Raw genomic sequence first — 115,343 nt, forward strand, 5'->3', positions numbered from 1 at the left:
ATATGTCCCCGTAACAGGAAATTGCCATCGGCCTTCAGAGTGCCCCTGAAATGGCACAACAACATGGAGGGCTATATCCGGACGAACAATTGCAGAACTTAGTGGATAGGGTCGGGCAAAAGCTGGTGAATAGTAGCATAGCCCAAGAAACTCCCTATAAATACGATTTCCATTTATTGGCGGATGACCGCACCATCAATGCGTTTGCATTGCCAGGGGGGCAGTGTTTCATTACTTACGCCCTTTTCTCCCAGTTAAATGAAGCACAGCTTGCCGGTGTATTGGGACATGAAATTGGACATGTCATTGGCAGACATTCCGCGGAAAGAATAGCAGAAAGCACATTCGGCAAACAGTAACCATGGGAGCTACCGTAGGTGCCGATATGGGTGACATCGTTGGAAGCATAGGACAAAATACCTTATTGACAAATGGACGTGGTGATGAATTGGAGAGTGATGATTTGGGAGTTCTATTTATGATACAGGCCGGATACGACCCATATGAAATGATCAGGGTGATGGAAATTTTAAAGGATGCCGCTGATCCAAATCGTGTACCGGAATTTCAAAGTACACATCCAGATCCTGAGAATAGGATTGAAAAAATCAAAGAAGCTATTGAAAAATATAGAGGAGAAGGTTAAACGTTAATTTTTGCGGATAATCGGATATATGCTACCGATGCCCTTTCCTTTTTACTATATTTAGGGTTCCCAAATCGCTTTAACTACTAAAAATTTGACCCTTATAGCTTTGATTTAGTAATATATTTCGAATTTATTCGATATCTAAAACAAGACACTATAATGGGAACACTAACACACTTTAAGAATCTTTATGTAGAGGCTTTTGAAAATTGCAAGCCGTAAATATTGGTAGTTATTTTAAAAGTCTATTCGGTATTTTGCGCTTTAATGTTGTTTATGGCAGTATATGCGTTCGCGCATAGAGCTTTTAATGGTTTTGAATTTTAATCTTTACTCTTTTACTTGAACACTATTTAGAGTACAATTTTTAAATAAAAAGGCCCATCATATCTGATGGGCCTTTTTTTTAATTCAAATAAACACCCTAAAATCAAGAGTTAGAATTGATAACTTCAAGCACCTCAGAGGCCTTTGACATTTCTGCATAGTCCTTAGCAGTATAACCTTTATCGCTCTTTATGTTTAAGTTGGCCTGATTCAATAATAATACTCTTAAAACTTCTGCTTTGTTATACCGAGCGGCATACATAGCAGGTGTCATTCCTAAGGATTTTTCATTTACGCTTTCACCCATAGCGATCAGGCTTCTTACTTTATCCACATCTCCTTGCATGGCAGCTTTGCAAAGCGAGCTAATATTTTCGTTCACTACAGTTGTAACCATATTGATACTAGAAGTCTCTAGTTTCATGTTAGCATAGGAACTTAAATGAGTCAAAATTCCTACAAAAAGAAACATTAATATTGATTTTTTCATAATACACGTGTTTAATTATTGTCTTATTTTATAATATATTCAAAATTAAGTATCATAATTTATGATATTTATATTTTAAGAAAATAATAATAAAAATTTAACAATACGGGTAATTTACCTTAATATGTATTTAACAATAGGTAGAATTCCTAAAAAAATTTGATAGGGAGCATTTCAAATAAACTGCAATATGCCTCCAAAAAAAGGCCTATTACCAAGGTGATTGGAACAGGCCTTTCGTCTTTTGATTGATGGTCTTGTTTTCTTAACTACCAACGGCACTTTCCGGAACGGCAAGCGCATCGGTTGCATTTGAAAGTTCGGCATATTTGATTACAGAGAAACCTTGGTTACTTTTAATTTTCAAGTCGGCACCATGGTCAATGAGTAATTGAAGAACCTCAGCTTTATTATATCGAGCTGCAAACATGGCGGGTGTCATTCCCAAGGATTTCTGATTGATGTCCTCCCCCAGTTCTATCATTCGTTCAACTGTTTCAATATCGCCCTGCATGACGGCTTTGCAAAAAGAACTAATATCATAGGCCTTGATGCTTTTTTCAGGGTTGATTTGATTGTTGAAGGATGTTTCTTTGGCCATAAGACCTGTACCCATGAACAGAATTGCCATGGACAACGTTAGGATTGTTTTTTTCATGATGAATGAATTTTAATTGATGAATAGATTGTTGTTATATAAATATAGACTTCTCTTATGGCTACATGTTACAGGATTAACACTTAAATAACTAAATTTTAACAGACCTCATAATTTCAAGTTAATTCCTTTAACGAAATCGCATTAAATATTAAAAAGAACCATCAGGTATTAGCTATAGTTATGGAATCATACTATTTTTGAGGATTAAATTTTTATGATCGAAAGATGAACAAGAAAGTAATCTTAATGATATTGGACGGGTGGGGTAAATCCCCAAACCCAAAGGTTTCTGCAGTTGACAAGGCAAATACCCCCTTTATAGATAGTTTGTATAAGAAATACCCCAATGCCAATTTACTTACGGACGGCATGAACGTAGGACTTCCCGAAGGACAAATGGGAAACAGTGAAGTTGGCCATATGAACTTGGGTGCCGGTAGGATAGTTTATCAGGATTTGGCAAAAATAAATTTAGCCGTAAAAGATAACTCGTTAAAGGATGAACCCACCCTAAAGGAAGCCTTTAAATATGCAAAAGAAAATGACAAACCAGTCCATTTTCTTGGTCTTTTAAGTGATGGCGGGGTACATAGCCATATTGATCATTTGAAAGGATTGATATCAGCAGGCTCAGACTCGGAATAAAAAACATGTACATTCATGCCTTTACGGACGGCAGGGATGTAGATCCAAAAAGTGGAAAAGGATTTTTGGAGGATCTGGTATCATTTTGCTCAGGAAAGAAAGCCCAATTGGCTTCAGTGGTAGGGCGGTATTTCGCTATGGATCGAGATAAGCGTTGGGAACGTGTTAAAAAGGCTTATGACGTCATGGTCAACGCCGAAGGTGAGAAATCAACTGATGTAGTTCAAAGTATACAGGATAGTTATAATAACAATGTTACCGATGAGTTTGTAGAACCTATCGTAATGGTAAACGACAAAGGAAACCCTGTAGGACAAATAAAAGATGGGGATGTCGTCATATTTTTCAATTTCAGAACCGACCGAGGACGGGAACTGACCCAAGTATTGAGTCAAGAGGACATGCATGAACAAAACATGCACAAGCTTAATCTCTATTATGTGACTATGACAAACTATGATGATTCCTTTAAAGGGATTCATGTGGTATATGACAAGGAAAATATAAAGGAAACTTTAGGTGAGGTTCTTGCTAATGCCGGAAAGAAGCAGATAAGGATAGCCGAAACGGAAAAATATCCACATGTCACATTTTTCTTTAGTGGTGGCAGGGAAGTCCCGTTCGAGGGAGAAAAAAGACTATTATGCCCCTCTCCGAAAGTGGCCACGTATGACCTTCAACCGAGAAATGAGCGCTTATGACATAAGGGATGCCATAGTACCTGAGCTCAAAAAAGGCGACGTGGATTTTGTTTGCCTAAATTTTGCAAATCCGGATATGGTAGGACATACAGGGGTTATGGAAGCAGCTATTAAGGCTTGTGAAACCGTTGACGAATGTGCCAAGGATGTCATTTCAACGGCAATCGAGAATGATTATTCCGTTTTAGTAATTGCCGATCATGGTAATTGCGAAACCATGATAAATCCAGATGGTACGCCAAATACGGCACATACTACGAATCCTGTACCGCTTATTCTTGTGGATAAGGATGTAAAAAGTATTAAAGATGGCGTGTTGGGCGATATAGCTCCAACAATTTTAAAACTAATGGGTGTTGAGCAATCTTCCTATATGACCCAAAAGTCCCTAGTGGACTAGCTTAAACTAAAATAAGCGTACTTTTGCAGTTATGGTAAAAATAAAATCGGCGGAAGAAATAGAACTCATGCGCGAAAGCGCGCTAATTGTTTCAAAAACCTTGGGTATGCTGGCTTCTGAGATAAAACCGGGTGTCAATGCATTATACCTAGATCAATTAGCGGAAACGTTTATACGTGACCATGGTGCGGAACCAGGATTTTTGGGAATGTACGACTTTCCCAATACTTTGAACATGAGTCCTAATGCCCAAGTTGTACACGGGATTCCAAATGCCGAGCCCCTCCAGGAAGGCGATATAATATCAGTAGATTGTGGCGCCTTAAAAAATGGTTTTTATGGTGACCATGCCTACACCTTTGAAGTTGGGGAAGTGGCCCCTGAGGTAAAGAAATTATTGAAAGTCACAAAGGAATCCCTTTATATTGGGATTAGGGAATTTAAGGCTGGTAATAGAGTTGGCGATGTAGGTTATGCCATCCAAAATTATTGCGAAAGTCACGGTTATGGCGTGGTAAGGGAACTTGTAGGTCACGGACTTGGAAAAAAACTACATGAAAGTCCGTGAAATGCCCAATTATGGAAAAAGAGGACGTGGTAAAAAGTTCGTGGAAGGTATGACCGTTGCCATTGAACCTATGATCAATATGGGGACCAAAAATATAAAACAACTCAAGGATGGTTGGACCATTCTTACCGCAGACGGAAAACCTAGTGCTCATTTTGAACACGACGTCGCCATTGTAAATGGAAAACCGTGAACTGTTGTCCACATTCCAATATATTTATGATGCCTTGGGCATTACTTCCGATGAGGAGGAGGAATTTAGACAGAAAAAGCTGCAATCTTAAGTCGTGGTACAAGTAATGAATTAGTAACAGTTCTTTTCCTCTTAAAAATAATTACTGTCGTTTATCGGGTACATGAAAAAAATCTTCAAATTTTTTCTAAATCTTATACCAAGACCCGTTCTTATTAAGGTAAGTTATTTGGTAAGACCATTGCTTTCAATTTATTATTCCGGACAAAAATACCAAGACCCTATAGACGGTAAAAATTTCCGTAGTTTTCTTCCTTATGGTTATGAGATTCCTAGGGAGAATGTACTCTCCCCTTCTACATTATCCTTGGAAAGACATAGATTATTATGGCTCTTTCTAAAAAATAGGACCAATTTCTTTAACCACCAGTTAAAGGTATTACACTTTGCCCCGTGAGCAGGCCTTCTATAAAAGATTTAGAAAACTTAAGAATCTTGAATATACTACGACAGACCTAAATTCTCCGCTAGCAGATGTTAAGGCTGATATCTGCAATTTGCCCTTTAGGAACGATAGTTTTGATGTGATTTTATGCAACCATGTATTGGAACACATTCCTGAAGACACCAAAGCGATGCAGGAGCTCTACAGAATACTTAAACCGGGTGGTTGGGGAATCTTTCAAATTCCTCAGGATTTGAATAGGATGGAAACTTTTGAAGACAATTCAATTACCGACAAAAAAGAAAGAGCCGTAATATTTGGCCAATACGACCACGTACGGATTTATGGCAGGGACTATTTTGATAAACTAAGGTCAATCGGTTTTCACGTCGAGGAAATAGATATGACAAAAGAAATGCCTCTTGAGAAAATTGAAAAGTACAGATTAGCCAAGGGAGAGATTATTCCTCTCGTCAAAAAATAACTACTCTACGAGCAGTTCTCTAAATCCTCTCGTTAAAAATTCCTGTACAATACCCTTTTCATCCAAGTAAATAATATATGCTTCTAAGTCTTTATTGGAGTTTATAACCTTAAAAGCTTCCGGCAAATCCATGGCCATGAATCCGGTGGCATAAGCGTCAGCTGTAGCACAATTATTAGCCAAAATAGTAACGCCAAGGGTATTTGAGTTTTTGGTATATCCAGTAATGGGGTCCACGGTATGGACATACTTTTTACCAGTAGAACTATCAATCCTGTATTTTCTATAATTTCCGAGACGAGGCCAAGGCCCTATCGGACATATTAATCAACAACTTCAATTTTCGTCCAGTTTCTACCTGTGGATCATCTATACCTACCACCCAAGGCTTTTCCTTTTCTACATTAATTCCCTTTGCTACTACTTCTCCACCGACTTCAACCAAATAGTTTTCAATACCCTTATTATTGAGCATCAAAGCCAACCTATCAATAGCATATCCTTTTGCAATAGCGTTAAAATCGAAATAAATATTAGGATTGTCCTTGACAATCCTATGTTCAGGTGTAATTGATACTTTATCGAAGCCCACATAATTCAGTAGACTATCTACGCTGAGACTATCCATAGAAATTTGATTGCCAGGCCCAAAACCCCAAGCATTCACAAGCGTACCAACGGTTGGGTCAAAAAATCCATTTGTCTCTTTATGGACTTTTCTTGAAAGCTCAAAGACTTCCCTGAACATTTTATCTACCACAACCAGACTATCCCCTTGATTTATTTTTGATATGTCCGAATCAGGAATATACGTTGACAAGGAACGATTTACAGCCGCAAAAACAGAATCGATTTCCTTTTGGAAATCTAGCTCATCTTCAGCCAAATATATAATATTAAAGGTAGTGCCAAGTGCCTCTCCCCTTGTTTGATTGCGGACGATACCATGATTGCAGGAAAAAAATAAAAAAGCTCCTACAAGAAAAATCCATCTTTTCATTATTCAATTTCAATTAATCCGTCAAAATCTACAATGTATTCCTCATTGAGATATACCGGTAGATTGTAATCCTTCGCATTCACCAAACCTACAGGAGCGTAAAAGGTCCTAGCTTCAAATTTTAGGGCATGGTCTCTCATTTTATGTAAATCTGCCCTAAAAAAATCCAAATCTTGGGGAACTCCCGGATATTCGATTGCCTTCACTACCACAAAACTCATCCTCTTTTCCTTAATGCATACGAATTGGGGATTTTTTCTTAGCTCACTATTAATGGCCAAAAATTCATACCCATCGTCCTCCAACCGTTTTCCCACCAAATTCATGGCTAAATTATGAAGTTCTTGTTCTGTTAATGGTTTCATGTAAATCCAATTCCAAAAAAACCGATATGTAAGCATATCGGTTTTTCCATGTTATTGTTTTGTTTACTATTAACCTCCGAAATCGTCGAAACGAATATTTTCGTCGGGTATACCAAAATCCTCTCCCATTTTCTGAACCGCCTTGTTCATCAATGGAGGCCCACAGAAATATAATTCAATATCCTCAGGGGCTTCATGTTTGCTGAGATAATTGTCGATTACACAATTATGTATAAATCCAACAAATCCATCACCTGGTGCATCAATATCCTCCTTCACTTTCCAATTGTCCTCTTCCAAAGGTTCAGACAAGGCCAAATAGAATTTAAAGTTAGGGAACTCTTTCTCTAATTCGTAAAAATGATTTAGGTAGAATAGTTCACGCTTGGAGCGCCCACCGTACCAGTAACTAACTTTTCTATCGGTCTTCAAGGTCTTGAACAAATGGTACAGATGTGATCGCATTGGTGCCATTCCGGCCCCACCTCCTACATATAGCATCTCGGCATCCGACTCATTTATAAAGAATTCACCATAAGATCCTGAAATAATACAATCATCACCAGGTTTTAAATTAAAAATATAGGAAGATGCTACACCGGGATTTACATCCATCCATCCATTTTTAGATCTGTCCCATGGTGGCGTTGCAATACGCACATTCAACATAATCTCCCTTCCTTCTGCAGGGTAAGAAGCCATTGAATAAGCCCTTTCTACCGTTTCAGGATTCTTCATCACCAATGGCCATAAATTGAATTTATCCCACTCTGCTTGAAATTTATCCGGAGTTTCATGTTCCTCGGGATGCGCAGTAATATCGATGTCTGAATATTTGACTTCACATTCAGGAATTTCAATCTGAATGTATCCTCCTGCCTTATAGCCCATATCCTCAGGTATCTCTACCACAAATTCCTTAATAAAGGAAGCCACGTTGTAGTTTCTAACAACTTTCGCATTCCACTTTTTGATACCAAAAACCTCCTCAGGTATCGTAATTTCCATATCCTGCTTTACCTTGACCTGGCAAGCCAAACGGGCTCCTTGGTTCAGTTCCTTTTTGGAAAAGTGTGGAGTCTCCGTAGGTAATGCCTCTCCCCCACCGAGACAATACATGACACTCACATTGAATACATGTTCCACCTCCCCCACATGCGGAAGGCAAGAAAATTTTTTGATTTCCCAAGGTTGATAAAAGTGAGCTTCCTGAACCTACTTCGACCTTTTTTTCCCCATTAATAGTAATGGTCACCGGACCGGAAGGTGATAATTTTTCCTTTGTGAACAGTAACAAAGCCACCAAAATCATTAAGAGAATTAAAAAGGCGACTACCGTAATCAATATAGTTCCACCTGTACTTGCAGCTAAAATCATGCTTATTTTTTTACGTCGTTATAGGAGATTTCTTTCTCGTTAATCTCAGAATTATTTTCAGTTACCTCTTTTGCTGATGTTTCCGATTCTTCCACCTTAGGTACCTCAATCTTTACTGTTTCCTGAGCCTCCTCAGCAGCTTCATCACCACCAGTCAACATACCTCCAAAACTTTGGAAACCAATTCCCATTAAACCGGTAATGATAAAGGTAATACCCAATCCTCTTAATGGCGCTGGTACATTTGAGTATCTAATTTTTTCACGGATAGCAGCAATCGCCAAGATGGCCAAAAACCAACCGATACCTGAACTTAACCCGTAATTAAAGGCCAATCCAAATGTTTCTATTTGCCTGGATTGCATAAATAGGAACTCCCCAAAATAGCGCAGTTTACAGCAATCAATGGCAAGAAAATACCTAGGGAATTATAAAGTGACGGCGAAAATTTTTCAACCACAATTTCTACCAACTGCACCATAGTAGCTATGGTTGCGATGAATAAAATAAAAGATAGAAAACTTAAGTTATAATCCGCATACTCGGGACCCAACCAGGCCGGAGCTCCATCTTGCAATAAGTATTTATCCAGTAGCCAGTTCATAGGGACGGTCACGGCCAAGACGAATATTACGGCGGCACCCAAACCTACTGCCGTTGCCACTTTTTTAGATACTGCCAAATAGGAACACATCCCCGTAAATACGGCAAACACCATATTATCAATAAAAATGGATCTAAAAAATAATTCTATATGCTCTAACATAATACGTTATTAAGTTATGTTCTTAATTTTCTTCTACCAAGGCCGGGTTTCCGGAACGCTGCACCCATATAATAATTCCAACCACAATCAAAGCCGCTGGTGGTATAATCATAAACCCATTGTTTTCATAGCCCGTTGAATACAATCCTGTCTTTTCTATAGGATCACCCAAAACAGGAATCCCGAATAAAGTACCTGAACCCAAAAGCTCCCTAAAAAAACCGACAATAACCAAAATGATTCCATATCCCAGGGAGTTACCAATTCCATCTAAGAAAGACCGCCAAGGGCCATTTCCCAGTGCAAAGGCCTCAAAACGCCCCATGATAATACAGTTGGTAATAATAAGACCCACGAAAACCGCTAGCGTTTTACTCAATTCATACGCAAAGGCTTTTAGTACTTGATCCACTATAATTACTAAGGTAGCCACCACAATCAACTGAACGATAATTCTAATTTTAGATGGAATGATATTTCGCATTAAGGAAATTACGACATTTCCCAAGCCCAACACGAACATTACGGAGACCGCCATCACCACGGAAGCCTTTAGCTCCGCTGTAATCGCCAAAGCCGAACAAATACCCAAAACTTGAATAGTTATAGGATTGTTATCCGCTAGGGGATCTTTAATGAGGTTTGCGTCCTTTTTTGATAAAAGTGCCATATTAATTTGTTCTAATAGTTTTTAAATAATCTTTGTAAAGATTTACAGTTTCCTTGATCATTGCCGAAACACCATTACCTGTAATTGTTGCCCCCGCCAACGCGTCCACTTCATTATCCTCTTTATCATTGTTCAGGGGATCGTTGTTCCCCTTCGCTACATTAATTCCCGCGTACCTGGTACCGTCCATTATGCTTTCTCCGGAAAAGTCATCCATAAAATAGCGCTGATTTATATTGGCTCCTAGACCTGGGGTCTCCCCCTTATGGTCAAAGAAAACACCTTGTACAATCATTTTGTCGTCCAAAGCGATATAACCCCGGATATCATCCCACAGCCCTTTACCGTACATTGGAATCACATAGAACTTCTTTCCGTCCTTCTCTCCTATAAACAATGGTAATTCAGGTGTTTCACCTTTTTTTGCCAAGGCCAACTGCTTTTTCATGTCGATCAAATAGGCCTCCTTATTTTCGACAATTTCATCCCCCTTGATCACAATTTGCTCGGTGATGTATTGAGAGAACTCATCTTCAACAACATCAGTGGGTACAAAGTTTACACTTCCTTTGTCCTCATTCTCGTTCACTCCCATGGCATAAAGAATATTCTGTTGCTTTTCAAAGCGCATATTCTCATTGATTCTACCACTTAAGCCTGATGCCAAGAATGCCAAGATAGAACCCACTACGATGACCATGACCCCTGCAAAAATCACGGTATACACGTTTTTATCTGTATTGATTGCCATAATTAAACCGTTTCTGCTTTTAGTTCCTCAGCCTTACCGTCCGAATCCTTGGGAAGCACGACTGCGTTTTTAAATCTCTTCATTCTTTTCTTGATATTTGCTTTCACCACATAATGGTCAATAGTCGGTGCAAAGACATTCATAAGTAGAATGGCCAAGAAAACCCCTTACGGATAGGCAGGATTGAAAACCCGGATCATGACCGAGATAAAACCTATCAAAAATCCATAAATCCATTTTCCACGATTGGTCCGGGATCCCGTTACTGGGTCAGTGGCCATATAGACGATACCAAAAGCCAATCCCCCTACGATCAAATGCTTCCAAAACTCGAAGCTCATCAAGCCATAGAATTTACTAGTTTCGGTAATCCAACCTAACTCAACAACTTGGTTGAAAATTAAACCCATCACCAAAGAACCGATTACGGCGCTCAACATTATCCTCCAACTGGCGATTTTACTAAAAATCAGAAATAGGCCGCCTATGAGAATCAAAAGGGTGGAAGTTTCCCCAACGGATCCGGGAATAAAACCAAAGAACATATCGGAAACGGAATAGCTCACATCGGCATTTTGGGCCAAGGAACCTAAAATGGTCTCACCGGAAATCGCATCGGATCCTCCCGCTCTTTCCACGGCACCGTGTACCCATACCTTGTCACCACTCATCCAAGTAGGATAGGCAAAAAACAAGAAGGCGCGTATGGTAAGTGCAGGATTCAAAATATTCATCCCGGTACCACCAAATACTTCCTTACCAATGACAACACCAAAAACCACCGCGACCGCCAACATCCAAAGAGGAGTATCAACCGGTACAATCAAAGGAACCAACATTCCCGTCACTAGATATCCTTCCTCCACTTCGTGACCTTTGATGACAGCGAAAATAAATTCGACTATAAGACCTACACCATAGGATACCACAACCAAAGGTAGCACCTTAATAATACCAATCCGTAAATTATCCCATGTTAGAAAGTTTTCGAAAAAGGACAAGGTCCTGGGAGTTCCATTTGCAGCGTCAATAGCAGCATAATGCTGATAGCCGGCATTGAACATGGAGAATAATAGCACAGGTATTAGTGCCATTATCACAGTATTCATGGTCCTTTTTAGGTCATCGGCCGCTTTTACATGCGTACCACCATGGGTGGTTTCGTTTGGAGTAAACAAAAAAGTATGAAAGGCATTGAAGGCAGGTGCCATCTTTTTACCTTGATACTTCAGTTTTATCTCATGCATTTTACTTTTTAAGCTCATAACTTATCCTATTTCTTTTTGCAACAAATCCAACCCATCACGAATTATTTTCTGATGTGGCTGTTTGGAAATGCATATAAATTCAGTTAAAGAAAAATCTTCAGGCGCCACTTCATATAGACCCAATTGCTCCATTTCATCCAAATCCTCCACCATACAGGCTTTCAACAATTGCAAGGGGTAAATATCCATTGGAAAAACCTCCTCATATTGACCAGTAACCACAAACGCCCTATGCTCACCATTGGTGTTGGTAGTTAGGTCATATTTCTTTTTAGGTTGCACCCAAGAAAAAGTGAGTGCCCTTGTCGTAGAAACCTTATTGAAAACGGGTTTATTCCAACCGAAAAGTTCATAGTCATCACCTTCGGGTATAACACTTACCATATTGTTATAGAATCCAAGATATCCATCTCGGGGCACTTTTTGACCCTGTTAGAACATCTCCATTTATCACCCTAAAGTTTTCCTCATTGACACCACTCGCATATAAAAATGTGGAAATTTCTGCTCCAATTTTGGTTATATAGTATTTGGGTGTTTTCACGCAAGAACCGGCCAAAGAGACTATTCTTTCAGCATTGAATTTGCCGGTCAATAAAAACTCCCCAATTACCACTAAGTCTTGTGGAGTAACCGTCCAAACCAATTCCCCTTTGTTAATAGGGTCAATCTTATTTATTTGCGTACCCACCAATCCAGCAGGATGCGGCCCGGAAATCTTATGAAGTTCTACACCTTTAAGACCTGACAAAGGTGAGGTACTGGATTTTCCAACGGAAACATGAATTTTACCTGGAGTTAGCTTGCTTAAGGCAGATATGGCTGCCTGTAATTCCCCTTCCTTCCCTTTTAAGACATAGTCTAAATCCGCCGCCAAAGGCGCGGTGACGTATCCGGAAATGAAAATAGCTTTTGGAGTTGTTGCGGGGTTGGCAATTACATCATATGGGCGTTGTTTGATAAAAGGCCAACAACCGGATTTCAAAAAAGAGGCTTTTATATCTTGCCCCGATGCCTTTTCTAAATCCAATTTTTTATGCTCGACCACTTCTTGGGTCTTATCCGCCAATATCTTTAATTTGAGAATTCTTCTTCGTGCTCCTCTTTCAATTTCCACCAACTCCCCACTTACTGGAGAAACGAACAACATTTCCTCATTACTCTTATTATAGAACAACGGTTCCCCAGCTTTTACCTCGGCCCCTTCCTTCAATAACATTTTTGGGGTTATTCCATGAAAATCATCAAGCTTAATGGTGTAAACATTACTTAGGATCGCTTTCGAAGTCGACAATTCGGCAGCTCCTACCAAATTGATATCCAGTCCTTTCTTAATTCGAATGTCTTTTGACATATTATTGTAGACCTTAGGTTAACAAAATTTGCTGCGAATTTACTACTAAATGAAAAGTTTTCATAATAATTGTCCCATAATTTCGGCATTCCATCGATGTTAATTTTTTAGGCATCCTTTTTGTTTACCTTTAACCCAAAATTGATTGTTAAATGCGATTATTCCTTAAACAAATCTTGATTGGCCTGCTTTGCTTACAAAGCATTGCCGCCCAAGTCCAAGAGGAAAAAAACCCACCGGAAAACATTAAATCCATTGTTTTTAGAGGACCTACGGACGATCAGTTTCCGGTAGTTCAGATCGGGGAAACCATTCATCTTGAATTTGACGATCTTTTGGCCAACGAGCAGGACTACTATTATAAAATTATTCACTGTGATTACGATTGGACACCTTCCAACCTACTAAAATCACAATATTTAGATGGCATAGATAACCAACGTATTATAAACTATGAGAATAGCTACACAACTCGGAGACCTATTCCAATTACCAACTAAACATTCCAAATAATAATGTTCGTTTAAAAGTAACAGGTAACTATCTTCTTGAAATATACAATAGTAGTTATGAGCTCCAATTCTCCGTGAAGGTTCATCGTTTACAAGGACCTTGTTCGGGTTGGTGCAGAAGTAAAGAGATCAAGGGATTTTAACTTTTTAAACGAGAAACAAGTCGTTCAGTTTAGAATAAATGCCGGTAATTTCAGATTGGTAAATCCCAAGCAGGAGGTGAAAGTCGCCATTATTCAAAACAATTTTTGGCACAATGCCATTTATGATATAAAGCCACAATTTACCTTGGGGTCAGAACTGGTTTATAAATATGATCAAGAAACGGCATTTTTCGGGGGTAATGAATACTTATTATTCGATACTAGTGACCTTAGGGCCCCAAGTTCACAGATTGCCGTAATAGAAATTGGGGATCTATACAACCATTACCTTTTCAGCGATGACTTCAGGGCTAGCGAACCCTATACCTATTTCCCGGATATAAATGGCGACTATGTAATAAGAACACTGCAGGGTGATAATGCCTCAAGGGAGGCAGAGTACACAAAGGTACATTTTAGCTTACCCTATACAGAAACCCTAGGTTTAGATGATGTGTATATTTTTGGCAAATTCAACAATTATGCCCTAACGGAGGAAAATAAAATGGCCTACAATGAAAATAATGGAATGATGGAGGCCACATTGGTTCTAAAACAGGGTTTTTATAACTACAAATATGTTACCCAAAACGATGCGGGCGAAGTAAATTTGAACGCCGTTGGAGGTAATTTTCATTTTACCGAAAACAATTATTTGATCTTAGTATATTACAGAAATTTTGGAGACCTTTACGATAGCATTATAGGAGTGGGCTCCACCAATTCCAGAACTATCAGCAACTGATTTGAGGGGCCCCAAAAGACAAAGTCCTATGGAGACCAAACCAAGCGTTAACACAAAGGGAAGATACCAACTTAGATATAGAGGAGTAGCGTGTTTAAACTGTGGCCATCCTCTTGATATCAGTGACAAATACTGCCCAAACTGCTCTCAAGCGAACAGTACCAAAAAACTTACACTAAAAGATTTTTTCGAGGAGTTTTTCTCCAACATCATTTCTTACGATTCCAAGTTGCTAAGAACTCTTGCCGCACTCTTGTTACGGCCAGGAAAAATTACAAAAGAGTATATCTTGGGCAAAAGGATGTCTTATACGAACCCATTTAGGTTTCTTTTAAGTTTGGCTATTGTCTATTTTTTATTGATTGGTCTTTCCGGTGATTTTGAAAGACTCAACCGTTTTGGCTCTGAACCTAATAAACTACCAATAAATTTTGGCGGTTCCATGGTCGAGGAATTTGATTTTGGTGAAAACGAGGAGGACAAAAAAGAAGTGATGGCCCAGTTGGACTCTTTAAACCTAAACGGACTTATATCCGAACGCATGAGAATTAGGGATTCTATAATCATGGAAAATCCCAAAAAACAGTTAGAGGCGGCCGATGAAAAATCCTTCTTGAATTCTTTTTTTAGAAAACAGGAAATTTTCTCTACTCTAATAGAAAAGGACACCTTCTTCGTTTTTGATGAGGCAAAGACAAAATATAATTTGGAGGAAACTTGGCATAACAAACTTTCATTCAATACGGCACAAAGTTTGATCAGGGTAAAGAGACAACCAGGAGCATATTTGAGTTCTGTTTTTTCTAAACTTCCCTTTACTACATTTTTCTTTTTACCGGTGTTCTCGCTGTTCATTTGGTTGGTCTATATCAGAAAAAAGTACACTTATACCGATCATTTAATCTTTAGTTTTCACAATCAATCATTGTTCTTTATATTGCTCATTATTAGCTATTTGATCGATACTATTTTTGGAATTGACACTAGTGCTATTTTTATCTTGATTTTTGCCGGCTACCTATATAAAGCCATGCGGAATTTTTACAGTCAAGGCAGATTTAAAACTATTGTTAAATATATTTTCCTCAATACAATTTTCGTTATATTAGCTGGTATAGGAGCTGCACTATTGTTTGCAGGTAGTATGTTCACCTATTGAGAGTTTATGACAACACAAGTTACCAAAGGCATTAAGATTTCAGTTAAAACAAATTTTGAAGGAACTTTCTTCAAAAACTATAAAATGCATTATGCTTTTGGATATACCATTACCATAGAGAACCGGAGCAAGGACTCGGTTCAACTTACCTCACGTCACTGGAGAATTTATGATTCCCTAAATGATGTTGAAACCTTGGATGGAGAAGGAGTAATCGGAAAAAAGCCCGTCATAAAGCCAGGTGAATCCCATACTTATAATTCGGGCTGTCTACTTACATCGCCTATAGGCGCCATGAAGGGACATTACAATATGATCAATTTTTCTTCCACCGAAAATTTCAGGGTCTATATTCCAACATTCAAGTTCAGTGCCCCATTTGCCCTAAACTAAGAAGGTTTTAACCTGAATTTAGTTTTTAGTGCAATACCCTTTTAGTACTTTTGGTCAACTACTAATTTTAAAATAAAAATTGACCATGGGTAAAGGATTTTTCCAAGTACCGGCTGCCATAAATGAGCCAATAAAAAGTTACGCACCAGGCACTCCTGAGCGCGACGAAGTCTTAAACCAATATAAATCTTTCTATAAAAGTACGATAGATGTACCTATGTACATTGGATCTAAAGAAATTCGTACAGGCAACACCAAACCAATGTCACCCCCGCATGACCATCAACATATCTTGGGGAACTACCATTTAGCTGAAAAAAAACATGTGGAAGAAGCAATTGAAAATTGTTTAGAGTCACGACAAGCCTGGGCCAACCTGACCTGGGAACAAAGAGCTGCGGTTTTTTTAAAGGCTGCCGAACTGATTGCCGGTCCCTATAGGGCAAAAATAAACGCTGCCACCATGCTGGCACAATCAAAAACAATTCATCAAGCAGAAATTGATTCCGCATGTGAACTTATAGACTTTCTAAGGTTCAATGTTGAATATATGTCGCAGATATACGATGAACAACCCTATTCTTCCGAAGGTATTTGGAATCGGGTTGAGTACAGGCCTTTGGAAGGTTTTGTCTATGCCATTACACCATTCAATTTTACTGCCATTGCGGGAAACCTACCCGCAAGTGCGGCAATGATGGGAAATGTTGTGGTATGGAAACCTAGTGACAGCCAAATATATTCCGCCAAGGTAATCGTGGATGTCTTTAAGGAAGCTGGCTTGCCTGATGGGGTTATCAATGTGGTGTACGGTGACCCGGTAATGATTACCGAAACAGTTTTGGCGAGTCCAGATTTTTCTGGAATACATTTTACAGGATCTACCCATGTATTCAAAGAGCTTTGGAAGCAAATAGGGAACAATATACACACCTATAAAACGTACCCTAGGATCGTTGGAGAAACGGGAGGAAAAGATTTTATTATTGCCCATCCAACGGCCAAACCTCAACAAGTGGCTACGGCAATTACACGTGGTGCATTTGAGTTTCAAGGTCAAAAGTGTAGTGCGGCATCAAGGGTATACCTACCCAAATCCACCTCAAAAGAAATTCTTGATTTGGTTAAAAAGGATGTTTCATCATTCAACAAACCAGGTTCTCCTGAGGATATGGGTAATTTCATTACAGCCGTCATCCATGAAAGCTCATTTGATAAGTTGGCCAAATACATTGATGAGGCTAAAAATGATAAGGAAGCTGAAATCATTGTTGGTGGAGGTTATGACAAATCTAAAGGATATTTTGTTGAACCAACAGTAATTGTAACAACGGACCCACATTATTCCACTATGGAGACGGAACTTTTTGGGCCAGTGGTCACTGTGTACGTGTATGATGACAAGGATTGGGCTAAAACCTTAGAACTGGTTGATAATACTTCGGAATATGCCCTTACCGGTGCGGTACTTTCCCAGGATCGATATGCCATAGACGAAGCCACAAAGGCATTGCAAAATTGCGCAGGAAACTTTTACATTAACGATAAACCAACGGGTGCAGTCGTAGGTCAGCAGCCCTTTGGAGGTGCAAGAGCTTCAGGCACAAACGATAAAGCGGGCTCCGCACAAAATCTATTGAGATGGGTATCCCCTCGTTTAATAAAAGAAACCTTTGTCACCCCGGAAGATTACAGATATCCCTTTTTAGGTTAAGCGTTTGAAATTTAATCAAGTAGTAATTAATTAAAAAAAGGATTTTGATTACATTTAGAGGTGCTTCGGAAAATCTGGAAGCACCTTTCAACTTATTAAAAACACCAAAATGAAAAAATTAATTACAATGCTGTGTTTAACTGGCGGGATTTACTTGGTAAATGCCCAGGATAACCTAACACAAAACACGATTCAAGGTATATTAAAAGGTAATCAAGATCAGGTAATTCAACTGGCCGAAGCTTTTTCTGAAGAACAATATGACTGGAGACCCATGGAAGGGGTAAACTCAGTAGCGGAAGCGTTGCTTCACGTAGCCGGATCCAACTATTTCATAGGGTCTAAAATGGGTTTTGCCCCACCGGAAGATGTAGATGTAATGGGATTGACAAAAATAACGGGTAAGGACAATATCATTACCGCCCTAAAAAAATCGAATGCCTGGGTATTGGACAAAGTGGGTGAAGTAGAAAGCGGTGAATTGGGAAGTGAAGTCGATTTTGGCTTTATGAAAATGAACAAGTTAGGAGGCCTTTTGATAATCATGGAACACAATGGTGAACATAAAGGCCAGTTAATAGCCTATGCAAGATCTAATAATGTTGTGCCACCGTGGAGTGAATAACCCATTATGACACACAAATACTAAAGCGCCGGAAGGCGCTTTTTTTATGTAAAAAACCTCAGGTTGAACAATTTATATGTAAATTTAACGTTAATTAATTGTAAATTAAATGTTTTGTGACAAATTTTCAGTTACCAATCATGCATACAATTAAAAAAAATCGGACAATATTGCTTCATATTAAATGTCTGCACATCTATTACTGGAGTAGACTCAAAGGATATGCTAAAAAATATAGAGTCAGCTACTATAGGATACTTACATTATAAGTAGAATTACCCCTTAAATTTTAAGGGTAGATATACTACCTTTTTAGTTTCAAAAAAATCCTCGTCAAAATATCTGGTTAGGTCAAAAATTTCTGCATTTCTATACGTCTCCAATTCATCACTTAAATCCCCTCCTTTTAAATATAAAATTCCATTTTTTCTTTCGTGCAAGTACTCCTTTTTAATTTTTCCCTTTACCCAATGAACAAATGTAGGCATCGCCGCAACGGCCCTACTGACAATAAAATCAAATTGTTTTGGTACCTCCTCCACTCTTGAATTTATGGTTTGTACATTATTTAGGCCTAAACCCTCCACTACCTCATTTACCACTTTAATTTTTTTTCCAATGGAATCCACTAGGGTAAATTGTACTTCAGGAAATAAAATGGCAAGGGGAATGCCCGGAAATCCGCCACCCGTGCCCACATCCAAAATTTCCGACCCTAAATTGAAAACCTGCACTTTGGCAATGCCTAATGAATGCAACACATGTCTCAAATAAAGTTCATCAATATCTTTCCTAGAAACTACGTTGATTTTTTGGTTCCAATCTTTATACAATTCTTCCAAAAGAACAATTTGATTTTGTTGTACCTCCGATAAATTGGGAAAATATTTGAAAATGGTTTCGGCAGTCATCCTTATATTTGTATAATTATATATTTTTATTTTTTGCAAAGATTTCCATTTTAATCAACCTATCAAACTATTAGGATGTCATTTGCGTTATAATTAGAAACAAAGATTACTGGTTATGGAAAACAAAACCATTAGATTCCCCCGAAAAGATTCAACCCAATTTTTCAAAACCCTTAACGCAAGGGTAAACGATTATTTTAAGAACAATGAAATAAAGAAAACAGGTAACTGGAAACTTCATTTGAAGACGATAGTGATGTTCACTTTGTTCTTGGCTCCCTATTTCCTGATTTTAACATTGGGACTGCCAAATTGGGCCAATATTCTGCTGACCATTGTTATGGGGGTTGGAATGGCCGGAGTTGGTATGAACGTAATGCACGATGGCAACCATGGGTCTTACTCCAATAAAAAATGGGTAAATAAAATTATGGGCAGCAGTATATACATTCTTGCTGGAAATGTATACAATTGGCAAGTACAGCATAATGTTTTACACCACACCTACACCAATATCCACGAACATGATGAGGATATGGAAGCAGGCAGGATTTTACGTTTTTCCAAGCATGCCCAATGGAAGAGATACCACAAATTCCAACATTACTATTCAATTTTCCTTTATGGACTATTAACATTTAACTGGGCCATTACTACTGATTTTCTTCAGATGTACAGATATATGAAGCGGAAACTCTCTTATGGAAAACTTCCAAGTGCTACCATTAACTGGAGCACCTTGATTATTACCAAAATGCTCTATGTAACCATTTGGATCGTATTACCCATGTTGATTTTGGACATCGCATGGTGGAAAATCCTTATAGGCTTTTTCTTAATGCATTATGTGGCCGGGGTAATCTTGAGCGTGGTATTCCAATTGGCACATATCGTAGACCATGCAGAGACCCCACTTCCGGATGAAAGTGGCACAATGAAAAATACATGGGCCATTCACCAATTATTTACCACTGTTAATTTTAGCACTAAAAATAGAATTGTAAATTGGTTTACAGGGGGCTTAAATCATCAGGTAGAACACCATATATTCCCCAACATCAGTCACATCCATTACACAAAAATTTCAAAAATTGTGAAACAGACTGCGAAAGAATTTAATTTGCCATATCACGAATATAAAACTACTAGAAAAGCTATAATTTCGCACTTCAAACATTTAAAGGAGTTAGGCAAACAGCCTACTTTACAGTACTAGTAATTTTTTTGATATGAACAATCAACTTTCGGACAGGATAAACAGTCTTACTCCTTCCGCTACACTAGAAATGGCCGCTAAAGCCCGTGAACTAAAAAATGCAGGCAAGGACATTATTGGTTTAAGTTTGGGTGAACCGGACTTTAACACACCTGATTATATTAAGGAGGCCGCCATCAAGGCCATCAATGAGGACTATAATGCCTATACCCCTGTAGATGGTTACGCCGAACTTAAAAATGCCATCATCACAAAATTTAAGAGGGATAATAATCTTACTTACGAACCTTCTCAAATCGTAGTTTCTACTGGAGCAAAGCAATCCTTATACAATGTGGCCCAAGCTATGATTAATGAGGGCGATGAAGTTATTTTACCTTGTCCATACTGGGTTAGCTATGCGGATATAGTTCAATTAGCCGATGGAGTCCCAGTTGAAGTCCCTACAAGCTTGGAGAACGACTTTAAAATGACTGCCGAAGAGCTTGAGGCAGCTATTACGCCAAAAACAAAAATGTTATGGTACAGCTCTCCTTGTAATCCTAGCGGTTCTATTTATAGCAAGGATGAATTAAGGGCTCCGGCAGATGTACTTCAAAAATATCCGCAAATTATTGTGGTTAGTGATGAAATATATGAACACATTAATTACGGCGTTACAAAGCATGCCTCCATGGCAGAATTCGACGACATGTTTGACCGTACGGTTACCGTGAATGGAGTGGCAAAAGCATTTGCCATGACAGGATGGAGAATTGGATACATAGGTGCTCCAACCTACATTGCCGGAGCGTGTAACAAATTGCAGGGGCAGGTTACTAGTGGAGCAAACTGTATTGCCCGGAGAGCGGTAATTACGGCGTTGGAAGAATCACCTGATCGTATTCAATATATGGTGGATGAATTCAAAAAACGAAGAAAGTTGATTTTGGACTTACTGAATGATATTCCCGGTTTTAAATGTAATGAACCAGAAGGAGCTTTTTATGTATATCCTGATGTCACGGCATATTTCGGGAAAACTTTGAATGGTACAAAAATCAATAATGCTTCCGACTTTGCAATGTACTTATTGGAACATGCAAACGTAGCCACCGTTACGGGTGATGCCTTTGGTAATGGTAATTGTATTCGGATTTCATATGCTGCTTCTGTAAAGGAAATAGAGGAAGCTATTGCGGAATTAAAAAATCCCTTTCATAAGGTTTTAATTAAGTTACATAAAAGGCCCACAATATTAATTGTGGGCCTTTTTGTTTAGTATCACTCATCTTAAGATAACTATGTACTCCTCCGGAAATAAGGGTTCAAGAGTATAAGAACGGTAAATAATTCCAGCCTACCGGCCAGCATTAAAAACCCACACCACCATTTTGCCAATGCGGGCAATCCATTAAAGTTGCTTACGGGGTTCAAACTACCCAAAGCAGGTCCTACATTACCCAAGGATGAAGCTGCACCGCCAACTGCCGATTCAAAATCCGGACCCAACATTCCCAACACCAAAGCCCCGATAATAAAAAGCAACATATAAAGAACAAAGAAGCCAATAATATTGTAAACTATTTTCTCCTTCACCGTTTTGTCGTTATATCTTACAGGTATAATGGCATTGCTGTGAAGGGTTCTTTTGAACTCCAAAAGCCCATTCTTGATAATCAAAAGATGTCTCATAATCTTAATACCACCGGATGTGGAACCCGCAGATCCTCCCATAAAAAACAACCCAAAAAAGAACACCGTTAAAAAGGGAGTCCATTGTGTAAAGTCAGCACTAATGAATCCCGTGGTGGTAATCACGGAAATAACTTGGAACAGGGCATGTCTAATGGAACTTTCAGCTTTTCCAAGCACCATTGGATAACCCGGGGTTTCATCCGTGATATTGGCCTGAAAATAAATAACGCCCGCAACAACTACCGAAAATATAAGAATTGCAAGCGCATAATATTTCCACTCTTCGTCCTTAAGAATACGCTGAATTTTACCCTTGAAAGCGAAATAGCTCATTACAAAATTGCTACCTGCCAAAAACATAAATAATATGACGATATACTGAATCAATGGTTGATCATTCCAATAAGCCATACTGGCATTCTTCGTGGAAAATCCGCCCGTGGATAATGTTGCTAAAGCATGGTTTATTGCATCAAAAAAGGACATACCAGCCAACTTTAAAAGAATAGTTTCAGCAATGGTATAACCCAAATATATTAACCACAACCTTTTCGCCGTATCCGTGATCCGCGGGTGCAATTTGTCTGCACTAGGATCAGGTGCTTCCGCAGAAAACAACTGCATTCCGCCTATACCTAAAAGAGGTAAAATTGCAATGGCCAAAACAATGATTCCCATTCCCCCAATCCAATGCGTTAAACTACGCCAAAATAGAATTCCCTCAGGCATCGACTCTATATCGTCCATAATGGAAGCACCTGTGGTGGTATAACCGGAAACTGTTTCAAAAAAAGCATTGGTGATATCCGGTACGGCTCCTGAAAAAATATAGGGAAGGATCCTAGAAATTGACATTACCAACCAGCCAAATGTAACTATGATATATCCTTCCTTTTGCTTGACCTCCTTCCGGTGCCCCCTAGTGTAATACATGGCAAAAACTCCCGCAAACATAGTGGCTACCGATGCCAAAGTTATACTCAAGGTTGCCCCATCCTCATAAATACCGCTCACCAAAGCGGCCAATAACATGAAGCCTCCATTGCAAAGTAGCAACAGCCCCATCAAATGAAAGATGATTCTGGAATTCAAGCGCATGTTAAAGGAACATTCGTTCTATTTTTGGGATCTGTTCCGGATGGCAACAAACAACTACCCTATCTCCTGCCTTAATGGTAAAGCCACCCAAGGCAATGATTCCTTCGCCATCCCTAACGACTCCACCAATAGTAGCATCCTTTGGAAAGTTCAATTCCCGAATAGTCGATCCCGTTACTTTGGAGTCTCTTTTTACGATAAACTCCAAAATTTCCGCATTTAGGTTATTCAAACGCATTAAGGCAACTACCTCCCCTTTTCTTATGTGACGGAAAATATTATTGGCCGCCAAAAGCTTTTTGTTGATCAATGTATCAATACCAATAGAATGGGACAATTGAAAATAATCCATGTTCTCCACCAAAGCAATTGTCTTTTTAATATGTTTTGACTTGGCCACCAAACAGGACATGATGTTGGTTTCAGAATTTCCAGTTACCGCAATAAAGGCATCCATTGATTCTAAACTTTCTTCATCCAACAGCTCCACATTTCGGCCATCTCCGTTGATAACCAGTGCATTGGGAAGATCATCTGCCAAATCAAAGGCCTTCTCCTTATTTTTTTCTATCAATTTTACGTTAAACCGTTTAGAACACAGGTCACGGGCAGTTTTAAACCCAACCTTGCTACCACCAAGAATCATAACGTTTTTGATGTCCTCTTTCTTTTTACCAGTGAGCTTGTAAAGTTCATCTACACCTTCTTTGACGGTAATAAAATAGACTTGATCCCCTTCCTTGAAATAAGTATCACCACGTGGTATTACGGTATATTGCGTTCCCAATCTTTGAAGTGCAATGGGCATAAAATGTAACTACGGAAAAACATTGGCCGCTTCTTTTACCATTTTTCCAACAAACGGTGCAGATTTAGGTAGAGACACCCCGACCATAATTAGCTCACCTTCCTCAAATTCGTAGGTGTCGTTAAAAGCAGATTTATTGAGTAGTAATTGAATCTCCGTGGCGGCTAGTTCTTCGGGGGAAATAAGTTCATCAATGCCCAATTCGGAAATTTCAATAACTCCTTATTATCTACAAATTCCGTATTGGAAATTCGGCAATCGTTCTTTTACATCCCAATTGTTTAGCCAACATACACAACGTCAAATTGGTAGTTTCCGAAGAAGTAACCCCGATAACAAGATCAGAATCCTGAACCGAAGCATCCTTTAGAATAGAAATGGATGTGGCGTCTCCCCTTAGCACCCTTATATCCAAGTGGTTGTCAGCATACGCCAAACTTTCCTTATCGGTATCAATCAACGTAATATTCGGGATTCGTACGAGAGTAGTTTCGCCAAATGAAAGCCAACCTCACCAGCTCCAGCAATTATTATTTTCATTTAAAATCTTAAGCTAGCTTCACTGGAAACTACTAAATAATTCCAGATCCTGTCCCTAAGAGATCAGTAGCTACGTTTTACAAGTAAGTGTATTATGGGTACAAAATTACATAATTTTATGAGCTTTCAATTTATTTTCAAGCTTTTAAGAGGGATTTAATCGATTAATGAATTTGACAAAAATTCAAAGAACCTTCGTCTATATTGTATCTTCGCAAAAAAATTGAGAATGCCAAAAAAAGTCACTCCTTATAAAGACTCCAACTTGGGGAAAAAAGAGCAGGTTACCCAAATGTTCGACAATATTTCCAATGATTACGATGGGTTAAATCGAGTAATCTCCTTTGGTATTGACATTCAATGGAGGAAGAAGGTTGTCGCTATTTTAAAAGAAGAGTCTCCAAATTCTATATTGGACATTGCAACGGGCACTGGGGATCTAGCGATTGCCATGGTAAAAACGGGTGCGAAAAAAATTGTAGGATTGGACATTTCCCCGGGAATGTTAGCTGTGGGCGAAAAAAAAATCAAAGAAAAAAACTTGTCACCAGTTATTGACTTGGTGGTTGGCGATAGTGAAAACCTATCATTTGAAACAGGTACATTTGATGCCGTTACTGTTTCGTTTGGGGTACGAAATTTCGAAAATCTAGAAAAAGGCCTTAGTGAAATACTCCGTGTTCTAAGACCTGGAGGCACATTGATAATTCGGAAACTTCCGTACCCACAAAAACTCCCTATAAGCAGGGTTACAATTTCTACACTAAAAATATACTCCCACTCATCGGAAAATTATTTTCAAAGGACAATTCCGCATATGGCTACCTAAGTGAATCTGCCGCCGTATTTCCCCATGGAGAAAACTTCAACAATATTTTACGGGAAATCGGGTTTATAGATGTAACGAACAAGCCTCAAACTTTTGGTGTCGCTTCTATCTATGTCGCCAAAAAACAAGGGTAGTAAAAAGATTGACCTAATTACTAGATGAAGAAATGGATTTTCACATGTTTGGCAGTGTTTATATTGACCCCAACCTTATTTGGCCAATTCAATGAAAACCCTGTCCTGAACAAGGAGAATGAAGACAAGAAATTCCTAAACTGGGGCTATTTCTTAGGTTTGAATCAGTACGACTTTAAGTTTGAATACGAGAACGATTTGGGATTTGATGCCAACGGAAAGGACTTGACCAACGTACAAGTTGCTAAGTCATTAGGCTTTAATGTAGGGTTAATTGGAGAAATGAGAATCAACCAATTTCTTGATTTGAGATTGGAACCGGGACTTCATTATACCTCAAGGCTCTTGGGTTTTCCATCCCCATTATTAGAGGAAGATAGAGACATACTTAGGGAAGTAAAATCGACCTATATCAACTTCCCATTATTATTGAAGGTTAGCACAAAAAGATTGGGTAACTGGAAACCATTTTTAATAGGTGGTGGTTCTGCATCCTTAAATTTAGGAAGCAACGAAGCTAGCCTGGACGATAACCTTTCCCGAACATTTAGAATGACCAAATGGGTCTATAATTATGAATTGGGTTTTGGAATCGATTTCTATCCGGAGTACTTTAAATTTAGCCCTTCGATTAGAGGTGTTTTTGCACTGACAGATGAGCTTATAAGGGATAATGACCCAAATAGCCCATGGACGGGCAATATAGATTCCATGAAATCCGAGAGGGATATTTATCAATTTTACTTTTGAATAGTTTAAGAAAACCTAAACTCTCCTTTTTATTTCATTTAAAAAAATGGCAGTGGCTGTGGCCACGTTTAGACTTTCCGTCGATTTTCCTCCGAATTGGGGAATACTTATTTTATGAGCACAATGGTTTTGAATCCTTTCAGAGATACCATTTCCCTCATTTCCCAAAACCAAAATACCTTTTTCTCGGTAGCTCTATATAATGGATATTTTCACCATCCATAAAAGTGCCAAAAACTGGCAATCCGGTTGATTCCAAGAAATCTCCCAAATCCAAATAATGAATATCTACTCTTGCAATAGATCCCATGGTTGCCTGTAATACTTTTGGATTATAACAATCCACCGTTTCCTTGGAACAGATTAGGGTTTCAATACCGAACCAGTCGCATAATCTTATAATAGTACCTAAATTTCCTGGGTCCTGCACGCTATCAAGGGCAACCATCCAACCGGCCGAATTTACCATGGAAATTGAATTTTTGTAAAAGACACCAAGAATACCGTTTGGATTTTTAAGGCTACTTAGCTGTTTCAGTTCTTTTATGGTAATTCTGTCAACTTCGTACATTCCTGAACCTTCCAATTCCTGACCTGTGGAGAATAGTTTGTACACCTTAAATCCAGACTCCAATAATTCCTCCACTGCCTTTTTTCCCTCCATTACAAAGAGGCCGTATTCATTTCGGTATTTTTTTTGCTGTAGGTTTTTTATAAGTTTCAATTCACTTTTTACAACCATTCAAATGATGTATTTTTGGTTTCTATGAAGACCGTAGCATGCTATCAATACTACATAGCTAAAATAAGCTTAATCTTGCTACTGGCAATATGCTTCACATCCTGTAATTCGCTTAAAAAGGTTGAGGAAAACGAGTATTTGATTGTTAAGAATACCATTTTAGTTGATTCAATAAAAGTAAAAAGCGAGGATGTCAATAGCCTTATCTATCAAAAAACAAACACTTCTATTTTAGGTTACCCTTTACGACTTAATCTTTACAATTTGGCCAAAGAAAATCCTGATTCCTTGTACCAGGCATGGCTTAACAAAAAACCGAACAGAAAAAAAAGACTCACAAAACTTCTATCGGAAAAACAAGTGGAAAGATTAGGAGAGTCTTTTTTGGTGAAAGGTCTGAGTGTGTGGCTCAAAGATGTTGGAGAACCACCCGTTATATTGGATACCACCCAAACAAGAAAAAGTCCGGAAAGACTGAGTGCATTCTATAACAGCAAAGGATACTTTAACAACAGTACCACTTATGAAATCGACACCATTGATAGAGAGAGAAAAGCTGCGGTAGATTACAGAGTTAGCCTGGGCAAACCTTATTACATAGATTCCCTTTCCAACGATATTTCATCCAAGGCCATCGATTCACTTTATTTTTTACATTCCGATGAATCCCTTGTAAAAAAAGGAGATCAGTTCGACCTTAACAATTTTACATTGGAAAGGGAAAGGTTAACTACCATTTTTAGAAATAGTGGTATCAGAAATTTTCAGGAAAGTTCTATAACCTTTGACATTGAAAGGGATACCGTCAGAGCATCGGACGACCAAAAAATGAATATTAATTTAAATATTGGAGATCTGAGGAGGCGTGGGGAAAACCAAGTAACAACCTCGGAATATAAAGTCGAGAGAATTAATAGAATTAATGTTTACACGAATTTTTTATCAGCAACCAATAATGCCCCCCTTGACTCTATCCAATACAAAGACTTGAACATTTTTTACTCAGGAAAATTCAAAATTAAACCAAAGACCCTGGATGACGCCATCTTCTTTGAAAAGGATAGCATTTATAGGGATTTGGATAAAATTAGAAGTTCAAGACAGTTGAACAATCTTAATATATTTAAATACCCGAACATCATTTTTGAGGAGGATAGCATCCGAATTTGGTGAACACCAATATATATTTGGCGCCAAAACCTAAGTACTCGTTAGGAACCAATTTTGAGGTCAGCCGATCTAATCTGAGGCGGATCGGTGTAGGTATGGGAGCCTCATTATTGATACGTAACATTTTTAAGGGAGCAGAAAATTTAAGTATATCTGCCGATGGCACCTTTGGCCTACTAAGTACCGAAATTTTCCAGGATGATTTTTTCTCGGAGATAGGTGGTGATATTTCATTGGACTTTCCAAGAATTTGGTTTCCCTTTATCAATACATCCAACATTATACCCAATTATACGCTTCCAAAAACCGGAATAGCTATAGGTACCAGTTTTCAAAAAAATATAGGCCTGGATAAGCAAACCTTTAATACAATTTTGGGTTACAATTGGTCTCCTAACGATTTTAAAAAACATGCTATTGAACTATTGAATATTCAATTTGTTAGAAATGTCAATAGAAACCGATTTTTTAGCGTATACAGAAATACTTATGAACAACTAGATGCAATTGCTGATGACTATGATGGTTATGTAGACCCCAATGACCCTACTGATTCAACCCAATCTTTTCCGGAACTAGAGACACTTTTTGAAACCGTGGAGGGCTCCCGAACCCACGCTTATTGGTCCCTGACAACGACCCTGAAACCCCCGATGGAACCTCTGAATTTACACAGGCCATTCTTAATGGAACCATCTCACCTATTTTTACTGACGATTTGAGGCAAGTAACAAGGATAGAGGAGCGCAGACAAAGATTAACGGAAAATAACCTCATTTTCACAACCAATTATACTTTTAACAAAAACAACCGAAACGGTATTCTAGATAATAATTTTTACCAGTTCAGGTTTAAGATAGAAAGTGCGGGAAACCTGCTTTCGGGTCTTTCCAACCTTGTACCCTTTAATGAAAATGAAAATGGACAACTTCTTGTTTTTAACGTACCGTTTTCCCAATACATTAAAACAGAATTCGATTATGTAAAATATTGGGACCTCTCACGTTCCAACGTCCTTGCGGCAAGAAGCTTTTTTGGAATAGCCATCCCTTATGGAAACTCAAATAATATTCCATTTGTTCGGAGTTATTTTGCGGGAGGATCAAACGATAATAGGGCCTGGTTCCCATATTCCTTGGGATCAGGAAGAACCTCCGCCTTGAACGATTTTAATGAAGCGAATTTAAAATTGGCATTAAATCTAGAATATCGCTTTCCAGTATTTGGAGATTTAAATGGGGCTATTTTTGCGGATGCCGGTAATATTTGGAATGTTTTTGACGATGTAGAAAACAAGGATGCTACCTTTAATGGATTTGACTCTCTTAAAGATATCGCCTTAGGTTCTCGGCTTCGGTCTCAGATATGATTTTACCTACTTTTTATTTCGATTAGATCTCGGTTTCAAAACATATAATCCTGCCGAAATCCCTTCCAAAAGATGGTTTAGAGACTACAATTTTGCAAATTCAGTGTTGCAAATTGGCATAAACTATCCCTTCTAAGTACAATTGTTTTATTACTTTTGTTGCACAATTTTAGAAACTAATAGACCAACAAAGATTATGGCTCATAATATCAAACCAGGAGTAGCTACCGGAGATCAGGTACAAGAAATTTTTAAGTACGCAAAAGAAAAAGGTTTTGCATTACCAGCGGTAAATGTGATAGGTTCAAACACCATAAACGGTGTACTTGAGACCGCTGCTAGCTTGAAGGCCCCTGTCATCATTCAATTTTCGAACGGTGGTGCACAGTTTAACGCAGGAAAAGGGCTTTCCAATGAAGGACAGAATGCCGCAATACAAGGAGCTATTGCAGGTGCAAAACACGTTCACCAATTGGCCGAGGCCTATGGAGCAAGTGTAATTCTTCACACGGATCATTGTGCCAAAAAATTACTCCCTTGGATAGATGGTTTACTGGATGCCAGTGAAAAGCACTATGCCGAGACAGGCAAATCGCTTTTCAGCTCTCATATGATTGATTTGTCCGAAGAGCCTTTGGAAGAAAATATAGAGATCTGCAAAGGATATCTAGAGCGTATGAGCAAAATGGAGATGACTTTGGAAATTGAATTGGGAATTACTGGAGGTGAGGAAGATGGAGTGGACAACTCGGATGTAGACGATTCCAAATTATACACCCAGCCGGAAGAAGTTGCCTATGCTTATGAAGAACTTTCCAAGGTAAGTCACAGATTTACCATTGCCGCAGCTTTCGGTAACGTGCACGGAGTATACAAACCTGGCAACGTAAAGCTTACACCAAAAATCCTTAAAAATTCACAAGAATTTATTTCCGAAAAATATGGAGTAGGACACAATCATATCGATTTTGTATTCCATGGTGGATCGGGATCTTCCGTTGAGGAAATTAGGGAAGGTATTAGCTATGGCGTTATAAAAATGAATATTGACACCGATTTACAATATGCGTTCTTGGCCGGAGTGAGGGATTATGTTCAGGACAATAAGGATTATTTACAATCCCAGATCGGGAATCCTAAAGGATCAGATGAACCTAACAAAAAGTTTTACGACCCAAGAGTTTGGTTAAGACATGGTGAAACATCATTTGTTGAGCGCTTAAAGAAAGCTTTTGAGGACTTAAACAATGTAAATACGCTTTAATTTCAAGGGACAATTTTAAATGGAAGACATGACGGCTTGGTTTAAAAGAAAGGAAAAAGGAATTCAGACAACTACCGAACAAAAAAAGGATACTCCTAAAGGACTTTGGTACAAATCCCCAACAGGTAAAATAGTTGAGTCTGAAGACTTGGCCAAAAACTTTTATGTGAGCCCGGAAGATGATTATCATGTTCGTATTGGTAGTAAGGAGTATTTTCAAATACTTTTTGATGACAATAAGTTTACGGAATTGGATGCCAAACTTTCTTCTAAGGATCCTTTAAAGTTTGAGGACACCAAAAAATATGTGGATCGTCTAAAGGCCGCCCGTGAAAAAAACCGGTCTTACAGATGCCGTCCGTACCGGCTTTGGCAAGTCTATGGGGAAGGATATTGTAATATGTTGTATGGATTTTGCCTTTATTGGCGGATCCATGGGAAGTGTCGTAGGTGAAAAGATTGCAAGGGGAATCGATTATGCCATCAAGAAAAAGGTCCCATTTGTGATGATTTCCAAATCTGGTGGAGCGAGAATGATGGAGGCTGCTTTGTCCTTGATGCAATTGGCCAAAACTTCTGCGAAACTTGCCCAGTTGGCAGATGCAGGTCTACCCTACATTTCACTATGTACAGATCCTACTACTGGTGGGACTACCGCATCATATGCGATGTTGGGCGACATCAATATATCCGAGCCTGGAGCTTTGATTGGTTTCGCAGGACCTAGAGTAGTAAAAGATACTACCGGCAAGGAATTGCCGGAAGGGTTTCAATCTGCAGAATTTGTACTAGAGCATGGATTTTTGGATTTTATTTCGCACCGAAAGGACTTGAAAAAGAATATCAATCTGTATATTGACCTTATCCAAAATCAGCCCATTAGAAAAGTAAAGGCCTAAGGTTAATAGAAAAAAAGGGCAGCGGATATCAAAAAAAGATATATCTTTGCGCCCTGATTGAAAATCAATCGGATACATAAAAATCATTTAAAACAATATTGGAATGTATTTAACCAAAGAAATAAAGGCCGACATCTTTAAAAAGCATGGCGGAAAGGCAGAGAACACTGGTTCTACCGAGGGACAAATCGCTTTGTTCACGCACCGAATCAATCATTTGACCGGTCACTTAAAACAAAACCACAAAGATTATAACACAGAAAGATCTTTGGTAAAGTTGGTAGGTAAGCGTAGAAGCTTATTGGATTATCTTAAAAAGAAAGATATCGTTAAGTATAGAGAGCTTATTAAAGAGCTTGGTATTAGAAAATAAATTAAAAGGGGATGGTTGACCATCCCCTTTTTTTAAAATATGCTCCAAGTCTAAGGAGTAAAAATAGACAAACACAAAAAGCTACACATAGTTTTTCATTGATCCATACAACAACACAACAACACCGACCGAAAAACGTCGGTTAGACCATTGTTTAACAAACCTGAAAGTAAATCAGGATTTAATCAAATTTTATGATTCCAAAAGTATTTAGAGAGGTCATAGACCTTGGTGACGGTAGGGAAATTTCTATCGAAACCGGAAAATTGGCAAAGCAGGCACATGGCTCTGTTGTTGTTCAATCCGGAAAATGTATGTTATTATGTACAGTTGTTTCCAATTACAAAGCTTCTGATGTGGATTTTCTACCGTTGACAGTAGATTATCGAGAAAAATTCGCTGCTGCAGGACGGTATCCTGGAGGATTTTTCAAAAGGGAAGCGCGTCCAAGTGATGGTGAAGTATTAACCATGCGTTTGGTTGACCGTGTATTACGCCCTTTATTCCCAAAAGACTATCACTCTGAAACACAAGTGATGATTCAGTTAATGTCTCATGACGAAGATGTAATGCCGGATGCTATGGCAGGTTTGGCTGCATCTGCCGCTATTCAATTATCGGATTTTCCTTTTGAATGCCCTATTTCAGAAGTACGTGTAGGTAGAGTAAACGGCGAGTTCATCATTAACCCTACCTTGGCCCAGTTACAAGAATCCGATATCGATATGATTATTGGCGCATCGGCTGATTCCGTAATGATGGTGGAAGGTGAAATGGATGAAATTTCTGAAGAGGAAATGACAGAGGCCATTAAGTTCGCGCATGAGGCCATCAAGGTTCAATGTGATGCCCAAGTTCGTTTGGCCGAAGCTTTCGGCAAAAAAGAAACCCGTGAGTATGAGCCTGAGGCAGAAGATGAGGATTTAGCCAAGAAGGTTCATGACCTTACCTATAATAAGGTATATGAAATTGCTAAAGCAGGTTCCGCTAAGCATGAGAGAAGTGCTGCTTTTGAAGCCATTAAGGAAGAAGTGATTGCTTCTTTCTCCGAAGAGGAGCAAGAAGAATTTGGAGGTTTGATTTCCAAATATTTCTACAAAGCAGAAAAAGCTGCCGTTCGTGACCTTACCTTAAACGATGGATTACGTTTGGATGGTCGTAAAACCAATGAAATTCGTCCTATTTGGTGCGAAGTGGATTACCTACCATCTACCCACGGTTCTGCAATATTTACCAGGGGTGAAACGCAAGCTTTGGCTACTGTAACCTTGGGTACTTCAAGAGACAGCAACCAAATTGATATGCCTTCTTATGAAGGTGAGGAACGTTTTTACCTACATTATAACTTCCCTCCATTCTCAACCGGAGAGGCCGGACCAATTCGTGGTACTTCAAGAAGGGAAGTTGGGCACGGTAACTTGGCTCAAAGAGCATTGAAAAGAATGGTACCTGAGGATTGTCCATATACAGTACGTGTTGTATCCGAAGTATTGGAATCCAATGGTTCTTCATCCATGGCAACCGTTTGTTCAGGAACAATGGCCCTTATGGATGCCGGTGTACAGTTGAAAAAACCGGTTTCAGGTATCGCCATGGGATTGATTACCGATACCGAGTCCGGTAAATATGCCGTTCTTTCGGATATCCTTGGAGATGAAGATCATTTGGGCGATATGGACTTTAAGGTGACTGGTACGGCTGACGGTATTACAGCTTGCCAAATGGATATCAAAGTAAAGGGTCTATCCTACGAAATTTTAGTAAAAGCCTTGAAACAAGCTCGTGACGGACGTTTACACATCTTGGAAAAGTTGACAGATACCATTGCGACTCCCAATTCTGATGTTAAACCGCATGCTCCAAAAATGGTTACCCGTATTATTCCTAATGAATATATTGGCGCCCTGATTGGACCTGGAGGTAAGGTTATCCAAGAACTTCAAAAAGAAACCAAAACCACGATTGTTATAAATGAAGATCCTGTAACCGAAGAAGGAATTGTGGAAATATTAGGTACTGACCAAGCAGGTATTGATGCGGTTTTGGCCAAAATTGATTCGTTGATGTTCAAGCCTGAGGTTGGTAGCGTTTATGAAGTAAAAGTTATCAAAATGCTTGATTTTGGTGCTGTAGTGGAATATACCGAAGCACCTGGCAACGAAGTATTGTTACATGTTTCCGAATTGGCCTGGGAACGCACTGAGAATGTTTCCGATGTCGTGAACATGGGAGATGTTTTTGACGTAAAATATTTCGGTATTGATTCAAGGACGAAAAAGGAAAAAGTATCCGAGAAAGGCACTTTTACCCAAACCGGAAGGATTTAAGGAAAGACCACCTCGCGATAACAATCGCCGGGACGATCGTCGTGGAAACGATAGAAACCGTGATCGAGATAGAAAACCGAGAAGGGATTAAATTTAATCCTGGAAATACAAAGCCTCAACCAATGGTTGGGGCTTTTTTATTCACTTGAACGATTAAATGAACTTTTTTATACCCAATTGTAACATTCCAAGAAAATTTACGTATAAGTATATGCAGTCTATGCAAATTGAACTTAATTTTTATTCATGAGACAGCTTAAGATTACAAAACAGGTCACCAATAGGGAGACCGCATCCTTGGACAAGTATTTGCAAGAAATTGGAAAAGTTGACTTGATTACCGCTGATGAAGAAGTAGAGTTGGCACAACGCATCAAGGCAGGCGACCAGATCGCTCTTGAAAAACTAACAAAGGCCAACCTTAGATTCGTGGTGTCGGTTGCTAAGCAGTACCAAAACCAAGGCCTTACTTTACCGGATTTGATCAACGAGGGCAACCTTGGCCTAATCAAAGCTGCACAGCGTTTTGACGAAACGCGGGGATTTAAATTCATCTCCTACGCCGTATGGTGGATCCGTCAATCTATATTACAAGCATTGGCAGAACAGTCCCGTATCGTTCGTTTGCCTTTGAACAAAATTGGATCTATTAATAAGATCAACAAAACTTTCGCCTTCTTGGAGCAGGCACACGAACGTGTTCCTTCTGCTGAAGAAATTGCCAAAGAATTGGACATGACCGTAGAGGACGTTAAACAATCCTTGAAAAACTCCCGGTCGTCACGTATCCATGGATGCTCCTTTAATCGATGGTGAGGATTCCAACCTTTACGATGTTTTACGTAGTGGGGAGTCCCCAAATCCGGACAAGGAATTGTTGCATGAGTCTTTACGTACGGAAATTGAGCGTGCCCTTGAAACATTGACCCCTAGGGAAGCCGATGTTATTAGGCTATATTTTGGCCTTGCAGGTCAACATTCTATGACCTTGGAAGAGATAGGTGAGACTTTTGACCTTACAAGGGAAAGAGTACGACAAATTAAAGAAAAGGCGATTCGTAGGTTAAAACACACATCTAGAAGTAAGATATTAAAGACTTACCTAGGATAATAGTAAAAATTACACGTTAAAGATTCCCTAAATTGGAAATTTGGCATATAAGTTGTAATTTTATAGGTAACAACAGTTTATCATGACTGTTCGTTTTTTGATTGATGAATAAACTCCGGCTGATTACCGGAGTTTTTTCATTTTAGGACATTTTCTAAAATATTTTAAATCAATCAATTACCAATTCAAAAATATTAAACGCTACATCTAACATCATATTTTCCCTATCTTGATAGGAATTTTTCCTCCCAATGAAATTATTTATCATTTCCGCTATTTTCATGATATTGACAAAATCCTGCCAAAAAGATTTCGAAGTAAAAGATTATGACTCCTACCCTTTTGCCGAAAATACTGATCTGTGGCCAAATTATGATAAAGACGCTACAATTCTCAAAATATGGGCACCTACCGCCCAAGAAGTAATAATTCGTCTTTTTAATAAAGGAAATGAATCCGGACCTTTTACTACCCACCAAATGAATCTCGCCAGTAACGGTGTTTGGACCAAAAAAATAGAAGGAGATTTAGAGGGAACGTATTACACCTTTCAGGTAAAGGTACAGAACAATTGGCTGGATGAAACCCCAGGTATGTATGCCCAGGCGGTTGGGGTAAATGGAGATAGGGCTATGGTATTGAACTTGGAAACTACAAATCCGTAAGGATGGGGAAAAGACAGTAGTCCTACCATAGAAACTCCAAATAAGGCTGTTATCTACGAACTGCATGTTAGGGACATGACCATTCATCCAAAATCGGGCGCCAAAAACAAAGGAAAATTTATTGGTTTAGTGGAACCAAATTCCATAGGACCTGGCGACGTTAAAACTGGAATCGATCATCTTAAGGAACTTGGTATTACACATGTTCATTTACTACCCTCCTTTGACCACTATTCCATTGATGAAACCAATTTAAATACACCACAGTATAATTGGGGATACGACCCCAAAAATTATAATGTACCTGAAGGTTCCTACGCTACTGACCCATATGACGCAACAGTTAAGATCAAAGAGTTTAAGCAAATGGTGAAAGCCTTTCATGACCAAGGTATTGGAGTAATTCGGATGTTGTTTATAACCATACTGGAAAAACGGGGGAATCACTATTTAATCAAGAGGTTCCAGGGTATTATTACCGTCACAACGAAGATGGTAGTTATTCAGATGCGGCCGCGTGCGGCAACGAAACGGCATCCGAAAGACCCATGATGAAAAAATTTATGCTTGAATCCCTGGTATATTGGACAAAAGAATACCATATCGATGGTTTTAGATTCGATTTAATGGGTATTCACGATATTGAAACAATGAACAAAATTTCTTCGTCTATTAAAAAAATTAACCCCAATGCACTTCTGTATGGTGAGGGGTGGACAGCCAACGACTCTCCACTTCCCGAAGAAAAAAGAGCCCTTAAAAAACATATGAGACAACTGCCCAAGATTGCCGCATTTAGTGATGATATAAGGGACGGTCTAAAGGGTTCCGTGTTTGAAGATGAGGATACTGGTTTTGTAAATGGTGCCAAGAAAATGGAAGAATCTATCAAATTTGGCGTGGTTGGAGGAATTCAACATCCCCAAGTCGAATATAACAGAGTCAATTATTCGAAAAAACCTTGGACCATTGAGCCTTGGCAATCAATATCCTATACATCCTGCCATGATAACCATACGTTGTATGACAAACTAAAAATCTCCAGTCCATCCGCCAGCCGAGAAGAATTAATATCCATGCACAAACTGGCCAATGCCATTGTTTTAACTTCACAGGGCACTCCATTCTTGCACTCGGGAGTAGAATTTTTAAGGACCAAACAAGGAGAACACAATTCCTATAACCTACCGAGATAGCATCAATCAAATAGACTGGAACTTAAAGAATGACAATGAAGGAGTTTACCAATACTACAAAAACTTGATTTCGCTCCGTAAAAGACATCCTGCTTTTTCAATGTCAAACGCTGAGAACGTCACCAAGAACTTAAATTTTCAAATAGTAGAGGACGGGCTGATTTCCTTTACTTTAGAAAATAACGCCAATAACGATTCATGGGAGGAAATTCTAATCATCTATAATGCTAAAAAAGAATCTTATAGGTATCCGCTGCCTGATACCCATAAACTGGCCGTCTTCAAGGATGATTTTGATTTTGACGGATCAAAAATAATTAAGGATTATATTGATGTTCCACCAATATCAATGCTCATCGCCTTTAAAAGTTAAAAATTCATGACACAGAAAAACAATCCGCTACATGGGGTAAAATTGGTCGATATTATGGGACATCTTACGCAGCTTTACACATGGGAGGAATTGTCTAAAGAAATCAACATCAACTGCTTTAAGAACAATCCCTCAATCAAATCTTGTCTCACCTTCCTCAGGAAAACTCCTTGGGCCGAAAAAAGTAGAATGTTTATACCTGAAAACTCTAAAATAGTTTAGTGATGAACATTGTGCTAATTGAACCGGAAATACCTAATAATACTGGAAATATTGGTAGACTGGCTTTGGCTACCGGATGTACCCTTCATCTTGTAAAACCTTTCGGTTTTGAGATTACGGATAAAAGATTAAAAAGGGCTGGATTGGATTACTGGGAGCATCTTGAAAAGATTTATTATGAGGATACCGACTCCTTTTTCGAGATAAATGCAGATAAAAAAATGCTATTCTTCTCTTCGCATGGTTCACAATACTATTATAATGCCTCTTTTGACCATAATTCCTTTCTTGTTTTTGGAAAAGAATCGTCAGGACTATCCAATGAAATTTTAAAAAAATTCGAGAATCATATCTATAAAATACCACTTTACAGCAATCATATTAGGAGCCTAAATTTGGCAAATGCTGTGGCCATCACCGTGTATGAAGGTTTAAGACAAATACGAAACGGATAAATAAGTCCTTATCATTGTCTTGTTAAGTTTTGTATCTTTTAGCTATCTAAAAGACCAACTTTTTATCCATGAACAAATTCTTACTTCAGTTTATCGCAATTGTAGCTATGGTTGCGATTACAGGTGCATGTAATAGCGAATCCGGTAGTAATGCAGGCGAGCAGGACTCTGAAATTAAATTCAACATTCCCGAAGGTTTTTACTTGGAGGAAATTTATCATCCAAGTGCCTACGAGCAAGGCTCATGGGTTGCCCTAGCACAAGGACCTGAAGGTGTTGTATATTCATGTGATCAATACGGAAAAATATATTCATTTACCCCTCCCAAAACTGGAGAAGAACTTTCTAAAAAAGATGTAACACCCTTGGATATAGAAATTGGGCAAGCACATGGGTTGCTTTGGGCATTCAATAGCTTGTATGTTTCCGTTAATAAAAGATGGGATGAAGACTCCAGTTTCGGAAGTGGGATTTATAGAATTGAAGATACCGATGGAGACGGCGTATTGGATCAAAGCAACATGCTTCTAAAATTACAAGGAGATGGGGAGCATGGGCCACATAGCATGGTATTATCGCCAGATGGAATGGAAATTTATTTTATTGCCGGAAACCACACCTTGGTTCCGGATATTTTGAAGAACAATAGTAGGTTGCCCAATAACTGGAACGAGGATAACCTAATTACCCCTTATTTAGATGCTCGTGGACATGCCAATGATATAAAGGCACCTGGAGGATGGGTCGCAAAATTTAATCCGGAAGGAACAGAATGGGAGTTGATATCTGCCGGGTATAGAAATCCATTTGATATAGCTTTTAACAAAGATGGGGAATTGTTCACCTATGACTCTGACATGGAATGGGATATTGGAATGCCTTGGTATAGGCCTACTCGTATTTGTCACGTTGTCCCGGGAAGTGAATACGGATGGCGTACTGGCTCAGGTAAATGGCCGGCGTACTATCCGGATAATCTGCCGGCCGTACACAACTTGGAGCAAGGTTCACCAACTGCTGTCCTTTCCGCTGCCACTCTAAATTTCCCGGCCAAATATAAAAATGGTCTTTTGGTAATGGACTGGAGTTTTGGAACGGTGTATTTTATTGATTTAATTCCTAAAGGAAGTAGTTATGAAGCCAAAAGGGAACAGTTTTTCTCTGGAACACCTCTACCTCTCACTGACATGATTTCTGGTTCAGACGGTAATTTATATTTTGCTACTGGAGGTCGAAATCCGGATTCCCATTTATACCGACTAACATATACTGGTGATGTTGGGGCAGATGCAGATATTGCTGATAATGACAAAAACAAGCAGTTACGGGAACTGCGCCATTCCTTGGAATCCTTTCAAAAAAATACTACAGAGGAAGGACTTTCACTTGCTTGGGATAATTTATATCATGAAGATCGTTTTATTCGATATGCTTCACGCATGGTCTTAGAGCATGCTTCATTTGAAGATTGGAGAGATCGTTATCTTACTGAAACCGACCCTTTAAAGCTTATCAATGCCAGTGTTGCCATAGCCAGGACGGATAACACTCAAAATCAACAATTTATTCACCAAAAGTTGAACTCCATTAACCTTGATAAACTGAACAACGAGGATCAGCTGGCCTACCTTCGGGCCTACTCGCTTTCCTTCATTCGAATGGGTAAACCTATGCCTGCTACAAGTGAGAAGATAGCGAATAAACTAAATCAATATTTTCCAAACACCAATAACAGTGTAAACAAGGAGCTAGGCCAGTTGCTTTTATTTTTAGAAGCCGATGGGATTACCGAAGGATTGGTCAATCAGTTAATTAAACATACGGAAGAAAAAACGGTTTCTGAAGGTGTTGAACTCTTGGATGAGGAGACAACACTTAGAAGTGAACAATATGGGGAAGTCATTAGGGAAGTAATTGCAAAAATGCCACCAAGTGAAGCCATATACTATGGCATGCTCTTAAGTAATGCCGAAAAAGGTTGGACTAAAGAACTAAGGGAAAAATATTTTTCCTGGTTTTATGATGTTTTGGGCTCTAAAGGCGGAATGAGCTTCAAGGCATACATGGAAAATGTGAGGCAAAGGGCCATGTCCCATGTCCCTGAGTCAGAAAAAGAATATTTTAAGGAAATATCAGGAGAATACTCCCCTTCGGATGCGGTGGCCGATTTACCGCAACCTGAGGGACCTGGTGGAATCTATACGGCTGGGGATTTACAGGATATCATATACAATGAAGAAGTAAAAGGAGGTTCTTACGAGGATGGAAAAAGGGCTTTTGAAGCTGCAATGTGTATTCTTTGCCATAGAATGCGTGGTGAAGGCGGAGCGGCAGGATCTGATCTTACCCAAGCTCATACTAAATTTGGCACTGGTGACTTAATTCTTTCCATTGCAAGTCCAAATGATGAAATATCGGACCAGTATGCCCACACCTTATTTGTGCTTAAGGATGGAAAAAATCTAGCAGGAAGAGTAAAATCTGAAAATGAGGATGAAATTGTCTTAATGCCCAATCCATTTAACGAGACCTATACGGTTAATATAAGAAAAGAAGATGTAGAGGAAAGGGGAATATCACCAATTTCCCCAATGCCCGGAGGTTTACTGAACCGACTAAACGAACAGGAGATAAAAGATCTCTTTAAATATTTACAATCGGGAGGGGATGAAAACCATGAATCCTATAAATGATGTTCCCGAGACGGTATTTTAATGTTGGTTTTAAAAGAAAGTGTTAGGAAATAGGTCATGATTTTAGCAAACTCAAAAAAGTTTGGGTTGAACATGCTTTTATAGTCAGCTTTTAGAAACACCATTTTTAGTTTGTCTATTTTTAGACAACGAGATATAGCTATTCAATTATAATCAAACCATTACTTAGATGAATCCGAAGTACGCTTTCCCCCTGTTTACCATTTTATTTTTCTGTTTAACACCGAACTTTTCCCAAGATGGAAATACTCCAATAGATACATCATTCTATAAAAAATTGGAATGGCGCAATATTGATCCTGCACGAGGAGGTAGGTCACTGGGTTCTGCAGGAAGCCCTAGCAGGCCCCATGAATACTACTTTGGGGCTACAGGGGGTGGGTTATGGAAAACCACCGATGGAGGTACTGAATGGAAACCCGTTACGGATGGCCAAATTACTAGTTCTTCCGTAGGTGCAGTTGCCGTTGCTGAAACCAATCCAGACATTGTCTATATTGGAATGGGCGAAGTACAACTTAGGGGAAGTATCACCCAAGGAGATGGTGTTTATAAATCTACAGACGCCGGTGAAACCTGGAAGCACCTAGGTTTGAAAGAAACCCAAGCTATATCGCGAATCCGAATCCATCCAACCAACCCTGATATTGTGTATGTAGCTGCTTTAGGTCATCCTTACGGAGATAACGAGGAACGTGGCGTTTTTAAAAGCGCCAATGGTGGAGCCACTTGGGAAAAAGTACTTTATGTAAGTCCGAAGGCAGGCGCGGTGGATTTAATCATCGATAGAAACAACCCTAATGTTCTGTACGCCAGTACTTGGCAGGTACAAAGAAAAGCTTGGAAAATGTGGGGAGGTGGACCTGATTGTAAGTTGTGGAAGTCCACCAATGCAGGTGAAACTTGGACGGACCTTTCTAAGAATCCAGGGATGCCAAAAGGTCCTTTAGGAAAGATAGGAGTTACGGTTTCCCCAGCAGATTCCAATAGGGTATGGGCCATCGTAGAAGCCAATGAAGGAGGAGTTTTTAGGTCGGATGATGGAGGTGAAACTTGGGAACTGACCAATAACGAGCGAAAGCTACGTCAACGGGCATTCTATTATTCCGGAATTTACGCTGATCCCGTTGATAAGGAAACGGTGTACGGCCTTAATGTCGATTTTTGGAAATCTAACGATGGCGGTAAAACGTTCGATACAGAAATAAAAGTACCGCATGGTGATAACCATGATCTGTGGATTGACCCAAATGACCCAAACAGAATGATTTCTTCCAATGATGGAGGAGGTATCGTTAGTATTAACGGTGGTAAAACCTGGACAGAAGAAGACTATGTAACTACTCAATTGTATCACGTCATGGCCACCAGCGATGTGCCCTATCATGTGGCGGGTGCCCAACAGGACAATAGTACCGTAGCTGTCCCCAGTGATGGATGGGACCATATGCAGGCCAGGGGACCTAACCATGGGTGGTATTATGCCGTAGGAGGTGGAGAGAGTGGCTGGATAACACAACATCCGGAAAATCCGGATATTTTTTATGCTGGTAGCCAAGGTGCCCTTCTTACCGAGATATGATAGAAGCAATGGACAATCTCGAGATATTCAGGTATACCCAAGATTTTTTTCAGGGGAACCGGCAAGTGCACTTCCGGAACGTTGGCAATGGACCTTTCCGATCATGTTCGCACCAAAGGATTCAAATGTTATGTATACCTGTTCCCAGCATGTCCGGAAAACCACAGATGACGGACAGTCTTGGGAAAAAATTAGTCCGGATCTTACGTATGCCGATCCTTCCACCTTAGGAAAAACTGGCGGTGTAATTACTATGGATATGAATGGACCTGAAATTTATGCGACCGTCTTCGCCCTTGCTCCATCGAACCATGATATCAATACCATTTGGGCAGGTTCAGATGATGGTAAAATACATATTACACGGGATGGTGGTAAAAGCTGGGAAGATATTACCCCACAAGATTTACCAAAATTTTCGAGGGTCAGTATTATAGATGAATCGATTCATAACCCCGGAACTTTATATGTTGCGGCGAACCGATATCAGGTAGATGACAGACAACCTTACGTTTTTAAAACTCATGATTACGGAAAGACTTGGACCAAAATCATCAACGGAATTTCCGAAGGGCATTTTGCTAGGGCCGTAAGGGAAGACCCTGTAAGGGAAGGTCTATTATTCCTTGCTACGGAACACGGTGTCTATTTCTCAATGAATGATGGTGAATTATGGCAAAGTCTACAATTAAAACTACCCGATACCCCGGTTAGGGATTTGGTAATTAAGGATAATGATGTAGTATTAGGTACTCATGGCCGTGGTTTTTGGATTCTCGATGATATTCAACCCTTACGCCAGTACACACCTGAAATGAAAAATCAAGATGCGGTACTTTTTAAACCGCAAAATGTCATTAGGGGTATAAACCAGGCAGCAGTTCAATATTATTTAAAAAGTCAATTGGATACCATAACATTCGAGATTTATGATGTTAATGACCAATTGATTGATCGCTTTACCGGCAGCAAAACGGAATATAAAGAAGACCCCAATATACCCAGTTGGCAAAGAGGCGGTTCATCCAAGCCTACAACGGCCCAAGGTCTAAATACCTTCACGTGGGATTTACGTTATCCGGGTGCTACCACCTTCGACGGAATGATAATTTGGAGCGCACGGCCAGCAAGAGGACCCAAAGCCCCTTTGGGCACCTATAAGGTTAAAATGAAAACAGGTGATTATGAAGAAACCTATGTTTTTAATATTGAAATGCACCCAAATTTAAAAGGTATCACCAAGGAAGATTTGGAAGAACAATTTGAATTGGCCAACAAAATAATGAACAAAACCAGTGATGCCAACAAAGCGGTCATCAAAATACGGAAGATGAAATCCTATTTAGAGGAAAACAAGGCAAAATTTACAACCAAGGAATATGGCAAAACAATTGTACCGTTTATGGAGAAATTATCAGGTATTGAAGAAGAGCTGTACCAAGTGAAAAATCAATCCGGTCAGGATCCATTAAATTTTCCGATAAAGCTGAACAATAGATTGGCTTCCTTACGGAGAAGTGTGGAGTCCGGAGAGGCCAAACCTACGGATGGTGCTTACAAGGTGTTTGAGGAGCTTTCGGCCGAATTAAAGGTACATTTGGACAATTTGGACAAAATACTATCGGACAATAAACCTAAGGTCGATAAACTTTTAGTGGAAAAAGGGTTGTCTCCATTAGAATAATGATTTGGAAAGCCACATAAAAATTTAGTCGCTTCGGAAAACAAATGCCTATTTTTGTTCGGAATAAATGGATATCTGAAAAATGACCAAGACTAAGATAGCACCTTCGCTCCTAGCGGCCGACTTTGGAAATTTACAACGTGATGTAGAAATGGTGGAATCCAGTGTAGCTGATTGGCACCATATTGACGTCATGGATGGAGTTTTTGTTCCCAACATTTCGTATGGTATGCCCGTGATAAAGGCCATTAAGAAACATGCTACGAAACCGCTGGATGTACATTTGATGATAATTGACCCCGATAGATATATTGAAACGTTTGCAGAACTTGGAGCCTCAATCCTTACGGTTCATTATGAAGCATGTACCCATTTACATCGTACCATACAGGCCATTAAGTCAAAAGGTATGAAAGCCGGTGTTTCCCTAAATCCGCACACCAACATCAATCTACTGGAGGATATTATCAATGATATTGATTTAGTGTTGATTATGAGTGTGAACCCTGGGTTTGGGGGACAGTCTTTTATTGAAAACACCTACGGTAAAATCAAGGCCCTAAAGGAACTTATAGATAGAAAAAATGCTTCCGTACTTATAGAAATTGATGGAGGTGTTTCCACGGAAAACGCCAAAAAATTGACGGATGCAGGTGCCGATGTTTTGGTAGCCGGAAGCTTTGTTTTTAAAAGTAAAAATCCCAAACAAACCATTTTAGACCTCAAATTGGTAGCCGGAGGGAATTAAAACAAAAGGTGGTCAACGCTTTATTAGCGATTTTGACCACCCTTTGCTAACCAAAAACTAATATTGTTCCAATAGATATTTTATCAAATCTGTAGTCGTTACAATTCCTACTAACTTTTCTTCATCTACAACCGGGAGTGCATGGAACTCATTATGAGCTAAAATTTCAGCAACTTCTTTGATGGTAGTATCAGAGGAAATACTTTTAAGGTTTTTGGCCATGACTTGAGAAATCGTGAACATGTTGTATACAATGGTTTCCACATCGGAATCCTCTTCGTATGCCCCATCGGCAAAGCTGATACGTAGCAAGTCCGTCAGGCTTAACATCCCTTTGATCCTTTCACCCTCTACCACAGGTATATGCCGAATATTATTTTCTTTGAAAAGGCGTTCTGCGGTTTCCAGTTCATCATTGCTATTTAATGTGATGATTTTCTTTGTCATAATGGTTGAAACGGGTACTCTGTGTCTTAGACTCATAATTTTGATTTTTAATGATACTTAAAGTTCGGTCACTAGTTCTTCAAAAAGCATGATAAAAATCATGTATAGAATCTTTACATTATTTTCGAAGCCGAAGCTCTCTACGATTCTTGTTTAAAATGGCTAATTTTGAGGCTTTACAAAACTTAGACCTTTTATATATAAATGAAAATGGAATTGTTTGATATTGTCATTATAGGAGGCGGGCCAATAGGCATTGCATGTGGTCTAGAGGCACAAAAAAAAGAGCTGTCATATGTTATACTGGAAAAAGGGCCTATAGTTAATTCTCTATTCAACTATCCTACCAACATGCAGTTTTTTTCATCATCTGAAAGACTAGAGATAGATGAAATTCCATTTATCAGTAAAGAGGCAAAACCGAAGAGAGACGAAGCACTTGAATATTACCGAAGAATTGTAACTACCAACAAACTCAACATACATCTTTTTGAAAAAGTTGAGGATGTTAAAAAGTTGAATGACATTTTTCAGGTAAACACAAGCAAGGGGCATTACCAAGCTAAAAACATCATCGTTGCCACTGGATTTTATGATATTCCCAACTTATTGAATGTACCGGGAGAGGAATTGCCAAAAGTATCCCATTACTACGATAATCCCCACTTTTATGCCGGTCAGAAGGTAGCAGTTGTTGGGGCAAGCAATAGTGCTATAGACGCAGCATTGGAATGTTGGAGAAAGGGGGCAGAAGTTACGCTAATTATTAGGGGGGCTGAAGTGGGTCAAAGGGTTAAATACTGGGTACGGCCGAGATATCATCAACAGGATTGAGGAAGGTAGTATTACGGCTTACTACAATAGCACCGTAAAGGCCATTCATAAGGACTCCTTGGAAATCATCAATGAAAATGGAAAATCCAAAACAATCCCCAACGATTTTGTATTGGCACTTACGGGTTATAAACCAAACTTCGAATTTCTAAAAATGTTGGGAATTCATATTTCTGACGATGAAAAGAGACTACCGGAATACAATCCCGAGACTATGGAAACAAATATTTCGAATCTATATTTGGCCGGTGTAATATGTGGTGGAATGGAAACCCATAAGTGGTTTATTGAAAATTCTAGAATACATGCGAAGATGATTATAGCCAATATCTTAGGAAACAAGCATACATAAAACTTTTAATTCCAACCACCTCCCAACGCCAAGTATAAGTCCACTATAGCCTGTAGTTTCGTATTTTTAGTCGAAATAAGATCCAAATTTGTATTGAGCGCATTTTGCCGAGCATTTAATACTTCCAAGTAATTGGCCAAACCATTATCCAAAAGCTCCTGTGAATATTCCCTGGCCAAAATGTAAGCTTCATACTCTTTTTTCTTTATCCCGATTTTGTTTATGGCCGCATTGTAAGAAAAAAGAGCGTCCGAAACCTCCTTTGAAGCGTTCAAAAGTGCATATTTAAAATCTAATTTTGATTGTTCCTGTTGGGCCATGTTTACCTCATATTGGGTTCGTATTCTTCTACCATTGAACAAAGGTTGCGTTAGCCCTCCAACTACCGAGGCAAACAACGAGTTGGTATCGAACAATTTATTTACCTCCAAGCTTTGAAGTCCTCCATTCGCAGTTAGCGTAATGGACGGGTAAAAATTACTTCTAGCGACATTCGTAAGTTCAAACGCATTAATTAATCCATACTCTGCAGCTATCACATCCGGTCTGTTCGCTAATAGTTGAGCCGGCACTCCTGCACTTAACGATGTATTTATTTTTTGCTCTTCCAAATTGCTTCTTACGATTTCCTTGGGTTCACTACCTAAAATCAAGGACAGGGTATTTTCTAAAAGCTTCGCTGAATTTTCCAAGTCAATCAACAGGGCCTGGGCAGTATATAATTGCGCTTCGGTTTGCTTTACTGCAACTTCCGTAACACTCCCGCACTCCTTTAGGGCTTTGGTCGTTTCCAATCCGTTGGAACGATTTTCTATGGTAAGTTTTGCAATCTGAATTTGTTCGTCCAATGACAACAGCTGGTAATATAGGGAAGCTATATTACCCACCAAGGTGCTTTTCACAGCTTTATGGGCAGCGACGGATTGTAGATAACTTGCCTCGAAAGCCCTTTTATTACTCCTAATTTTACCCCAAATATCAGCCTCCCAAGACAGTCCGCCACTTACCTCGTATTGATCCAATCTGTTAAAAAGCCCCCCAAACTGACTATTACCTGAGATCTCCGTATGGGTATATTTTGGGTTCAGGTTTAACGTAGGAAAATAGCCGGACTTTCCCTGTTTTAGGTAAGCTTCCGAAATCAAAATTCGTTGAATGGCCTTTCGAATATCAATATTATTTTCAAGAGCTTCTTCAATATAGCTTTGAAGATAGGGATCTGTAAACAATTCCTTCCATGAAACCAAAGCCAAGGACGTACTATCCTTTTGCAAGGAATCCGTTCTAAAATATTGGGCATCCAAAGTAACATCTTTCGTTCTTTCGTATGTTTTGGCCGAAAAACATGACACCAATAAAAATGGTGCAATTGCGGCAAATCCAACTTTTATATATTTTGACAAAACCATAATCAATTAATTATTGGGCCTTTTGAACTTCTTTAAATTTTGGTGCTCCCGATATCTTCTCCTGCAACCATTGGAAGAATATAAATAAGGTAGGGATTACAAAAACCCCAATGACTGTCCCAATCAATAATCCACCAACGGCTCCGGTACCTATCGATCTATTTCCCTCGGCCCCAACTCCGCTTGCCAGCGCTAATGGCATCAAACCCAATATAAATGCAAAGGAGGTCATTAAAATGGGTCGTAATCTCGATTCCGCCCCTTCCACGGCCGCATCGAGAATACTAAGGCCTTGTTTACGACGCTGCAGTGCAAACTCCACAATGAGGATCGCATTTTTTGCAAGAAGACCCAATAACATAATCAAGGCGATCTGAAAATAGATATTGTTCTGTAGTCCTGCTATTTGTGTAGTAAAATAGGCACCAAACACTCCTAAAGGCAATGAAAACAAAACTGAAAAAGGTATTAAATAACTTTCATATTGTGCGGCGAGTAGAAAATACACGAATACCAACGAAAGCAGGAAGATGGTGGTTGTCTGATCTCCAGCATTTACTTCTTCCCTTGTCAAACCTGAATAAGCGATTGAAAAGGTCGTGGGTAGGGATTGCGCAACTTCCTCCACCGCTTTGATGGCATCACCCGAGCTATATCCGGGATTAGTGGCAGCCGTAATCTTGGTAGAGTTGAAGAGATTAAACCTGGTAACTGATTGTGCATTCATAAACCCGCTCCAAGCTTATAAATTCCGTAATGGGCGTCATAACACCTTCTGAAGTTCTTACGAACATTTGGTCAAGATTGTCCCTGTCCGCCCTATCCTCCGGGAGAGCTTGTACATAAACCCGGTATTGCTTACCGAAACGAGAAAAATCTGCAGCAAAAACACTACCAATATATCCTTGCAATGTGGCAAATATACTACTAACGGAAACACCCAGTTCCTTGGCCCTCGGCACATTTATTTCCAATTCATATTGCGGATATCCTGTATCAAAAGAGGATTGGGCATACTGAATTTCAGGTCTTTGAGTTAAGTCGGAAATAAACTGTTTATTGATTCTATCCAAATCGGCAAAGCTACCGCTAGCACGATCCAATAAGTTTACCTCCACTCCTGAGGACCGTCCAAAACCTGGAATACTGGGTGGAGCAAAGAATACGATATTAGCTTCCGGAATCGTTGCCGCAACCCCGAACATTTTAGCAGTTATCGATTCCATGGAAAGAGAATCCTCCCCTCTTTCATCCCAATCTTTTAATCGAACAAAGCCTAGCCCATAATTACTCCCGGCACCGCCAAGAAAACTACGCCCTTCTATAACAGAACCATCAAGTACGCCTGGAATTTGTTTTATTTTTGAATATAATTCTTCATTCACTTCATGGGTTCTATCAATAGAAGAACCGGGAGGTAGCTCAATATTCATAAACACTATTCCCCTATCCTCATCAGGCACAAAACCCGTTTTCACTACTCCAGATGACCACCAAATTCCTACCAATGCCAATACCGTGAATAAATGCCGTTACCCACTTATGTTGATATAGAAAATTTACAGAACGACCATATTTTTTGGTCGTTGCCTTGAAACCTGAATTAAAAGCATTAAAAAATCGCTGTTTTAAATTTTTCTTTTTCGAAGCCGACTCTTCCGTATGAGGCTTCAAGAACAACGCACACAGAGCCGGGCTTAGGGTTAAGGCGTTGATGGCCGAAATTATTATAGCTACGATCAAAGTTACCCCAAACTGTTCGTAAAATACTCCGGTATATCCTTGCACAAACGTAACCGGTATGAACACCGCGGCCATCACCAATGTAATGGAAACTATGGCTCCTGAAATTTCATTCATGGCCGTAATGGTAGCTTTTTTGGGATTCTTAGCACCTTCATCCAATTTGGCATGTACTGCTTCCACTACCACAATGGCATCATCTACTACAATACCTATGGCCAAAACCAAGGCAAATAATGTGAGAAGATTAATGGAATAACCAAAAAGATTTAAAAAGAAAAATGTTCCAATAATGGATACAGGGACCGCTATGGCCGGTATGAGCGTGGATCTAAAGTCTTGTAGGAAAATGAACACTACTAAGAATACCAGCAAAAATGCTTCTATTAAGGTACTGGCTACTTTCTTTATGGAAGCATTCAAGAAATTGTTCGTGTTATAAGGCACAAAAATGTTGATGCCCGATGGAAGATCCGCCCTTATCTGTTCAAGTCTATTTTCAATTTCAAGAATTATTTCCCGGGCGTTGGACCCCTTTGTCTGATAAATTCCCATATTTACCGCCGGATGGCCAGCCGTCATAGAACTTGCCGCATAGGATTGGGCACCCAGTTCAATTTCGGCAATATCCTCAAGTCTAAGAAATCGGCCATTATCCAAGGCCTTTACTACTATGTTGCTGTATTGTTCCTGCGTCTTAAACCTACCACCATATTTTATAACATAGCTAAATGCTTCCCCGTCATTTTCTCCGAGAGAACCGGCTGCCGCTTCCAAACTCTGCTCGTTCAGAACGGCCACCACATCGGAAGGTATCAAGCTGTATGCAGCTAATTTTTCCGGTTGCAGCCATATTCGCATCGCGTAATCCTTAGACCCGAATACGTTAACGTTACCCACTCCATTAACCCTTTGTATTTCAGGAATAACGTTTATCTTAAGATAATTCTGAACAAAGGTTTCATCATAGTCCGGATTCGTACTATAAAAGGACATGAACATTAAGGCACTGGTCTGCTGTTTCCGGGTGGTAACACCGGTTTGAATAACAGCTTGGGGAAGTAATGAATTTGCCCTAGCCACCCTATTTTGTACGTTAACTGCCGCTATATCAGGATTGACATCCTGATCAAAAAAACATCTATCGTAGCGGTTCCACTATTGGTAGCCGTAGAGGTAAGATAAGTCATGCCCTCCACCCCATTTATTTGTTCTTCCAATGGAATAATCACACTTTCCAAAATAGTCTCAGCGTTTGCTCCGGGATAGTTGGCACTCACACTAATGGTCGGTGGGGCAATATCAGGGTATTGGGTAATGGGCAAAGAGGTAAGACCTAGTAACCCCAGGATGACGATGATGATCGAAATTACGGTTGAAAGTACTGGACGTTCAATAAACTTTTTTAGCATATTCTAATCTATTTACAGTAATTCAACTTTTATCTAAACAAAGTTTTGATAGGTTTTGCCACACTATCGAAGGCCACCGGTTTTGGAATTATTTTGGCGTCGCCCCTAAGCTTGTCAATGCCGAGCCCAACAATTGTAGTACCTGCTTGAATACCACTATCCACTAAGTACAGATTATCCACTTCATTTATTACACCAATACTTTTGGAAACAGCGCTACTATCAGGTGTTACCTGATATACATATACACTACCTTGCCTTTCAAATGTGCTTTCTTTGGGAACCACAATTACATTTTCATATTCTTTTGGAATCCTAATCTTTGCACTATTCCCATTTGTCAAAAGCCTTAAAGGGTTATCAAACTTCGCCCTAAAAGTAATGGCGCCCGTTGCAGCATCCACTTGTGAGTTTATCGTCTCAATTTTACCCTTTTGATCATATACACTACCATTGGCCAAAATCAATTCCACTTCAGGAAGGTTCTTAATTTTTTCTTCTATATTATTACCCTCGGTGTCTTGGATAAAATCGAGATAGTCCTTCTCATTCATAGAAAAATAAGCGAACACTTTACTTATATCTGCCACTATCGTCAAGGGTTGCGTATTTGTTGGACTTACCAAAGCTCCTCGTCTAAACCTAATTGATCCAACAAATCCATCTACGGGGCTTTTAATACTACCATAATTAATATTGGCATTAATTGAATTATAGGCACTCCTTGCTTGTTCGAACTTCGCTTTGGCTGTTTCTAACTGTACCTTGCTAATTATGTTTTTTTCCACCAATGGTTTTAGCTTATCCACCTCTACCTGCGCAGCATTTACATTTGCCGATGCGGCAGCTGCATCTTGACTTAAGGACTGAGTTTCCAATTTAAAAAGTGTTTCTCCCTTTTTTACCCTTTCACCTTCGTCCACCAAAACATCCGTTATGTAACCGGATATTTTAGCCCTTACCTCACTATTGACGATACCTTCAACGCTGGCGGGATAAGTGGTGTAAGAGGTAACATTCATAGTAGGAATTTCAATCACTTGAAATGGTAAGGCAGTTGGATTGTTCCCGGAGTTTCCAGTAGTATCTTCTCCACAGGAAAATAGCATTAAGAATGGAAGCGCAAAAAGGAGTTTGTAAATGTTCTTCATTTTGGACAGCTTGTTTGTTACTAGTTTTGTTCTTTGAAATCCCTAATCCTTTGTAGGGTCTGTTCAATATTTAATTTCTCTTGTTCTAAAAAGGAATGGAAAATTTTTCCTATGTATCCCTTTTTACTATAATTTTCCGGATTGTGTTCTTGGTTGAATTCATTTACTTTTTTAGTAAGTTCCAAATCGGAATTTATAGTCTTGTACTGCTCTTTTAGCATGTTCTGCAAGAAGCTGCCGTAACTCCTAAAATATCTTTTTCGCTCACCGGGCTTTGTAAAAAATTCTACAAACTTTAATTGTAATAAAAGATTCAAATTAGTGGAGACGGAACTTTTGCTTGCTTGGGTAATTACCATAAGCTCATCAAAAGAAAAGCCCTCCATAGAGGACAAAACCATAATGGCATAGATACGTGCAGCAAGCGGTGGCAAATCGTGCCTCTTTTCAAAATAGAGACCCAATTCCTCTATCAACTGTTTTTTTTGTTCCGAACAAAGGCCCATAAGGTAAATCGTAGTACGAAAATACCTTAAAGTTCGTTTTGTTCCGAACCAACTATCCTAAAGTTGCGTTAATTTTTAAAATGACAGTCGAGCGGTTTGGATACTATATATGGTATACAAATAAAAATCCCAATTCATTATAATGAATTGGGATTTGCCTAGTGACCCCGGAGGGATTCAAACCCCCAACCCTCAGAGCCGAAATCTGATGCGCTATTCAGTTGCGCCACGGAGCCATTATCCTATTTTCCTAAGAACTTAATTTTTGTTTTACGATAGCGGAAATTGTCTTGCCATCTGCTTGGCCTGCCAATTCCTTTGAGACTATACCCATTACCTTTCCCATATCTTTCATACCGTAAGCTCCAGTTGCATCTATGGTCTGCACCACTACCTTTTCAACCTCTTCCTCGGTAAGCTGTTCCGGCAAAAATTGTTCAATGACCGCAACCTGGGCCAATTCCGGGTCGGCAAGATCCTGTCTCCCTTGTTCGATAAAAATAGCCGCACTGTCCTTACGCTGCTTTACCAGTTTCCGGATCAACTTTATCTCATCCTCCTCACTTATCTCTTTACCTGAACCACTGGTACTCTCCAACAAAAGTGCAGATTTGATAGCTCTCAAGGATTCCAAAGCCACGGTGTCCTTAGCTTTCATAGCTACCTTCATCTGTTCCATTACTTTTGCCTGTAAACTCATCATTTGTGGTTTTTGGAATGCAAAGATAAAAATAAACCCGAAAACAAGATTTGTTTTCGGGTTTAAAAAGTTGTTTTGACTCAATTCTAATCCACGTTATCGTGTAAAAATGAATTGTTGGACCTTAACTGAATTTCATCGTTGCTATCATCGCTTAGGCTCGTTCTTGAAATTTTTTTTCCCGTGGATTATCATTTAAATTGACCCCTTGTCTTTTATACGCTGGCTCCTTTTCAATTTCATCTATATTACTCAAGCTATTTTTAAACTTATAGTTGAAATCTTTCAACTTTCTCCTTCTTTCATCCGCCCTTTCCCTAAGCAATTCCTCAATTGGGGTTTCCATCGGGTCGATAGAGCTTTCTTGAGGTTTAGTTTCCGGAGTTGTAATGGTCTTCTTTTCAAAAACCAATTCGTCTTCAATAATTTTTGGCTCGAACTCTTCGGCCTTTGATTTAGCTCCGGTCAACCTATTTTCAAGTTCCATATAGTCGTCCAAACTATATCGGGTCTCTCCTTTTTTATTGTATTCCAAAACGGGAATAACCTCTACACTGTCCTTTACATCCAAATCCTTGATTTCATCATCAAAATTGAACACCACTACATTTTCATTTTCTTCTTCCTCCAAGGGCATATCAAAACTCATGGAAAATTGGTCCTCTTCTTCCCGTGCATGTCTTAAGATTTCAGGTTCAATTACTTCGATATCCCTGATTTTTGCCGAAGAATCTATTATCACAAAATCCTCTTCAGAAATAGAATCGGCTATAACTTCCTCATAGAATACATTGAAGTTTCTGATATAATTGGTCGTGGGGATCAAATCAAAATCCCCTGGATCCAAAAATTGATATCTTTCCACAGCTTGCTCTATTTCTTCCTCTTCCTCCTCTACTGCCAAAGTGTGCACGGTACGCTTGTTGGAAAGTAATTCTGCCTCAGCCTTTTGATTATCTTCTAGCGTATGAATAATTTTTTTTGCTTCGGTATTTACAATATCATCTTGTTGCTCCACGTTAAACCCCGTTGCAATGACAGTTACGGCAATGGCCTCTCCCAAGGATTCATCCTCACCTACACCCATGATAATATTGGCTCCGTATCCGGCTTCAATTTGAATATGGTCATTGATTTCCCCGATTTCGTCAATGGTAATCTCTTGAGCTCCCGATACTATCAGTAACAACACGTTTTTGGCACCAGTAATCTTATTGTCGTTCAATAACGGAGAATCCAAAGCTTTCATAATCGCCTCGTTTGCCCTGGAAGAGCCCGAAGCTATGGCTGAGCCCATAATGGCAGTTCCACTGTTGGAAAGAACGGTTTTAGCATCGCGCAAGTCGATATTTTGTGTGTAATGGTGCGTTATGACCTCGGCAATACCTCTAGCAGCAGTTGCCAATACTTCGTCAGCCTTTGAAAATCCAGCTTTAAAACCGAGGTTACCATAGACCTCCCTTAGTTTGTTATTATTGATAACAATCAAGGAATCCACATTCTTTCTCAATTTTTCAATACCCTGTTGGGCCTGATCACAACGCATTTTACCTTCGAATTGGAATGGCATAGTTACAATCCCAACCGTAAGAACATCCATTTCCTTGGCAAACTTGGCAATAACGGGAGCAGCACCAGTTCCTGTTCCCCCACCCATTCCTGCGGTAATGAAAATCATTTTGGTAGTTTTATCCAACATGCCTTTGATTTCCTCCATACTCTCCATCGCGGCCTGCTCTCCTACCTCCGGATTGGCACCAGCGCCCAATCCTTCCGTCAATGATACTCCCAACTGAATCTTTATAGGCACTGGACTATTGTCCAAGGCCTGTGCATCCGTATTACAGATAACAAAGTCAACACCGTTAATACCGGCTTGGAACATGTGGTTAATGGCGTTGCTACCACCGCCACCTACACCAATGACCTTTATAACGTTGCTTTGATTTTTTGGAAGATCAAAAGAGATACTATCAAATTCGTTGTGATTACTCATATTATTTTTATTACTGGTTATAATGTGTTTATTCAATTTTTTTATTCGGCGTTATCCAAGAAATCCTTTAATTTTTCAGACCATTTATCAAAAACCGATTTTCGTTCCTTTTTCATTGGGTTTACCACTGACTCCTCTTCAAAACCTGCCATAACCGGCTCCTCTTCTTGCCTTATTTTATTGACATGAACAGCTGTCTTTTTTTCCTGACTCTTTATAGCGTTCATCAGTAAACCTACCGCAGTGGCATACAATGGACTGGCCACTTCCTCATCGGAATCCCCTGCCAAATGCTCGTTAGGGTACCCGATTCTAGTATCCATCCCGGTAATATATTCCACCAACTGTTTTAGGTGCTTTAACTGGCTGCCACCACCCGTAAGGACGATACCTGCAATCAATTTTTTCTTTTGTTCATCGTGACCATAATTCTTGATCTCCACATACACTTGTTCAATTATCTCCACTACCCTGGCATGTATAATCTTTGAAAGATTTTTAAGGGTGATTTCCTTGGGCTCCCTACCCCTTAAACCCTGAATGGAAACAATTTCATTATCCTTGTTTTCGCCCGGCCATGCAGAGCCAAACCTTACTTTTAAACTTTCGGCTTGTTTCTCTATAATGGAACAACCCTCTTTAATATCTTCTGTTATGACTCCGCCACCAAAAGGTATCACAGCAGTATGTCTAATGATACCGTCCTTAAAAATGGCCAAATCCGTGGTTCCACCTCCTATGTCAATCAAAGCTACACCGGCCTCTTTCTCTTCATGACTTAGCACAGCATCGGCGGATGCCAAAGGCTCCAAGGTGATATTACCGAGATCCAATCCAGCACTTTTGATACACCTGCCAACATTCTTTATAGACGAAACCTGACCTACCACTACATGGAAATTGGCCTCCAATCTGCCACCGTACATTCCAATCGGTTCCTTAATTTCAGCCTGACCGTCCACCTTATATTCTTGGGGTAAAACGTGAATAATTTCCTCTCCAGGAAGCATTATTAGCTTGTAAACTTGATTGCACAAAGAATCCAAATCGTCCTCATTGATGACTTCCTCAGAATCCTTTCGAGTAATGTAGTCACTATGTTGAAGACTGCGTATATGTTGTCCGGCTATACCAACAACCACAGAACCTATCTTAAGTCCTGAATTGGTCTCCGCCTGCTCCACAGCCTGTTGTATAGATTTTATGGTCTGCGTGATATTGTTAACAACACCCCTATGAACCCCAAGACTCTTGGATTTACCAATCCCTAAAATCTCAATTTTACCATATTCATTCTTTTTACCAATGATGGCAACGATTTTAGTTGTCCCTATATCTAAACCGACCGAATAATTTCCTTGTTCCATGTTGTTAAATTTTAGTGCACACTACCTGGTTATTGAATTCCAAACTTACTATTGCAAAGTCCTCCAAGGTCTTATCCTTATTGGCCTTAGCGTAAAAGGCTTTAAAATTGCTGAACTTGGCTTCTAAATTTTCAATATCCCCCAAATTCACCACAAATTGGTTCAGCCTAAACTTTAATTGATAATCATCCTCAGCCTTTACATGAATACCAATGACGTTTTTTCTCAAAAAATCGTCCTTGTTTATAAACTCCAAAATCTTATACACATCTTCTAGGCTTTTCCCTGTTATGTTGCCTGTTATAATAGGAACCCTAGCCGAATAATTGGACGAAAACGGCATGCGCTTTCCTTCATCATCCGGATAGAATTTTGAATCCCCCTCAATGCGTCCGATTGGTTTACGTTGAACAATTTTAGACGTAAGCTCGCCATCTATAGTTAGATAGACTTGGGCACTTTTCACCATTTCATTGGCCTCAAGGGCCTTTTCTATAGTATTCAAAACTAATTTTTCTTTAGCCACATTTTCGAGGCGCCCATAATTTTGTATTAACAATTTATTAACCGCTCCCTCAGTGATATACAAATTTTGGTCGCCCACAAATTCTACCTTGGTCCTGACCACATTCTTGTTGCGACTTCTATTGTTAGAAAAAGCGTAAAGCCCCATTATTACTAACACTAGCGCAACTATTTTCAAAAAATTCCAATTAATGCGCATATTCTAATTCCTTTTTTATTCTCATAATTTCCAACCCAATATCTCCTGCACCCATCATTACAAGCACCTCCGGATCTTGAGCTTTAATTTCCGATACCAATTCATCTTTTTCCACAATTTTTTTTATAGAATTGGTCATTTTTCCCATTAGCCATGCCGAATCAATTCCTTCAATTGGCTCTTCTCTAGCTGGATAAATTTCTAATAGTAGAACACTTGAAAATTTTGAGAGACTTTTTGCAAAATCATCCCCAAAATCCTTAGTTCTACTATATAAATGTGGTTGAAAAACCACCAGTACCTTTTTATTGGGATGCATTTCGGCAATGGCTTCGTGCACTGCATCAATTTCCGTTGGATGATGTGCATAATCATCTATTAAAACAAATTCCTCGTTTTTAATTCTATAAGAAAACCTTCTTTGAACCCCCTTAAATGAAGCCAAAGCCTTGGCCAGGCGATACGGTGGGGAACCTGCTTGTATCGCCATGGCAAAAGCAACCAAACCGTTTAGTAAGTTGTGTCTTCCCGGTTTGTTGAACTTAACCCCGTAATAGGTTTCTTCCGGAGTTTCCAAATCAAAAATGTAGGCACCATGTTCTATCTTTATATTTTGGATACAATAATCCGAACCATCCTCAATTCCATAGGTTATTCCTTCTAGAGGCAGACCCTTTCGAACAAATAATTTACCCCCTGGTTTTATACGATCCACAAACTCCAAAAATGATTTCCTTAATTCCTCAGCATCACCATAAATGTCCAAATGGTCAGCATCCATAGAAGTTATGCAGGCTACATTTGGGGACAACCTTAAAAAAGACCGGTCAAATTCATCGGCCTCAACCACGGAATAGTCCGTACCCTCCAATAGGAAATTGCTATTAAAATCCTCTGAAATACCACCCGTAAATGCCGTCAATGGCGTACCAGTCTCCTTAAGTAAATGAGCCGAATGCTTGAAGTAGTCGTTTTGCCATGAGTACCGGCCACTGCAAAACAAAATGAATCTTTAGTAATAAGACCCAAAACTTCTGAACGTTTTTTTATCGTAAATCTGTTCTGTAGAAAATATTGATATTCAGAGTGGGTCGTTTTTACCGCGGGTGTATAGACTATCAATGTTTCGGTTGCATTTAAAAATGGTTTTGGAACCAATTCTAAATCATCCTTATAATGAATGGATATACCCTGATCTGATATATCCGTAGTCAAGGGGGTCTCCGTTTTGTCATAACCGGCTACTTCCTTACCAATGTATTTGAAATAGCGCGCCAAAGCGGACATACCTATACCTCCGATTCCAATAAAGAAAACCCTATGTATATCCTTTAGTTCCATTCGCTAATTCAACAATTTCTCTATTTCATCACAGATATCCCTTGTAGCGTTTGGCAGCGCCAAAGCCTTAATATTTTTAGATAGTTTTTCCTGAATTTCTTTGGATTCAAAAACCGACAAAAACTTCTTCATGAATGTTTCATCCAATTCACTTTCCTTGATCATGATAGCGGCATCTTCGGCCACCAAAGCTTGTGCGTTTTTTGTCTGATGGTCCTCCGCCACCACGGGCGATGGAATAAAAATGGTTGGCTTTCCTACCAAACATAACTCCGAAACCGCACCTGCCCCGGATCTCGGAAATGACTATGTCTGCAGCTGCATAGGCTTTGGCCATATTATTTAAGAAGGCATGAACCTTTATGGTATTGGAATCCAAATCCCTATATAATTCTAAATAACCCTTACCACATTGCCGGATTAATTGAAGGTCCAAGGATTTGAAAAACTCCAAATTATCCGCAATTAAAGCGTTAATCCTCTTGGACTCCAAACTTCCACCAAGTACCAAAAGAGTTTTCTTATCGGTATCCAAACCAAAGAACTGTAATGCCTCCTGTCTATCCCCTGTTATGTTAATTAAATCCGCTCTAACTGGGTTACCCGTTTTTACAATTTTATCAGCTGGAAAAAAACGCTCCATACCATCATAAGCCACACAAATCTTGGCCACCTTATCCTTCAGTAATTTGTTGGTTATTCCGGCAAATGAGTTTTGCTCCTGCAATACACAAGGTATATTTCTGCCGGAGGCGACCTTCAAAAGAGGGCCACTGGCAAAACCACCCGTGCCTACTACCGCATTGGGCTTAAACTTGCTAACTATGTTGCCTGCCTTAATCAAACTACTAATCAGTTTTAATGGAAACATTAAATTTTTTAGGGTTAGTTTCCTTTGTATCCCTGTAATCCACAATCCTTCTATTTTGTATCCCGCTTGGGGAACTTTCTCCATTTCCATCCTATCCTTGGCCCCTACAAAAAGGAATTCAGCATCAGGATATCTTCTCTTCAACTCGTCGGCAATTGAAATCGCCGGATAAATATGTCCACCTGTTCCACCCCCGGAAATAATAAACCTATAGTTGTCCACTCAGCACTTCTAAAGGGTTACTTTCATCTATATCCACAGCATTTTCCTTGGCCTGGACTGTATTCTTATTGCTAGCACTTAGTATGATGCCAATCGCCAAACAGGTCATCCAACTAGAAGTACCTCCACTACTGATCAATGGTAAATTTTGTCCTGTAACTGGAAACAGCTCCACCGCAACGGCCATATTGATCAATGCCTGAAAAACTATGGGCAATCCAACTCCCAGCACCAACAACTTGCTAAAAATGGTATTACAGCCATTTGCGACCACAACTATTCTGAACAACAAAAACAGATAAAAAAACATAAGAGCGAATCCGCCCAGTAGACCATATTCCTCTACGATGATGGCATAGATAAAGTCCGACGAACTTTGGGGAAGGAAATTCTTCTGTACACTTTTTCCAGCACCTTTACCCATAACTCCTCCCGTGGCTATTGCAATCTTGGCCTTTTCTATCTGATAGGTACCTTCAGTATCATCGGGGTTGCTAAAACTATCTATTCTGCTCATCCAGGTGTCCACCCTGTTAGGAAATAAATCGGGTGCCGCCTTGGCCACCAAAATGAACAAAGCCAAACAGGCGATTCCTGTTCCAACGATACCAAGTAAATATTTTATGGGATATCCTCCCAAAAAGCAGAGCATCAACACCATGGAAAAAATAATTCCCGCAGTTGAGAAGTTGGCTGGAAGAATCAAAACCACTACTAAAAAAACCGGTATCCACAAAGGAAGTATACTTTCCTTAAAGGTAACGTTGACTTCACGTACCTTGGATAAATACCTAGCCACATAAATCATCAAAACCACAGCCGCCAAATTGGAAGGTTGAAACCCGAAGCCAACGAGCGGTAATCGTATCCATCTACTGGCATTGGTTTCCCCAGTTGTTGTTCCCTGTGCTAAAACAAAAATCAGGAGAACGATAACGATGGGCATGGCAATTAAAGAAAGTCCCTTAAAAAAATGGGTCGGTATTTTATGTACCCCATAAATAATACCGAAACCTAAAAACAATAACAATGCATGCTTAACCAAATGACCCACCGTAGTGCCATTGCCCACCACGTAGACCAAATTACTACTGGCGCTATATACGGGTAAAAAGGAGAACAATGCCAAAAGTGCCGCTATGGCCCAAATGGCTTTATCCCCATTAATATTTTGCAATAGGTTTCGCACTCCTTACAAATTTTTTACGCAGTTCTTGAATTGATTACCGCGATCCTCATAATTTTCAAACAGATCAAAGCTTGCACATGCCGGTGACAACAATACCGTATCCCCTCTTTCTGCAATTTTGTAGGCGACCTTAACTGCCTCTTCCATGGCATAGGTTTCTACTAAAAGATCTACCACATTTCCAAAAGTGTCCTTGATTTTTTCATTATCGACACCCAAACAGACAATAGCCTTCACTTTTTCCCTAACCGGAGGCATCAACTCCTTATACTCATTCCCCTTATCAACCCCACCCACAATCCATACCATAGGCGTTTTTACACTATCAAGTGCATAGTACGTGGCATTTACATTGGTGGCCTTGGAGTCATTGATATACTGTACATGATGTATTTTCAATACTTTTTCCAACCGATGCGGAGCGCCTTGGAAATTGGATATACATTCCCTAATGGTTTCTTTTCGGATACCTACCAATTTTGCTACCATAGCAGCTGCCATGGTATTCTTCAAATTGTGCTGGCCCTCCAGTGCTAAGCTGTCTGTCATCATTTTTATAGTGTCTTCTTGGGTTGTTATTTTAATTTTATTTTCTTCTAAATAGGCCCCTTCCCCAAATGATTTTGCCAGGGAAAAAGGCAGTAATTTTGATTTGATTGGGTGTTCCTTTAACCATTTGTCAATTACTTCATCATCGGCATCATATATGAAATAATCATCCACCTTCTGGTTTTTTGTGATTAGGAATTTGGAGGCTATGTAGTTCTCGAATTTATACCCGTACCTATCCGGATAGTCCGGAGTAATATTCGTTAGTACGGAAATATGCGGTTTAAAATCCTGGATTCCATCCAACTGAAAACTGCTGATTTCCAAAACATAATACTCGAAGTCTTCCTCGGCGACCATTTTTGCAAAACTGTCCCCAATGTTACCGGCCATACCTACTTTCAATCCTCCATTCTTCAAAATGTGGTAGGTAAGCATTGTGGTGGTAGTCTTACCATTACTACCTGTAATGCCAATGATTGTCGCATCTGTATATCCGGAGGCAAATTCAATCTCCGATAGTACCGGAACTCCTTTACGAACCAACTCCTTTACTAAGGGGACGGTATCCGGAATACCGGGACTTTTCATGACCATATCGGCCTTCAGTATTTTATCTTCCGTATGCTTTGATTCCTCCCAATCAATCCCAAAATGTTCAAGAACGTTTTTATATTTTTTCTTTATTTTTCCTTTGTCAGAAACGAAAACTTCGAATCCTTCCTTTTTCCCCGAATGGCCGTACCCACGCCACTTTCACCTCCACCAAGCACCACCAAAAATGCCATCTATCTAACTTTTAATGTCACAATGGTAGCGACGGCCAACATAATACCAACAATCCAAAACCGGGTAACAATTTTACTTTCGTGATAGCCCTTCTTCTGATAATGGTGATGCAAGGGAGACATTAAAAAAATACGTCTGCCCTCTCCGAATTTTCTTTTGGTGTACTTGAAATAAGCCACCTGCAACATCACTGAAATAGACTCCGCGAAGAAAATTCCACAGAGTACGGGAATCAATAATTCCTTTCTAACAATAATAGCAATTACCGCAATGACACCCCCAATAGTCAAACTACCCGTATCTCCCATAAATACCTGTGCGGGAAATGTATTGTACCATAAAAATCCTACCAAAGCCCCAACAAAGGCGGTGATAAATATCAACAACTCCCCTACTCTTGGGATGTACATGATATCCAAATATTCCGAAAAAATGATATTACCGTAAACCAGGGCGAATACGCCGAGGGTAAATACTATAATGGCCGAAGTCCCTGCAGCAAGACCGTCAATACCGTCTGTTAAATTGGCACCGTTCGAAACAGCCGTCACAATTAAAATGATTATAGGAATAAAGATCATCCACGCATATTCCTTGGCCCCTTCTCCCATCCAACCAATAAAACTTCCGTAATCGAATTCATTGTTCTTAAAGAACGGAACAGTTGTCATCGTAGATTTTATCTCTTCTCCCCTTACCTCTTCAACAGTAAATTGCTCCGTTATTATAGTTTTATTATGATCGCGCATGGTAACCTCTCGGATGGAAATAAAGTACTGCACCTACCGAAGTCCCAAAACAACTTGACCCATCACTTTGAACCTTCCCTTTAAACCTTCTTTGTTCTTTTTGAAAACCTTGATATAATCATCGATAAAACCGATAACCCCCATCCATAACGTAGTGAAAATCAATAAAATGATGTAAATATTTTCCAATCTTGCTAAGAGTAGTACGGGTATTAGGGTAGCCAAAATGATGATAATACCTCCCATAGTTGGGGTTCCCGCTTTTTGCTTTTGTCCTTCCAAACCTAAATCGCGAATAGTTTCCCCTACCTGCTGCTTTTGAAGAAATAGGATTATTCTTTTACCATAGGCTGTGGCAATAATTAGGGAGAATAAGATGGCCATACCTGCACGAAAAGTACTGAATTGGAACAAACTGGCTCCTGGCAGTTGGTATTGCTTTTCCAAATATTCGAACAGATAGGTTAACATAAATTCTTTGTAATTCTCTTATTGCCCCTATTTATCGAGGGCCTGTAATACTTCCTTTACTATTCTAAAATCGTCGAAATCAATGCGATTACCATTGGTTTCCTGATAGGTCTCATGCCCCTTACCTGCAATTAAAATGATATCATTAGCATCCGCCAACTGGCAAGCAGTCTTAATAGCTTGCTCCCGATTCTCAATGGATAAAATTTTTTTGGTGTTTTGGGGCTCGACACCGCTTTCCATTTCAGAAATAATGGCACTAGGAGATTCTGTCCTTGGATTGTCCGAGGTAAAAATTGCCTTGTTGCTCATTTCCGAAGCGATATTGCCCATTACCGGACGCTTAGATCTGTCTCTGTCGCCACCACACCCCACAACGGTGATGACGTTTTCATTTCCAGTCCTCAACGTGTTGATTGTCTCAAGCACATTTTTTAAAGCATCCGGCGTATGGGCATAATCAACTATAGCCGTTATTTTATTTTTTGATATATGATACTGAAATCTACCGTCCACATTTTCCAATTCGCTCAACAAACGAAGGGTCTCTAACTTTTCAAGACCCAATAAGTCGGCTGCCGCATATATGGACAATATGTTATAGGCATTAAAATGACCGATTAATTTGGTCCACAATTCGTTATCATCAATTTTTAACAATTGCCCATCGAATTGATTTTCCAAAATTTGAGCCCTGTAATCGGCATAATTCTTCAATGCATAGGTGTACTTTTTTGCCTTTGTATTCTGCAGCATTACAAGACCGTTCTTGTCGTCGATATTCGTCAAGGCAAAAGCCTTTTTTGAAAGATTATCGAACAATATTTTTTTGGTATCACGGTACTCCGCAAAAGTTTTATGATAATCCAAATGGTCATGCGAAAGATTGGTAAATATGGCACCTTCAAACACAAGCCCTTCCGTTCTTTTTTGATGTATGCCATGGGAGCTAACTTCCATGAAACAATACTCCACCCCAGCATCATTCATCAATTTTAGATGTCGGTTTATGACCGAGCATCCGGCGTAGTATGGCTCGTTGAATACTCTTTATCATCGACCATGATTTTGATAGTGGACAACAATCCTACCTTGTAGCCTGCCTTCTTAAATAATTGATATAATAGACTTGAAACCGTTGTTTTACCATTGGTTCCAGTAACTCCAACCAATTTTAGATTTTTGGAAGGTGTATCATAATAATTGGATGCCATTATGGCCAGGGCTTGTTGGCCATTTTCAACCTCAACATACGTAACACCGTCCATCATCACCTTGGGCAATTCTTCACAAACAATTGATCTCGCGCCTAATTCGATTGCATTGGCAATATACTCATGTCCATCTGTGACTGTGCCACGGGTAGCAACAAAAGCATCCCCCTTCAGAACCTTCTCGGAGTCAAAACATACCGAAGCCACCTCACGGTTAGTAGTGCCACTGACTGCGGAAATATGTACCCCAAACAATATGTCCTTTAACAACTTCACGATAGTTCCAATACTATTTTTTTGACCTTCTTTAGGTCGGTTCCTTTGGATATTGATTGACTTTTCACCTTTCCATTTCCCTTTACCTCCACCTCTAATCCTAGATTTTCCAGTATGGAAATGGCATCCATACCACTCATACCCCTTACATTGGGAACTTCCTTGTACTGCTTTTGTATGTTGGCATAGTATCCCTGATATGCTTCTTCCAATCGGCTTTCCAATACCTCCTTTACATCCACTTCATCTATTAAGGGGGACGTTGCATATATCTTTTGGGCCACGGATTTGAAAACAGGGCCGAGACACGTCCGCACCATAGTACCCCACGCTTTTATCCGGCTCATGGATTACCACGATGCATGAATATTTTGGGTTATCCGCGGGAAAATACCCTGCAAAGGATGAAATATATTTAAGCTTGTCCGGATCTTTACTTACATAGTTTTTCCGGCATGTACCGGTTTTACCGGCCATGGAGAAATTTGGTGAAAACAGACCGTGGCCTGTGCCATGTTTCTTCTCTACCACATCTTTTAGGAGCTGCTGTACTTTTTTCGCCGTTTCTTTGGAACATATAGATGGGTTTAACACCTCTTTATCAAACTTTTTCACAGTTTTGTTCCATTCTTTTACCTCTTTGATCAACCGTGGCTTGATCAACTCCCCATCATTGGCAATGGCATTGTAAAAAGCCAATGTTTGCAAAGGAGTCATGGCCACCTCATAGCCATAGGCCATTTGAGCCAACGAAAGTCCGAGACCATCCCTTATCCCCTGGATATCTCAAAACAGGTTTACCTTCTCCCTTTACCGGTAGACCCAATTCTTTATGAATATCCATACTCATGAGTCGGTTCACATACTTTTCCGGGCTTTCTTTATAGTTATTATGGATAATTTTGGCAAAGGCAGTATTCGAAGACACTTCAAAGGCCTTGGCAACTGAAATTTCACCGTACCCACCATTTTTAGAATCCCTTACATAGTGATTGTAGATTTTCCACCTTCCCTTTTCTGTATCCACTACGGTACTCGTATCGATTACCTTGTCCTCTAAGGCAGCCACTAAATTCACTAACTTAAAGGTAGAACCCGGTTCGTGTGATTCTCCAATGGCATAATTCAGTCGCTCATAATATTTTCCTTCAGAAGTTCTTCCAAGATTGGAAATGGCCTTCACCTCTCCCGTTTTGGTCTCCATGACGATTACTGTTCCATGATCCGCTTTATAATGTTCCAACTGCTTTAATAGTGCATGGTGCGCAATATCCTGTATGTTTATATCGATTGTTGAATACACATCATAGCCATCCTTCGGCTCAACAATATTGTCATACCCAATGGGCTTCCATTGATTTTTGGCAATTTTTACCTTGGACCTCTTTCCCTCAATACCACTGAGATACTCACTAAAGGCACCTTCCATTCCTACTCTAGTACGGTATCCTTTGTCGTCGACTCGTTCGTAGCCCACACTTCTTTCCGCTATTTTTCCCAAGGGGTGCTCTCTTTTTGTGTTTTGATCTATTACGATACCTCCCTTGAAAGGACCTTTGTTGAACAGCGGAAAACTCTTTACCGCCATATAATCTGAATAATCCAGATTTCTTGCGATTAGAGCATACCTGTTTTGATTCTGTCTTGCCTTTCTTAGTATTTGCTGATAATGCGAAGATTCTTTGTTAAAAAGTTTAGCTAGGGCATCGGACAAAGGCTTTACATTCTCTTTAAAATCCTTTTCACTTACGGTAACTGCATCGAAATGTATATTGTATTTAGATACTGAGGTGGCCAGCAAACTTCCGTCATCCGAATAGAGATTTCCCCTATTAGGTGCAATGGTGAACATTTTTGTTGTCCTTGTTTCGGCCAGGGCCATATATTTCTCCCCGTCCACCACTTGGATGGAAACCAATTTAAATAATACGGCACCCGCAAAAACCACTAAGCATGCCGCTACGATATACAATCTGGACAATATGGATTTTTCAGTTACCGGCATTTATTAGTTTGAAGCTTTTAATGATTTGACCTTTATTTTTTTAGGGGGTGTTTCCGAGGGATATAGACCTTTTTCTTCTACCGTACTGGTTATTGTGGATTCCAATTTTAATTTTTGCAAATCAGACCTAGCATCCACGAACTCATTTTTCAACTCTTTTACACTTTCGTTCAGTGCAGCTATCTTATGTACTTTTTTGTCCGCACTATGGGAACTACTGATCATGATTGCAGCCAAAAAAGAGGTGAAAATGATGAACCTCCAGTTCTTAAGGGAATCACCATCCACTAAGAACTTTCCTTTCAAAATGTCCAATATGCCTTTTTTTACTTTCATCACACTGTATTTAAATGCGTTCCGCGATTCTTAGTTTGGCGCTTCTCGCCCTACTATTATTTAAAATCTCTTCTTTTCTTGGCACAATTAACGAGCCTACCTTTTTCAATGGAACATCTATGTTTCCATAAAAGTCTTTTTCAGGCTCCCCTTCAAATTGCCCCGCTCTTATAAACCTCTTGACCAATCGGTCTTCCAGTGAATGGTAGCTTATGACACTTAATCTCCCCCCAGTATTCAAAAGTCCCGGCACTTGCTCCAAAAACTCCTTAATGACTGCTATCTCCTGATTCACCTCAATACGAATCGCTTGATAGATTTGAGCCAAAATCTTATGCTTCTTGTGCTCCGGCAAAAATTTACTCAACGATTCTTTTAACTGCTCCGTGGTATCTATAGGCTTCTCTTCACGCTTGGCAACCAGGGTATTTGCCATGGCATTTGCATTTCTCAAGTCTCCATAATCAAAAAGCACCCTTCTTAATTCATCGTAGGAATACCTATTCACAACTTCATGTGCTGACAACGAATTGCGCTTACTCATTCTCATGTCCAGTGCTGCATCAAATCGGGTAGAAAACCCTCTCTCCGCCTCGTCGAACTGATGTGAAGAAACCCCAAAATCCGCCAAGATTCCATCCACCTTCCTTATGCCATAGAACTTTAAGAACTGGGTGATATACCTAAAATTCTCACCTATTAGTACAAATCTTTCATCCTCAAGACGATTTTCCTGTGCATCTTCGTCCTGATCAAAGGCGAACAACTTTCCGCTACCTCCTAATCTTTTCAATATTTCACTTGAATGGCCACCCCCACCAAAAGTCACATCGACATATATACCATCTTTCTTTATTGCCAATCCGTCTATTGACTCTTTTAGCAATACGGGATTATGATACATCCCCTCCAGGCTTTTCTGCATACTTTACTTCGTACGCCAATTGCTCTCTTTCCTCCGGAGACGATTCAACATCCCCATCGTAAGTTGCCTTATCCCAAATCTCTAGGTGCCTATCCATAGGAGAAAGCACCACCTCCTTTTTAATATCCACGAGGCCGATCACATCTTTGGGTATCAACAATCTTCCTGTAGCATCAATTTCAATCTGCCTTAACCCGGACGTGAACTTCCTTTTAAACTCACGATCCTTTCTGCTATCCCCAAGTCTTTCATTGAGCTTTTTAACCTCGGATTCCCACTCATGCTTGGGATATAGTTCCAAACACTCGTCATAGTAGGACTTCTTAATAAAAAAGCCATTACTCAACATTGGAGCCATTTGATTCCTGAGGGACACGGGTAACATTACCCTTCCCTTGGCATCTGCCTTACAGTTATAAACACCTGAAAAATAGATTTCCAAAATTGTTGGCCTTTCTTATACAACTCAAATATATAAATATTATTACCACATTTTACCACAAAAAACCACTTTGTTAATAAAATAGCGAATTTTTATCTCAATTTTGACACAAGTTGATTCCAAATCGCCACAAAAGGTATTTGGAATTAAAGAACAAAGACTTAACAAAAGAGAGAACCAATGGTTTTGGGAAGTTAGATTGATGGTATTCTATTCTATCTAAATACCTATATTTGCCCAAATATCAGAACCCTAGTAGATGGAGGACGAAATAATTAAAGACGGGAAATTCAGGTATATTGAAAAAGGAGAAGGTACTCCCATCATTATCCTGCATGGCCTCATGGGCGGCCTAAGTAATTTTCACGGTGTAACGGATCATTTCCCAAAAAAAGGATATAAGGTGCTGGTTCCCGAACTTCCTATCTATGACATGCCCATGCTGAAAACCAATGTTAAAAACTTTGCGAAATACCTCGAAAAGTTCATCGAATATAAAGGTCTTAAAGATGTTATCCTTTTAGGCAATTCCCTAGGAGGGCACATAGGACTCCTTCACACAAAGCTCTATCCGGATATGGTAAAAGCTCTTGTCATTACGGGAAGCTCAGGGCTTTATGAAAGTGCCATGGGTGACGGATACCCCAAAAGAGGTGACTATGAGTTTATCAAAAAGAAGGCACAGGATGTTTTCTACAACCCTGAGGTTGCTACAAAAGAAATCGTAGACGAAGTTTATGCAACCGTAAATGACCGTATGAAACTGGTAAAAACCTTAGCCATAGCCAAGAGTGCCATACGGCATAATATGAGTACGGATCTACCCTCGATGCAAACTCCAACTTGTATTATTTGGGGGGAAAACGACACAGTAACCCCTCCGGATGTTGCGGAACTCTTTCATGAGCTCTTACCTGATTCCAATTTATTTTGGATTAAGGAATGCGGACATGCTCCCATGATGGAACATCCAGAAGAGTTCAACACTATTTTGGAGAAGTGGCTGCAGGAGCGTAATTTCTAAAAGCAAATTCATGAAAATCAAGTCGGCAGACTTTGTAATGAGCAATTCGGATGTTGCCAAATGTCCAAATGAGCCAATACCCGAATATGCCTTCATTGGACGGTCGAACGTAGGCAAGTCTTCCTTAATAAATATGTTAACGGAACGAAAAAGCTTGGCGAAGACATCTCGGCCGACCTGGAAAAACACAACTCATCAACCATTTTAAAATTAATGACAACTGGTTTTTGGTGGATCTGCCCGGTTATGGATATGCCAAGGTTTCCAAAAAGGATAAAAAAACCTTTCAAAAGTACATCACCAACTATTTCTTGGAACGAGAACAACTAGTTTGCTCATTTATCCTAGTTGACATTCGACATAAACCACAGACCATTGATATGGAGTTTATGCAATGGATGGGAGAAAATGGTATTCCCTTTGCTATTGTTTTTACTAAAGCTGACAAATTAAAGCCAATGGCAATCCAAAGGCAGGTTACCGAATACCTACAGCATTTGCTGAGCGGAATATGGGAAGAGGCACCACAACATTTCATTACTTCCTCCAGTAAAAAGATGGGCAGGGACGAATTGTTGACCTATATAGAGACCATCAACTTGGGGTATTTTGAGGCAAGAACATAGTGCGGTTAACTCCAAAAAAAAGTATATACTACTTTTTAAGCTCTAATTTTTCTGCAAAATAATCACAGAAATCCTTCATTGTAGCCGTCATTTTTTCATCTTGGGTGGCCCTCATGAATGTATCCGATAAGGAGACCAGAGTTTGGTGAAAGAAAATTTTCATTTCATCAACTGGCATATCCTTAGTCCATAAATCAATTTTTAGGGATTCTTGATTCTTACTATCCCATACGGAGAGCAACATGGCCTTGGCTTCCTCGTTGTCTATTCCTCCGTCCTGTGCAGATATGAAAGTTTTTCGGGAACCCTATTTTCATCAAGACCCACTTTCAGGGTAATTTCGGACTCATGTAAATCTGCCATTTAGCTTCTTGGTTTATAATTCGATTTTTTGAAAATTTCTTCGGCGGGCATCGTCAATAATTGCTTCAAATCTACATCGTTATTATCCATAAATGCCCTGACAATCTGCCAACCTATATATCGTCCCAAACGACCTGGGGACTCGTTATCCAATTCAAGACCAAATTTTGAAAAGGGTGCCGGGTCTAAAAAACGTTGGTTCAGCCTGGTTTCAGTACTGTAGAGGTACTCATTCTCAACAAAATTTCTCCAAATAGGTTCCTCATTTGCCATAGCCCAATCCATTTCATCCTCGCTATACCCAATTTTGATTTCATCCTTGGCATAGGGCATTAATTTGTCCTTAAGATAAAGTTCCTTTCCAAAATAAATCATTCGTGCCAAGTATGAACGGTCTCTTGGTCTTGGCACCACCTTCTTCGCAAAAGCACTTGCCACATCACTCACGATAAATTTACGATCCAATATTTTGGCCACATAGCGTTGAAAACCGCCATAGTATTTATGTTGGGCACCTAAATAATTGTCCAACCCAATAAATAATAAGGTATCGGCTAGTATAATTCTATTGTCAAAGTCAACATCATTGGTAACCGTAATGATCTTAGGTGTCTTTTGTTCGGGAAAATAGAATTTTATGTGCCTGAATAAATCTACTAGACTTTCCTCCTCGTCCTCAAAACTATTAAAGGTATTACCAACTTGTTGAAACAGTTCAATTTGCAGGGAGTCCTTCATTTTGGCAATCCAAACACTATCCGGTGCCGGAAAAAGGTATGGATACATCTTTCTTAACCTTGGAAGTCCATCCTCGCCGGATTCGGCGAATAATCTATCAAATCTCTCTATTTTTAAATCCAGTGGAACTTTTGAAATCTCTTCTTTGATCTTATCGCTGTCATTACACCCAATAAAAATCAGTAAAATTGATAATACAATAAAAAAGGGTTTTTTCATACCAAGTATTTCCGGATACATTTTATTTTTAAATAAGTACAACTTATTTTTAAGCAAAGTTAATCGATCTAAATAAATTTTATAAGGGTATGCAAACGGAAAAAGTTATCGATCATATCGTAGAATGGCTCAGGGAATATGCATTGAATGCAAACCAAAAAGGTTTTGTAATAGGAGTTTCCGGAGGAATAGACTCAGCTGTCACTTCTACTCTATGCGCCAAAACCGGATTGGATCTTTTGTGTTTGGAAATGCCCATTCACCAAGCCTTGAATCAAGTGGACAGGGCTTCCAACCATATAGATTGGTTACAAAGTAATTTTCCAAACGTCGATAGGCAACCTGTAAACCTTACCCCGGTCTTTGACAGTCTTGTGGCCGCATTTCCAAAAGTAGAAAATGAGGAAGAAAGATTTATGTCCTTGGCCAATACCAGGGCCCGGCTACGAATGACCAGTCTTTATTATTTTGCGGCCTTACATAAGTATCTGGTAGCAGGAACAGGAAACAAGGTTGAAGACTTTGGTGTTGGTTTCTACACAAAATATGGGGATGGCGGTGTAGATTTGAGCCCTATCGCTGATCTATTGAAAACTGAGGTATATGAAATAGCCAAAAAATTAGGCATCAATGAAGAAATTATTAAAGCGGCACCTACTGATGGTCTCGCGGGAGATGACCGTACTGACGAAGATCAGATTGGGGCTTCCTATCCTGAGCTAGAATGGGCCATGCGAATGAAAGACGAGGGTAAAACTGTTGATGATTTCACGGGAAGGGACAAAGAAGTCTTTTCAATTTTCACAAGATATAACACAATGAACAGGCATAAGATGGAGCCTATCCCCGTTTGTATCATTCCGAGAATCCTTGAAATAACCACTCACCTAGTAATCAAGTTAATAAATCGAATAATAGAGGCTTTTTAAGGGGTTTAATTAAAAATAGTACATCTTTGTCTTCTAATTTAGATTATTTAGTCCTACATTGCATGTACTCTTTTTCTACAAAGACAATTGACTAAACTATCTTGAAAAAACAACATAATGATAAAAGTTTTAATTGCGGATAATCATCCTATAATCCGTATGGGTGTTAGGAATGTATTGGATTCCGCATCTCGGTTTTGAAATGGTGGACGACGTTGCCACCACCGAGGAGCTTTTCAAAAAACTACAAAATATAACCCCCGATGTTGTAATGCTTGAAATGGACATTCCGAGAAATGAACGGAATTGCCGCTTTAAGAAAAATCAAAAAAGAATATCCGAACGTTAAAGTACTCATGTACAGTGGGCAATCTGAGGATGTCTATGCTCTTAGTGCTATTAGGGCTGGAGCATTTGGATATCTATCCAAATCTTCCGATGTGGATTACATTATCTCGGCGGTTAAAAAAGTTAGCGAGGGAAGCATGTTTATCACCAACGAATTGGCACAAAGATTGGCCTTTGACGAAGGAACCAAGAAACCAAGAAGATTCTTCCGTAAACTCTCCACTAGGGAAATAGAAGTTTTAAAACTTCTTGCCAGTGGAAAAAGAAACAAGGAAGTTGCCCAAGGTTTAAATCTAAACGAAAAAACCGTAAGTACTTACAAGGCTCGCTTGATGAAAAAGCTTAATGTAGACAATATGGTAGACTTGTTACAGCAGGCCAAAGCGTTGGAACTGTACTAAGCTTATCTATTTTACCAAATAAAAAAGACCCGCTTTAATGCGGGTCTTTTTGTTTAGTTAACACTTTTAGGAAAGTACTCTGTTCAATTTTTGATTCAGTAATTTATTCAATTGCAAATAGTTCATGATCTCTTCCAAGATTTCCTTGTTGTCCTCTTCTCGGATTTTCAGTTTCATTTTGCAAGGCCTGCATCCTCTTTTTGATCAGAAAACACCTTAACGTCAAAATGGTCTCACTCACCAATTGGGCAATTCCTAAATCTTTTGCTTTTGGGTAAATATCCTTTCTTTCCCAATTATGCAGAGTATAACGCTCCTCTTCCATAAGAATTGAGGAAATTTCGTTGGCCATATCCTGCTCCAATTCGGTTATGAAATCACTTACCTTAAAATCCTCTCTTTCATTCAATGAAGCAATCAGTTTATAATAAATATCCCTAAAATTACTATTTGCCAATTCAATTTCATCTTCCTGCAAATCCAAATACACCTTTTCATATACTTTTATTTCCAAAGATTCCGGTTCTAAAACCAAGTCCCCACTCTCATTTTCCTTTAACACCAAATCCTCAAACTCCTCCTTTTGATTACCGTACAGCAAAAGGCTTTCAATGATTTTGCGTTCCAACTCGTATTGTACGTCTACCTTTTCACCAACGGATTCACTCCGGACTATATCAAAAGCCTTCTGCTCCTGCTTCTCTTTTTTTATGGCATCGGCTTGATCCTTTTTCCCGATTTGGGCCAAAGTGCTGAACAGCACACTTTCAGAAATGTTCATAATTTGTGCACATTCCTGTACATAAATTTCCTTTTTAATCCTATCGGGAATTTTGGAAATACTGTTTACAATATCTCGAACCGTATCCGCTCTTTTAATGGGATCATCGGAGGCTTCTTTCACCAATAGGGATGCTTTGAACCGAATAAAATCCTTGGAATTTTCCTTGAGATACTGTTCAACATCTTCCAATTCATTATTCTTGGCAAAGCTATCCGGGTCCTCCCCTTCAGGAAATGTGCAGATACGCACATTCATACCCTGCTCCAATATCAAGTCAACGCCTCGTAAAGACGCTCTCAAACCAGCAGCATCCCCATCGAAAAGAACGGTCACGTTCTTTGTCAATCGGTTTATCAATCTAATCTGTTCCGGGGTCAATGCGGTACCGCTGGATGATACCACGTTTTGTATTCCCCGTTGATAAAATTGAATCACATCAGTATATCCTTCTACCAAATAGCAATTATCCTCTTTGGCAATGGACTGTTTGGCATAATAAATACCGTACAAGACCTTGCTTTTGTGGTAAATCTCGCTTTCAGGAGAATTCAGATACTTGGCCGCTTTCTTGTCATTGGTCAGGATACGCCCACCAAAACCTAAAACCCTTCCACTTAATGAGTGGATAGGAAACATCACTCTACCCTTAAAACGATCGAATTTCTTGGGGTTATTTGGATTGTTTGGGTCTTCCTTTACTATGGTGAGTCCCGTTTTTTCCAAATAGTCCAACTTGTACCCTTGGTCAAGTGCCGTCATGGTGAAACCGTCCCACTGATCCAAACAGTAGCCAAGTCCAAATTTTTTGATAGTCTCGTCCGTAAATCCCCGCTCCTTAAAATAACTAAGCCCAATTGCCTTGCCCAACTCCGAATCCCACAAAATATCTTGAAAATAGGTACTGGCATACTCGGAGACCAAATACATGCTTTCACGTTCGTTGGCTTGCTCCTTTTGCTCGTTAGATTGCTCCGTCTCCTCTACCTCTATATTATATTTTATTGCCAAATATTTTATGGCTTCCGGATAGGTGAAATGTTCATGCTCCATTAAAAAGGCCACTACGTTCCCCCCTTACCACTACTAAAATCCTTCCATATCTGTTTTACGGGGGACACCATAAAACTTGGCGTGCGCTCATCGGTAAATGGGCTCAATCCCTTAAAATTTGAACCTGATTTTTTCAATTGCACAAAATCACCGATTACCTCCTCCAAACGGGCCGTTTCATATACTTGATCTATGGTGGTTTTGGAAATCATGATGATAGTTTCAACTAGGGATCGCTAGCTTTTAGAGATTTTAAAATTATTACTTTTAGTGAAAATAAGGGAAAATTATGATTCTTTTCTTTGGAACTCGTCCCGGCAAATCCGAAACTAAAAATTTGCATAATATTACATGTCCCCATTGTAACCAAATCGATACATTAACGGTTTATATTTCTTCAAACTACTTTCACCTATTCCGGATTAAACTTTTTAGAATTTCATCTTCAAAAATTGTGGAATGTAGCCATTGTAAGCGCGTTTATTATCCGAGAGGAATTCACAAATGAAATGAAAAGGGGCGTAGACTAAAAAAGGACATACCTTAGGATATGTCCCTTCTAACCCAAATAAACATAAAACTTAATTCTTATAAATCGAACCTAAGTCCCAGCGATACGTTTCTTTGCTCTATGGTCGCATCTTTAAAAATAGGGTTTAAGTCATACTTAAGATATAACAATACCCCATCAAAGCCCGCATAGGCGCTTAGTCCGTAGATAAGGTTATTGGTGTTATAATCCCTTTTTAACTTGTCCTTTACACTGTTGCCATCCTGATCATATTTTAATTTTTGCCTTGTACCTATGTTAAAGCCACCATAGGCACCAATTCCCAACCGGAATTGATTGTGCAACGAATATCTAATGGTTTTTTCCGTTTTCTTGAATTTGGAAGGATCAAATTCCAAATGGACCGGAAAAACCAAATTGTCCATTCTAAACTTGGATTTATCAAGCTCATATTCAAATGGCTGAAGCTCCGCATTTCCTTGATCATTTAATACAAAATATTGATTGTCCTTCATTTTTAGACCGTTAAACTGAAATGAAAAACCATAGTTCAACCTAAGGAAATTAGAATTTTGAAATACCCTAGTACGCCATTGCCAACCTATTTCAAAAAAACGACTGCCACCGAGTTGATAAGGAGTATCATTCAAGGATTGACCTTCAATTATCGCATTGTTCAACCCGGCAGCCAGGACAAAATCAGAATACGTCCTACGGTCATATTTTAATTCCCTCTTCCAAGGTCTTGAATTAAAAACAAAACTTTCAGCTGGCTTTCCCCCAATATCGATTCCAATGCGGATTTGTCCCTCAGGTATGGAATCCACTTGAATATCGTTAAGAAGAACACCTTCATTACGCTCCAAAAGGGAAATCTGATTTTCGATAATAATCAATCTATTTTCAATATTCAAAGCCCTCTTTTCTGCTGCCGCTTCTTTTAACGTTTTAGCTTCGGCAGATGAGATCAATCCATCTCGCAAACGTCTGTTTATTTCTTCTACCTCTACTTTTAATGCCTCCTTCTCTTGTTCCGTGACCTGTTCCTTTTGTGACTTTAAGGCCTTTATCTTTTTTTCGTAGTCCTCCTGTGCACTTAAATTGTTTACCATAAATAAAGTGGCCAACACTAGTACAAACATTGTAATTGTTCTCATTTTCTTTTTGATTTTGATTGTTGATGAATAAAACTCCAGTCCCTGTCCCTATAGCAAATTATAGGGAAAAAGAAATTTTTAATGATTTAAGAATTAGTTGTTTCTGTCGGCGACAGCCGTCCTTACTTTGAGAAAACCTGTCTTTAAAGTTTCAAAAATTTGGTCTCGGAAGGATTGATCAAGTTCTTCCTCAACCTCGGATAATAAAGCCATGGCATTGACAGATTTATCCATGTTGAATAGTTTCTCCCTTAGTATTTCCTTTTGGGCATTTAGTAAAAGGGAATCCACTTCGGCATCGGAAACTTTTCCGTTAAGCTCTATGATATCCACCTTTGCTATTACCTCAGCTATTTTGGCATCCAAAATTTCCGTTGATACTAGGGGAACATCATCATCCCCTAAGGGAGGGGGAGGAGCATTTTCAGCTATGGCACTAGTATCAGGAATCGTCTCTTGAACAAAACCTGCCCTAGGTTGAACATTTCCCTCACGTTCACCTTTGTCTTCCCTATCTTTGTTTGATATAATAAGATCGGGCTTAACATCTTCCAACACAATGGAATCCTCATTTTCAATTGACCTTTCAATATGTACGGGCTCTTCCACATCTACCACGCTATTCGAGTTCTGTACATCAATCTTCTTCGTCCCATTAAGAAAAAAAACAGAAAGCCCTAATAGCAAGATGAAACTTGCCGCAATTCCCAACCGAGAAATAGCTATTTTTTTTCTGTTGTGTGGGGGTTTCTATTTGACTGGATATTTTGTCCCAGGCGGAATCGGATGGAGGTATTCTCCTTTCTTCCAATTTGTCCTTTATATGTTTTTCAAATTTATCTGGTTCCATAACCGATGATATTTTGTTTTTGTAAATTTTCTTGAAGCATTTTCCTTGCCTTATGAAGTTGGGATTTGGAAGTACTTTCCGTAACATCCAACATTTCGGCTATTTCTTGATGTTTATAGCCTTCTATAGTATACAGCACAAAGACCATTTTATACCCTTGAGGCAAGTCGTCTATCAATCTTTGAATATGTTCCGTATCCAAATCTGATATGAGTTCCGAAGAATTTATCTGATTATCTTCATAAACCTCATTGTCATACACCACAAATTGCTGTTTTCTAAGAAACGAGATACTCTCCCGTATCATAATTCTTCGCACCCAACCTTCAAAACTTCCTTCGAATTTGAAGCTGTGCAAGTGTTTGAACATTTTGACAAAACCTTGGATCATTACATCTTCAGCAAAGTGTATGTCCTTAACATATTGCCTACATACACTAAGCATCTTTGGTGCATGTTTGGTATAGAGAACCTTTTGGGCTTCCCTGTTCCCGTCAATGGCCTTTTTGATCAGTTGCCGTTCGTTTTTATAGAAGGATATAATTCTCAAATCTTTTAAGGTCTTCTATTTACATAGACGCAGTTGGCGGTATTTTAGTTGCCTGTCAATTAAAATTATTTTTAATTGATTGAAAAAGAAAGACTTAGAATTAAAGATATATGTAAAATCTATTTTTTTCGCTCTACCACATAATTTACCATAAGCTCTAAGGAATCCCTATAATCAGATTTTGGATATTGATGAAGTAAGGACAAGGCCTCTTCCTTAAATTCGAGCATTTTGGCAACGGCATATTCCAAGCCTCCCACTTCCTTTACCAAAGCGATAACCTCCTTTACCCGTTTCTTATTCTTATTATGGTTTTTGACGGAATTTATCAACCACCCCTTTTCCTTTTTTGAGCAGTTGTTAAGGGCATAAATTAAAGGAAGCGTCATTTTTTGCTCTTTGATATCTATTCCGGTCGGTTTACCTATTTTCTCCTCGCCGTAATCAAACAAATCATCCTTTATCTGAAAAGCCATACCGCAAAGCTCACCAAATTTCCTAAATGTTTCCACATCAGTACTATCTCGGCTTTACCGAACAGGCACCCAAACTGCAGCAGGCAGCTATTAAAGTCGCCGTTTTTTGTCGTATGATATCGTAATAAATATCCTCGGTAATATCCAACCTACGGGCCTTTTCAATCTGTAATAGTTCTCCTTCGCTCATTTCCCTCACAGCGACGGAAATAATTCGGAGCAAATCAAAATCCCCATGATCAATGGAAAGCAACAGCCCTTTGGATAATAGATAGTCCCCAACCAATACGGCAATTTTGTTCTTCCATAAGGCATTGATGGAGAAAAATCCTCTACGCTTGTCACTTTCGTCCACCACATCATCATGGACCAAGGTCGCCGTATGTATTAATTCTATAACGGATGCACCCCTATAGGTTCGTTCGTTGACTTCCCCATTGTTCAATAACTTTGCGGTAAGGAATACGAACATAGGTCGCATTTGTTTTCCTTTCCTGTTAACAATGTAATACGTAATTCTATTGAGCAGGGCAACCTTAGAAGTCATGGACTCCCGGAATTTGGTTTCAAAAAGATCCATTTCCCGGTTGATCGGTTCCTTTATTTGAGATACGATTTTCAAGCAGTTTGGCTTAGAAAATCAAAATTAGGGAAAACCAAAATAAATACTAACAAGTATCGAACAGAAAGCAAATGTTCTGGATAAAAAGTAAGTAGTTTAAACAGAGCCTTAGGATTTGTTGGCCAATTGACCGCAGGCAGCATCAATATCCTTTCCCCTTGACCTTCTAACAGTAACGGTAATGCCATTCTTCTCCAATGTTTCTACATACATCTCTATGGCACTATTGGAAGCCTGTTGAAATTCACCATCATCTATAGGGTTGTATTCTATTAGATTGACCTTGGATGGGGCAAATCTGCAAAATTCAACCAAGGCTTCCACATCTTTACGGGCATCATTAATACCTTCCCAAACCACATATTCATACGTTATGCGACTCTTGGTTTTTTGATACCAGTACACCAAAGCCTCCCTCAGATCTGCCAAAGTGAAGGTCGCGTTAAAGGGCATTATAGAAGTTCTAGTATCATCAATTGCAGAGTGAAGGGACACGGCCAACTTGAACTTCACGGCATCGTCTGCCATTTTTTTTATGAGTTTGGGTACTCCGAAGTGGAAACGGTTATCCGTTTGGGAGACATTCCCAATCCTTCGGGTGAGGTAATCTTTTCAATGGCCTTTAGCACATTATTGTAATTCATCAGAGGTTCACCCATCCCCATAAAAACGATATTACTCAAGGGTCTATCAAAATATAAGCGGCTCTCGTTATCGATGGCCACCACTTGATCGTAGATTTCATCCGGATTCAAGTTTCGCATCCGCTTCAATCGTGCCGTGGCGCAAAACTTACAATCCAAACTACAGCCTACCTGGCTTGAAACACAGGCCGTGCGTCCTTGTCTTAGTAGGTATAAGTACGGACTCCACCACTAAATCATCATGTAAACGAACCGCATTTTTTATGGTACCATCGGAACTCCGTTGCATTTGATCAACCTTAATATGGTTGATTACGAAGTTCTCTTCCAACATATCACGAGTCTCCTTTGATAAGTTGGTCATTATATCAAAGGAGTGGGCGGATTTTTGCCAAAGCCATTCATACACTTGGTTGCCCCTAAAAGCTTTGTCTCCTTGGGAAACAAAAAAGTCCCTCAATTGGTCCTGGTCAGTGCCCTTATATCCTTTTTCTTAGTTTCCATCAACGTTAGCGATCGTTATCTACAAAAATCCCGCTTTTTCAATGTAATGATAAAGCGGAACCTGAATGTTTTTTCTCCGAAAAGAGAGAACTTTTATCTCAATATCAGCATGGCATCGCCATAGGAATAAAACCTATAGCTTTCCATAATTGCTTCCTTGTACGCTTTTTTCATTAAATCATGCCCCATAAAAGCGGAAACCATCATAAGCAAGGTAGACTTTGGCAAATGAAAATTGGTAATCATTGCATTGGCAATGCTAAAATCATATGGCGGAAAGATAAACTTATTGATTCAACCTTCATACGTATTTAAAGTATGATTAGAAGACACCGCACTTTCCAATCCTCTCATAGCGGTAGTACCTACGGCACAAATACGTCTTTTTTTCGCGATGGCATTATTGACGATTTCTGTTGCCTTTTCATCAATAACCAGTTCCTCACTGTCCATTTTATGTTTGGAAAGGTCCTCTACCTCAACTGGATTGAAAGTTCCAAGACCAACGTGCAAAGTTAGTTCGGCAAAATCGACCCCTTTTATTTCCAACCTTTTCAATAAGTGCTTGGAAAAGTGAAGTCCGGCCGTAGGAGCGGCCACAGCACCTTCATGTTTAGCATAGATAGTCTGATATCTTTCTTCGTCCTCAGGCTCAACGTCCCTTTTAATGTACTTAGGAAGTGGGGTTTCCCCAAGTTCCCTCAGCTTTCTTCTGAAATCCAAATACGCTCCATCGTATAAGAACCTTAAGGTCCTACCACGAGAAGTTGTATTATCAATTACCTCAGCAACCAAGGTTTCATCATCTCCAAAATATAATTTGTTTCCTATACGGATTTTACGGGCCGGGTCTACCAAAACGTCCCATAGACGCTGCTCTTCATTAAGCTCACGTAACAAGAACACCTCTATACGGGCACCCGTTTTTTCTTTGTTACCATATAGACGAGCAGGGAAAACTTTGGTATTGTTAAGTACCATTACATCACCTTCATCAAAATAATCGATCATGTCCTTGAACATCTTATGTTCAATTTTACCGGTTTTGGTATCAATGACCATTAATTTGGACTCATCCCTATTTTCTGATGGATGTTCTGCCAAAAGCTCCTTTGGAAGCTCAAAATTAAAATTGGATAATTTCATCTAGCTATTTTTTTGTGTAGCATTTTGCGGGTGCAAATATACAATCCACAATAGGGGGTTGTCAAGTAAATGATGAATTATAATTCCCGACCTTGAATTGAAGTGACTCTAGGTCATGCCAAAAGTCTCGGATAGGATTTGGTAACCACCATGGCATCGTTGATAATCAAAGAAGTCCTTAAGGCCAATGGTGCAAAGGCCATAGCCATCCTGTGATCATTGTACGTATCTATCGCAATTTCGCTGTTTATATTTTTTGAAACGTTCAAGGTAAGGGTCTTATCCGTAACGGAAATGTCCGCTCCTAATTTGGTCAACTCCGTATTTAGTGCTTCCAATCTGTCGGTTTCCTTTATCTTAAGAGTGTGGAGTCCCTTCAAATGGCAACCGATTCCCAATCCAAAACAAGTTACGGCAATGGTCCGGGCAATATCAGGGGCGTTCGCCAAATCACAATTGATGTTGGATGTTGGTCTTTCTGACACTTTTTTTAACGTAATTTGGTTATCACCGAAAGAGGTCTCTACTCCAAAATCCGTATAAATGTCCTGCAATACACTATCGCCCTGAAGACTATTTTTTTTGTAGGCAGAAAGGGTAATTTCCGTACCCACATCAGAAAGTGCGACAATGCTATAAAAATAAGAAGCGGAACTCCAGTCAGATTCCACGACAAGTGTAATAGGGTTTACTTCAACCTTAGGTTTTACGGAAATAGTATTTTCAATGAAATTACTCTCTACACCTATTTCACCAAGCAAGGCCAAGGTCATTTTTATATAGGGAACCGAGGTAATTTTACCAATCAGTTCAATTTCAAGACCATTTTCCAAACTTGGTGCAACCAACAACAAAGAGGAAATATATTGACTACTGATGTTGGCTGGAAGACTTACTTTAGTTCTTGAGAGCTTTTTTCCATTTATACGCAATGGAGGATACCCTTCATCATTTACATAAGAAATATCGGCTCCCAGTTCGTTTAAAGCATCGACCAATATTTTAATAGGGCGCTCCGTCATTCTTTTTGACCCTGTAAGTATCACATCACTACCTTCCAAAGCTGCGAAGTAACCGGTCAAAAAACGCATAGCAGTCCCGGCATGATGTATATCCACTGTACCCTCTGTTCTTTTCAGGCCCGCCTCCATAACTTGGGCATCATCAGAGTTTGAAAGATTCAGGATTTTGATACCTGGATATAACGCGGATAACAACAGAGATCGGTTAGATTCACTTTTTGAACCTGTTATTTTTATGGTCTCTTTAAATAATTTGTTTTTGGGTCGGAAAGATGGATTTTCAAGATAGAAGCTATTAAAAACGAAAAACAAAGATAGTACTATTTCAACTTCTTGTTATTGTGATGACGGTCATGATCGCGCCTAGTTTTCAAATCTAACTTTTTATCAAATGCCTGTTGTAAATCTACACCGGTCTGATTCGCTAAACAAAGTACCACAAAGAGAACGTCTGCCAGTTCCTCACCCAAATCCTTCGATTTATCGGACTCCTTTTCGCTTTGTTCCCCATAACGCCTTGCAATTATCCTAGCGACTTCACCCACCTCCTCGGTAAGTTGAGCCATGTTGGTAAGCTCGTTAAAATAGCGCACCCCGTGTTCCTTAATCCAATTATCTACTGCTTTTTGTGCATTTTCAATATTCATTACTCTTTGTCTTTTGTATCCATTAAAATGGTGACAGGATCATCATTAAGAAGGTCTACTTTCATATCCGCTCCAAAAATTCCCGTTCCCACTTTTTTACCAAATTCCTGCTCCAACTTATCAATAAACTTTTCGTAAAGGGGAATGGCAATTTACGGTTTTGCGGCTTTGATGTAGGAAGGTCTATTCCCTTTTTTGGTCGATGCATGCAATGTAAACTGGCTAACCACAATAATATCGCCATTAACGTCTGTTACGGATTTATTCATTACACCCTCTTCATCATTAAAAACTCGAAGGTTCACTACCTTCCTAACCAACCAGTCAATATCTTCTACACTATCTTCCCCGGATATACCAAGTAACAAAAGGAGGCCCGTATCAATGGAGGAAATCACTTTGTCTTCTACGGTTACACTTGCCCTGGATACTCGCTGAATCACTGTCCTCATTTCTTTTCCCCGTGTATGTCTATCCTGTAATTTTCCTCTTCTCCAGTAATCATTTGAACATAACTTCTGTAACGACTCCAAGAAACACTTCCCTCTTCCAAAGCTTCTTTAACCGCACATTTGGGTTCATCCAAGTGAATACAATTATTGAATTTACAATGCTGCTTAAGCTCAAATAATTCCGGAAAATAATCTCCAATTTCTTCCTTTTCCATATCAACAATACCAAAACCTTTAATACCAGGTGTATCAATTATTCGGGCCCCAAAGCTTAAATCAAACATTTCCGCAAAAGTGGTGGTATGTTGTCCCTGCAAATGCTGTTGGGAGATTTCCGCAGTCCTAATATCCAAATCCGGTTCAATAGCATTGATCAAAGTTGATTTCCCTACCCCGGAATGTCCTGAAAACATTGAAGTCTTATCAATCATTATTTCCTTAATCTTATCCACATTCTTTCCCGTTTTGGCCGATATTCCTATACAGGTATAGCCAATGTTCCTGTATAGTTTGGCTAAATACTTCACTTCATCGGTTTCTTCTTCAGTATACGTATCAATCTTGTTAAATACCAAAACAACAGGCACGTCATATGCCTCGGCGGTCACCAAAAATCTATCGATGAATATGGTATATGTAGTAGGGTTATTTAGGGTAACCAATAGGAATACCTGATCAAGATTAGCGGCTATAATGTGGGTTTGCTTTGAAAGGTTTACCGATTTCCTGATTATATAATTCTTACGATCCTCTATACTATTGATTACACCTACGTTTTCCTCTCCTTTGTCATCCAGTTCAAAATGAACCTTATCCCCAACGGCAATAGGATTGGTACTTTTAATACCCTTAATCCTAAATTTTCCCTTAATTCTGCATTCGTAGAAAGTCCCATCCTTCGTTTTGACGGTATACCAACTTCCTGTTGATTTATAGACTATCCCTTTCATTTTATTATTGCTGCGGCTACAAAGAAACGATAATACTTTTAAAATGTGAATCTCTAAAGTGCCCAAAAAATTGAGTTCACACTGTATTGTTTTTGGATATTTGAGTTACTTTTAAAACTAAAAATCAAACCTTTGTAAAAATCCAAAACCATGAAAAAATTAGTATTTATCCTTTTGTTCTCCTTTTTAGCCGTTATGGGTGTGGAAGCCCAAGAATATAAAATTATAACCACGGTGGAATCAATTGTTCCAAGTGGACTTGGAAGGTCTAGAATTATAGATGCAAACGCAGACCGGGATTATAAGGAGTTTTCATCGATACAAACAGAAGATGACAATTCAAGGAACAAAGCGGATCGCTCTGATATTCGAGTAAAGGATTTTGAAGAAACCAAATTGTTGAATTTCTACAATATCGCTGGAATAAGGTTTCAGAACATCGCGGCAAATGATGCCTTGATTTCATCGAAGCTTACGGCCATGGCTGCAGAGGGATGGGAACTTGTCTTTGTAACCAGCGGTGTCGAGGCCGATGCTGGTGAAAAAGACGGACAAGGGATTTTTGTAACAAGATTTGTTTTTAAGAAATAAAAAAAGCCCCGAGAAACCGGGGCTTTTTTAATTATCCATTGACAATCTTTTCTTGATGATTGATGGATTCTTGATGAATGGCCTTGAACATTCTCAAGATGAACTCCTCACTAAGACCTTTACTTTCACCTTCTAATATCATGGCACCTAAAATCTGGTTCCATCGGTTGGATTGTAGTACGGCCACGTTTCGTTCCTTTTTCAGAGCACCAATACTATCTGAAATCTTCATACGCTTCCCAAGGGTATCTATCAGTTGGTTATCGATAACATCTATTTGGGCCCTTAAATTGCTCAGCTTGGTGTTGTACTCCGCTTCAACATCGGTCTCCTTTCTTATTTTCAAATCCTTCATGATTTGAACCAGTCTTTGCGGTGTAACTTGTTGTGCCGCATCGCTCCAAGCATTATCGGGATCGTGATGTGTCTCGATCATTAATCCATCAAAATTCAAATCCAAGGCAGTTTGGGACACATCAAAAATCATATCCCTTCTTCCTGTAATGTGCGATGGGTCGTTAATCAACGGTAAATCAGGGAATTTGTTCCGGAACTCAATCGCCATTTGCCACTCGGGAATATTTCTGTATTTGCTTTTCTCGTAAGTAGAAAAACCACGGTGAATTGCCCCCAATTTTTTTACACCTGCGGTATATAATCTTTCTATACCGCCCAACCAAAGTGCCAAATCCGGATTCACTGGATTTTTTACCAAAACAATCTTATCGGTTCCTTCCAAGGCATCGGCCAATTCCTGCATGATAAATGGACTCACCGTGGAACGCGCACCTACCCATAATAAATCCACATCATACTCCAATGCCAATTCCACATGGGCTCTATTGGCAACTTCCGTAGCCGTTTTTAAACCGGTTTCCTCACGAACTTTTTGAAGCCATTTAAGGCCTAACGCACCTACCCCTTCAAAATTTCCCGGACGCGTCCTAGGTTTCCGAGATACCGGCACGGTAGTAATTTACATCGGTATCCTTTAATTCATGTGCGATTTTCAAAACCTGCTCTTCAGTCTCTGCACTACAAGGTCCTGCTATTACAAGTGGATGATCCAAATTCATATCATCCAACCAGGATCTCATTTCTTTCTTGTTCTCCATTACTTCTTATTTATTGGTATTCCCTTTAATATTGATTTTATTTTATTCGTATTGTTCATTTCATTGTATATACCTTCAAAATCATCTACCAGCAACAATTCCCTAAAATCCATCAGATTTTGAATGTATTCGTTTAAGGTCTCTAGGACGTTCTCCTTGTTCTGTTCAAAAATGGGCGCCCACATGGCCGGAGAACTTTTTGCAAGGCGAACCGTACTTTCAAATCCACTCCCAGCCATGTCAAAAATATCACGTTCATTTTTCTCTTTTTCAATTACCGTCTTTCCTAACATAAAAGAGCTAATGTGTGACAAATGAGAGACATAGGCAATATGCTTATCGTGGGCGTTTGGGTTCATATACCGAATCCTCATTCCTAAAAGTTGAAAAATTTCCAAAGCTTTTTCCTGTAATTTAAAAGCTGTGTTTTCCACTTCACAGATAATGTTGGTCTTTCCTTCATACAAGCCGTTTATGGCTGCCGAAGAATCGGAAAATTCCGTTCCTGCAATAGGATGGCAGGCCAAAAAATTTCGCCTTTTGGCATGATTGGCCAATGTTTTGCAAATAAGCTCCTTGGTGAATCCCGCATCGCACACCACACAATCATCATTAACGGCATCTAGAATACGTGGTAACTCCTTTACCATTTCGTTCACAGGTATACTAACGAAAACAAAATCAGCCTTTGACAAATCATCATAAGTCGCTCCGTGGTCAATAATTTTCAAGGACAGGGCCTCCTCCAAATGCTTTGGTTTGGCATCTATGCCAAATACTTTTGCATCCGATAGTTTTGCCTTTACGTCCTTTACAAAGGAGCCTCCGATCAACCCGATTCCAATAACAAAAACGTTCATTTATAACCTATCTATTGCTTCCTGTATTTTCTCCTTGGTAACACACAAGGAAAAACGAATATACCCCTCTCCATTAATTCCAAATATGGTTCCAGGGGTAATGAAGATATCCTTATCGTATAAAATATTATCTATAAATTCTTCGGATGAAGTTATACTCATTGGCAGCTTTGCCCGGACGAACATACCCACCGCATCCTCGTCATAACTGCAACCTAATTTTTTGGCCAGTTGAAAAATAAGATTCCTTCTTTCCAAATAGACCTCATTGAGTTTGCTATACCATTCATCAGTACTTTCCAAAGCGGCTATGGCCCCCTTTTGAATACCATAAAACATTCGAGAATCCATATTGCTTTTTACTTTTAAGACGGCCTCCAAAAACTCCTCATTCCCTAATACAAAACCAACACGCCAACCGGCCATGTTAAACGTTTTGCTTAACGAATTTAATTCCAGGCATACCTCTTTGGCCCCGTCCAGTGCCAATATGCTTTGAGGGTGGTCATTCAATACAAAACTATATGGGTTGTCGTTTACCAACAGAATATTGTTTCTTTTGGCAAACGCAATCAATTTCGAAAATTGTTCCTTAGTAGCAGTTGCCCCGGTAGGCATATGTGGGTAACTGACCCACATTAATTTTACCTTGCTCAAGTCCCTTGCCTCCGGAATCACCAACATCGGGAACCAACCATTAGCCTCGGTCAAATCATAGTACACCGGCTCAGCTTCTACCAATTTAGTTACCGAGGTATAGGTAGGATATCCTGGATTGGGAACCAAAACTTCATCACCTTTGTTCAAAAAGGCCATACTAATGTGCATAATGCCCTCCTTAGATCCCATTAGGGGTAGAATCTCATTATCGGGATTTACCTCCACCTCAAATCTGCGCTTATAAAAAGCGGCTATTGCCTTCCTTAATTCCGGTAAGCCTTGATAGCTCTGATACTGATGGGCCCCTTCTTCCAAAATGGCACTTTGTACCGTTTGTATAACTTGTTGTGATGGTGTCAAATCCGGGCTTCCAATACCCATATTGATAATGGGCCTACCTTTAGCCATAAGTCCTCTTACCTCTCTCAATTTTTTGGAGAAATAATATTCTTGAACCGATTCCAACCTTTCAGCTGTCCTAATCATAACATGGTATTTTTATATTCCCCCAAAACTTTCACCTCTTCCAACATGATATTCAAAAGCGATTTTGCCTTATCAAAATCCTCATATTTATTAAATGTAACATCCACAAAAAAGGAATATTTCCATGGGGTCTCAATCACAGGTAGGGACTGAATCTTGGTCAGGTTCAAATTACAATCACTCATCACGTTAAGCACTGTGGCCAAACTGCCACGCTTATGATCCGTTAAAAATCGCAACGAAGCCTTATTTATTTCCTCCTTTGGAAGCTCCTTATTTTTTGTTTTAACAATGATAAAACGGGTAGAGTTATTTTTAATGGTTTGTATGTCGTCCGCTACGATGTCCAAATCATATAATTCTGCCGCAACCTTGGGGGCTATAGCCGCTATATGCTTTAACTTTTTATCATGGATGCGTTTGGCCGTTTCAGCCGTATCTACATCTTCTACCAATTTTATGGATGGATAAGCCTTAAAGAATTCCTTACATTGCAAGAGTGCCATCGGATGCGAACTTACCTCTTTTATATCATCAAATTTTTGTCCCTTCAAAACCATTAAATTATGGTGGATATTTAAATAATATTCCCCAATGATGTGCAGGTTATTTTGATGGATCAAGGCATAGTTTGGTATGATGGAGCCCGCAATGGAGTTTTCAATAGCCATAATGCCCTTTTTCCGCTTTTCCTTTAAGCAATGCATCTACTACGGCATCGAATGACAAACATTCCACCAATTCTAACTCCTCATCAAAATAGTCCTTGGCTACTTGATGGTGGTTAGACCCTTTAATTCCTTGTATGGCTACTCTTAATGGCACGAATTTTTTCTAAAAAAAAAGTCCCGCTTTTCACGGGACTTTAAGTGTTATATTAATTGCAATATACTACAACAGTCCCGTACCTCTCTTAAAAAAGAAGTAAAAATAAAAACCGTTCCGGAAATATTGCTTTGTCATAATCTTTAAAACCGCGGCTAATGTAATCAATATATTTAAAAACTATAATGGTTGCTTAATTTTTTTTTACAAAACAGATAATTACTTTCAATTTTATATAACTTAATACTCACAATCAATACATTATGAAAGGTGTTTTTAAAATCTGGATGCTATTTGTATTACTGTTACTAGGTTGCAAAGAACAGGTCAAGGAGAAATCAGAATCAATATCTACAGACGAGATTGCCATGGAGGCGAAACCTTTTTTTACGCCCAATCCACAGGCAGTACCCGAACAAACAATCAAAACTTTAGAACCGGGTGAAAAAGCACCGGATTTTAATCTTCCGGGAACAGACGGTAGATTTTATACATTAAACGATTTTAAAGAGGCAAAAGCCTTGGTTATCATTTTCACATGCAACCACTGTCCAACCGCTCAAGCATACGAAGACCGGATTATACAATTGACTAATGACTATAAGGAGAAGGACGTTTCTGTTGTTGCCATTTCCCCCAATTCTATTCGAGGCTTGTTATTGAATGAGTTAGGATATAGTGACTTGGGGGATTCTTTTGATGATATGATAGTTCGCAGCAAGGACAAAAACTATAATTTTCCTTATTTATATGATGGAGATACTCATGAAGTATCAATAAAATATGGGCCTGTAGCGACTCCTCACGCATTCGTTTTTGATGAAAATCGAATTTTAACGTATACAGGAAGACTGGATACATCGGAGAAACCGGGAACGGCAAATGCAGAAGACCTTAGAGCTGCAATTGACGCCACATTACACAATGAACATATTGAAAATGCGAGCACAAAGACTTTTGGTTGCTCCGTCAAATGGGCATGGAAAGATGAGTATGCCACCAAGATCAATAAGGAATGGAAAGAAAAGAAGGTTACCTTGGAAGATATAAGTGAAGAAGGAATTAAAACCTTATTCAAAAATGATTCCAATAAACTTAGGCTAATAAATCTTTGGGCAACTTGGTGTGGCCCCTGTGTACAAGAATATCCATCATTTGTGGATATGCATAGGATGTATCAGGGTCGTGACTTTGAATTTATTTCCATTAGTGCTGATAATATGTCTTCCAAAGAAAAAGCTCCGGCCTTTTTGCAAAAAGAAGCATCCGCCCTTACTAATTATATTTATTCCGGAGGTGACAAATATGCCATGATCGAGGCCGTGAATCCGGAATGGAACGGGGCGCTACCGTACACCGCATTGGTAGAGCCGGGCGGAAAAATTGCTTACCGCGTTATGGGGCCCATTGAGCCATTTGAGTTACGAAAGATAATCGTTGAACATGAAATGATTGGTCGCTACTATTAAGGAAAATGTAGGAAGTTAAACCTATCCTAATATTAATACCTTAAACTTCAATAGTTTTAAAATTTCAAGGCCGAGACCGACACCATTGCTATTGCTTGTTGGAACCAATTTAAAAGTAGATTCATTGTCGAACTGTTTATTATATGCGAGTATGGCCTTTTTGCCATTTTCATTGGCGGAATGTATAAAAATCAATCCAATTGTTGCAAATCCAAGCGTAACACCTAAAGGAGCTAAGGTTTCATTTGGGTTATCAGTATTTAAGGTAGAAGCTAACCAAAAAGCTCCGACACCTTCTCCCAGCAAAGAAAGGTATCCTAAAGTGGAATAGGTATTAGACTTTTTCCAATACGCATTGATTTCTTCATTTTTAGCCAACAGTGCCTTAAGTTCTTTTTTTGTGATTCTGTCATCATCTTGATAATATTCCATACTCCAAAAACCAGGGAATACAGTTATTTCTTGTGCATTTGTGTTAAGAAAGAAAAGAAATGTTAGGGCAAAAAATAAAATAGTTTTCATTCGAAATTATTTGTATTTAAGACCTCAAGATCGATAAAACGAATGAATCTACGTAAGATTTTACTGATTTTTAGATGAAATATTTTAAAATTTCAAGGCCAAACCAACACCCCTGTCGGCAGGTACCAATCTATAGGTCGTTTTACCCAAACTATCATTGAATTCCAAGATGGCATTTTTCTTATTCTTATTGGCCAAACAGTAGAAAATGGAACCCACTAACGCCGTACTGGCGAACCCGATGATAGGAGCCGTCGTTTCCTTATCATTGTTATCATTGACCAAATACCAAATACCAAAACCCAAGTTAGCTGTAGCGGCCGCAAAGGTGACCCCATATTGCTTCTTGGCCTTTGACCAATGCACTTCCGAGGCGGGATTGGAATCCATGGCCATTCCAAATCCCTTCCAAGTCATCTTGTCCTTATCTTGATAGAACTCATCACCCCACATACCTTGAAAAACGGTTATCTCTTGTGCTAGGGAATCCTGAAATGCAAACAATAAAGCGAAGGCAATAGTAAACTGAAATATTTTCGTTGTTTTCATAACTTTTTTGTTTAAAATTAAATAATAAATATTAAACAAAAAGAAATCATCCATGCTTTAACATGCCTTTAATACACATGAATGGATCCTGAATGAATAAAAACTTTGGTGTTGTTAATTTTTGAAAATCAGCCTTCCATTAAAAATTTCCTCGACATCTACATTTGTAGGACGATTAAATGATATTACATCTCCGTAACCTCTGATTACACCGAGATATGGACTCCTGCGGATTCACTAAGATATCGTTGCTCCCTCGGTGATTAAGGGATACGCTTTCGGCTACCAATTCCTCCGCCTCCACCCTGGAATCTCCGGCAGCAACGGTCACATTTAAGTTTTGTGTGTTTCCACTTAATTTAAAATAGGCTATTCCATTTACGACGATACTCAAACTTCCGGTATTGAGATTGAGGTCAAATTCCCCGTCCGTGGTTTCTGTTTACGGAACCACAAAACTCTCCGAAAATAAAGTAAGGTTTGGATATGACAACACGCCATCACTCTTTATAGCCAAACCAGTGCTACTTCTTATCTCATTAATATTGGGAGAGGTTACGTATACCGTGGTTTGACCGTAATCCCTAAGAAAATTACAGCCATTTTCATTTCGTAAAATGAGTCGGTCGCCTTCTACAGTGATGGAGATCTCTTCTTTTAAATTTTCCCCGGTTTCGACCTCCACTTTTTGGGCATTCCCTTGTTTTAGAACCAGGGCTACTTTTTCAAAAACGGTTATTTCGTTAAATGCTGGAACTTCAACTTCCTCTCTTACCATGTCACCCGCTGTCTGCAAACAATCCGGGGCATTTTCGGAATTACAGGATATCATTGCCCCACAAATTAAGAACCCTACAAAATACCGGAGTGCCAATGCACCAAGCCTATTTTTTGAATATTGAAAATTGACCATAATGGGTATTTTTTGTCCGGTCGAGCGCAGTCGAGACCTGTTCAATAAAAATGTTCTTTTTCAAAGACCTCTCGACTGCGCTCGAGGGGACTTAATTTCCTACAGAGGAATTCTTTACAACCGAATACCAACACCAAATTCAACGGCTTCCGCGGCAGCGCCATGGGACTTTAATGTGATTGCCCCAAACCACTGCTTCCCAAAATATCGTTTTAGCCCCACTCTATTATACATCCGTCCCTCAAAATCGAACGGATAATATACATAATAGCCCAACTGCGTGATTACCGACATTTTATTAATAAAGAGTTCATGCCCTAGAAAAATTCCAACTCTTTTATAATCATCATCTGCTTGTACCTCCATTTCGGAAACGAAGTAGCCTGAAAACGAATCAGTTCCTTTAAAAAATTGGAAAAGAAAACATCTCCTCCCAACTGTATGGCACTTTTCCTACCCAATCTTTTATCGGCATATCCCGAAAAAATAAAAAATCCATATTGACCGGAACCAATAACATCGCTTTCATTTAGTCCGCCTCTCACTATCAAATTGTATCGAATTGGCTCCGTTACTTTTTCTCGATTGGAAGTATGGACATAAGTTAATTCCTTGCCTCCATCCAAATCATAGGTCAGTCCCAAATTGAAGGCAAAGGTATTGGTGGACGTGTTGGGGGCCCTAAAATTCCCATTGGAATAATGAATTAAAGAAATCCCCCCCTTAATACCAAGCCCGGATATAAGGTTCTCCTTGTGATAATTGAGCATCAAGCAGGTAGAACTCAAAAAGTCCGATCCGTAGGCATTATTCCTAAAGTTCTCTTCCCGGTCATACGGGTTGGTAGTATAGGCAATTCCCTGCCCAATCCTAAATTGGATGTTTCTCTTGAAGAAATAAAAATTGTAATGTGCATAAAGTCCATAATTCTTACCTAAAGTAGTACTATTCATGTCCTGATAAATGAAGGAGGCCCCATAATCAGGATAGTTGTACAATTCCTCCCATTCTTGATAACCATAGGTTTTTCTGTTGTAACCTAAGATGAATCCCCCAGGATGATTCGTTATTAAATGCGAAATATCGGTATTATGCAACATTACCGAGCCATAAAACTGACTTAGGTCCAAGGTATGCTTTTTGACCTCCTTATTTTGGGAAAAGCACAAAGCTCCCAACAGGAAAAACAACAAAAAACATTTTTGCTTCATGGATGTCAAAGGTAGTCAGGAAATATGAGTTACTGAAGATGAAATGTGCGTACCATTCACTAAATGCCACAGCCCTATATTTATAAAGAAGCTAAAATACCTCTTTGGCTATCGCCTTAATATTATCCGATTTCCCCATAGAGTAGTAATGCAACACAGGCACCCCCGCCGCCTTTAGTTCCTTGGATTGTTGAATGGCCCATTCTACACCAACTTGGCGAACATCTTTATTGTTCTGACAATCTTCGACCGCATCGATTAAATCTTGTGGAATATCAATACGAAACACTTGAGGCAATAATTGCAAATGCCTTTTTACCGCGACCGGTTTTATTCCAGGGATAATGGGAACATGGATTCCTATGTTTTTAGCGGCCTCTACAAATTCAAAATATTTTTGATTATCAAAAAACATCTGTGTTACTACATAATCGGCGCCGGCATCCACTTTTTCTTTTAAACGTTTTAAATCGGTTTGTAATGAAGGAGCTTCCAAATGCTTTTCGGGATATCCAGCTACTCCGATACAGAAATCGGCATTGTCATCGGAATCAATGGTTTCATGTAAATATTGACCATGACTCAGGTTCCGTATTTGAGAGACCAACTCCTTGGCATAGCAATGACCACCTTCCGTTGGGATAAAATATCGTTCTTCTTTCATGGAGTCGCCCCTAAGTGCCATTACATTGTCAATGCCTAAATAATGGCAATCCACCAAAACATATTCTGTTTCTTCCTTAGTAAAACCTCCACACAACAAATGCGGAACCGTATCCACGTGATATTTATGTTGAATGGAAGAGCAGATACCTACAGTCCCAGGTCGCATACGCGTTACCTTTTTCTCCAAAAGTCCGCCCTTATCCAAATACACATATTCCTCCCTTGAGGTGGTCACATCAATAAAAGGAGGCTTAAACTCCATGAGCGGATCTATGTTGTCATAAAGCTCCTGAATGCTCTTTCCTTTAACAGGGGGTATCAATTCAAAAGAAAAAAGTGTTTTTCCGTTTGCCTTTTCTATATGCTCTGTTACTTTCATTCTATTTTGAAAACTATTTTAAATCTAATTTTTGATAATCCTTGAATGTCGGAAATTTACTCTTCTACAATATTAGGTGCCAACCATTTTGAAGCTTCCTGCATAGAAATACCCTTCCTGTTGGCAAAATCTGCCACCTAGTGCATCCTTAATTTTTCCAAGACCGAAATATCGTGCTTCAGGATTAGCAAAATAATACCCTGAAACCGACGCCGCCGGCCACATGGCCAAACTGTCCGTTAATTTCACGCCTATAGTATTCTCAACATTCAACAAATCCCAAATGGTAAGTTTTTCTAAATGATCCGGACAGGCCGGATATCCTGGTGCCGGGCGAATTCCTTTATACGATTCCTTGATCAATTCCTCGTTACTCAACTTTTCTCCTGTAGCATAACCCCAATAATTGGTGCGCACCGCCTTATGTAAATATTCGGCAAAAGCCTCTGCCAATCGATCGGCCAAGGCTTTGATCATGATCGAGCTATAATCGTCCAGGTTCTTCTCATACTCCGCAGCCAATTCAGCCGTTCCAAAACCTGCTGTAACACAAAAAGCTCCCATATAATCCTGTACCCCTGAGTCCTTTGGTGCAATAAAATCGGCCAAAGCATAGTCTGCCACTCCTTCCCTACGTTGCAGCTGCTGTCTCAGTGTTCTAAAGTGGAAGATCTCTCCATCCCCAGATCGCTTCACTTCAATATCATCTGTATTGACAGTGTTTGCCGGAAACAAACCGAAGACCGCTTTTGCCGTCAAGAGTTTATTCTCCAAAATCTCCTGTAACATTTTTTGGGCATCCGTGAACAAATCCGTCGCTTCTTTACCAACAATGGCATCCGTTAAAATATCGGGATACTTGCCGTGCAGTTCCCAACTTCTAAAAAAGGGAGTCCAATCAATATAAGGCACTAAAGTATCCAATTCTTGATTTTCAATGACTTGGAAACCAAGAACATTCGGTTTTTTTATATTGGATCTTTCCCAATCGATTTTAAATCGATTTTCACGGGCCTCTTCAATGGTTTTATATTCCTTTTTTACCGAGCGCTTTAAAAATTTATCCCTGAAATCATCATAGTCTTCCTTAATTCTTTTTTTATAGGCTGCCGATGTTTCCTTCTGCAATAAATCACCTACCACCGTAACCGCCCTTGAAGCATCGTTTACATGGACGACCGCCTCTTTGTATTGTGGATCTATTTTAACTGCTGTATGGGCCTTGCTTGTCGTTGCCCCTCCAATCAATAATGGGATATTAAAATTATTGCGTTGCATTTCTTTGGCGGATGAACCATCTCATCCAAAGAAGGAGTAATCAATCCGCTTAAACCAATAATATCCACGTTATGTGCTATGGCTTCTTGAATAATTTTCTCCGGAGGTACCATAACCCCCAAGTCGATAATCTCGTAGTTATTACACGCCAGTACCACACTAACGATATTTTTACCAATGTCGTGCACATCTCCTTTTACGGTAGCCATAAGAATTTTTCCGGCACCTTCCGAACTTTCCAATTCGGATTGGATAGTTTTTCCTCCTCAATAAAAGGTAATAGATAGGCAACAGCTTTTTTCATTACACGTGCCGACTTTACCACCTGTGGCAGGAACATTTTACCACTACCGAACAAATCCCCGACTACGTTCATTCCGGTCATCAAATGCCCTTCAATTACTTCAATGGGACGATTCGATGCTTTTACGGCCTCCTCAACATCTTCTTCAATATATTGATCGATGCCCTTTACCAAAGCCCTGGTGATCCGGTCTTGTAATGGTTCTTCTCGCCAAGAATTATCGACCTTACTTTCCTTTTCCTTCCCAACAAAGGATTCGGCGAATTCCAATAATCGCTCAGTGGCATCGTCACGTCTATTCAACATAACGTCCTCTACATGCTCCAAAAGATCCTTTGGAATATCATCATAGACTTCTAACATGGTCGGGTTTACAATACCCATATTCATGCCCGCTTTAATCGCATGATACAGGAAAACAGAATGCATGGCTTCCCTAACCGGATTATTCCCCCTAAAGGAAAAAGAGACATTACTGACCCCACCACTAACACTACAATATGGCAAGTTTTCCCGTACCCATTTCGTAGCGTTAATGAAATCAAGTGCGTTTAATTTGTGTTCGTCCATTCCCGTGGCTACAGGAAATATATTCAGGTCAAAAATGATATCCTCCGGAGGAAAACCTACTTTGTTAACAAGGATATCGTAGGAACGTTTGGCAATTTCAATACGTCTTTCGTAATTGTCCGCTTGCCCCACCTCATCAAAAGCCATCACGATAACAGCAGCGCCGTACCTTTTTATCAACTTGGCATGATGGATAAATTCCGTCTCTCCCTCTTTAAGACTGATGGAATTGACCACACATTTACCCTGAACCACTTGTAGACCAGCTTCTATAATCTCCCATTTGGAACTATCGATCATGATCGGTACCCTAGCAATATCCGGCTCGGCTATAACTAGATTTAAAAATTTGACCATGGCGGTTTTACCATCGATCAAACCATCATCCATATTGATGTCAATAATCTGGGCACCTCCCTCTACTTGTTCCCTTGCAACGTCCAAGGCTTCCTCAAATTTTTCTTCCTTCACCAATCGTAAGAACTTCTTGGAACCTGCTACATTGGTACGCTCCCCTACATTTATAAAATTACTTTCAGGGGTTACTACTAGGGGCTCAAGACCACTTAAACGTAAGTATCTAGTTTGCTTTTTTTCCATCTAGCTGTGCTCTACCATTAACGGCCTGGGTGCATAATTTTTGGCCAAATCCGCAATTGCTTTTATATGTGCCGGGGTGGTTCCACAACATCCTCCAATAATGTTTACCAATCCTTTTTCCAAATACTCCTTTATCTGTGAAGCCATCTGCTCGGGATTTTGATCATACTCCCCAAATGCATTCGGTAAACCTGCATTTGGATGGGCCGAAATCCCGAATTCACTTTTTTGCGAAAGCACCTCTAAATGCGGTGTTAAATCCTTGGCCCCCAAAGCACAATTGAATCCTACCGTTAAGAGAGGAATATGGGATACGGAAATTAAAAATGCCTCGGCTGTTTGCCCGGTCAGCGTTCTACCCGATGCATCAGTAATGGTTCCGCTAACCATTATGGGAACGTCGATATTACGTTCTTCCTTTACTTCTTCTATTGCGAACAAGGCCGCTTTACAGTTCAATGTATCGGTAATCGTTTCTATCAACAAAACATCTACCCCTCCATCCAAAAGCGCCTCTACTTGTTGTTTATAAGCTACCCTTAATTCGTCAAAGGATATCGCCCTAAAACCTGAATCATTAACATCCGGTGACATGCTGGCTGTCTTGTTCGTAGATCCCATACTACCAGCTACAAAACGTGGTTTTTCGGGTGTTTTCAACGTATATTCCTCGGCGACTTTTTTGGCTATTACTGCTGATTCATAATTAAAGTCATAGACAAAATCCTCCATCTCGTAATCCCCCATAGCAATGGTAGTACTGGAAAAAGTATTGGTCTCAATAATATCCGCTCCAGCCTCCAGGTATTTACGGTGCACCTCTGCCGAGCCTCCGGCTGTGTAAGGGCCAACATGTCGTTGTTCCCCTTCACGTCAATATGCCAGTCCTTAAATCGTTCTCCCCTAAAATCCGCTTCCGTAAACTTGAATTGCTGAAGCATGATTCCCATGGCACCGTCCAGCACCAAAATCCGCTTTTGAAGCGCTTCTTTTATATTATCCACATGTTTTGTTTAAGGTTAACCAACTGATATTTATCTTTCCTATTGTTGCGGTAATTAAATTACCTATAATAAATTCCTCGATGAGGGCTCATTTCTTTGAATATCAAAATAGTCCTGTTACCTAAAAAAGGTAATTTAAAAACATAAAAATAAATCAAGTAAGGAATTTAGGGTATTGGCCTTTGGGGTTATCTTTCCCGATGGGTATCGAGATAGAACGTAGCACCTTCTTAGCTCCTGATGAGCTCAGGGTAGACCAAGGGTTGCTAAGGCTTCAAAGGGTCTATTCCCTCCACCTTTCTTGATAACTTTCAACGTTTAAAAGAACTGGGACAAAGTAACGGCTCTGCCCGCTCAAAACCAAATATTCCATTTCTTTTTTAAGAACTACATAAAACAAAAAACCCTTCAAATATTTCTATTGAAGGGTTCCCATTTATTATTGTAAGTACCTAAGCAATACTTTGAACCACTTCTTTTTTGGCTTCTTTTTTCGAACCATCAAATCCTTCAACTCCCCCAACTGTTGTGTATTTCATCACATACCTTTTGCCTGGGTTGATGATTTGATAGGCATACTGACACATTACTGCGGCCTCATGAAAACCTGACAATATCAATTTCAACTTACCCTCATAGGTATTGACATCACCAATGGCGAAAACCCCAGGTAAATTGGTTTGATAGTCCTTGGCATTGTTTACCTTGATGGCGTTCTTCTCTATCTCCAATCCCCAATTTCCGATAGGTCCCAATTTGGGGGATAAACCGAATAAAGGAATAAAGTTATCCACCTCCAAATAGGTTTCACCTTTATCTGCATCGTTATGTTTGATTACCACGGCTTCCAACTTTTCATCGCCATACAATTTCTTAACCTCAGCTTCGGTGAACAATTTAATTTTGCCGAGTTTGGCCAATTCCGAAGCCTTTTCAACAGAGTCCAGCGCCCCTCTAAATTCATTTCTACGATGTACTAAGGACACCTCAGCAGCCACGTCGGCCAAGAAAATGGCCCAGTCCAATGCCGAGTCCCCTCCACCTGCAATGACCACTTTTTTACCACGATACACATCCGGGTCCTTTACCATAAACGCTACTCCCATATCCTCAAATTCCGCAATATTGGAAATAGGTGGTTTTCTTGGCTCAAAAGAGCCCAACCCACCAGCAATAACTACCACCGGAGCATGATGTTGGGTTCCTTTATTGGTAGTAACGATATAAGAACCATCTTCTTGCTTATCCAAGGTTTCGGCACGTTCGCCTAAAGTAAATCCAGCCTCAAACGGTTTTATCTGCTCCATGAGGTTATCCACCAACGTTCCCGCCAAAATCTCCGGAAAGGCCGGAATATCATAAATGGGTTTCTTTGGATAAATCTCCGAGCACTGTCCACCAGGCTGTGCCAAGGCATCGATAAGATGACATTTTAACTTTAGTAATCCCGCTTCGAATACGGTAAATAATCCTGTTGGTCCTGCACCAATGATTACAATATCTGTTTTTATCATACTTCCTGACTTAATTGCAATTGTTCTTCTACTATCTGATTCATTTTTGCCCTATGATGTACCACTTCACCAATAATGATGATGGCCGGGTTGGACAACTTATTATTTTCTACTACTTCTTCAATGTTCGAAATGGTTCCAATACCTATTTTCTCATTGCTCCTAGTTCCATTTTGGATAATGGCAATGGCGGTTTCCCCTTTTCCTTCCTTTTTAAAAAGCGAAACAATTTCCGCCAATTTGGACATCCCCATTAGAATGACCACGGTGGCACTACTTTTGGCCGCCAAGGCTACATCTTTGGATAGCTTGTGCTGTTTGGTAGTACCGGTGATTACCCAAAAACTTTCTGAAGCCCCTCGCTTAGTTACGGGAATATTTTGATAGGCCGGAACACTTAAACTCGATGAAATTCCAGGCACTACCTCTGTATCCAATCCAAATGCTACAGCATATTCCATTTCCTCCGCACCACGACCAAACACAAAAGGGTCACCACCTTTTAGTCGCACCACATGCCCATGGGATTTAGCCCTGGAAACAATCAATTCGTTGATCTGATCTTGCTGATACGAATAGCAGCCCTTACGTTTGCCTACAAAGATTTTCTCGGCCTTACTGGCATATGCCAATAATATATCATTTACCAATGCATCGTATAGAACGACATCGGCACTTTGTAACGCTTTGATAGCTTTCACAGTTATCAAGTCCGGGTCTCCAGGATCCGCACCAACCACAGTCAGCTTACCCTTGTACGTCAAAGGGTCTTTGAAGTTTAATATCTCTGATTGCTTAATCGTATCCATTTTCACTAAACTTCTGCCAATTCCTGTTTTCTAAATTCCTCGATGGATTCCAAGAAGATCTTTGCATTTTTTAGATAGGCTGCGGCAAATTCCTTCGTCGGCTCATTCTTGTTTATTTGCAGCACCATATTTTCAAAACCGCCATCCACTTTAATCCTTCCATCAACCACAAATTTCTCGTCAAAGTCCTTTATAATACTGGCATGGGTATTTACCTTGGTGTTCTCGGCGGTTAATAAGGCTTTTGCAGAATTCACCATGGACGCATAGGCATGGTAAATACTAGCAGCCCATTTTTCCTCTTCAAACTTCTCTTGCGCATTTTGAATTTTCTCCTCACTTTCAAAAAGTAGCGTAGCGATCAAGTCGATAACAACCCCAGCACATTCGCCTACACCTATGGCCTTCTCGTATTTTTCAGTATTTCCCCAATCGATAAAATCATCAGCCGTGAGATCATCCACGCTAGATAAATGGGTGAGGAAATCATAGAAATACATCTGACCCTTCTCGGCATAATAATTCGGAAAAGTCAATCCTTTACCATTGGCATCAAAATCATCCAAGATTAAACGTAAAGCTTCGGACCTCTTTTACTAGGGACTTTTACCACTTTGTCCGCAAAACGACCGTTCCCATTTCCATCATTGCCACCTCCCAATAGTACCTGCAGCGCAGGGGCCACTAGTTTATCCTTGGTTCGAACCGACATTCCTTGAAATCCAATATTGGCCATGTTATGCTGACCACAAGCGTTCATACATCCGCTAATTTTGATGACCACATCCGGGTTACTGATATATTGTGGATATTCTGTCTTTATGACACGTTCCAATTCTTCGGCAATTCCAGTACTACTGGCAATTCCTAAATTACAAGTATCCGTACCGGGACATGCCGTGATGTCCAATGCCTTATTATATCCTGCTTCAGCGAAGCCTAATTTTTTAAGTTCGGTATAAAAAAATGGTATAGCTTCCTCCTTTACATAGGGAATCAAGATATTTTGACGAAGGGACAGACGGATTTCGCCAGCGGCATACTTTTGGACCAAGTCGGCCAATAATCGAGCCTTGTCCGTATAAAAATCCCCTAGGAGAACCTTGATCCCTATAGCTACAAAGCCACCTTGTTTTTGTGGCACAAGGTTCGTTGATTTCCATTTGTCAAACGCCTCAGTATCTTCTATTTCCACAGCTGGAGCTACTTCTTCGGACAAGGTTATTTTTGGATAGGCCAATGCATCGATTGGAAATGTTTTGAACGGAATCGCCTTGCATTCCTCATCAATGAGTTTTCTAAAACCATCCAAGCCTACATCCTTCAACAAAAATTTCATTCCGGCCTTTGCCCTACTTTTTCGCTCCCCATATCGGTCAAACACACGAACAACCACTTCCATTAATGGAATTATTTTGTCTGTGGGCAAAAACTCATATAATACATCGGCGTGTCTTGGCTGGGAACCTAGTCCTCCGCCCAACATTACCTTGAATCCTTTCATTCCTTCCTTAACCTTGGCAATAAAACCAAGATCGTGCATATAGGAAAGTCCTGTATCCTCATCCGTAGCGGAAAAAGAAACCTTAAATTTTCTACCCATTTCTTGGCTTACAGGGTTTCTCAGGAAATATTGGAAAAGCGCATGGGCATAGGGAGAAACGTCAAAGGGCTCGTTAGGATCAATTCCGGCAGTTTCGCTAGCAGTTACATTCCTCACGGTATTTCCACAGGCTTCCCTCAATGTAATATCGTCCTTTTCCAGCTCTGCCCACAATTCCGGTGTCCTGTTTAGGTCCACGTAATGTATCTGTATATCCTGCCTTGTGGTGATATGAAGCCTGCCCCTGGAGTATTCATCCGATACATCACATATACGATGCAATTGTTTAGAAGTCACCTTTCCGTAGGGTAATTTTATCCGGATCATTTGCACCCCCTGTTGACGTTGCCCATAAACACCCCTAGCTAAACGTAGACTTCGGAATTTTTCCTCGTCCAACTTTCCACCGTGGAACTCATGGATTTTTCGCTCCAGTTCCAGGATGTCCTTTTCTACAATCGGATTTTCTATTTCTGTTCTAAAACTTTGCATGCTTCACTATTTTATATAAATGGTCATTTAAAAATATAAACCCTATAGATTTTATATGATAAATGAAAATGCCCCAATTACTTTATATATTCCTTTATAACCTAACTGATAAAACCAGCTCCTACCGTATTATTGGATTGCGTATCGATTAGAATAAAGGAACCGTTGGTCCTATGGTTTTTGAACTTGTCATAAAATATAGGCTTGTTCAATCGAAAGCTTACTTCCGCAATATCGTTCATCCCCAATGCTTGGGCGTCCACATCCACACCGGAATAATCCGGTGCAATTTTATGATGTACCTGGTCTACTTTCGCCAGCACTTTATTCACCCCATGTTGCACCACATATTTGTTTCCAGCGGACAACGGTTTGGAATCCATCCAAGAAATGGTTGCGGTAAATTGCTTTTCTATGGTGGGTAAGTCATTGGCCTTGACCAACATGTCACCCCTACTTAAATTAATTTCATCCTCCAATGTAATGGTCACGGAAGACCTTCTTGATGCTGTCTCGGTATTTTTTATCGTAAAAATAGATTTCCTTGATTTTTGACCTTGTTTGTGAAGGAAGTGCAACTACTTCGTCGCCCACACTTAGTTCCCCTCCATAGACCTTACCTGCGAATCCTCTAAAATCGTGATGGTTTTCCGTTTTTGGGCGTATCACATATTGTACTGGAAAACGTGGGGTTCCTACATTGGAAACCGCTGCCAAATCCAGCCCCTCCAGGTGTTCCAATATGGTCTCACCATCGTACCAAGGCGTATTTTCGGATTTATGAACCACATTATCACCCTTTAAGGCACTTATGGGAACAAAGGTGATTTTCTAATTCGCATAATCACGCTTCTCCATCAATTGTTCGAAATCAGCTTTGATCTCGTTATAGCGTTCTTCCGAAAATTCGACCAAATCCATCTTGTTAATGGCCACCACAACTTCTTTTATTCGCAATAGATTATTAATAAAAAAGTGTCTATTGGTCTGCTCTATAACCCCTTTTCGCGCATCTATTAAAATAATGGCCGCTTGCGAGGTGGACGCACCAGTAACCATATTTCTTGTATATTCCACATGACCGGGAGTATCCGCTATGATATAACTTTTCTTTGCCGTTGAAAAATAGATATGGGCTACGTCTATTGTAATACCTTGTTCCCTTTCCGCTACCAAACCGTCCGTAGCCAAGGAGAAATCCGAGATAATCATAACCCTTTTGCTTACTGGTCTTTTCAATGGCCTCCAATTTATCGGTGGTCAAGGATTTGGTGTCGTAAAGTATTCTACCTATCAAGGTACTTTTTCCATCGTCTACGCTACCTGCTGTTGCTATTTTAAGTACTTCCATTTCTTTCTCTATTAAAAGTATCCTTGTTGTTTTCTTTTTTCCATCGCCGCTTCGGAACGCTTATCGTCGATACGGGCGCCACGTTCGGATATAGATGAATCCCTAATTTCTTCCACTACCTTTTCTATGGTGGTGGCATCGGATAGTACCGCGGCGGTACAGGACATATCCCCTACCGTTCTAAAGCGTACCAAGCGCTCCTCCACAATTTCATCCTCATCCCTAAAAACGACCCCGTCCTCAGCGGATCAAATTAATCCGTCCCTAAGAAATGTTTGTCTTTTATGGGCAAAATAGATGGATGGTATTTCTATTCCTTCTTCCTTAATGTAGGATCAAACGTCCAATTCCGTCCAATTGGAAATTGGGAACACACGTACGTTCTGCCCTAATTCTATCTGACCGTTCAACATATCGAACAATTCAGGTCGCTGGTTTCTTTCGTCCCATTGCCCGAAATCATCACGAACCGAAAAAATTCGCTCCTTGGCCCTTGCCTTTTCTTCATCCCTCCTTGCACCTCCAATACACGCATCGAACTTGAATTCCTCAATGGCATCCAACAACGTAGTCGTCTGCAAACTATTCCGACTACTATATCTACCGGATTCCTCCTTTACCTTCCCTTGGTCAATGGAATCCTGCACATTTCTTACGATGAGTTCCAATCCCAATTCTTCGACCAAACGGTCCCTGAATTCTATGGTCTCCGGAAAATTATGTCCGGTATCTATATGCATCAATGGAAACGGAATCTTGGCGGGCCAAAATGCCTTTTGCGCCAATCTCACCAAGGTTATGGAGTCCTTTCCTCCCGAGAATAACAGAACAGGCTTTTCAAACTGTGCCGCTACCTCACGTATGATGTAAATCGCCTCGTTTTCCAAGGCGTTGATATGGGCAGTATTTTCTCCCAATGCTGTAGGTAATTCCAATTCTTTTAACTCCATGCTTAATCTTTATGTATGCAATCCACACTCTCTATTGGCCAAAACCTTAGTGGGATCAAAATAGTTATGTTCATTGGGAAGATCAAACTTCCTTAAATAGGTGTCCAACTGGGTATCGCTATAATGATAGAAAGGACTCACTTTTAAAACACCGTCCTTGCTCAGGCTCAGTATATCCAAACTATCCCGAAGCGCGGTCTGCCCCTTTCGTAAATTCGTAAACCAAACATCCGGTTTGAAATCTGACATCGCCCTCGCAAAGGGTTCCAATTTTACTTGCCTAGTAAACTCCTCGTGTCCGGGATCATCTATTTGAGGTATTCCCATGACCGCATCCCTATGGGCAGAAGTCTGTTTCGGCACATATAATTTGATATTCAAATGCAACCTTTCAATAAGCTCTTCCGCATGTTTATAGGTTTTGGGAGTGTTGTACCCCGTATCGCACCATATCACCGGTATATCTTGACTTACTTGGGAAACAGCATGTAAAATAGCCACTTCATAAGGTCTAAAATTAGTGGTTACCACAGGGGTTTGCCCATGCTTAACCGCCCATGAGATGATTTCCTCTGGTGGAATCCCTTTGAATTGAGTATTCAACTGTTCTATTTGAGCTGCTGCTAATGCCATATCCTAAATATTACTTTCCCCATTTAATTAAATTCCACAACCTTTCGTGAAAAAAATATAGAATCATTTTGGTCACAAAATCTATGGATGCAATAGATGCCGCTATTGAAATCTTACCTGTCAGAAAATAGGATACGATTAGCGTATCCAAGGTGCCTATGACCCTCCAACTAAAAGCCTTGGCCACACTTCTAATGGGCCTCTCAGACTTTTTATCTTCTGCGTACGTAGTCTTTGTGGTTTTCTTATCTAAAACAAGTTGATCTGCAATCATCTTTTGTATGCTAAATTATTACCCTACTCATTTGGTAGAGTTTTCAAAAATAGAATTAAATTTTAACCCGACATCAACAAAACACCTAAATTTTATAATTACCCTATAGATTTAGTAGATTATTAACAAATGAAGGTCAAAAATGAGATATTCTCAACAAGGGATCTTCCATTAGTTCTCTACTTTTGGTCTTTGGAAAAGTCGCAGAGAATATCCTGCAAGGTATTGTTTCTGTATACGGCCAAAGCACTATCCCTCACTTGGAGCATCAATTTATGGACAGAACAACTTTTTTCATCTCGGACAATCATCACACTTTTCGTAAAAATTTAGGCTTACACAGGGCACCATAGCTATGGGTCCCTCCAAAACCCGCATGACATCTACCATGGCAATTGCCTTTGGCTCTTTTATGAGGTAATAACCGCCGCCCTTTCCCTTTTTTGAGCCAAGAAAACCAGACTTACGAAGACTCAATAATATACTCTCCAAAAACTTTTGGGAAATGTTCTCATGCTCCGCTATTTCAGAAATCTGAACGGGTTTCCGGTCCTTTTGATTTCCCAGGTATGCCAGGGCCTTTAAACCGTATTTTGTCTTCTTTGAAAGCATACCGCTAAGATAATTAAAATTAAGGTTGAAGATCCTTTAGAAAAATGTGGAAAAACAAACTAAAACAACAATCAACTAAAAATAGTACAAGGATATGCACTTTACTCTGCTTATTTAGAACCAATATCTTTAAAATGGTAAATAATGTTAATCTTGCCATTCCTTGTTTCATTGCTTCTTAATAATTATTAACTTGTTACATCCGATTCAAAACAACTAATTATGTCAAAATTCAGCTTAAAAATAAACGGTAAGACCCAAGAGGTCGATGTGGACGACAACACACCCATGTTATGGGTTCTTAGAGACCACCTTAAATTGGTGGGGACCAAATACGGATGTGGTATTGCCCAATGTGGAGCCTGCACCGTTCATTTGGGAGATAATGCGGTTCGCTCCTGTCAAATTCCGGTTTCTTCCGTTGGGGACCAAGAAATAACAACCATTGAAGGTTTGTCCGAAAACGGAGACCACCCGGTACAACAGGCATGGCTCGAGGTAGATGTACCACAATGCGGGTATTGCCAAGCCGGTCAGATCATGAGTGCCTCTGCACTGTTAAAAAGAAATCCCGCTCCTTCCGATGAAGAAATCGAAGCGGCCATGAACGGAAATATCTGTAGATGCTGCACCTATGTCCGTATCAAGAAGGCCATTAAGACAGCTGCCTCTGCTACCCGGAATGCATAAGACAACCAAGCACCCAAAAAAGTAAAAAAATGACACTCGTAAAAACAAAAATAGGTAGACGTTCCTTTATAAAATCCTCCGCACTTGCTGGTGGGGGTATGATGATAGGATTTAGTTGGCTCGCATCCTGTAAAATGACCCCGGAAGAAGTGAACAACCTTCCAAAGGAATGGTTTGACATTAATGGTTTTCTAAAAATAGGGGATAATGGTTTGGTCACCATCATGTCCCCCAATCCGGAGATCGGACAAAACGTAAAAACCGCCATGCCCATGATCGTGGCAGATGAGTTGGATGTGGATTGGAAAAACGTAATCGTGGAACAGGCGCCTTTAAACCTTGATGTTTTCCAACGTCAATTGGCCGGTGGTAGCCAATCCATTCGAGCAGGATGGGAAGGACTCCGCATGGCAGGTGCCACCGCTAGAAAAATGTTGAGACAGGCCGCTGCCAAAGCTTGGGAAGTTCCCTTAGAGGAGGTTACTACATCCAATGGCATGTTGTACCATGAAGCCAGTAATAAATCGGCCGGCTATGGGGAAATGGCATCGGCAGCAGTAGGTGTTGCCTCGCCAAATGACCCACCAGTAAAATATTGAGGTACCTGAAGAGGTTGAATTGAAGGACATCAAGGATTTTACCATCATTGGTACCGATAGAAAAAATGTGGACGGACCCAAAATTGTAACCGGAAAACCTTTGTTCGGTATCGACGTACAGGAAGAAGGTATGTTAACGGCCATGATCGTTCACCCCGAAGCTTTTGGCCAAACTTATAAATCAATGGATGCCGAATCGGCTAAATCCATGCCTGGAATAGTAGATGTATTTCCGATTGATGTATATCCGGAAGGGGTTGAAAAACAATGGTCCGATGGAGGTGGAATACCTCAACTGGTTGCCATTGTAGGCGAAAGTACCTGGCAGTGTATGCAGGCCAAGAAAGCCTTAAAAGTAGAATGGGAAAGTCCGTCGGACCTAGAAAGTACCGAAACTTATGAAGCCGATCTGGCGAAGCTTTTGGATACACCGGTAGAAGCCCCCGCCCGTAACGATGGGGATTTCAACAAAGCATTTAGGGGTGCTGCAAAAACCATTGAACGTACCTATAGTGCTCCATTTTTAGCGCATAATACCATGGAGCCCATGAATTTTTACGCCAATGTTACCGCCGATAAGGCCGAAGTAAAAGGGCCCATCCAAACACCGGAGTTTTTGGAAAAGACCTTGTCATCTGTACTAGGTTTGCCCATTGATAAAATCGATGTAGGCATGACCCGTATGGGAGGTGGATTTGGTCGTAGGCTATACGGTCATTTTGGTGTGGAAGCTGCCGTTATTTCGAAAAAGGCAAATGCTCCCATCAAATTGGTGTATACCCGTGAAGACGATATGACCCAAGGTACCTATAGGCCTGCCTACAAGGTACGGTTCAAGGCCGGGTTGGACAAAGACAATAACTTAGTTGCATGGTCGGTAAAAGGTGCGGGAACCAATGACGATCTTGTTTTTGAAAACAGGTTTCCCGCGGGGGCCGTTGATAACTATTTGGCCGAGAAAGCAAGTTTACAGACCAAGATCACGACTGGTGCTTGGAGAGCCCCAAGATCCAATTTTATGGCTGGTGCAGAACAATCCTTTATGGATGAAGTGGCAGAGCTGGCCGGTAAAGATCCTATTGAATTCCGATTGGAATTATTTGACAGGGCCATTAATGATCCCGTAGGTAATCCGGAACAAAACGATTATGACCCAGAACGATATGCAGGAGTATTGAAATTGGTCAAGGAAAAAGCAAATTGGAGCGGTGCCAACGATGGAAAAGCGAGGGGCGTATCGGCGTATTATTGCCATAACTCTTACGTGGCGCAGGTGCTGGATTTGACCATGGAAGGCAATAAACCGATGGTCGATAAGGTATACTGTGCGGTGGATTGTGGTATCGTTATCAATCCATTAAGTGCCAAAAACCAAATAGAAGGGGGTGTCGTAGATGGTATAGGTCATGCAACCTATTCACAAATGACCTTTAAAGATGGGGTTCCGGAACAACAGAACTATGATTCCTATCGACTCATTCGAAACAGTGAGGCCCCCAAGGTCATCGAATCCTATTTTGTAGACAATGGTATCGATCCCACTGGATTGGGAGAACCATCCCTACCTCCCGTAATTGGAGCATTGGCCAATGCCATGTACAAGGCAACAGGAAAAAGATACTACAGTCAACCCTTTACCTTGGACAGGGAAGTTGTAGGATAGTTAGTAACACTTAATTGTTATAGATTGATTTGGAGGTTGTAAAGACAAAGATTGGAAGACGTTCTTTTTTAAAAAATTCGGCAATGGCCGGAGGTGGACTTGTGCTAGGTTTTAGCTGGTTGGCCTCCTGTAAAATGTCTCCCGAGGAAGAAGCACAACTTCCAAAGGAATGGTTTAAAATCAACGGATATTTAAAGATTGCGGATAATGGTCAGGTGACGATACTTTCCCCCAATCCGGAAGGCGGGCAAAATGTAAAGACCTCTATGCCCATGATCGTTGCGGACGAGCTAGGAGTCGATTGGAAGGATGTGATCGTGGAGCAGGCTCCCTTAGATAAGGATGCCTTTTCGCTCCAATATTTGGGAGGAAGCCAATCCATAAGAAGGGGCTGGGAAGGCCTGCGGATGGCCGGCGCCTCGGCCAAGGCCATGTTAGTGGCCGCGGCTGCCCAAGCTTGGCAAGTACCTAAGGGAGAGATTACGGCTAACAATGGGGTTTTATCGCATCAAAGAAGTGACAAAAGTGCCACTTATGGTGAAATGGCTTCGGCCGCTGCCCAATTGGAGGTACCCAAAGAAGTAGCGCTAAAGGACATTAAGGATTTTACCATTATAGGTACTTCGCAAAAAAATGTGGATGGGCTCAATATCGTGACCGGCAAACCTTTGTTTGGTGTAGATACTTACACGGAAGGGATGTTAACGGCTATGATCGTGCATCCCCCGGCATTCGGATTAAAATTGAAATCTATTGATGATAGCGAGGCTAAAAGCATGCCAGGCATCAAAGATGTATTTACCATTAAGGTGTTCAAAGATGACTATGAAAAGGCCTTTTTCGATACCCGAACGTTTAATGAGGTTGCCGTAATCGTTGGGGACTCCACCTGGGAGGTCATGAATGCCAAAAAAGCGTTGAAAATAGAATGTGAACCTATCGAAGGCATAACGGAGACCCGAAATCGATTTGGAAGAAAATGGGAGGAATATACTCCGGGGGGACTGGAAAGCACCTCCAAGCATTATGTGGAGATGGAAACCATAGCTACTAAAAAAGCTACGGTAAAACGAAGGGACGGAAATCCGGAAAAAGCATTTAAAAATGCTGCCAAGGTTTTGGAAGCCACTTATACGGCTCCCTTTTTGGCGCATAATTGCATGGAACCCATGAACTTTTTTGCGGATGTTTCGGAAGACAAGGCACTTCTGATTGATCCGCTTCAAAAACCGGAATTGACAGAACAGACCCTTTCCGCACGTTTGGGCATGCCCATTGAAAATATAGATATACAAATGACCCGTTTGGGAGGAGGTTATGGACGTAGATCCTATGCCCACTGGTTGGTGGAGGCGGCCTTGATTTCCCAAAAAATGAAGAAGCCGGTAAAACTGGTCTATTCCCGTGAGGACGATATGACCGATGGTATCTACCGCCCTTCCTATAGTGCTACCTATAGGGCTGCCTTGGATTCCGAAAACAACCTCATCGGCTTTCATGTAAAAACAGGTGGCATCCCACAGAGTCCCCTGCACGAAAATCGCTTTCCTGCAGGTGCCATTGAAAATTACTTGGCGGAGGATTGGACCATTGATACCAACTTGACGGTAGGTTCCTTTAGGGCACCCAGTTCCAATTTTATTGCCTGTGCCGAACAGTCCTTTTTGGATGAAGTGGCCGAAGCCATGGGCAAGGACCCTATCGATTTTCGTTTGGAACTCTTGGAACGTGCCCGAACAATCCCGTTGGAGAAAATAATGATTATGAAGCCGACCGTTACGCCGGGGTATTGAAACTGGTCAAGGAAAAATCCAATTGATTCAATAGCGATGGCATATCGCGAGGGGTAGCGGCCTATTTTTGCCACAATTCCTATGCGGCCCAAGTATTGGATCTTATATGGGAAAACAACGAACCGGTTATTGAACGAGTGACCTGTGCCATTGATTGTGGTATTGTGGTCAATCCGGATGCGGCGACCAATCTTGCCGAAGGTGGAATCGTAGACGGTATCGGGAATGCATTATACGGGGAGATTTCCTTTAAAGACGGTGTGCCGGACCAACAGAACTTTGACACCTATCGGATGATTCGTATGAGCGAGGCACCCAAGGAAATAGACGTACATTTTGTAGAAAGCGACATACACCCCACAGGATTGGGAGAGCCTTCCTTCCCTCCTATTTTTGCGGCCTTGGCCAATGCCATGTACAAGGCGACAGGAAAACGCTCGTACCGACAACCTTTTCTAAAGGACCGGGAACTTATCGGATAATCTACTAGTTACCTTTATCTATATTGGAGAACAACAAAAAAGCAATGTCTTTGTCCGAAGGCTGCACGGTTCCGATTTCGGCAAAACCCAGTCTTTTCAGTAGCTGACGCGATCTAGTATTGTTCTTGGTCGTTACCGCCAAAACTTCTGTGAAATTCAATTCCGATGTGCCATAAGTCAAGACCGCTTTACAAGCTTCCATCACAAATCCGGCACCTTCATATTCGGGCAAAAGGGCAAATCCGAGGTCGGGATACTCCAAATAGTCCCTTTTTAGAAAACCGCAGATTCCAATAGGTATTTGGGAATCTTTCAAAGATACTTTCCAAAGTCCAAAGCCCTTTTCACGATAGGATGTCAACAAACTGTTTTCGATATACGTTTTTGCATCTTCCTTGCTTTGTATCCCTCTGTCCCCGATATACTCCAACCAAGTGGGACTATTTAATAGCGAATAAAAGAAATCGGTATCTGAAAGAGTGGCCTGTTCAATACAAAGTCTTTCGGTCTACTTTAGTATCATTCTTACTAGCTTCTAACATAATCGAGTGCTGCCTGACTGAATTCCACTTGATTCTCCCAAAATCTACCTGCACCTTTTCATCCCCCAACGAACCCAACCACTGCTCAATCTCCGGGAATCATTCCTTAAGGGAACCAAAAAAGCCTTGATCCCACATATCAAAAGCCACCAGCTCCTTGCTATAAAGACTTAGTAAAGCTGCGGCATCCTTTTGCCAAACGGCCTCTTTGTAACTTGGAAAAAATTCCTCGATTTCCTTCATAACGTATGTGTAGAAATGGACTGATTCAACATACAAGATACATCTTCCTGCGTATACTTAAATGGGCAAATACGACAATCGAAAGGGATAATACGTCATACTTGGACATGGCCCAACAGCAGGTGGAATTTGGAGGGCCAGCATTAAAAACTCACCCCAACGCTTAGCCCAATAACGGCAAAATAATAATCTAGAATATCGTTACCGTGAAAAGGGATAGGAATGGTAAATCCTAAAATTTAATTTGTCCTTTTCAAGGGGTAAGATACGATACCCGAGCAAAGGATACACCACATAGGGATAATTGGTATTGCCAGCCACGTATGTACCCCCGAGTCCAAACTCTAAAAAATGCTTTCCTTTTCCCCAGTTACCGGTTATGTGATGAGGAAACGTAACATATTTATACTCCGATCTACTACATGAACCAAATAAGCAAAAGCTTACCTCAGAATTATAGCCTAGGCCTAATTTTGTGGTTAGTAGAAAATTTTCCTTTAATATATATTGTCTTTCGTACGCAACTGAAACCAATGAGGCGTCTCCCAAAAAGTTAAGGCTCATGCTATTTAGGGGTCGGGTTGATCCAACAGCATCCAAGCCTTGAGCCCAAAGGGTGCCTGAAGCCATCAAAAGGCATAGAAATATGGTCACGGCTTTCATAGAACTGTATGTATTGGTTATGGGTGATTACTCACTAATATAACTATAAATACCTCATTAACAGTAATTTAATTAATTATAATCATCAAGAATTTCGATTTTCTTTAGGAAAATCAGTGTACAATCGAGCAAAAAGGTGCTTGATAAAGTCGAAGGCACTTTGATCGTTATCCTTTCGGTGTCCCCAACAGATATAACACGACTCCGGGACCCGACTTAAGCCTTTTGATTTCCCAATCAAAGGTATCCTTATCTTGAAGATTTGAGACCAAAGCCTCCATCTCCTTTACCGAATAAGTGCGCAAGGAGGAAACAATACCGTCCCATACTACGAAGAGCGGTACAATGGGAATGAGGTAGGTGAAAATAATCCGACCGATTTTAAACGGACGGATAAAAGGTGTCGTCAACAAAACACTGATCGGGGAGAACAGCATGGCCAACATACTGGGAAGGCTCCGCTCCTGCCCTTCCACAACAGCGATGGTACTTTTAGAATCCACCGCATTTTGTAATATCAAGGAAGCATCCTTGGGTCTAAAATGGTGGAGGCTCAGAAACTGGATCCGTAATCCTTTGAGGTTGGAAGGGACATCTCGGGCATCCACGGGGGTTTTTACGAATTCAAAATTATCGGCCTGTTGTTGGGTGTATTCAAACGCGGGGATGTTAGGGTAATAATCGGTGAGGATAATCTTGAGGTCCGGGATATCTTTTTTTAATTCGGAGTTTAACCGAGATGAGTCCGCCACCGCCGCCGGAACCTAAATCGATAATTTGATGGGTACCGCTTTTCTCCAGCCCTCTTTTCAATACGGGAATAATAGGTTTGTACATTTTTACGGTGTTGGACAAAAATTGGAGAAAGTCCGTGCCATAATTCCGTAAAAACGAGGGAAACCATTTTTGATCCTCAAACTCGAACAAGTGAATTCTACCCATAAACGACCCTTTTTATATCGTATTCGTTTTTGCTATTCCAACACCGGCTTTTTACGTATTCTAATGAAAAACACCACAACATATAGAAGCGCACTGAACATCCATACGTATTGAATATAGTGGGCTCCGGATTGTACATACCCTATGGCAATAAAAAGGGACATCACACTGTTCATTAAAAATAACAATG

General features: G+C 39.9%; 71 protein-coding genes, 1 tRNA gene, 44 pseudogenes and 1 riboswitch (2 of these 117 running past the window's edge). Of the genes and pseudogenes, 43 read left to right on the plus strand and 73 right to left on the minus strand.

The window, feature by feature from the left end:
* Together NYZ99_RS14175 and NYZ99_RS22085 are read left to right on the plus strand one after the other, a co-directional pair.
* A pseudogene (locus tag NYZ99_RS14175) lies at positions 1-646 on the plus strand (M48 family metalloprotease) (it extends 121 nt beyond the left edge of the window).
* A gap of 225 nt (positions 647-871) precedes the next feature.
* Positions 872-976, plus strand: a complete 105-nt coding sequence (locus NYZ99_RS22085; protein ID WP_420845228.1) for a DUF6747 family protein — start codon at positions 872-874, stop codon at positions 974-976.
* Between the two features lie 103 nt (positions 977-1,079).
* On the opposite strand, the gene NYZ99_RS14180 is transcribed toward NYZ99_RS22085, so the two are convergent.
* Together NYZ99_RS14180 and NYZ99_RS14185 are read right to left on the minus strand one after the other, a co-directional pair.
* Positions 1,080-1,466 (minus strand): ankyrin repeat domain-containing protein, encoded by a 387-nt coding sequence (locus tag NYZ99_RS14180; protein ID WP_260571836.1) that lies wholly within the window; start codon positions 1,464-1,466, stop codon positions 1,080-1,082.
* Positions 1,467-1,731: 265 nt separating this feature from the next.
* Positions 1,732-2,124 (minus strand): ankyrin repeat domain-containing protein, encoded by a 393-nt coding sequence (locus NYZ99_RS14185; protein ID WP_260571838.1) that lies wholly within the window; start codon positions 2,122-2,124, stop codon positions 1,732-1,734.
* A 228-nt stretch (positions 2,125-2,352) separates the two neighbouring features.
* Here NYZ99_RS14185 and gpmI point away from each other — a divergent pair.
* From gpmI to NYZ99_RS14200, 3 pseudogenes are all read left to right on the plus strand, one after another.
* Positions 2,353-3,873: pseudogene (gpmI, locus tag NYZ99_RS14190) on the plus strand (2,3-bisphosphoglycerate-independent phosphoglycerate mutase).
* Between the two features lie 31 nt (positions 3,874-3,904).
* Positions 3,905-4,725: pseudogene (gene map, locus NYZ99_RS14195) on the plus strand (type I methionyl aminopeptidase).
* Positions 4,726-4,797: 72 nt separating this feature from the next.
* A pseudogene (locus NYZ99_RS14200) lies at positions 4,798-5,563 on the plus strand (class I SAM-dependent methyltransferase).
* Here the strand turns inward: NYZ99_RS14200 and NYZ99_RS14205 are convergent.
* From NYZ99_RS14205 to NYZ99_RS14245, 9 genes and pseudogenes are all read right to left on the minus strand, one after another.
* Positions 5,564-5,800 carry an FAD:protein FMN transferase gene (locus NYZ99_RS14205; RefSeq protein ID WP_260571840.1) on the minus strand — a complete coding sequence of 79 codons (237 nt, stop codon included), beginning with the start codon at positions 5,798-5,800 and terminating at the stop codon, positions 5,564-5,566.
* 46 nt (positions 5,801-5,846) lie between these two features.
* A complete protein-coding gene (locus NYZ99_RS14210; RefSeq protein ID WP_260571843.1) occupies positions 5,847-6,563 on the minus strand; it encodes an FAD:protein FMN transferase in 717 nt (238 codons plus the stop codon).
* Positions 6,563-6,928 (minus strand): Na(+)-translocating NADH-quinone reductase subunit F, encoded by a 366-nt coding sequence (locus NYZ99_RS14215; protein WP_260571846.1) that lies wholly within the window; start codon positions 6,926-6,928, stop codon positions 6,563-6,565. The genes NYZ99_RS14210 and NYZ99_RS14215 overlap by 1 nt, the downstream gene beginning before the upstream one ends.
* 69 nt (positions 6,929-6,997) lie before the next feature.
* Positions 6,998-8,306 (minus strand): annotated as a pseudogene (nqrF, locus tag NYZ99_RS14220) (NADH:ubiquinone reductase (Na(+)-transporting) subunit F).
* A 2-nt stretch (positions 8,307-8,308) separates the two neighbouring features.
* Positions 8,309-9,072: pseudogene (nqrE, locus tag NYZ99_RS14225) on the minus strand (NADH:ubiquinone reductase (Na(+)-transporting) subunit E).
* A 22-nt stretch (positions 9,073-9,094) separates the two neighbouring features.
* On the minus strand, positions 9,095-9,742 hold the full coding sequence (locus tag NYZ99_RS14230) for an NADH:ubiquinone reductase (Na(+)-transporting) subunit D (protein ID WP_260571849.1): 648 nt from the start codon (positions 9,740-9,742) through the stop codon (positions 9,095-9,097).
* A 1-nt stretch (position 9,743) separates the two neighbouring features.
* On the minus strand, positions 9,744-10,493 hold the full coding sequence (locus NYZ99_RS14235) for a Na(+)-translocating NADH-quinone reductase subunit C (RefSeq protein ID WP_260571852.1): 750 nt from the start codon (positions 10,491-10,493) through the stop codon (positions 9,744-9,746).
* A gap of 2 nt (positions 10,494-10,495) precedes the next feature.
* Positions 10,496-11,758, minus strand: a pseudogene (locus NYZ99_RS14240) (NADH:ubiquinone reductase (Na(+)-transporting) subunit B).
* A 3-nt stretch (positions 11,759-11,761) separates the two neighbouring features.
* Positions 11,762-13,115, minus strand: a pseudogene (locus NYZ99_RS14245) (Na(+)-translocating NADH-quinone reductase subunit A).
* A gap of 152 nt (positions 13,116-13,267) precedes the next feature.
* Here NYZ99_RS14245 and NYZ99_RS23230 point away from each other — a divergent pair.
* From NYZ99_RS23230 to NYZ99_RS14270, 5 genes and pseudogenes are all read left to right on the plus strand, one after another.
* Positions 13,268-14,515 (plus strand): annotated as a pseudogene (locus NYZ99_RS23230) (type IX secretion system plug protein).
* 28 nt (positions 14,516-14,543) lie between these two features.
* Positions 14,544-15,674 (plus strand): DUF3667 domain-containing protein, encoded by a 1,131-nt coding sequence (locus NYZ99_RS14255; RefSeq protein WP_260571853.1) that lies wholly within the window; start codon positions 14,544-14,546, stop codon positions 15,672-15,674.
* Between the two features lie 6 nt (positions 15,675-15,680).
* Positions 15,681-16,067 (plus strand): Co2+/Mg2+ efflux protein ApaG, encoded by a 387-nt coding sequence (gene apaG / locus NYZ99_RS14260; RefSeq protein WP_260571854.1) that lies wholly within the window; start codon positions 15,681-15,683, stop codon positions 16,065-16,067.
* Positions 16,068-16,152: 85 nt separating this feature from the next.
* Complete coding sequence (pruA, locus tag NYZ99_RS14265) at positions 16,153-17,781, plus strand: L-glutamate gamma-semialdehyde dehydrogenase (protein WP_260571856.1); 1,629 nt, start codon at positions 16,153-16,155, stop codon at positions 17,779-17,781.
* 109 nt (positions 17,782-17,890) lie between these two features.
* Positions 17,891-18,406, plus strand: coding sequence for a DinB family protein (locus tag NYZ99_RS14270; RefSeq protein WP_260571857.1), 516 nt, complete (start codon positions 17,891-17,893; stop codon positions 18,404-18,406).
* A 275-nt stretch (positions 18,407-18,681) separates the two neighbouring features.
* Here the strand turns inward: NYZ99_RS14270 and rsmG are convergent, their stop codons facing one another.
* The gene (gene rsmG, locus NYZ99_RS14275; RefSeq protein ID WP_260571858.1) at positions 18,682-19,317 is read right to left on the minus strand and encodes a 16S rRNA (guanine(527)-N(7))-methyltransferase RsmG; all 636 of its coding nucleotides are present in this window, start codon (positions 19,315-19,317) and stop codon (positions 18,682-18,684) included.
* Between the two features lie 115 nt (positions 19,318-19,432).
* Between rsmG and NYZ99_RS14280 the strand changes: the two genes are divergently transcribed.
* Complete coding sequence (locus tag NYZ99_RS14280) at positions 19,433-20,533, plus strand: fatty acid desaturase family protein (RefSeq protein WP_260571859.1); 1,101 nt, start codon at positions 19,433-19,435, stop codon at positions 20,531-20,533.
* Between the two features lie 13 nt (positions 20,534-20,546).
* Positions 20,547-21,794 (plus strand): pyridoxal phosphate-dependent aminotransferase, encoded by a 1,248-nt coding sequence (locus tag NYZ99_RS14285; RefSeq protein ID WP_260571861.1) that lies wholly within the window; start codon positions 20,547-20,549, stop codon positions 21,792-21,794.
* A 20-nt stretch (positions 21,795-21,814) separates the two neighbouring features.
* Here NYZ99_RS14285 and NYZ99_RS14290 read toward each other — a convergent pair whose 3' ends face one another.
* Entirely contained in the window at positions 21,815-23,308 is a 1,494-nt protein-coding gene (locus NYZ99_RS14290) for a TrkH family potassium uptake protein (RefSeq protein ID WP_260571863.1), read from the minus strand.
* Between the two features lies 1 nt (position 23,309).
* A pseudogene (gene trkA, locus NYZ99_RS14295) lies at positions 23,310-24,656 on the minus strand (Trk system potassium transporter TrkA).
* A 229-nt stretch (positions 24,657-24,885) separates the two neighbouring features.
* Here trkA and ubiE point away from each other — a divergent pair.
* Positions 24,886-25,619: pseudogene (ubiE, locus tag NYZ99_RS14300) on the plus strand (bifunctional demethylmenaquinone methyltransferase/2-methoxy-6-polyprenyl-1,4-benzoquinol methylase UbiE).
* 24 nt (positions 25,620-25,643) lie between these two features.
* Positions 25,644-26,373: pseudogene (gene porT / locus NYZ99_RS14305) on the plus strand (type IX secretion/gliding motility protein PorT/SprT).
* Between the two features lie 11 nt (positions 26,374-26,384).
* Here porT and NYZ99_RS22100 read toward each other — a convergent pair.
* A complete protein-coding gene (locus NYZ99_RS22100; RefSeq protein WP_338039034.1) occupies positions 26,385-26,543 on the minus strand; it encodes a TrmH family RNA methyltransferase in 159 nt (52 codons plus the stop codon).
* Positions 26,527-27,093, minus strand: a complete 567-nt coding sequence (locus NYZ99_RS14310) for a TrmH family RNA methyltransferase (protein ID WP_338039035.1) — start codon at positions 27,091-27,093, stop codon at positions 26,527-26,529. The genes NYZ99_RS22100 and NYZ99_RS14310 overlap by 17 nt, the downstream gene beginning before the upstream one ends.
* Before the next feature lie 93 nt (positions 27,094-27,186).
* Between NYZ99_RS14310 and NYZ99_RS14315 the strand changes: the two genes are divergently transcribed.
* The 18 genes and pseudogenes from NYZ99_RS14315 to rpe all read left to right on the plus strand — a co-directional run bounded on the left by NYZ99_RS14315 (position 27,187) and on the right by rpe (position 45,263).
* The gene (locus NYZ99_RS14315) at positions 27,187-28,284 is read left to right on the plus strand and encodes a BamA/TamA family outer membrane protein (RefSeq protein ID WP_260571864.1); all 1,098 of its coding nucleotides are present in this window, start codon (positions 27,187-27,189) and stop codon (positions 28,282-28,284) included.
* Complete coding sequence (locus NYZ99_RS14320) at positions 28,281-29,003, plus strand: hypothetical protein (RefSeq protein WP_260571865.1); 723 nt, start codon at positions 28,281-28,283, stop codon at positions 29,001-29,003. The genes NYZ99_RS14315 and NYZ99_RS14320 overlap by 4 nt, the downstream gene beginning before the upstream one ends.
* The gene (locus tag NYZ99_RS14325) at positions 28,904-29,650 is read left to right on the plus strand and encodes a BamA/TamA family outer membrane protein (protein ID WP_338039036.1); all 747 of its coding nucleotides are present in this window, start codon (positions 28,904-28,906) and stop codon (positions 29,648-29,650) included. The genes NYZ99_RS14320 and NYZ99_RS14325 overlap by 100 nt, the downstream gene beginning before the upstream one ends.
* A 196-nt stretch (positions 29,651-29,846) precedes the next feature.
* On the plus strand, positions 29,847-30,914 hold the full coding sequence (gene fbaA / locus NYZ99_RS14330; RefSeq protein WP_260571866.1) for a class II fructose-bisphosphate aldolase: 1,068 nt from the start codon (positions 29,847-29,849) through the stop codon (positions 30,912-30,914).
* A gap of 28 nt (positions 30,915-30,942) precedes the next feature.
* Positions 30,943-31,813 (plus strand): annotated as a pseudogene (gene accD / locus NYZ99_RS14335) (acetyl-CoA carboxylase, carboxyltransferase subunit beta).
* A 103-nt stretch (positions 31,814-31,916) separates the two neighbouring features.
* Positions 31,917-32,186 carry a 30S ribosomal protein S15 gene (gene rpsO, locus NYZ99_RS14340; protein WP_094997796.1) on the plus strand — a complete coding sequence of 90 codons (270 nt, stop codon included), beginning with the start codon at positions 31,917-31,919 and terminating at the stop codon, positions 32,184-32,186.
* A gap of 194 nt (positions 32,187-32,380) precedes the next feature.
* Positions 32,381-34,604 (plus strand): annotated as a pseudogene (locus NYZ99_RS14345) (polyribonucleotide nucleotidyltransferase).
* 155 nt (positions 34,605-34,759) lie between these two features.
* Positions 34,760-35,624: pseudogene (locus NYZ99_RS14350) on the plus strand (sigma-70 family RNA polymerase sigma factor).
* Between the two features lie 251 nt (positions 35,625-35,875).
* Positions 35,876-36,289, plus strand: a complete 414-nt coding sequence (locus tag NYZ99_RS14355; protein WP_260571872.1) for an early set domain-containing protein — start codon at positions 35,876-35,878, stop codon at positions 36,287-36,289.
* 75 nt (positions 36,290-36,364) lie between these two features.
* Complete coding sequence (locus NYZ99_RS14360; protein WP_260571875.1) at positions 36,365-36,841, plus strand: alpha-amylase family protein; 477 nt, start codon at positions 36,365-36,367, stop codon at positions 36,839-36,841.
* Positions 36,838-37,485, plus strand: coding sequence for an alpha-amylase family protein (locus tag NYZ99_RS14365; protein WP_260571877.1), 648 nt, complete (start codon positions 36,838-36,840; stop codon positions 37,483-37,485). The genes NYZ99_RS14360 and NYZ99_RS14365 overlap by 4 nt, the downstream gene beginning before the upstream one ends.
* Before the next feature lie 64 nt (positions 37,486-37,549).
* Complete coding sequence (locus tag NYZ99_RS14370) at positions 37,550-37,858, plus strand: hypothetical protein (protein WP_260571880.1); 309 nt, start codon at positions 37,550-37,552, stop codon at positions 37,856-37,858.
* A 54-nt stretch (positions 37,859-37,912) separates the two neighbouring features.
* Positions 37,913-38,080, plus strand: coding sequence for a VF530 family DNA-binding protein (locus tag NYZ99_RS14375; RefSeq protein WP_338039456.1), 168 nt, complete (start codon positions 37,913-37,915; stop codon positions 38,078-38,080).
* Positions 38,081-38,082: 2 nt separating this feature from the next.
* Positions 38,083-38,535, plus strand: a complete 453-nt coding sequence (locus NYZ99_RS14380) for a tRNA (cytidine(34)-2'-O)-methyltransferase (RefSeq protein ID WP_260571882.1) — start codon at positions 38,083-38,085, stop codon at positions 38,533-38,535.
* A 68-nt stretch (positions 38,536-38,603) separates the two neighbouring features.
* Positions 38,604-41,228, plus strand: a complete 2,625-nt coding sequence (locus NYZ99_RS14385; protein ID WP_260571885.1) for a c-type cytochrome — start codon at positions 38,604-38,606, stop codon at positions 41,226-41,228.
* 190 nt (positions 41,229-41,418) lie between these two features.
* Positions 41,419-42,831, plus strand: coding sequence for a WD40/YVTN/BNR-like repeat-containing protein (locus NYZ99_RS14390; RefSeq protein WP_260571887.1), 1,413 nt, complete (start codon positions 41,419-41,421; stop codon positions 42,829-42,831).
* Positions 42,794-44,515, plus strand: a complete 1,722-nt coding sequence (locus NYZ99_RS14395) for a WD40/YVTN/BNR-like repeat-containing protein (protein WP_260571889.1) — start codon at positions 42,794-42,796, stop codon at positions 44,513-44,515. Before NYZ99_RS14390 ends, NYZ99_RS14395 begins: the two co-directional genes overlap by 38 nt.
* An 82-nt stretch (positions 44,516-44,597) precedes the next feature.
* Entirely contained in the window at positions 44,598-45,263 is a 666-nt protein-coding gene (gene rpe / locus NYZ99_RS14400) for a ribulose-phosphate 3-epimerase (RefSeq protein WP_260571892.1), read from the plus strand.
* Between the two features lie 57 nt (positions 45,264-45,320).
* Here the strand turns inward: rpe and NYZ99_RS14405 are convergent, their stop codons facing one another.
* The gene (locus NYZ99_RS14405; RefSeq protein WP_260571895.1) at positions 45,321-45,746 is read right to left on the minus strand and encodes a CBS domain-containing protein; all 426 of its coding nucleotides are present in this window, start codon (positions 45,744-45,746) and stop codon (positions 45,321-45,323) included.
* 174 nt (positions 45,747-45,920) lie between these two features.
* Between NYZ99_RS14405 and NYZ99_RS14410 the strand changes: the two are divergent.
* A pseudogene (locus NYZ99_RS14410) lies at positions 45,921-46,896 on the plus strand (YpdA family putative bacillithiol disulfide reductase).
* A 5-nt stretch (positions 46,897-46,901) separates the two neighbouring features.
* On the opposite strand, the gene NYZ99_RS14415 reads toward NYZ99_RS14410, so the two are convergent.
* The 19 genes and pseudogenes from NYZ99_RS14415 to NYZ99_RS14505 form a co-directional block, all read right to left on the minus strand.
* Positions 46,902-48,305 carry a TolC family protein gene (locus NYZ99_RS14415; protein ID WP_260571898.1) on the minus strand — a complete coding sequence of 468 codons (1,404 nt, stop codon included), beginning with the start codon at positions 48,303-48,305 and terminating at the stop codon, positions 46,902-46,904.
* A gap of 10 nt (positions 48,306-48,315) precedes the next feature.
* Positions 48,316-51,460, minus strand: a pseudogene (locus NYZ99_RS14420) (efflux RND transporter permease subunit).
* Positions 51,461-51,489: 29 nt separating this feature from the next.
* Complete coding sequence (locus NYZ99_RS14425) at positions 51,490-52,611, minus strand: efflux RND transporter periplasmic adaptor subunit (RefSeq protein WP_260571901.1); 1,122 nt, start codon at positions 52,609-52,611, stop codon at positions 51,490-51,492.
* A gap of 20 nt (positions 52,612-52,631) precedes the next feature.
* Positions 52,632-53,087 carry a GbsR/MarR family transcriptional regulator gene (locus tag NYZ99_RS14430; RefSeq protein WP_260571903.1) on the minus strand — a complete coding sequence of 152 codons (456 nt, stop codon included), beginning with the start codon at positions 53,085-53,087 and terminating at the stop codon, positions 52,632-52,634.
* Between the two features lie 192 nt (positions 53,088-53,279).
* Positions 53,280-53,353: transfer RNA gene (locus tag NYZ99_RS14435), tRNA-Arg, on the minus strand.
* 14 nt (positions 53,354-53,367) lie between these two features.
* Positions 53,368-53,817, minus strand: a complete 450-nt coding sequence (locus tag NYZ99_RS14440; RefSeq protein ID WP_260575250.1) for a GatB/YqeY domain-containing protein — start codon at positions 53,815-53,817, stop codon at positions 53,368-53,370.
* Positions 53,818-53,903: 86 nt separating this feature from the next.
* Positions 53,904-55,813, minus strand: a pseudogene (ftsZ, locus tag NYZ99_RS14445) (cell division protein FtsZ).
* Between the two features lie 41 nt (positions 55,814-55,854).
* Positions 55,855-57,180 carry a cell division protein FtsA gene (gene ftsA, locus NYZ99_RS14450; protein WP_260571906.1) on the minus strand — a complete coding sequence of 442 codons (1,326 nt, stop codon included), beginning with the start codon at positions 57,178-57,180 and terminating at the stop codon, positions 55,855-55,857.
* Positions 57,181-57,184: 4 nt separating this feature from the next.
* Positions 57,185-57,865, minus strand: coding sequence for a cell division protein FtsQ/DivIB (locus NYZ99_RS14455; RefSeq protein ID WP_338039037.1), 681 nt, complete (start codon positions 57,863-57,865; stop codon positions 57,185-57,187).
* 28 nt (positions 57,866-57,893) lie between these two features.
* Positions 57,894-59,245: pseudogene (gene murC, locus NYZ99_RS14460) on the minus strand (UDP-N-acetylmuramate--L-alanine ligase).
* A 3-nt stretch (positions 59,246-59,248) separates the two neighbouring features.
* A pseudogene (murG, locus tag NYZ99_RS14465) lies at positions 59,249-60,338 on the minus strand (undecaprenyldiphospho-muramoylpentapeptide beta-N-acetylglucosaminyltransferase).
* Positions 60,325-61,527 carry an FtsW/RodA/SpoVE family cell cycle protein gene (locus tag NYZ99_RS14470; RefSeq protein WP_260571911.1) on the minus strand — a complete coding sequence of 401 codons (1,203 nt, stop codon included), beginning with the start codon at positions 61,525-61,527 and terminating at the stop codon, positions 60,325-60,327. The pseudogene murG and the gene NYZ99_RS14470 overlap by 14 nt, the downstream one beginning before the upstream one ends.
* Before the next feature lie 3 nt (positions 61,528-61,530).
* Positions 61,531-62,864 (minus strand): annotated as a pseudogene (murD, locus tag NYZ99_RS14475) (UDP-N-acetylmuramoyl-L-alanine--D-glutamate ligase).
* A pseudogene (gene mraY, locus NYZ99_RS14480) lies at positions 62,865-64,085 on the minus strand (phospho-N-acetylmuramoyl-pentapeptide-transferase).
* Between the two features lie 27 nt (positions 64,086-64,112).
* Positions 64,113-65,575: pseudogene (locus NYZ99_RS14485) on the minus strand (UDP-N-acetylmuramoyl-L-alanyl-D-glutamate--2,6-diaminopimelate ligase).
* A pseudogene (locus NYZ99_RS14490) lies at positions 65,572-67,580 on the minus strand (penicillin-binding protein). Before NYZ99_RS14490 ends, NYZ99_RS14485 begins: the two co-directional pseudogenes overlap by 4 nt.
* A gap of 3 nt (positions 67,581-67,583) precedes the next feature.
* Positions 67,584-67,916, minus strand: a complete 333-nt coding sequence (locus NYZ99_RS14495; protein WP_138259336.1) for an FtsL-like putative cell division protein — start codon at positions 67,914-67,916, stop codon at positions 67,584-67,586.
* 10 nt (positions 67,917-67,926) lie between these two features.
* Positions 67,927-68,841: a 16S rRNA (cytosine(1402)-N(4))-methyltransferase RsmH gene (gene rsmH / locus NYZ99_RS14500; RefSeq protein WP_260571915.1), complete on the minus strand. Its 915-nt coding sequence runs from the start codon at positions 68,839-68,841 to the stop codon at positions 67,927-67,929.
* Positions 68,810-69,283 carry a division/cell wall cluster transcriptional repressor MraZ gene (locus NYZ99_RS14505; RefSeq protein ID WP_260571917.1) on the minus strand — a complete coding sequence of 158 codons (474 nt, stop codon included), beginning with the start codon at positions 69,281-69,283 and terminating at the stop codon, positions 68,810-68,812. Before NYZ99_RS14505 ends, rsmH begins: the two co-directional genes overlap by 32 nt.
* 259 nt (positions 69,284-69,542) lie before the next feature.
* On the opposite strand from NYZ99_RS14505, the gene NYZ99_RS14510 reads away from it, so the two are divergent.
* Both NYZ99_RS14510 and yihA read left to right on the plus strand, forming a co-directional pair.
* Positions 69,543-70,307: an alpha/beta fold hydrolase gene (locus tag NYZ99_RS14510; protein ID WP_260571920.1), complete on the plus strand. Its 765-nt coding sequence runs from the start codon at positions 69,543-69,545 to the stop codon at positions 70,305-70,307.
* A 10-nt stretch (positions 70,308-70,317) separates the two neighbouring features.
* Positions 70,318-70,933, plus strand: a pseudogene (gene yihA / locus NYZ99_RS14515) (ribosome biogenesis GTP-binding protein YihA/YsxC).
* 28 nt (positions 70,934-70,961) lie between these two features.
* Here yihA and gldC read toward each other — a convergent pair.
* Positions 70,962-71,296, minus strand: a pseudogene (gene gldC / locus NYZ99_RS14520) (gliding motility protein GldC).
* Positions 71,297-72,253 carry a gliding motility lipoprotein GldB gene (gene gldB, locus NYZ99_RS14525; RefSeq protein ID WP_260571923.1) on the minus strand — a complete coding sequence of 319 codons (957 nt, stop codon included), beginning with the start codon at positions 72,251-72,253 and terminating at the stop codon, positions 71,297-71,299. It abuts the pseudogene before it with no gap.
* A gap of 89 nt (positions 72,254-72,342) precedes the next feature.
* Here gldB and nadE point away from each other — a divergent pair, with 89 nt between their 5' ends.
* On the plus strand, positions 72,343-73,182 hold the full coding sequence (gene nadE / locus NYZ99_RS14530) for an NAD(+) synthase (protein ID WP_260571925.1): 840 nt from the start codon (positions 72,343-72,345) through the stop codon (positions 73,180-73,182).
* A 117-nt stretch (positions 73,183-73,299) separates the two neighbouring features.
* A pseudogene (locus NYZ99_RS14535) lies at positions 73,300-73,931 on the plus strand (response regulator).
* A 66-nt stretch (positions 73,932-73,997) separates the two neighbouring features.
* Here the strand turns inward: NYZ99_RS14535 and dnaG are convergent.
* Positions 73,998-75,977, minus strand: a pseudogene (dnaG, locus tag NYZ99_RS14540) (DNA primase).
* Positions 75,978-76,054: 77 nt separating this feature from the next.
* Here dnaG and NYZ99_RS14545 point away from each other — a divergent pair.
* Positions 76,055-76,273 carry a zinc ribbon domain-containing protein gene (locus tag NYZ99_RS14545; RefSeq protein WP_260571928.1) on the plus strand — a complete coding sequence of 73 codons (219 nt, stop codon included), beginning with the start codon at positions 76,055-76,057 and terminating at the stop codon, positions 76,271-76,273.
* A gap of 80 nt (positions 76,274-76,353) precedes the next feature.
* Here NYZ99_RS14545 and NYZ99_RS14550 read toward each other — a convergent pair whose 3' ends face one another.
* From NYZ99_RS14550 to rsgA, 10 genes and pseudogenes are all read right to left on the minus strand, one after another.
* A complete protein-coding gene (locus NYZ99_RS14550) occupies positions 76,354-77,433 on the minus strand; it encodes a hypothetical protein (protein WP_260571931.1) in 1,080 nt (359 codons plus the stop codon).
* A gap of 93 nt (positions 77,434-77,526) precedes the next feature.
* A complete protein-coding gene (locus tag NYZ99_RS14555) occupies positions 77,527-78,051 on the minus strand; it encodes a hypothetical protein (RefSeq protein WP_260571933.1) in 525 nt (174 codons plus the stop codon).
* A 218-nt stretch (positions 78,052-78,269) separates the two neighbouring features.
* Complete coding sequence (locus NYZ99_RS14560) at positions 78,270-78,833, minus strand: RNA polymerase sigma factor (protein ID WP_260571935.1); 564 nt, start codon at positions 78,831-78,833, stop codon at positions 78,270-78,272.
* Between the two features lie 119 nt (positions 78,834-78,952).
* A pseudogene (locus tag NYZ99_RS14565) lies at positions 78,953-79,931 on the minus strand (polyprenyl synthetase family protein).
* 108 nt (positions 79,932-80,039) lie between these two features.
* Positions 80,040-81,079, minus strand: a pseudogene (rlmN, locus tag NYZ99_RS14570) (dual-specificity RNA methyltransferase RlmN).
* 93 nt (positions 81,080-81,172) lie between these two features.
* Positions 81,173-82,225, minus strand: a pseudogene (gene queA / locus NYZ99_RS14575) (tRNA preQ1(34) S-adenosylmethionine ribosyltransferase-isomerase QueA).
* A 113-nt stretch (positions 82,226-82,338) separates the two neighbouring features.
* Entirely contained in the window at positions 82,339-83,442 is a 1,104-nt protein-coding gene (locus tag NYZ99_RS14580; protein WP_338039038.1) for a 3-phosphoshikimate 1-carboxyvinyltransferase, read from the minus strand.
* 125 nt (positions 83,443-83,567) lie between these two features.
* On the minus strand, positions 83,568-83,894 hold the full coding sequence (locus tag NYZ99_RS14585) for a nucleotide pyrophosphohydrolase (protein ID WP_260571937.1): 327 nt from the start codon (positions 83,892-83,894) through the stop codon (positions 83,568-83,570).
* Positions 83,894-84,346, minus strand: a pseudogene (gene dtd / locus NYZ99_RS14590) (D-aminoacyl-tRNA deacylase). Before dtd ends, NYZ99_RS14585 begins: the two are co-directional and overlap by 1 nt.
* The gene (gene rsgA / locus NYZ99_RS14595; protein WP_260571939.1) at positions 84,343-85,296 is read right to left on the minus strand and encodes a ribosome small subunit-dependent GTPase A; all 954 of its coding nucleotides are present in this window, start codon (positions 85,294-85,296) and stop codon (positions 84,343-84,345) included. The pseudogene dtd and the gene rsgA overlap by 4 nt, the downstream one beginning before the upstream one ends.
* A gap of 150 nt (positions 85,297-85,446) precedes the next feature.
* Here rsgA and NYZ99_RS14600 point away from each other — a divergent pair, with 150 nt between their 5' ends.
* Complete coding sequence (locus NYZ99_RS14600) at positions 85,447-85,887, plus strand: hypothetical protein (RefSeq protein WP_420845131.1); 441 nt, start codon at positions 85,447-85,449, stop codon at positions 85,885-85,887.
* A 31-nt stretch (positions 85,888-85,918) separates the two neighbouring features.
* Here the strand turns inward: NYZ99_RS14600 and NYZ99_RS14605 are convergent.
* The 4 genes and pseudogenes from NYZ99_RS14605 to NYZ99_RS14620 all read right to left on the minus strand — a co-directional run bounded on the left by NYZ99_RS14605 (position 85,919) and on the right by NYZ99_RS14620 (position 89,833).
* Positions 85,919-87,002 (minus strand): annotated as a pseudogene (locus NYZ99_RS14605) (chorismate mutase).
* Entirely contained in the window at positions 87,002-87,862 is an 861-nt protein-coding gene (locus tag NYZ99_RS14610; protein WP_260571941.1) for a prephenate dehydrogenase, read from the minus strand. Before NYZ99_RS14610 ends, NYZ99_RS14605 begins: the two are co-directional and overlap by 1 nt.
* Entirely contained in the window at positions 87,863-89,008 is a 1,146-nt protein-coding gene (locus NYZ99_RS14615) for a pyridoxal phosphate-dependent aminotransferase (RefSeq protein WP_260571943.1), read from the minus strand.
* A pseudogene (locus tag NYZ99_RS14620) lies at positions 89,005-89,833 on the minus strand (prephenate dehydratase). The gene NYZ99_RS14615 and the pseudogene NYZ99_RS14620 overlap by 4 nt, the downstream one beginning before the upstream one ends.
* Before the next feature lie 263 nt (positions 89,834-90,096).
* Between NYZ99_RS14620 and NYZ99_RS14625 the strand changes: the two are divergent.
* Positions 90,097-91,302, plus strand: a complete 1,206-nt coding sequence (locus NYZ99_RS14625) for a redoxin domain-containing protein (protein ID WP_260571945.1) — start codon at positions 90,097-90,099, stop codon at positions 91,300-91,302.
* A 21-nt stretch (positions 91,303-91,323) separates the two neighbouring features.
* On the opposite strand, the gene NYZ99_RS14630 is transcribed toward NYZ99_RS14625, so the two are convergent.
* From NYZ99_RS14630 to NYZ99_RS14700, 15 genes and pseudogenes are all read right to left on the minus strand, one after another.
* Positions 91,324-91,824, minus strand: coding sequence for a hypothetical protein (locus NYZ99_RS14630; protein WP_260571947.1), 501 nt, complete (start codon positions 91,822-91,824; stop codon positions 91,324-91,326).
* Between the two features lie 84 nt (positions 91,825-91,908).
* Positions 91,909-92,373 (minus strand): hypothetical protein, encoded by a 465-nt coding sequence (locus tag NYZ99_RS14635; protein WP_260571950.1) that lies wholly within the window; start codon positions 92,371-92,373, stop codon positions 91,909-91,911.
* A 175-nt stretch (positions 92,374-92,548) separates the two neighbouring features.
* Positions 92,549-93,286: pseudogene (locus NYZ99_RS14640) on the minus strand (head GIN domain-containing protein).
* Positions 93,287-93,400: 114 nt separating this feature from the next.
* A pseudogene (locus NYZ99_RS14645) lies at positions 93,401-94,497 on the minus strand (acyloxyacyl hydrolase).
* Between the two features lie 91 nt (positions 94,498-94,588).
* Complete coding sequence (metF, locus tag NYZ99_RS14650) at positions 94,589-95,542, minus strand: methylenetetrahydrofolate reductase [NAD(P)H] (RefSeq protein WP_260571953.1); 954 nt, start codon at positions 95,540-95,542, stop codon at positions 94,589-94,591.
* A gap of 56 nt (positions 95,543-95,598) precedes the next feature.
* Positions 95,599-98,294, minus strand: a pseudogene (gene metH, locus NYZ99_RS14655) (methionine synthase).
* A pseudogene (locus tag NYZ99_RS14660) lies at positions 98,295-99,244 on the minus strand (homocysteine S-methyltransferase family protein). It lies immediately after the preceding pseudogene.
* A 239-nt stretch (positions 99,245-99,483) separates the two neighbouring features.
* Positions 99,484-99,609: riboswitch (SAM riboswitch) on the minus strand.
* A 141-nt stretch (positions 99,610-99,750) separates the two neighbouring features.
* Entirely contained in the window at positions 99,751-100,812 is a 1,062-nt protein-coding gene (locus NYZ99_RS14665) for an NAD(P)/FAD-dependent oxidoreductase (protein ID WP_260571956.1), read from the minus strand.
* The gene (cobA, locus tag NYZ99_RS14670) at positions 100,809-101,621 is read right to left on the minus strand and encodes a uroporphyrinogen-III C-methyltransferase (RefSeq protein WP_260571957.1); all 813 of its coding nucleotides are present in this window, start codon (positions 101,619-101,621) and stop codon (positions 100,809-100,811) included. The genes NYZ99_RS14665 and cobA overlap by 4 nt, the downstream gene beginning before the upstream one ends.
* 5 nt (positions 101,622-101,626) lie before the next feature.
* A pseudogene (locus tag NYZ99_RS14675) lies at positions 101,627-103,716 on the minus strand (HEPN domain-containing protein).
* Between the two features lie 101 nt (positions 103,717-103,817).
* Positions 103,818-105,067 (minus strand): annotated as a pseudogene (locus NYZ99_RS14680) (sulfate adenylyltransferase subunit 1).
* A gap of 11 nt (positions 105,068-105,078) precedes the next feature.
* Positions 105,079-106,017: pseudogene (cysD, locus tag NYZ99_RS14685) on the minus strand (sulfate adenylyltransferase subunit CysD).
* 9 nt (positions 106,018-106,026) lie between these two features.
* Positions 106,027-106,650 carry a phosphoadenosine phosphosulfate reductase domain-containing protein gene (locus tag NYZ99_RS14690; RefSeq protein ID WP_260571958.1) on the minus strand — a complete coding sequence of 208 codons (624 nt, stop codon included), beginning with the start codon at positions 106,648-106,650 and terminating at the stop codon, positions 106,027-106,029.
* 10 nt (positions 106,651-106,660) lie between these two features.
* Positions 106,661-106,924 (minus strand): DUF2061 domain-containing protein, encoded by a 264-nt coding sequence (locus tag NYZ99_RS14695; protein ID WP_260571960.1) that lies wholly within the window; start codon positions 106,922-106,924, stop codon positions 106,661-106,663.
* Between the two features lie 179 nt (positions 106,925-107,103).
* Positions 107,104-107,536 (minus strand): annotated as a pseudogene (locus tag NYZ99_RS14700) (RrF2 family transcriptional regulator).
* 222 nt (positions 107,537-107,758) lie between these two features.
* On the opposite strand from NYZ99_RS14700, the gene NYZ99_RS14705 reads away from it, so the two are divergent.
* The 3 genes and pseudogenes from NYZ99_RS14705 (at position 107,759) to NYZ99_RS14715 (ending at position 112,763) form a co-directional block, all read left to right on the plus strand.
* Positions 107,759-108,226 carry a (2Fe-2S)-binding protein gene (locus tag NYZ99_RS14705; RefSeq protein WP_260571962.1) on the plus strand — a complete coding sequence of 156 codons (468 nt, stop codon included), beginning with the start codon at positions 107,759-107,761 and terminating at the stop codon, positions 108,224-108,226.
* 29 nt (positions 108,227-108,255) lie between these two features.
* A pseudogene (locus tag NYZ99_RS14710) lies at positions 108,256-110,488 on the plus strand (xanthine dehydrogenase family protein molybdopterin-binding subunit).
* Positions 110,489-110,517: 29 nt separating this feature from the next.
* A pseudogene (locus NYZ99_RS14715) lies at positions 110,518-112,763 on the plus strand (xanthine dehydrogenase family protein molybdopterin-binding subunit).
* Positions 112,764-112,767: 4 nt separating this feature from the next.
* Here the strand turns inward: NYZ99_RS14715 and NYZ99_RS14720 are convergent.
* The 5 genes from NYZ99_RS14720 to NYZ99_RS14740 form a co-directional block, all read right to left on the minus strand.
* Positions 112,768-113,256 (minus strand): GNAT family N-acetyltransferase, encoded by a 489-nt coding sequence (locus NYZ99_RS14720; protein WP_260575252.1) that lies wholly within the window; start codon positions 113,254-113,256, stop codon positions 112,768-112,770.
* A gap of 148 nt (positions 113,257-113,404) precedes the next feature.
* Entirely contained in the window at positions 113,405-113,548 is a 144-nt protein-coding gene (locus NYZ99_RS14725; protein WP_260571964.1) for a hypothetical protein, read from the minus strand.
* A gap of 830 nt (positions 113,549-114,378) precedes the next feature.
* A complete protein-coding gene (locus NYZ99_RS14730; RefSeq protein ID WP_260571967.1) occupies positions 114,379-114,819 on the minus strand; it encodes a hypothetical protein in 441 nt (146 codons plus the stop codon).
* Positions 114,820-114,880: 61 nt separating this feature from the next.
* A complete protein-coding gene (locus NYZ99_RS14735) occupies positions 114,881-115,153 on the minus strand; it encodes a hypothetical protein (RefSeq protein ID WP_260571969.1) in 273 nt (90 codons plus the stop codon).
* A gap of 32 nt (positions 115,154-115,185) precedes the next feature.
* Positions 115,186-115,343 carry the 3' portion of a hypothetical protein gene (locus tag NYZ99_RS14740; RefSeq protein WP_260571972.1) on the minus strand. The gene runs 193 nt beyond the window's last position, so the window shows 158 of its 351 coding nt (coding positions 194-351); its start codon lies off the right edge, out of view; its stop codon occupies positions 115,186-115,188.

The sequence above is a fragment of the Maribacter litopenaei genome (genome assembly GCF_025244665.1).
Taxonomy (GTDB): domain Bacteria; phylum Bacteroidota; class Bacteroidia; order Flavobacteriales; family Flavobacteriaceae; genus Maribacter; species Maribacter litopenaei.

Coding starts and splice junctions, on each gene's coding strand:
- NYZ99_RS14440 (WP_260575250.1), bottom strand. CDS start 53,817: ATGAGTTTACAGGCAAAAGTAATGGAACAGATGAAGGTAGCTATGAAA.
- NYZ99_RS14630 (WP_260571947.1), bottom strand. CDS start 91,824: ATGAAAACTATTTTATTTTTTGCCCTAACATTTCTTTTCTTTCTTAAC.
- gldB (WP_260571923.1), bottom strand. CDS start 72,253: ATGAAAAAACCCTTTTTTATTGTATTATCAATTTTACTGATTTTTATT.
- NYZ99_RS14610 (WP_260571941.1), bottom strand. CDS start 87,862: ATGAACGTTTTTGTTATTGGAATCGGGTTGATCGGAGGCTCCTTTGTA.
- rpsO (WP_094997796.1), top strand. CDS start 31,917: ATGTATTTAACCAAAGAAATAAAGGCCGACATCTTTAAAAAGCATGGC.
- NYZ99_RS14235 (WP_260571852.1), bottom strand. CDS start 10,493: ATGGCAATCAATACAGATAAAAACGTGTATACCGTGATTTTTGCAGGG.
- NYZ99_RS14495 (WP_138259336.1), bottom strand. CDS start 67,916: ATGAAAGTAAAAAAAGGCATATTGGACATTTTGAAAGGAAAGTTCTTA.
- ftsA (WP_260571906.1), bottom strand. CDS start 57,180: ATGGAACAAGGAAATTATTCGGTCGGTTTAGATATAGGGACAACTAAA.
- NYZ99_RS14355 (WP_260571872.1), top strand. CDS start 35,876: ATGAAATTATTTATCATTTCCGCTATTTTCATGATATTGACAAAATCC.
- apaG (WP_260571854.1), top strand. CDS start 15,681: ATGACAACACAAGTTACCAAAGGCATTAAGATTTCAGTTAAAACAAAT.
- NYZ99_RS14585 (WP_260571937.1), bottom strand. CDS start 83,894: ATGAATATTGAAAATGCACAAAAAGCAGTAGATAATTGGATTAAGGAA.
- NYZ99_RS14405 (WP_260571895.1), bottom strand. CDS start 45,746: ATGAGTCTAAGACACAGAGTACCCGTTTCAACCATTATGACAAAGAAA.
- NYZ99_RS14725 (WP_260571964.1), bottom strand. CDS start 113,548: ATGAAGGAAATCGAGGAATTTTTTCCAAGTTACAAAGAGGCCGTTTGG.
- NYZ99_RS14230 (WP_260571849.1), bottom strand. CDS start 9,742: ATGGCACTTTTATCAAAAAAGGACGCAAACCTCATTAAAGATCCCCTA.
- NYZ99_RS14735 (WP_260571969.1), bottom strand. CDS start 115,153: ATGGGTAGAATTCACTTGTTCGAGTTTGAGGATCAAAAATGGTTTCCC.
- NYZ99_RS14600 (WP_420845131.1), top strand. CDS start 85,447: ATGAAAAAATTAGTATTTATCCTTTTGTTCTCCTTTTTAGCCGTTATG.
- NYZ99_RS14290 (WP_260571863.1), bottom strand. CDS start 23,308: ATGCGCTTGAATTCCAGAATCATCTTTCATTTGATGGGGCTGTTGCTA.
- NYZ99_RS14625 (WP_260571945.1), top strand. CDS start 90,097: ATGAAAGGTGTTTTTAAAATCTGGATGCTATTTGTATTACTGTTACTA.
- NYZ99_RS14180 (WP_260571836.1), bottom strand. CDS start 1,466: ATGAAAAAATCAATATTAATGTTTCTTTTTGTAGGAATTTTGACTCAT.
- NYZ99_RS14510 (WP_260571920.1), top strand. CDS start 69,543: ATGGAGGACGAAATAATTAAAGACGGGAAATTCAGGTATATTGAAAAA.
- NYZ99_RS14210 (WP_260571843.1), bottom strand. CDS start 6,563: ATGAAAAGATGGATTTTTCTTGTAGGAGCTTTTTTATTTTTTTCCTGC.
- NYZ99_RS14280 (WP_260571859.1), top strand. CDS start 19,433: ATGGAAAACAAAACCATTAGATTCCCCCGAAAAGATTCAACCCAATTT.
- NYZ99_RS14690 (WP_260571958.1), bottom strand. CDS start 106,650: ATGGCATTAGCAGCAGCTCAAATAGAACAGTTGAATACTCAATTCAAA.
- pruA (WP_260571856.1), top strand. CDS start 16,153: ATGGGTAAAGGATTTTTCCAAGTACCGGCTGCCATAAATGAGCCAATA.
- rsmG (WP_260571858.1), bottom strand. CDS start 19,317: ATGACTGCCGAAACCATTTTCAAATATTTTCCCAATTTATCGGAGGTA.
- NYZ99_RS14380 (WP_260571882.1), top strand. CDS start 38,083: ATGAACATTGTGCTAATTGAACCGGAAATACCTAATAATACTGGAAAT.
- NYZ99_RS14185 (WP_260571838.1), bottom strand. CDS start 2,124: ATGAAAAAAACAATCCTAACGTTGTCCATGGCAATTCTGTTCATGGGT.
- NYZ99_RS14395 (WP_260571889.1), top strand. CDS start 42,794: ATGCTGGTAGCCAAGGTGCCCTTCTTACCGAGATATGATAGAAGCAAT.
- NYZ99_RS14375 (WP_338039456.1), top strand. CDS start 37,913: ATGGGACATCTTACGCAGCTTTACACATGGGAGGAATTGTCTAAAGAA.
- nadE (WP_260571925.1), top strand. CDS start 72,343: ATGCAAACGGAAAAAGTTATCGATCATATCGTAGAATGGCTCAGGGAA.
- metF (WP_260571953.1), bottom strand. CDS start 95,542: ATGAAAGTAACAGAGCATATAGAAAAGGCAAACGGAAAAACACTTTTT.
- rsmH (WP_260571915.1), bottom strand. CDS start 68,841: ATGCAGAAAAGCCTGGAGGGGATGTATCATAATCCCGTATTGCTAAAA.
- NYZ99_RS14665 (WP_260571956.1), bottom strand. CDS start 100,812: ATGATAAAAACAGATATTGTAATCATTGGTGCAGGACCAACAGGATTA.
- NYZ99_RS14425 (WP_260571901.1), bottom strand. CDS start 52,611: ATGAAGAACATTTACAAACTCCTTTTTGCGCTTCCATTCTTAATGCTA.
- rpe (WP_260571892.1), top strand. CDS start 44,598: ATGACCAAGACTAAGATAGCACCTTCGCTCCTAGCGGCCGACTTTGGA.
- cobA (WP_260571957.1), bottom strand. CDS start 101,621: ATGGATACGATTAAGCAATCAGAGATATTAAACTTCAAAGACCCTTTG.
- NYZ99_RS14365 (WP_260571877.1), top strand. CDS start 36,838: ATGATGAAAAAATTTATGCTTGAATCCCTGGTATATTGGACAAAAGAA.
- NYZ99_RS14255 (WP_260571853.1), top strand. CDS start 14,544: ATGGAGACCAAACCAAGCGTTAACACAAAGGGAAGATACCAACTTAGA.
- fbaA (WP_260571866.1), top strand. CDS start 29,847: ATGGCTCATAATATCAAACCAGGAGTAGCTACCGGAGATCAGGTACAA.
- NYZ99_RS14550 (WP_260571931.1), bottom strand. CDS start 77,433: ATGAGAACAATTACAATGTTTGTACTAGTGTTGGCCACTTTATTTATG.
- NYZ99_RS14705 (WP_260571962.1), top strand. CDS start 107,759: ATGTCAAAATTCAGCTTAAAAATAAACGGTAAGACCCAAGAGGTCGAT.
- NYZ99_RS14695 (WP_260571960.1), bottom strand. CDS start 106,924: ATGATTGCAGATCAACTTGTTTTAGATAAGAAAACCACAAAGACTACG.
- NYZ99_RS14285 (WP_260571861.1), top strand. CDS start 20,547: ATGAACAATCAACTTTCGGACAGGATAAACAGTCTTACTCCTTCCGCT.
- NYZ99_RS14270 (WP_260571857.1), top strand. CDS start 17,891: ATGAAAAAATTAATTACAATGCTGTGTTTAACTGGCGGGATTTACTTG.
- rsgA (WP_260571939.1), bottom strand. CDS start 85,296: ATGAAAGGGATAGTCTATAAATCAACAGGAAGTTGGTATACCGTCAAA.
- NYZ99_RS14615 (WP_260571943.1), bottom strand. CDS start 89,008: ATGATTAGGACAGCTGAAAGGTTGGAATCGGTTCAAGAATATTATTTC.
- NYZ99_RS14215 (WP_260571846.1), bottom strand. CDS start 6,928: ATGAAACCATTAACAGAACAAGAACTTCATAATTTAGCCATGAATTTG.
- NYZ99_RS14635 (WP_260571950.1), bottom strand. CDS start 92,373: ATGAAAACAACGAAAATATTTCAGTTTACTATTGCCTTCGCTTTATTG.
- NYZ99_RS14360 (WP_260571875.1), top strand. CDS start 36,365: ATGACCATTCATCCAAAATCGGGCGCCAAAAACAAAGGAAAATTTATT.
- NYZ99_RS14390 (WP_260571887.1), top strand. CDS start 41,419: ATGAATCCGAAGTACGCTTTCCCCCTGTTTACCATTTTATTTTTCTGT.
- NYZ99_RS14415 (WP_260571898.1), bottom strand. CDS start 48,305: ATGGTTTTGTCAAAATATATAAAAGTTGGATTTGCCGCAATTGCACCA.
- NYZ99_RS14545 (WP_260571928.1), top strand. CDS start 76,055: ATGATTCTTTTCTTTGGAACTCGTCCCGGCAAATCCGAAACTAAAAAT.
- NYZ99_RS14385 (WP_260571885.1), top strand. CDS start 38,604: ATGAACAAATTCTTACTTCAGTTTATCGCAATTGTAGCTATGGTTGCG.